Origin of the sequence: Paraburkholderia sp. J63 (assembly GCF_905220245.1) — a bacterium.
GTDB lineage: Bacteria > Pseudomonadota > Gammaproteobacteria > Burkholderiales > Burkholderiaceae > Paraburkholderia.
Window position 1 is genome coordinate 57,672 of the sequence record NZ_CAJMZF010000008.1, and the last position, 115,343, is coordinate 173,014.

The following is a 115,343-nucleotide window of genomic DNA, read 5'->3' on the forward strand; positions in this document are numbered from 1 at the left end:
ACCTTTTGTTAGAATGGCTCGGAGTATAACACCGCGACCTTCCCTATGAAATCTTCCAGCGGCTGCGCGCCCCGCGCTGCGACCTTTGCGGCGGCGGCTCTCGCGAGCGTCGCGTTCGTCTTCGGCGGCGCGTTTGCCGCGCATGCGGCGCCGCCCGCCACGGCCGACGGCACGCCCGGCGCCGACGCCGCGATCGCCCAGCACAACTGGGCAACGGCGCTCACGGAGCTGGACGCGCGCATCAAGTCGAACCCGCGCGACGTGCAGGCGAAGTTCAAACGCGCGACCATCCTCGCGCGTCTTGGCCGCGACGACGACGCGATCGAAGCCTTCACCGAGCTCACCCAGATGTACCCCGAGCTGCCCGAGCCGTATAACAATCTCGCGGCGCTCTACGCGAAGCATGGCCGCTACGACGAAGCGCGCGTGGCGCTCGAGACGGCCACGAAGGCCAACCCGTCGTACAGCCTCGCGTGGGAAAATCTGGGCGATCTCTACCTGCGTCTCGCCGACGCGTCGTATCGACGTGCAGGCGCCGTCGGCCACACGAGCGGCGCGACGCAGCAGCGCCTCGCCAACATCGAGAAGATCGTCAATCCGCCAGCCGTGCAGAAGAAGGCGAAGAGCGCCGCAGCAAGTGCATCGGAAACCAGCACGACGCGCGTGGGCCCGATGCTTGACCAACCGGTGTATCAGTTCGGCGGCCCGACCGGGTCGCTCGCGACGCCGCCCTTCGTGGCGCCATCGCACTAAGCCGCTGCGCGCTTCGAACCCACACGGCTGCGCGCAACGACCACGTTTTCCCCGTACTTCGAGGACACTCATGAAATGGTTGATGTTGGCGCTCGGCAGCGCCGCCCTGATCGCGAACGCGCCCGCCTTTGCGCAAACCGGCCAGCCGGCCGCGCATCCGCAGGTGCTCTTCAAGACGAGCGTTGGCGACATCCGCGTCGAGCTCTATCCGGAGAAGGCGCCGAAGACCGTCGATAACTTCCTCCAGTACGTGAAGGCGGGCCAGTACAATGGCACGATCTTCCATCGCGTGATCCCCGGCTTCATGATCCAGGGCGGCGGCTACACGACGAGCTTCGTCGAGAAGCCCACGCGCGCGCCCATCCCGCTCGAAAGCAAGAACGGCCTGAAGAATGTCACCGGCACACTCGCGATGGCACGCACGAGCGACCCGGACTCGGCCACGGCGCAGTTCTTCATCAACACGGTGGATAACGCCAACCTCGACTACCCGAACCCCGATGGCAACGGCTATGCGGTATTCGGCAAGGTCACCCAGGGCATGGACGTCGTGAAGAAGATCGAAGCGGCGCCCACCACCACGCGCGGCCCGATGTCGGATGTGCCGCAAAAGGAAATCGTGATCCAGTCAGCGACTGTCGTCGGCAAGTAAAGGTCGTCACGGCAGTCACGCCGAAACCCACGCGTTGCGAAGCAGCTTCTCCATTCGTCACGCGGCGCTGCAACGGTACACGCGCGCTGGCCCTGCGCCCCGCCTCGTACCGCTACGGCGCCGCCCTTTCCCCCCAGCCACTGACTAAGGATCCATCATGGTCGAACTGCACACGAACCACGGCGTCATCAAGCTCGAACTGAACGCCGAGAAGGCACCGAAGACGGTCGCCAACTTCCTCAACTACGTGAAGAACGGCCACTACGACGGCACGGTGTTCCACCGCGTCATCGACGGCTTCATGATCCAGGGCGGCGGCTTCGAAGCCGGCATGAAGCAAAAGCCCACCGAAGCCCCGATCGAAAACGAAGCGAACAACGGCCTGAAGAACGAGCGCGGCTCGATCGCCATGGCGCGCACCAACGATCCGCACTCGGCATCGGCGCAGTTCTTCATCAACGTCGCCGACAACGACTTCCTGAACCACTCGTCGCCGACGCCGCAAGGCTGGGGCTACGCCGTGTTCGGCAAGGTCGTCGAAGGCCAGGACGTGGTCGACAAGATCAGGTCAGTCAAGACGGGTTCGAAGGGCTTCCATCAGGACGTCCCGGTCGACGACGTCGTGATCGAGAAGGCTGTCGTCGTCGAATAACGTCACAGGGCGCGCGCTTCACTCATGCTGCAGGAAAAGGCACTACACGGCCTCGGTATGGCTGCTGCGGGCGTCCCCGGAGAGGGCAAGCGTCCGCACGCGGCGCGCCCGTTCTTTTTCATCTCCGACCTGCACCTGAGCGAAGCGATTCCGCGCACGGTCGCCGCGTTCGAGCATTTCATCAACGTGACGGCCGATCAGGCCGACTCGGTGTTCATCCTCGGCGACCTCTTCGAATACTGGATCGGCGACGACATGCTCGCCGAACCGTTTTTCGCACGCATGGCCGCGCTGATGCACACGCTCTCCGAGCGCGGCATCGCGCTCTACGTCATGCACGGCAACCGCGATTTCCTGCTGGGCAAGCGCTTCATGAAAGCCACGGGCGCCATCTGGCTGCCCGACCCCATCGCCATCACCGCGTTCGGCACGCGCATCGCGCTCGCGCACGGCGACGCGCTGTGCACCGACGACCGCGGCTACCAGTTCTTCCGTCGTTTCGCGCGCAACCGTCTCGCGCAACTGCTCTTTCTCGCGTGGCCGTTCCGCTGGCGCCGCGCGCTCGCCGAGCGCATGCGCCGCAAGAGCGAGGCCGGCCGCGAGCGGCCCGCCCTGCCGAAATACGACGTCACCGCGAAAGGCGTTGCGACGCTGTTCAGGCGCGCACGCGCGAACGCGATCATTCACGGGCACACACATCGTCCCGCGCGCCATCAGGAACCCGGCGGCACGCGCTGGGTGCTGCCCGACTGGGAGCTCGATCACGGCAAGCCGCGCGGCGGGTATCTGCGTGTCGATGCCGAAGGGTTCAGGATGCTGCCGCTCGATTGAGCGAGCGGTGAAAACGAAGCGCCGGGTACGCCACATTCACGCCCGAGCAGACCTCAGCACACCGAAATAGTGCTGAGGTCGTCCAGCGAAGATCAGAACACGGCACGAAGCTCAAACGCGCGCCGTGGCTTTTTCCTGCGTGCTCTCAGGCTCGCGCGGCGTCGCGCCGCCCTCCAGCCCTTCCGAAAGCCTGCGCAGTTCCGCAAGCGTCGCATCGGCGCCGTGGAGTGCCTCGAGCCGCGCACCGAGCCGCTCGAGCGCGGCGGCGATCGCGTCCACGCGCTGCGTCTGCGTGGCCGCGTGATCGATCAGGCCATGGATGGCGAGCGACACGGGATCGTCGGCATTCGGCGTGATGCCGTAGGCGCAGAAGCCTTCGCGCGCCGATGTCGGTTTGGCCTGCTCCGGTGCGCTCTTTGCCGGCGCGATGATCCGCGCCGGATTGCCCACTGCGGTGCCGCCCGCCGGCACCGGCTTCACGACCACGGCGTTCGAGCCGATCTTCGCCTGCGCGCCCACCGTGAATCCGCCCAGCACTTTGGCACCTGCGCCCACGATGACGCCGGGGCCAAGCGTCGGGTGGCGCTTCGCGCCGCGCGTGAGCGACGTGCCGCCGAGCGTCACGCCCTGGTAGATCGTGCAGTCGTCGCCGACCTCCGCGGTCTCGCCGATCACGACGCCCATGCCGTGATCGATGAACACGCGCCGCCCGATGGTCGCGCCCGGATGGATCTCGATGCCGGTCAAAAAGCGCGCGAGCTGCGAGACGTAGCGCGCGAGCCAGCGGCGCTTCGCGATCCAGCAGGCGTGCGCGCAGCGATGGAGGACGAGCGCGTGCAGCCCCGGATAACAGGTCAGGACTTCCCATGCGCTGCGAGCGGCGGGATCGCGCTCGCGGATCGTGGCGATGTCTTCGCGGAGTCTCTTGAACATGGCTGTCACACGCTGGACGTGAGGTACATGGGGGAAGCGGCCTCGCGTCGCATGGGGCGCGCGCGGCTCGTACGCGGCCTTAGCAGCCACGCTGATTTGCTTGTGATCAGGAATCGATTGTAGGCGAAAGGCGCGCGCAAGCCAGGAAGCCCCCGCGGGCATCAAGGTTGGACGAGGCCGCGGCCCGCGCCAGTGCGGCTGGCCTCGCTATTAGCCTACTTCCCGCCTTCCTTGCCCTTGAGCATGAGGATGTGCTTGGCGATGCCGCGCACGATGTTGACCTCCTCGCGCTCGAGCCCCGACCGCGCGAACAGCCGGCGCAAACGCGACATCAGCTTCTTTGGATTGACGGGATCCAGAAAATCGAGCGCGATCAGGGCGTTCTCGAGATGCACGTACATGCGCTCGATGTCGTCGCTCGTGGCGAGCGGCGTGCCCGTGACCGGCGTTGCCGCCGCCCCTGCGCCCGGCAACGCCGCCCCGGGTTCGCCCTCGCCGAGATAGGCAAGCCGCAGTTCGTAGGCCAGCACCTGCACCGCCTGCGCGAGATTGAGCGAACTATAGGCCGGATTCGCCGGGATGTGGGCGAGCGCGCTGCAGCGCTCGACGTCGTCGTTCGAAAGCCCCGTGCGCTCGTTGCCGAACACGAGTGCGATGTCGCCGTGCGCGACCTGGCGGCAGGCGTCCTGCACCGCCTGGCGCGGCGCGCCCGGTGGCGGCCCGTATTCGCGCATGCGCGCCGTGAGCGCAAGCGACCATTGGGCGCCCGCGAGCGCGTCGGCGAGCGTCGGGACGATGTGAGCGGCGGCGAGCACGTCGTCGGCGCCGCTCGCCATCGCGACGGCTTCCGGGTCGCAGTGCACCTGCGGCACGCGCGGCGCTACCAGCACGAGCCGGGAGAAACCCATGGTCTTCAGCGCACGCGCCGCGGCGCCGACGTTGCCCGGGTGGCTCGGCTCGACCAGTACGAATCGCGTCGAGGTGAAACCGCCGCGCAGCGGCTCGTGAGCGTCGCCGGTGGACGATGCAGATGCCGCGGCGGCGGCCGGATGAGCGGTGGGAACGTGGGAGTCGGGGTGCACCAAGATCAATCTCTGACGACGGCGTAAGGGAAACGTCTATGGTAGCGCGCCTTGGCCGCCCGGCCTATCCGCTCCGATCCGGCGTCCATCAGACATGGCTGCCCGCACCGCGATAGAAAACCTATAGAAACAGGAAAAGATATAGGAATGCCCATACTCGGGTAAAATACCAAAATTCGCGCGTACCGCCCCGCAGACCGCTTTCCAGCAGCCCGCGATGCCCGGCCAGCAAGGCCGCCGCGCCCCGCTCTTATCCAATTCGTCTCCGTTGGCGGGACAGGACCCGCAAGCCGCCCCGGCTCGCGCCCTGTCCAATCGTTAGACGCTTTTATCTTCTGCACCCCCGGCGCGCCGCATGCTCGCGAGCGCCGGACAACAAGGATCCAGGCTCATGCATCCCATGCTCAACATCGCTGTCAAGGCCGCGCGCCGCGCCGGACAGATCATCAACCGCGCGTCGCTCGATCTCGACCTCGTCCAGGTCGCGAAGAAGCAGCACAACGATTTCGTCACGGAGGTCGACAAGGCGGCCGAAGCCGCCATCATCGACACGCTCAGGACCGCCTACCCCGATCACGCAATCCTCGCCGAAGAATCCGGCCACTCGGAGAACGAATCGGAATTCCAGTGGATCATCGATCCGCTCGACGGCACCACCAACTTCATCCACGGCTTCCAGTACTACTGCGTCTCGATCGCGCTCGCACACAAGGGCATCGTCACGCAGGCCGTCGTCTACGATCCCACGCGCAACGATCTGTTCACCGCCTCGCGCGGCCGCGGCGCGTTCCTGAACGACCGCCGCATCCGCGTGGGCCGCCGCGACCGTCTAGCCGACGGCCTGATCGGCACTGGCTTCCCGTTCCGCGAAAAAGACGGCCTCGACAGCTACTGCGACCTCTTCGCCGAGATGACCAACGCGTGCGCCGGCCTGCGCCGCCCGGGCGCCGCCGCGCTCGACCTCGCGAACGTCGCCGCAGGCCGCATGGACGGCTTCTTCGAGCAGGGCCTCAATCCGTGGGACGTGGCCGCGGGCGGCCTGCTCGTGACGGAAGCGGGCGGCCTGATCGGCAACTACACGGGCGATTCGGACTTCCTGCACGTGGGCGAAGTGGTCGCGGGCAACCCGAAGATCTACGCGCAGATGGTGCCTGTTCTCTCGAAGTACACGCGCGTGAAGAAGGAAGCCTGAAAGCCTGGCACAGCTGGCCGTAACAGCGCGTAACGACACGTAGCCCTGCGCCAGAGCGCCTCGCGTGCGCCTGCCGCTGCAACACGCGGCCGCGCATGTCACAATCGCCGGAAGCGCTGCCAGATCGATTTCATGGCGTTGCAACGGGATGCCGGCAACGGGGCGCGTTGCCCCGCCCGCCCCCGACGAGTCAAGCGGCTTCGGCCGCTTTTTTGTTTCGCGCGCCACCTCGTGGCGCGACGCGCCGTGCCAGCCGGGTCGTTGTCCTCGCGACCTGTTTCGGCTCCACAACGGATCCACCCCGCGATGAAGAAAGGCTTCTATACGATCATCGCCGCGCAGTTCGTTTCGTCGCTTGCCGACAACGCGCTGCTGATCGCGGCAATCGCGCTGCTCACGGTGATCTCGTCGCCGGCCTGGGTCACGCCGCTGCTCCAGATCTTTTTTACGGTCTCCTACGTATTGCTCGCGCCCTTCGTCGGCGCATTCGCCGATGCGCTGCAAAAGCGCCACGTGATGTTCGTCTCGAACGCGCTCAAGGCGGCCGGCTGCCTGCTGATGATCGCGGGCGTGCACCCGATGATCGCCTATGGCGTGGTCGGCTTCGGCGCCGCGGCCTACTCGCCTGCAAAGTACGGAATCCTCACCGAATTGCTGCCCGCCGAAAAACTCGTCGCAGCGAACGCGTGGCTCGAATCGGCCACGGTGCTCTCGACGATCGTCGGCACGATGATGGGCGGCGCGCTCGTCTCTACCTACGCGGACCGTTTCGTGACGCGCCATCCGCTGCCGCTCATCCACTCGGCCGCCGACCTCGCGATGCTCGCGGTAATGCTCACCTACGCGCTCGCCGCGCTCATCAATTTCGGCATTCCCGATACCGGCGCGCGCTACGAGAACCGGCTCACGGAGCCGCGCCGTCTCGTGGGCGACTTCACGCACTGCTTCAACGTGCTGTGGGCCGACAAGCTCGCGCAGATCGCGCTATGGGTCACAACGCTGATGTGGGGCGCCGCCGTCACGCTGCAACTGCTCGTGCTCAAATGGGCCGACGCGAATCTCGGCCTCTCGCTCTCGAAGGCGGCCGTGATGCAGGGCGTGACGGGGCTCGGCATCGCGCTGGGCGCGGGGGCCGCGGCCGCCTGGGTGTCGTTGCGCGCGTCGCTGCGCGTGCTGCCCGTGGGCGTCCTGTGCGGCGTGGTGGCCGTGGCGATGGCGTTCTATAGCAAAGGACTCTTTCCGGCCGGTGAAGGCGTACGCTTCGGCACCTTCGTCATGCCCTTCTATCTGCTCTTTGCGTATCCGCTGATGGTCCTGCTCGGCACGCTCGCGGGCTTTTTCATCGTGCCGATGAACGCGCTGCTCCAGCATCGCGGCGCAACGCTGCTCTCCGCGGGCCACTCGATCGCCGTGCAGAACTTCAACCAGAATCTCGCCGTGCTGCTGATGCTCGGCGCCTACGCGCTGCTGCTCACGGCGAAGATGCCGGTGCAGTGGATCATCGTCGTGTTCGGCCTGTTCGTCGCCGCGATGATCGGGTTCGCCATGCGGCGCAGTGCGGCAAACGCACGCACCGTGGACCTGCAAGCGCTCGTCGACGAATAAACCACAGCGGTTTGCGCGCTGCCGCTTGCTCGCGTCGGCGAGCCCAGCGCGCGCCTGGCCGTCCGGCCAGGTTCACACGAGCGCGACGCGAGTTAAACTCACGCCCTGAACCCTTAGCAAGACACCGAGGATGGCTACACATACCGCCGGCGCCAGCGACACCGCGCAACATACCCCCATGATGCAGCAATACCTGCGCATCAAAGCCGATCACCCGGGCACGCTCGTGTTCTACCGGATGGGCGACTTCTACGAGCTGTTCTTCGAGGACGCCGAGAAAGCCGCGCGCCTGCTCGATCTCACGCTCACGCAGCGCGGCGCATCGGCGAGCACGCCGATCAAGATGGCGGGCGTGCCGCATCACGCCGTCGAGCAATATCTCGCGAAGCTCGTGAAGCTCGGCGAGTCGGTGGCGATCTGCGAACAGATCGGCGACCCGGCCACCTCCAAGGGACCGGTCGAGCGCAAAGTCGTGCGCGTGGTCACGCCGGGCACGCTCACGGACGCGGCGCTCCTCTCGGACAAAAACGACGTCTACCTGATGGCGGCTTGCCCGGCGCACAACCGGCGCGGCGTGACCGTCAACGTCGGGCTCGCGTGGCTCAATCTGGCGAGCGGTGCGCTGCGTCTCGCGGAAGTCGCGCCGGAACAGGTCGCCGCCGCGTTCGAGCGGATTCGCCCCGCGGAAATCCTCGTGGCGGAAATGCCCGCGGAATCCTCGGGCTGGGCACCGCCCGCCAGCACCGGCGCGGGTCCGGGTGCACTGACGCGCGTGCCCACGTGGCACTTCGACATCGCCTCGGGCAAGCAGCGCCTGTGCGACCAGCTCGACGTCGCCAGCCTCGACGGCTTCGGCGCGCAGGCGCTCACGAGCGCGTGCGGCGCCGCCGGCGCACTGTTGCTCTACGCGGCAGCCACGCAGGGCCAGCAGTTGCGCCACGTGCGCAGCCTCAAGGTCGAAGCCGAATCCGAATACATCGGTCTCGATCCGGCCACGCGCCGTAACCTCGAACTCACGGAAACGCTGCGCGGCACCGAATCGCCCACGCTGTGCTCGCTGCTCGACACCTGCAGCACCACGATGGGCAGCCGCCTGCTAAGGCATTGGCTCCACCATCCGCCGCGCGACGCGGGCATCGCGCAGATACGCCAGCAGGCCATCGGCGCGCTGCTCGATGCGCCGCCGCCCGCGAGCGTCGAAACGCTGCGCGGCGCGCTGCGCCAGATCGCCGACGTCGAGCGCATTACCGGCCGTCTCGCCCTGCTCTCGGCGCGCCCGCGCGATCTGTCGAGCCTGCGCGACACCTTCGCCGTGCTGCCCGCATTGCGCGAGCAAGTCGCGGCGGCGGGCGGCGCCTCGGCCTCGCTCGAACGCATCGTCGAGGCGCTCGAGCCGCCCGCGCAATGCGCCGATCTGCTGCAGCGCGCGGTCGCGCCCGAGCCGGCCGCCATGGTGCGCGACGGCGGCGTGATGGCGCGCGGCTACGACGCAGAGCTCGACGAGTTGCGCGACCTGTCCGAAAACTGCGGCCAGTTCCTGATCGACCTCGAAGCACGCGAGCGCACGCGCACCGGCATCGGCAATTTGCGGGTCGAGTACAACAAGGTGCACGGCTTCTATATCGAAGTCACGCGCGGCCAGACCGACAAGGTGCCCGACGACTACCGGCGCCGCCAGACGCTCAAGAACGCCGAGCGCTACATCACACCCGAGCTGAAGGCGTTCGAAGACAAGGCACTCTCGGCGCAGGAGCGCGCGCTCGCACGCGAAAAAGCGCTCTACGACGCGCTGCTTCAGTCGCTGCTGCCGTTCATTCCCGATTGTCAGCGCGTCGCCGCGGCGCTCGCCGAACTCGACCTGCTCGCGGCCTTCGCGGAACGGGCGCGCGCGCTCGACTGGAGTGCGCCGGAATTCTCCGAAGCGCCCGGCATCGAAATCGAACAGGGTCGCCACCCGGTCGTCGAGGCGCAGGTCGAGCAGTTCATCGCCAACGACTGCCAGCTGACCGCCGAACGCAAGCTGCTGCTCATCACCGGCCCGAACATGGGCGGCAAGTCGACGTTCATGCGTCAGACCGCGCTCATCGCGCTGCTCGCCTACGTGGGCAGCTACGTGCCCGCGAAGCGCGCGCGCTTTGGCCCGATCGACCGGATCTTCACGCGCATCGGCGCCGCCGACGATCTCGCGGGCGGGCGCTCGACCTTCATGGTCGAGATGACCGAAGCCGCCGCCATTCTCAACGACGCCACGCCGCAAAGTCTCGTGCTGATGGACGAGATCGGGCGCGGCACCTCGACGTTCGACGGCCTCGCGCTCGCCTGGGCGATTGCCCGGCATCTGCTCACGAACAATGGCTGCCATACGCTGTTCGCGACGCACTACTTCGAGCTCACGCAACTGCCTACGGAATTCGCGCAGGCGGCCAACGTGCATCTGTCGGCGGTCGAGCACGGACACGGCATTGTGTTCCTGCACGCCGTGAGCGAGGGTCCCGCCAATCAGAGCTACGGATTGCAGGTCGCGCAGCTCGCGGGCGTGCCCAACCCCGTGATCCGCGCGGCGCGCAAGCATCTCGTGTATCTGGAGCAGCTCTCGGCCGGGCAACCCACGCCGCAGCTCGACTTGTTCGCCGCGCCCGCGCCTTCCGAAGACGACGATTTCGACACGCATCCGTGCGTGGAAGACGCACCGGCACCAGCCGACCCGGGCGCCGCGCTCGTCGCCGAGCGCCTGCGCGCGCTCGATCCAAACGAGTTGCGCCCGCGCGATGCGCTCGATCTGCTGTACGAACTGCATGAGCTGGCGACGGCGCCGGACGCCAAACACTGAGCGTCGCCGCGCGACGCCACCCCGGCCATTCCCGCATGGCCGGGGCGTCTTTGCTTCGCGCTTTCTGAACCGGATGACCGAGGCGGCGCGCCGCCTGCAAACGGCGCGGCAATCGCTGCTACGAAAGGGGCTGCGTGACAGGCTGCAACGCGCCCTCGTCTGCCTGGCGGGGTTCGTTCTTCCGCTCGCCCTGCCGCTCGCGGCACAGGCACAAGGCCCTTCATCGCGCTATTCATTCGCCGTGGTGGCGAACGTCGTCACCGAACCCGGCGACGAATCCACGCTCCAGCGCCTGATCGACGCCATCGGCCTCGATCCGCAAATCTCGTTTGTCGTCTACGACGGCAATCTCAAAGGCTCGCGCGAGACCTGCGCGGATCATCTCTACGAACGGCGCCGCGCCTTGCTCAATGCGTCGCGCGCGCCGCTCGTGTTCGTGCCCGGACAGCGCGATTGGGTCACCTGCGGCATCGCGGGCGCCGGTGGTTACGATCCGATCGAGCGGCTCGATTTCCTGCGCCAGAACTTCTTCGGCGACGCCAATTCGCTCGGCCAATATCCGCTCACGCTCACGCGTGAAAGCGAGGTCTCGCGGTTTCGGCCCTATCGGGAAAATGCGCGCTGGCAGCTCGGCGATACCGTGTTCATCGCGCTGAACGTGCCCGACGACAACAATCATTTTCTGAACGCCGGTGGCCGCAACGGCGAGTTCGAGGACCGTGTGATCGCCAATGGCTTCTGGCTCGAGCACGCGGCCGAATTCGCGCGCCGCCGCAATGCGCGCGCCATCGTGATCTTCATGCAGGGCAACGCGATGCCCGAGCAGTACGAGCGCCCTGACCGCTTCGCCTGGCTGCGCTTTCGCCGCACGCCCCGCGACGGTTACGTGGAGCTGCGGCGCAGCCTCATCAAGCTCGCGGAGACCTTCCGGGGCCCGGTCGTCCTCGTGGATCCGGACAACGCGCGACTCACTCGCGGCTTCTTCATCGATCAGCCCTTGCGCAACGACAAGGGAATCAGGATTGCTAACGTTACGCGCATTGCGTTCTCGCTGCGCGACCCGCTCACGCAATGGCTGCAGATCGATGCGGACATGGCGCGCCGCACGCCGCTGCGCGTGAGCGTGCACGACGTGCCGAGGCACATGCCGCTCCTGCCGCCACAAACGCCGCCCCAACTGCCGGGCGGACGCGGCGAGCCCGTGCAGCCGGAGATGCCCGAAGTTTCGTCGATGCCCGACGTGACGGAAATTCCCGGCATGCAGCAGGCGCCCGATGCGAATGGCGCCAGCGAGCCGCCAACCGTCGCACCGCCGGCGCAGCCTCAGATGCCGCCACCCTGGATCGAGCAGCAGCCGCAACCCGCAACGCCGAACGGCACGCAAACGGCGCCGTCAAACTAGCCGGGAAAGCACAACAAGTGGGGAAGCGTCGCGCCGTGAAGAGATGAGGCAGTACACGAGACGGCAACGCGCAAAGACGCGACGCGGAGCGAGACGCGCCGGCAGTCACCGCCGGCGCGTTGCCCGATCAATGCAGGGTGGGTTTTGAAGCGGCTTCGTCGCCGTCTTCGTCGTCATCCTCGTCGACGATTTCGAGGCCGTCCGCGCCATGCGCGTGTTCATGCTCGATCTCGTCTTCGGTGGCCTGACGCACTTCCTTGACGGTCAGCGCGAAACGCAGGGCCATGCCCGCGAGCGGATGATTGCCGTCGAGCACGACCTTGTCTTCGGCGACGTCGGTGACGGTGTAGATGAGCGTGTCGAGATCCTCGTCGCCTTCCTCGGGCGTGCCCTCGAACTGCATGCCGACTTCGAGCGGCTCCGGGAAGCGGCTGCGCGGCTCAATCTTGACGAGCTCGGGATCGTATTCCCCGAAAGCGTCGGAAGGCTCAAGCTGGATCTGGGTCTCGAAGCCCGGCTCCTTGCCGTCCAGCACTTCCTCGATCTTGGGGAACGTGCCATCATAGCCGCCGTGCAGATAGACCATCGGCTCGTCGCTTTCCTCGATCAGATTGCCCTGCGCATCCGATAGCTTGTAAGCGACCGACACGACGGTGTCCTTTGCAATTTTCATTCGATCCTCCAGATTACAGACCACATTATACGATGCCCAAGCGGTCCCCAGACCACCCGGAGGACGCCCGCAAGCGGCGCGCCCCCTCCTCCCTGGCATGTCCCGCGCCCGATACGCCCACGCCGCTGCTTGGCGGCCTGAGTCCGGCGCAGTTCATGAAGAAATACTGGCAGAAAAAGCCGTTCTTGATCCGCCAGGCGATACCCGGCATCGAAGCGCCGCTTTCGCGCGACGAACTGTTTGCGCTTGCCGACCAGGACGACGTCGAATCCCGTCTCATCACGCATTTTCGCAAGCGCTGGGCGCTCGAGCACGGCCCGTTCGCCCTTGACGAGTTGCCGACGCCGAAGACGCGCCAATGGACCTTGCTCGTGCAAGGCGCGGACCTGCACGACGACCGTGCGCGCGCGCTGCTCGAACGCTTTCGCTTCGCGCCCGACGCACGCCTCGACGACCTGATGATCTCGTACGCGTCCGACGGCGGCGGTGTCGGTCCGCATTTCGATTCCTACGACGTGTTCCTCCTGCAGGTGCACGGCAAGCGACGCTGGCGCATCGGCGCGCAGCGCGACCTGTCGCTGCAGGAAGGCCTGCCGCTCAAGGTCCTCGCGAACTTCGAACCCGAAGAGGAATGGGTGCTGGAGCCCGGCGACATGCTGTACCTGCCGCCGCACATCGCGCACGATGGCGTGGCCGAGGGCGAATGCATGACCTGCTCGATCGGCTTTCGTTCGCCTTCCACGACCGAGCTCACGAGCCAGTTTCTCTACTGGCTGGCCGAGCGCGGCGCAGACAGCGCGGCCACCGCGAACGCGGGCAACCTCACGCTCTACCGCGACCCCGACCAGCCCGCAGTGTTGCATCCGGCACAACTGCCCCCGGCACTTGTGGAGCGCGTCTCGGCCGTGCTTGCTAAAGTGCGGTGGAGTGACGCTGATGTCTCCTCGTTCGTCGGCTCCTGGCTTTCGGAACCGAAATCGAATGTGGTCTTCGATGCCCCCGAAAAACCGCTGGACGAGGCGCGTTTTGTTGCGCGCGCCGCGAAAAACGGGATAACACTCGACCGCAGGACAATCCTGCTTTACGATTCGCGGTCGTATTACCTGAACGGGGAACAGTACTTGCTCAGAGACACGAGAAAATGGCTGCCGGCATTGGCTGACAACCGCTTTCTGGATGGGAAACGCTTTGTAACACTCTCACACGATTCGTGTGTGACAGCGTTGCTACACGAGTGGTATCGTGCGGGCTGGTTACGGCTCGGGGTGCTTGCCTAAGCGCTTCGGACTGTTATACCGTACTAATATAGTGCTTGTATGAGAAAGACAACGTATTGTCCCCGGATTTGTCGACGGTCGATACGAAAGTGCCTATAATTTCCGCCCAGGCCGTAGGGAAGATTCACGCTCTTGCAGTGCATCTCCACCAGCGGCTCAGGTCGGTGTTGGGGCACATTACCGGTTTTATTTTGCGCTGTTGCTTACCTTTAACCATAAAAGGACGTGATCATGAAGAAATCCCTCCTCGTAGCATCCCTGCTGGCAGCTGTTGCACTGGCTGCGTGCAACAAGAGCAGCGACCAAGCTGCTGCGCCGGCTAGCGACGCGACCGCTGCTTCGGCACCGGCTGCTGCTGCTTCGGACGCAACGGCAGCTGCTTCGGGCGCTGCAGCTGCTGCGAGCGACGCTACGGCTGCTGCTTCGGACGCTGGCGCCGCTGCTTCGGACGCTGGCGCAGCTTCGGACGCTGGCGCTGCTGCTCCGGCTTCGGGCGCGAGCCAGTAAGCTGTATTCGCGCGATGCTCGCCTGGCGCTTCGGCTCCGGCGGGCATCGAAGCGAATCGTCGGGCAGCCTGACGGTCTCGTCAGATGCGCGGCGGGCAAACAAAAAAGCCACGAACTTGCGTTCGTGGCTTTTTTGTTTGTGATGACCCGTCCTGAATCAGGTTGACACTTTTTCGGCGAATCGAAGCCGAGGAAGAACGCCTGCAAAACGCTTGCGGCACGCCGCCGGTCTCATGCGCCATGCATGTAACCGGCATGGCGCATATGCAAGCGGATATTACGCATCACGCGCCATGCGATACGCAAGACACCTCACTGAGCGCCCTGCTCTTCCTTGCCCGCGAAGAACTCCTGCACGACCTCGATCTCGCGCGTGCGTTTGAACGGCGGCAGGCTTTGCCAGATACGCCGGCCATAGGGCTTATCCACGAGACGCGTATCGCAGATCATCAGCACGCCGCGATCGGTCTCGGCGCGAATGAGACGCCCGGCGCCCTGCTTGAGCGTAATCACCGCTTGCGGCAGCTGATGAACCGCAAACGGACTCAAGCCCTTCTTCGCCAGCGCGTCCAGACGCGCGGCCAGCACCGGATCGTCGGGCGGCGCGAACGGCAGCTTGTCGATGACGACGAGCGACAGCGCGTCGCCGCGCACGTCGACGCCTTCCCAGAAGCTCTGACTGCCCACCAGAATCGCGTTGCCATAGGCGCGAAAGCGCTCGAGCAGCTCGGTGCGGCTCGCATCGCCCTGCACCAGCAGCGGCGTGTTCCAGCCGCGCGCCTCGATCGTGTCGCGCAGCTTGCCGGCGATCTTGTCGACGGCACGCAAGGTCGTGCACAGCATGAAAACGCCGCCCCCGGACGCTTCGATGGCGGGCAGCGCCGCATCGAACACCGCGTCGGTGAATTGCGGCGACGACGGCTGCGGCATATTGCGCGGCACGTAGAGCAAGCCCTGCTGTGGATAGTCGAACGGGCTCGGCAGCGTCATCGAGCGGCGCGCGCTCAGGCCCATCTGCGCCGCATAGTGGGTGAAATCGCCGCGCACGGAAAGCGTTGCCGACGTGAAGATCCACGTGCGCGGCACGCCCGCGCGCTGCTTCGCGAAAATGGGCGCCACGGAAAGCGGCGTCTCATGCAACTGGACCGTGTGCGAAAACACCTCGACCCAGCGGACCTTTTCATCGTCGGCGCCGGGCTCGCGCGCGGCATCGCCTGGCCCGCCGGTAGCCCGTGCATCGCGCGGCGGCGCATCGCCGGGCGCACCAGGCGCAGTCCACCCGGACAGCACGCCTTGAAGCTCGCGCGCGCGGCGCAGGCACGCGCCCAGCGATTCGGCGCGCTCCGCCTGGCCCGCGAGCGCGGTGGCGAGTGTGCCGAGCTCGGTCTGCAACGCGTCGAGCGTATCGAACAGCGGATGATCGTCGGGCAACTGCGTGATCGACACGCGCAGCGAATCTTCCTTGAACGCGAGCCGCACGTCGCGCGCCGCGCGCTCGAGCGCCGCGCCGAGCTTCACCCACTCCACCGCGTCACGCGCATGGCTCAAGCCTTCGGCCACGCAGTCGCGCGCGAGTTCGAGAAACTGCGCGGTCGAGAGCGTCTCGCCGAAGAACAGCGTGGCGGTCTCGGGCAGCTGATGAGCTTCGTCGAAGATGATCGTGTTCGCGCTCGGCAGCAGCTCGGCCATGCCGGTATCGCGCAGCATGATGTCCGCGAAGAACAGATGGTGATTCACGACGACGATGTCGGCCTGCTGCGCTTCGCGGCGCGCCTGCATAACGAAGCAGTCCTTGTAGTTCGGACACTCCTGGCCGAGACAGTTATCGCGCGTGGACGTCACCATCGACCATACCGCCGCCGTCTCCGGCACGCTCGCGAGCTCGGCCTTGTCGCCCGAGCGCGTGATCTTCGCGAAGCGGACGATCTCCTGCAGATACGCCGTTTCCTGGCGCGACGGCAGGCGGCCGTTGTCGGCGGTGCGCTGCAGATAGTAGTGGCACAGGTAATTCGAGCGGCCCTTGAGCATGGCCACGCTCACGGGCACCGCGAGCGCGTCGCGCACGGTGGGAATGTCACGGGCGAAGAGCTGGTCCTGCAGGTGCTTGGTGCCTGTCGAGACGATCACCTTGCCGCCCCAGAGCATGGCCGGCACGAGGTACGCATAGGTCTTGCCCGTGCCCGTCCCCGCCTCGACGATCAGCGTGTTGTCACCGGATTCAGCAACGGCGTGAGCGGCTTCTTCGGCACGATCCTGCGCAGCGGGCGCCGGTGCGCCACGTTCGAGACGCCGCGCCGGGCGCGCCTGCGTCTCGAACATCGCCGGTTCGGGCAGGGCCTGGGCGGCAGCTTCCATTGCCGCGGCCACGGCGCGCGCCATCTCGATCTGCGCGGCGCGCGGACGATAGCCGTCGATCTCGCGCGCGAGCAGCCCATTGGCAGCAAAGAGCTCTTCGAGCTCGGCACCGCGGCGCGCGCTCAGTGCGGGCGCGCTCGCCATTTGCGCGGCGCGCGCGTCACCGTCCTGCGCGCTGCCTTCGCGCGCAGGACGGGATCGGGAAACGGTCGTTGAATTCAAGGCAAGCGGTTCCTGCTCGGTCCTCGGGGCGCCACCCGACTACAGCCGCGCCCCGGCGCCTGCCAGGACCCGGAATCAGGCGTGCCCGTTCGAGGTCTTCGTTGAATCGGGTTCCAGCTGCAATTGCAGCAGGATAATGTTGTCCTTCAGCTTGAGCTTGCGCCTCTTCAGCTTCTGCAATTCGAGATCGTCGTAATCCGACGTCTCGCACATCCTCTCGATCAGACGGTCGAGATCACCGTGCTCCGATTCCAGTTGCAGAATGCGGTCACGAAGGACCTCGCCCTTGACTTCACGATGCTCGCGCATGCTCGCCTCCTCGTCATGATCGGCGCACGCCGTGCGAAAGGTCGCGCGCCTGAGGTTGCTGTCCGGCTGAAAAAGCGTAGTGCTGCCTGGTACTACTGGCCCTGCGTTTTTTGCTGCTGTTGCTGCTGCGCCTTCTCGGCCGCCTGCTTCTGACGTGCTTCCACATCAGCCTTGTGCTTCGCCGCCTCTTCCTGCTTCTGCTGGAAGCGCTCAGCCTTCTCGGCACGCTCTTGCGCCTTCTGCTGGCCTTCGCGACGAGCTTCGTCCAGTTGCTGCTGGTAATCCGATTGTTTCTTGTCGTACGCGGCCTGGTTGGCTGCGCGTTGCGACTGCGCCTGCTCGCCCTCGCGCTGCGCCTGCTGCAACGCATGCTGACGCTGCTTCTGCTCGAACGACTGCTCGTTCGCCGCGCGTTGCGGAGCCTCCGCCTGGCGCTGCGCCTGATCGAGCGCATGCTGACGCTGCTTGTCCTCGTAATCCTGCGTGCTCTTCGCCTCGTTCGCGGCGCGTTGCGGCGCGTCGGCCTCGTCCTTCGCGCGCTGCAATGCAGCCTGCTCGTCGCGGCGGCGCGCATTGTCGGCACGCTGCTCTTCGTCGAGCGCCAGTTGCTGATGGCGGATATCCGCCTGCACGACGCGCATCGCATCGCGCGCCTTGCCGAGACAGTGGTTCACAAAGAACGCATCGTAGCAATTGTGCTGCGCTACGGCGTACTGGTAGTTGTTTTCCGCAGTACGCCGGTCAAGAACCTTCTGCCGCGCGGAGAAGTCGTTGCCCGCGTCGGCACCGGGGACCGCCACGCCCGAAGCAGCGCCCGGTGCACGCGCCGATATCGCCGACGATGCAGAGGTCGAGCCATCGATTGGTCCGCCGACCTCGGCCGGGCGCGTGTCTTGCGCGCTGGTGGCCGCTGAATCAGTGCCAGGTGCCGCACCGCTGACCGCCACGGATTGCGCAAGGGCCGGAACGCTCGCCGTCGCCAGCAACGCGACGGCATAGACCGCCGCGCGGGCGGTGGTCCGCCATGCCGCGCCTTCGCGCGTGCCGGGCCGGACTTGTGTCAAACGGGATGGGATCAACGTCTTCTGAGGGCAACGGAACATGCCTGAAATTCTAACACCCCCCGAGTTGAGCGCCCGGCCATTTATGGCAAAATGCCCCGCTCCACCAGCCGGCGGGCGTTCGCTCGCTTGAGGTCTCCCGTCCGGCTGTCGACCCAAATCTGGGACCGTAAATCCAGGACCGCAATCCGGAATTGCCGCCCGGCACAGCACCCCGGGGCCCCGACCGCAAACCGATCCTCGCAGGAATATCCAGACTCTATGACGGAAACCGTAGCACTCAAGATCGTCCAGCGCATCGCCAGCGAACTGACCGTTCAACCGCGTCAGGTGGCGGCCGCCGTCCAGCTTCTCGACGAAGGAGCGACCGTTCCGTTCATCGCCCGCTACCGCAAGGAAGTCACGGGCAATCTCGACGATACGCAACTGCGCACGCTCGAAGAGCGGCTGCTCTATCTGCGCGAGCTCGAAGACCGTCGCGCCTCGATCCTCGCGAGCATCGAAGAGCAAGGCAAGCTGACCGACGAGCTGCGCACCGCGATCGAAGCGGCGGACAGCAAGCAGGTGCTCGAAGACCTCTACCTGCCCTACAAGCCCAAGCGCCGTACGCGCGCACAGATCGCGCGCGAAGCCGGCCTGCAGCCGCTCGCCGACGCGCTGCTCGCCAATCCGCTGCTCGATCCGCAAACGGAAGCCGCGCAGTACGTGGACGCCGAAAAGGGCGTCGCCGACGTGAAGGCCGCACTCGACGGCGCGCGCGACATCCTCTCGGAGCAGTTCGGCGAGACGGCCGAGCTGCTCGGCAAGCTGCGCGACTGGCTGTTCAACCAGGGCGTGGTGATCTCGAGCGTGGTCGAGGGCAAGGAGAAAGAGGAAGGCGAGAAGTTCCGCGATTACTACGAGTACTCGGAAACGATCAAGACCGTGCCGTCGCACCGCGCGCTCGCGCTGTTCCGCGGCCGCAACGCCGGCGTGCTAATGGTCAAGCTCGGCCTCGGCGGCGAGCTCGACGCGCAGGTGCCGCATCCGGGCGAAGCGATGATCGCGCGTCACTTCGGCATCGCCAACCAGGGACGCCCGGCCGACAAGTGGCTCTCCGATGTGTGCCGCTGGTGCTGGCGCGTGAAGGTGCAGCCGCACATCGAAAACGAGTTGCTCACGAACCTGCGCGAAGAGGCCGAGCACGAAGCCATCCGCGTGTTCGCGCGCAACCTCAAGGACCTGCTGCTCGCGGCGCCCGCGGGCCCGAAGGCCGTAATCGGCCTCGATCCGGGCCTGCGCACCGGTGTGAAGGTGGCCGTGGTCGACCGCACGGGCAAAGTGCTCGCGACCGACACGATCTACCCGCACGAGCCGCGCCGCGACTGGGACGGCTCGCTCGCGAAGCTCGCGCGCATCGCCGCGCAGACGCAGGCGGAGCTCATCAGCATCGGCAACGGCACGGCTTCGCGCGAGACCGACAAGCTCGCGAGCGAGCTGATCGCGAAGCATCCCGAACTGAAGCTGCAGAAGATCGTGGTCTCCGAAGCCGGCGCCTCGGTTTATTCGGCCTCCGAACTGGCGGCGAAGGAATTCCCCGAGCTCGACGTCTCGCTGCGCGGCGCGGTGTCGATCGCGCGGCGTCTGCAAGACCCGCTCGCCGAGCTCGTGAAGATCGAGCCCAAGGCGATCGGCGTGGGCCAATATCAGCATGACGTGAACCAGCGCGAACTGGCGCGCTCGCTCGACGCCGTGGTCGAAGACTGCGTGAATGCCGTGGGCGTGGATGCGAACACCGCGTCGGTGGCGCTGCTCGCACGCGTGTCGGGCCTGAACTCGACGCTCGCGCGCAATATCGTCGATTACCGCGACGCCAACGGCCCCTTCCCCTCGCGCGACCACCTGAAGAAGGTGCCGCGTCTGGGCGACAAGACCTTCGAGCAGGCCGCCGGCTTCTTGCGCATCAACGGCGGCGAAAATCCGCTCGACCGCTCGTCGGTGCACCCGGAAGCCTATCCGGTCGTCGAGCGCATGCTTGCGAAGATCAAGCGCACCATCGGCGACGTACTCGGTAGCCGCGAAGCGCTTTCGGGTCTCTCGCCCACCGAGTTCGTCGACGAGCGCTTCGGTCTGCCGACCGTGCGCGACATCCTCTCGGAGCTCGAAAAGCCGGGCCGCGACCCACGTCCCGAGTTCAAGACGGCGACTTTCCGCGACGGCGTCGAGAAAGTCTCCGACCTCGTGCCGGGCATGGTGCTCGAGGGCGTCGTGACCAACGTGGCGGCGTTCGGCGCGTTCATCGACGTGGGCGTGCATCAGGACGGCCTCGTGCATGTCTCGGCGATGTCGACGAAATTCATCAAGGACCCGCACGAAGTCGTGAAGGCCGGCCAGGTCGTGAAGGTGAAAGTGCTCGACGTCGACGTGAAGCGCCAGCGCATCGCGCTCACGATGCGCATGGACGACGATCCGGCGAGCGCCGCGCAGCGCAGCGGCGGCGGCAGCACCGGCGGCAACCGCGATCAGCGCGGCGGCGGCAATGCAAACCGCGGCGGACAGCGCTCGCGCGACGCGGAGCCGGCAGGCGCGATGGCGGCAGCGTTCGCGAAGCTCAAGCGCTGACGCACAACTTGCCACACGATGCGGGACCCGCAAAGGTTCCGCATCGCTCGCTCAAAAGGCATCATGAAAAAAGCAGCCCGCAGGCTGCTTTTTTGTTGTCTGCGCAACGAAGTATCAGATCTCGATCTTCGTCCCCAGCTCGACCACGCGATTCGCAGGAATGCTGAAGAAGTCGGTCGGCTTCGCGGCGTTCTGATGCATCCACGCGAACACGCGCTCGCGGAAAATCGACATGCCCGGCAACTGCGTGGGCACCACCGTCTCGCGCGCGAGGAAGAACGAGGTGTCCATCATCTCGAACGACATCCCCTCTTTCTGGCCGATGTCTTCGAGCACGGCCTTCACGTCGGGCGTTTCGTTGAAGCCGTAGTCGGCCTTCACGAGATAGAGGCCGCCGCCGATGTCCTTGACCTGCACGCGCTCCGAATCGGCAACATAGGGAATGTCGCGAATCCTGAACGTGAGAAAGATCGTGCGCTCGTGCAGCACCTTGTTGTGCTTGAGGTTGTGCAGCAGGCTCACCGGCACGAGCGTGTCGCTGCCCGTGAGATAGATGGCCGTGCCCGACACGCGGTGCGGCGGGTGCGCGAGCAGCCCTTGCAGGAAAGGCATGAGCGGAATACCGTCGGCGGCGGTGCGCTCCTTGACGATCATGCGCCCCTTGAACCACGTCATCAGCAGGAAGAACAGCAGCGCGCCGATGCTGAGCGGCAGCCAGCCGCCCTCCTCGACCTTCAGCAGGTTCGCGCCGAAGAAGCCGAGATCGACCGCCATGAAGCACGCGATGATGAGCGAAACGAGCCAGATGTTCCACTTCCAGACCTTCACCATGACGACGCTCGCGAGCATGGTGGTGATGACCATGGTCGCGGTCACGGCAATGCCGTACGCGGCGGCAAGATTATCGGAGCTCTTGAAGGCGACGACGATGCACAGAATGATGACGAGCAGCAGCCAGTTCACGACCGGCACGTAGATCTGGCCGATGGCGAGATCGGACGTGTGCAGCACCTTCATGCGCGGCACGTAGCCGAGCAGGATCGCCTGGCTCGTGAGCGAGTACGCGCCCGAGATCACGGCCTGCGAAGCGATCACGGTCGCGACCGTCGAGAGCACCACGAGCGGCAGCAGCGCCCAGTCCGGCGCGAGCAGGAAGAACGGATTCTCGATCGCGCGATGATCCTGCATCAGGAGCGCGCCCTGACCGAAATAGTTGAGCACGAGCGAAGGCATCACGAGCCCGTACCACGCGTAGCGGATCGGCTTGGCGCCGAAGTGGCCCATGTCGGCGTAAAGCGCCTCCGCGCCGGTCAGCACCAGCACGACCGAGCCGAGCACCACGTAGGCCTGCAGCAGGTGCGCGCCCATGAACGTGACGGCGTAGTACGGATTGAGCGCGGCGATGACACCCGGCGCCTGAACGATGCGCGACACGCCGAGCACGCCGATGACCACGAACCAGAGCACCATGATCGGCCCGAACAGGCGGCCCACGAGCGAGGTGCCGTGCCGCTGGATCCAGAACAGCGCGATGAGGATCACCATTGTGAACGGCAGCACGAGATGAGAGAGCTTGGGCGCGGCAATCTCGAGACCTTCGACCGCCGACATCACCGAGATGGCAGGCGTGATCACCGCGTCGCCGTAGAACATGCAGGCGCCGAAGATGCCCAGCGCGGTCAGCACCGCGGCAGCCTTGCTCTTGCGGTCGAACGAGCGCATCGCGAGCGCCATGAGCGCGAGCACGCCGCCTTCGCCGTTATTGTCGGCGCGCATCACGAAGAGCACGTACTTGATGCTGACGACGATGATGATCGCCCAGAACAGCAGCGAGATCACGCCGAGGATGGAAGTATTGTTGAGCGGAATGCCGTGCGCCGGGCTGAATGCCTCTTTGAGCGAATAAAGCGGACTCGTGCCGATGTCGCCGAACACCACGCCGATGGCCGCTACTGCGAGCGAGGGTAGCGGCTGCTTTGCCACGTGCGTGCTAGTTGTCATATACGCGGAGATCCGTTCGAGGCGGAAAAAACGAGCGCTATTCTAAACTGGCTGCGGGAGAAACCGGGTGACCGTTGCGACCCCGCGACGCCTCCCCCAACGCCTCCCTTGTCCCGCGGGAGTTTAGCATGGCCCCCTGTAGCGCCAACCCGGCCGTGCATCATGGCTTGATCGGGACTGGCAGCAGCGTCCCCACAAGGCCGCACGACAACGCGCCAAAGCGCACAGGCATAAAAAAACGGAGCCTGAAAGGCTCCGTTCCTGTTTGGTACTACCGGCGAATACCGCCACCGGCAGCATGGCGGCTCAGACCGCGCTTACTTCTGCGAATCCTGCTGGGCCTGCTGAAGGCCGCGCTTGATCCATGCACCGAGGTTGTGCGGACGCACCGTATCCCACTCCTCGAACGGCTGGTGGATCCACGGATTGGTCGGCAGATGCTGGACGAAATAGTCCGGCTTCACCTTCGAGCAGCCCTTGTACCAGAGCACCGCCGAGCGCACGCCGGTCACGGCCGGATAGCGCTCCTTGAGATGCTCCTGCACGCGCGCGAGCGTGACGCCCGAATCGACGAGATCGTCGACGAGCAGCACGTTGCCCGAGAGTTCGCCCCGCGTCATCGTGATGTACTGCGCGATGTCGAGATCGCCCTGCTCCGTGCCCGCCGCCTCGCGGTACGAACTCGTCGCCAGAATCGCGAGCGGCAGGTCGTAAATGCGCGAAAGCTGGTCGCCCACGCGCAGGCCGCCGCGCGCGAGACACAGGATCTGATCGAACTTCCAGCGCGACTCGTGTACCGAGAGCGCGAGCAGTTCGATCAGCCGGTGATATTCATCCCAGCCGACCCACAGGTTCTTTTCGTCGTTGCGCGGGTCCATCATTTGAATCATTTTTGCTTCTACCTTGTTTCTACTTCTTCAGACCTTGAACGGATGACGCAGCAGGATCGTTTCGTCGCGATCCGGGCCGGTGGAGACCATGTCGATCGGCACGCCCGCGACTTCCTGCACACGCGTCAGATAGGCCTGCGCGCTCTTGGGCAGCGCGTCGAACTGCGTGATGCCGATCGTGCTTTCCTTCCAGCCTTCAAAGGTCTCGTAGACCGGCTCGCATGCGGCCACCTGCGAGGCGCCGCGCGGCAGGATGTCGACGTCCTTGCCATCGACCTTGTAGCCGACGCACAGCTTCACTTCGTCGAGGCCGTCGAGCACGTCGAGCTTGGTGATGCACAGGCCCGTCACGCCGTTGATCTGGATCGAGCGGCGCAGCGCGGCGGCGTCGAGCCAGCCGGTGCGGCGCGGACGGCCCGTGACCGAGCCGAATTCCTTGCCCACCTTCGCGAGCGTGAGGCCCACTTCTTCCTGGCGGTCGGCGTTGTCGGCGTCGTACAGCTCGCTCGGGAACGGGCCCGAACCCACGCGCGTGCAATACGCCTTGGTGATGCCGAGCACGTAGTTGAGCTTTTGCGGACCGACGCCCGCGCCTGCCGACGCCGCGCCCGCGACGCAGTTGCTCGACGTGACGAACGGATAGGTGCCGTGATCGATGTCGAGCAGCGTGCCTTGCGCGCCTTCGAACAGCAGGTTGCCGCCTGCGTTGTTCACGTCATAAAGACGACGCGAAACGTCGGTTACCATCGGCTTGAGGCGCTCGGCGTACGAGAGCATCGTGTCGAGCGTCTGCTGATAGTCGACGGCCGGCGCGCCCAGGTACTGCGTGAGCACGAAGTTGTGGTAGTCGAGGTTCTCGCGCAGGCGCTCGGCGAACACTTCCGGCTCGAACAGGTCCTGCACACGCATGCCGCGGCGCGCGACCTTGTCTTCGTAGGCCGGGCCGATGCCACGGCCGGTCGTACCGATCTTCGCGGCGCCGCGCTTGACTTCGCGCGCCTGGTCGATGGCGATGTGATACGGCAGGATGAGCGTGGTGGCTTCGGAGATGAAGAGGCGCTTCTGGACGTCGATGCCCGCTTCTTCGAGTTCGCAGATTTCCTTGAACAGGGCTTCGGGCGAGAGCACCACGCCGTTGCCGATGTAGCAGGCGACGCCGGCGCGCATGATGCCCGAGGGGATCAGCCGGAGAATGGTCTTCTTGCCGCCGATGATGAGAGTGTGACCGGCGTTATGACCGCCCTGGAAACGCACCACGCCTTGCGCGTGGTCCGTCAGCCAGTCGACGATCTTGCCCTTGCCTTCATCGCCCCATTGGGTGCCCACGACGACGACATTGCGTCCCGGGGTTACATTCACTGCGCTGGCAGACATGGTGTTTCGTTAGCTGGTTAAAAACGTATTCTACCTGGGTTCGGCGGCGAGGCCGCCATTTTTTCCCAAAATTCCAGGAATTTCCTTTTGCGCTCAACGGCATGCGTGCCTGAGACGCACCCCGCAAACCCCTCAGGCGCGCGCCTCGATCACCCATGCGCCGTCGCGCTCGACCAGCACGCGGTCGCAGGCGAATTCGTCCATATCGTGCTCGTGGCCCGGCAGCGCCTGGATCACGACTTCGCCGGCGTCGCGCAGGGCCGCAACCGCGGCGCGCAGCGACTCGTCATGGCGCCACGGCGCGAGCACGGCGCTGCTGCGCGCCTCCACCGGGGAAATCCGCGCCACTTCGCGCAGGTCCAGCGAAAAACCCGTCGCCGCGCGGGCGCGGCCATAGGCCTCGCCCACCTTGTCGTAGCGGCCGCCGCGCGCGACCGCGTTGGGCACACCGTCCACGTATGCCGAGAACATCACGCCGCTGTGGTACGCATAGCCGCCCAGATCGGCGAGATCGAGCATCAGCTCCGCGCCCTTGACCTCGCCCATGAGGAACGTCAGATCGTCGAGCGCGCGCGCGATGCCGGGCAGCGCGGGCAGGCGCTTGCGCGCCGCATCGATCACGCTCGCGTCGCCGTACAAGGACGGCAGCGCGCGCAGTGCGTCGCGCGACACCGGCTGCAGACCGGCGGTAAGTTCCGCGAGGCGCGGCACGTCCTTGCCAGCGAGCGCTTCATACAAAGCATCGCCGAGCGCGGCGGCGGCGGGATCGGCTTCGAAGATCGCCGCGAGCACGCCCGCGTGCGAGAGGTCGAGGCGCACCTTCGCGAGGCCCGCGAGGCGCAGCGCGTCGAGCAGCAGTTGCTGGATTTCGAGGTCGGCTTCGAGGCCCGCATGGCCGTAGATTTCGGCGCCGATCTGGATCTGCTCGCGCGTGGCGTGCAGCCCACGCGGACGCGTATGCAGCACGTTGCCCGCATAGCACAGGCGCGTCACGCCCTGGCGGTTCAGCAAATGCGCGTCGATGCGCGCGACCTGCGGCGTGATGTCCGCGCGCAGACCGAGCGTGCGGCCCGACAGCTGATCGACGAGCTTGAACGTGCGCAGATCCAGATCGCGCCCGCTACCGACCAGCAGTGACTCGATGTACTCGAGCAGCGGCGGCATGACCATTTCGTAGCCATAGGCGCGGAAGCGGTCCAGCAGGCGGCGGCGCAGCTCTTCGATCTTGCGCGCCTCGGAAGGCAGCACGTCGGCGATATTCTCGGGAAGTAACCAGGTCGACATCGGGTCAGTCCTACGACAAACAATGAAGGCCGCGCGGGCGCGTAACGCGCCGGCCGCGGGGGACTCAAGCGCGCGCACGCGCCTTGAGGCGCGGGCCGGACGATAGAAACGGCGCATGCCGCAAGGCAGGCGCCTTGAATTCAGGTGGCGAGCAGCAGCAGCACGAGACCGAGCGCCATCACGATCAGCCCGCCGATCCGGATGTGATGCGGCGGCCGCTCCGCAATTCTACGAAATGTGTCGCGCCACGCCGTCGGGAAAACGAACGGGAACATGCCCTCGATAATCAGCATCAGCGCGATCGCGAGCAACAGGGAGCCAGCTATGTCCATACGAAGAAACGCGCCGCGCATGCGCGCGGCGCCCGTGTCTCATTGGTCTAATGTTTGCGCGGCGCGGCGGGTGCGGCCGGAGCCGGCTGCGCCTCTCCGTTCGGACTGCGCATGAAGCGGAAGAAGTCGCTCGACGAATCGACCACGACCACGTCGCCCGGTTTGAAGCTCTCGCGGTACGCCTGCATGCTTTGATAGAAGCGATAGAAGTCCGGATCGCGGCCGTACGCCTGGGCGGCAATCGCGGCGGCCTTGCCGTCGCCGTCGCCCTTGATGGCTTGCGCCTGGCTGTACGCGTCGGCGATCACGCCCTGCTGCTTGCGCTCCGCCTCCTCCTTGATCTTCTGCGCCTCGGCGGCGCCCTTCGCGCGCTCGTCGGCGGCCGCCTGCTCGTGCTCGGCGCTCATGCGCTTGTAGACCACTTCGGCAAGCTCCGCCGGATAGTCGATGCGCGTGAACTCGATGTCGACCACGTCGATGCCGAGCGGCGCAGCGGCCGTCTTGAGCGCGTCGCGCGCACCGTTGGCAATCGCTTCCTGCTGCGCGAGCGCATCGCTCAGATCGACCTTCGAGAACGCGCCCGCAAGCGCATCGCGCGAGAGCGACGCGAGCCGGTCGGCGAGTGTCTGCGGGTCGCCCTTGGTGGCGGCAAAAAGCTTGAGCGGATCGGCAATGCGGTAGCGCACGACCGGGTTCACGAGCAGTTCGGTCTTGTCCGAGGTCGTATAGCGGTCGGCATCGGGCGCATCGAACGCCTGAATGCGGGTGTCGATGAAGGTCACGGTCTGGAACGGCGGCGGCAGCTTCACGTGCAGGCCCGGACCCGCGAGCGTCGCCTTCGCGCCGCCCGACGAGGACACCACCGCCACATGACGCGGATCGACGACGAACACCGCCGACGAGGCCACGAGCACCACCACCACGAAGGCGACGACGAACGCAATGATCTTGTTCATGTCGGCGCTCCGTTATTGCACGTCGTCTTCGCGGCCGCGCGAACGCAGCGCGTCGCGCGAACGGAAGGCATCGCTTGCCGCCTGGGCCGCATCGCTCGCCGACGGCGCCGGCGCTGCACCCTGCTGCGGCTGTGCGCTTTGCTGCTGCGGGTTCTGCGGCTGCGTGTCTTGCTGCGCGTTTTGCTGCCCGCCTTGCTGCATATCGCTGTTCGCCGAAGGCGCGGCTACACCATTCGCATCCGATGCGGCGCTGGGAGGAGCCGCGGCCGCCGCCGCGCCCGAAGCACCCGCTGCCGCGGCGGCGCGCTGACGCGTCGCGTCGACGAGCTTGTCGAGCGGCAGATAGATTACGTTGTTGCCCGACTTGCTGTCGACGAACACCTTCGTCGTATTCGAGTAGATGTGCTGCATGGTGTCCAGGTACATGCGCTCCCGAATGACGGCCGGCGCCTTCGCATATTGGTCGTAGACGCTGTTGAAGCGTTGCGCGTCGCCCTGCGCTTGCGCGACCACGCGATCGCTGTAGGCCTTGGCGTCTTCGATGAGACGCGTCGCATCGGTTTGCGCGCGCGGCAGCAACTGATCGGCGTAGGCCTGCGCGTCGCTCTTCGCGCGCTCGCTCTCCTGATGCGCTTTCGCTTCGTCGTCGAAGGCGGACTGCACGCGATCGGGTGCCGTGACGCTCTGGATCGTCACACCGACCACGCCGAGCCCCGTCTTGTAGAGATCGAGCGCGTGCTGGATGGAGTCGGCGAGTTGCGCGCGGATCGGCTCGCGGTCCGCATAAAGGAGATCGTGGGTGCTGTGCGCGCCGACCACGGTGCGCACGGCCGCCTGCGCGGCCTGGCTCACGGCGAGGTCGGGATCGACGCTATGGAACAGATAATCGGTAGGCTGCTTGACCTGATACTGCACGGTGAAGCGCACGTCGAGAATGTCGCCATCGTGCGTGAGCACCGAAGCGTCCTTCACGTTCGACGGACGCACGAGATTATTGCGGCCGATCTCGACGCTGCGGATCTGGCCGACGTTGACGATTTCCTGCGTCTGGAACGGGAACGGCAAACGCCAGTGCACGCCCTGGCCGACCGTGTGGCGATACTGGCCGAACTGCAGCACGACGCCGGCCTGTCCGTCCTGCACGACGAACACGCCGCTGCCCACATAGATGGCGATCAGCACGCCGAGCACGATGCCCACGCCAATGCGCGCGCTGCGGCCGTTGTCCGGACGCGGGCCGAGCCCGCCTGGGCCCTTGCCCTTCTTGCCGAAGAGCGCCGACAAACGGCGATTGAAATCGCGCCACATTTCGTCGAGATCGGGCGGGCCGTCGCCCTTGCCGTCACCCTTGTTGCCGTTGTTGCCCGATGGACGCCGCGCGTCATCGGTGCGCTGGCCATTGCCCTCGCCGCGGCCCCAACGCGGGTCGTTCAGCGAGAAAATGGCGCGTGCGCGCTGCCAGCCAGTCCGCTTGTTGTAATCGTTCACCTGTGTTCGTTCACCAGAGTAGACAGCGGGTCATGTGCGTGGGGGGAGCTCATCGGCACACTTCGGGGCGCGCCCGGTGCGAACCTCAGGCGCCTCCCGATAGCGTTCAGCGGCCGAGTTCGGGTTCCCTGCTGGGTTCGTGCGGCGCCGCGGTCCAGTCGGCGGCGGCGAGGAGCTGCGACGGCTGGGCGAGCGGCTCGGCAGTCGCGATTTCGGCGATGGCGGCGCGCAGCGCATCCAGTCCGACGCCCGTGCGTGCGCTCAAAAAGACGCGCGAAATATTACCATACTCATCCCGCTCGACCGTCCCGCCCCGGGCCGCCAGTTCAGGCACGGCGTCGATCTTGTTGAACACCAGCACTTGCCGGATGGTGTCCGCGCCGATCTCGTGCAGCACCTCGTTCACCTGATCGATCTGGTCGAGGCGCACCGAACTCGATGCGTCCACCACATGCAGCAGCAAGTCGGCCTGCACGGTTTCCTGCAGCGTCGCGCGAAACGCGGCGACGAGCTGGTGAGGCAACTCGCGGATGAAACCCACGGTGTCCGACAACACGACCTGGCCCACTTCGTCGCCGAGCCACACGCGCCGCGACGTGGTGTCGAGCGTCGCGAACAACTGGTCGGCGGCATAGGCCTGCGCCTTCGTGAGCGCATTGAAGAGCGTGGATTTGCCCGCGTTCGTGTAGCCGACGAGCGAGACCGACATGGTGCGCGTGCGCTCGCGCTGGCGACGCTGCGTGCCGTGCTGACGACGCAGTTTCGCGAGCTTGCCCTGCAGCATCTTGATGCGCTCGCCGATCAAACGACGGTCGGTTTCGAGCTGCGTTTCGCCTGGGCCGCGCAGACCGATACCGCCCTTCTGGCGTTCGAGGTGAGTCCAGGCGCGCACGAGGCGCGTGGCGAGATACTGAAGCTGGGCGAGTTCGACCTGCAGCTTGCCTTCGTGGCTGCGCGCGCGCTGCGCGAAGATGTCGAGAATGAGGCTGGTACGGTCCACCACGCGGCGATTCAGCGCACGCTCCAGATTGCGTTGCTGGGCGGGCGAAAGCGCGTGATTGAAAATGACGATTTCGACGTCGTTCGCCTCGCAGGCGAGACGTAGTTCCTCGGCCTTGCCGCTGCCGATGAACATGGCGGCGTCGGGGCTGGAACGTCGCCCGGTGAGCGTGACAGCGGGCGAGGCGCCCGCGCTTTTTGCGAGCAGGCTGAGTTCTTCGAGACTGGCTTCGAAGTCGGTCTTGCCGAAGTCGATGCCGACGAGTGCGGCGTTGATCAAATTAGCAGATATCAAAATGAAAGCGGCCGGTCCGCAACGCCTGTCAGGCGCCCCGGGCCGGCCGCGTCAAAGGTCAGGACGCTTCCGCATCCGGGTGGAAGTTCACCGGACGGGCCGGGACCACCGTGGAAATGGCGTGCTTGTACACCATTTGCGTAACCGTATTACGGAGCAACACAACGTACTGGTCGAACGATTCAATGTTCCCTTGAAGCTTGATGCCGTTGACCAGATAGATCGAAACAGGCACGTGCTCCTTGCGCAGCGCGTTCAGAAACGGGTCTTGTAACAGTTGCCCTTTGTTGCTCATAGCAAACTCCGTATTTTTTTGCAGGTTTAACTAAATTGGCGCCGAAGAAAAAGAAATCCGACGCCAATCGCTACACTATAGCTGATTCTCGTTCCCCCGCGCCCCTCCCCACCGTCCGGCCAGGAGGGTCCAGCACATGCTTGCGCGCGGTACCGAACGCAGTTCAGCTTTTTTCAGTGTAGGGATTCGTCGAGGAACGAAACTCTATGCGCAATGGAGTCCCGGTCAGCGAGAAAGTTTCCCGGAAACGGTTCTCCAGATAGCGCTTGTAGGTTTCGGTCACCGCATCGAGTGCATTGCCGTGGATCACGATAATGGGCGGGTTCTGTCCCCCCTGGTGCGCGTAGCGCAGCTTCGGACGCACCGGACCACGACGGCGCGGCTGCTGGAACTCCACGGCTTCGATGAGCGCGCGCGTGAGCTTCGGCGTGGGGAGCTTGGCCATCGCTGCGGCATAGGCGTCGTCCACCGAGCGCATCAGCGGGCCGATGCCGAATTTTTCCGTCGCCGAGATGAAGCGCATTTCCGCGAAGTCGAGGAACTTGAGCTTGCGCTGGAGGTGGTGCTTGGTGCGCTCGCGCGCGTGGTCGTCCATGCCGTCCCACTTGTTCACGCCCACTACAAGCGCGCGGCCCTGCTCCACCACGAAGCCCGCGATGTGCGCGTCCTGATCCGAGATTTCCTGGCGCGCGTCGAGCAGCAGAATCACCACGTTGGCGTCTGCAATCGACTGCAGCGTCTTCACCACCGAGAACTTCTCGATGGCCTCGAACACCTTGCCGCGGCGACGCAGACCCGCCGTGTCGATCAAGGTGTACTTCTTGCCGCCGCGCTCGAAATCCACATAGATGGAGTCGCGCGTGGTGCCCGGCATGTCGAACGCGATCACGCGCTCTTCGCCGATCAGCGTATTGACGAGCGTGGACTTGCCGACGTTCGGGCGGCCCACGATCGCAATCTTGATGCCGTGCTTGCTCGCGTCTTCTTCGCTTTCCTCGGGGCGATCGGCATAGGCCTGATCGAGCGCCTCGTTGATCATTTCGGTCACGCCGTCGCCGTGCGCCGCGGAGATCGCGCGCGGGTCGCCAAGGCCGAGCTCGTAGAAGTCGGCGGCAACGGCGCTGTACTTCATCCCCTCGGCCTTGTTGACCACGAGGAAGATCGGCCGGCCGGTTTTGCGCAGGTAATCGGCGATGTGCTTGTCTTGCGGCGCGAGACCGTTGCGGCCGTCGCAGATGAACACGACGATGTCGGCTTCCTCCACCGCCTGGCGCGTCTGGCGCGCCATTTCATGCATGATGCCGTCCTTGGCGACGGGCTCGAAGCCGCCGGTGTCGACCACCAGATACGCGCGATCGCCCACGCGCCCTTCGCCATAGTGGCGGTCGCGGGTGAGACCGGGCAGATCGGCCACCAGCGCATCGCGCGAGCGCGTGAGCCGGTTGAAGAGCGTGGATTTCCCCACATTGGGGCGCCCGACGAGGGCGATTACGGGTTTCATCTGATTTTTTCTACAGTAAGGCGCGACGCCGGGAGGTCCGGCGCACTGCGCGGCAAGCGTCTGCGGTCAGGCTTGCAGAGGCTGCAATAGTTGCAAATTATCACGAATATCACGAACCGGGCCGCGCGCCCGATACGTGAGCTCATCGGGACCCGGCACGCGCGGGACTCGTATTCGGTCGCGCTCGCCGGCTGAACCCGCCGAACGGTCCAGGGGATCTGGTCTTTCTTCAGTCCCGGTCGCCGGGACGGGGCACCTGGTGCAATCTAGCCCGAGGAGTCCAACGTCTCATAATGCGCGTGGCCGGCATGCGCCGGCCCGCGGAACTGGCAAGCCCGGAGGGGACTTGGGCCCGTCCACTAACTTAATCAGATGGCGCCAGAACGGCCAAATGCAAGCGCCGAATTTCGCACCAGGCCCGCACCAAACGCAAGAGGCCGCCGCCCGCAGGCGCGGCCCCTCGATGCGACACCCGGCCGCATGTGCCGGGCGCCCTCACCCGATCAACGCGGACGCAGACCGTACAGGTCGCCGTCCTTCGTCTGCACGACGAGCGTGTTGCCGGCCAGCACCGGCGCGGCGGTAATCGGGCTGCCGTCGGTCTTCACGCGCGAGACGAAGCTGCCGTCGTCGAGCGAGAGGAAGTGCACGTAGCCCTGATAGTCGCCCACCACGACTGCGTGACCGAGCATGGCCGGCACGCTCACGTCGCGGTTCTTCAGCTTGTCGGTGCTCCAGGTCTGGTCGCCGGTCGTGACGCTGTACGCCTTCACGACCGACCAGTCGTCGCCGCCCACCACGGTGGCGTCGTCCTGGGCGATGCCGCTCGTGCTCGAGAACGGTTTCTCCCACATCGGACGGCCCGAATTGGCATCGAAGCAGCCCAGCTGGCCCTGGAACGTGACCGCGCACGTGGTGGCGCCGACGAGCGTAGGCGGACCGCTCACGTCGTTGATCCGCTCGACTTCGGTCACGCCCTTCGGATAGGACACCGGCGTTTCCCAGAATGCGTCGCCGTTTTGCAGGTTGATCGCCGCGAACGCACCGCCCGGGAAGCCCGCGAGCACCGCCTGGTCACCCGCGAACGTCATGCCCGCGGAGACGCGCAGATTGAGCGGCACAGCACGGTTGCGATAGACCCACTTCTGCTCGCCGGTCTGCGCGTTGAACGCGACGACCTGGCCGTCGATGGTGCGCACGATCACGAGACCGTTGCCGACCAGCGGCGGCGAGATGATCTCGCCCGGCGCCTTGGCCTGCCACGAGAGCTTGCCATTGGAGTCGAGCACGTAGACGTTACCCTTCAGACCGCCCACGGCCGTGAGATTGCCGTCGCTGCCCACGCCCGCCGAGATATCGTCCTTGAGCTTCGTGCGCCAGACGTCCTTGCCGGTCTGCGCATCGATCTTCGCGACCGAGCCGTTTTCGCCCGCGGCGTAAACCGCGTCGCCCACGGCGACGGGCGAGAACAGGTAGCGACCGGCCTTGCCGACGCTCGCCTTCCACACCTGCTGGACGTCCAGCACCGGTTTGAACTCGGTCAGCGGCACCGGTACGCGGCGCTCGTCTTTGGTCGACGAGCAAGCCGCTAGCGCGAGGACGGTCATCGCACAGGCGACAGGTACAACGGTTCGTTTCAGCAAATTCATCGGTGAACGAAGCATGAATGGAGTTGGTTTAGCTGTTTATATTCAGGTGCGGGCAGCGCGGCTTGCTCAGCCGCCCAGCGCATCAAGCTTGAACTGGATCAACTGACGCTCGGAAGCATCGCTCTGGGGCAAGCTGTCGAGCGCGAGCTTGTAGGCCGTGCGCGCATCGTCGCGCTTGCCCGCTGCCGCGAGCAGGTCGCCGCGGCCATCCGCGACGATACCCTTGAACGGACCCGAGTCCGGTTGCGGAATCAGCGCGAGGCCCTGATCGTAGGCCTTTTCGTCGAGCAGCACGGACGCAAGACGAATCTTCGCGATCTGGCGGAACTCGTCGTCCTTAGCGTGATCGGCTGCCCATTGCAATTGCGCCTTCGCACCCGCAGTGTCGCCCGCCATGTAAAGCGCCTTGGCCACGGTGAGCGCGGTCATCTGCGCATACGCGGTACGGCCGAAGCGGTCTTCCATGTCAGTCGAGATGCGCGTGAGCAACGCCTTGTCGCCGCTGGCCGACGCCTGCTGCACCTGGTCGTACAGCACCGCAGCCTCGGCGGCCTGACGGCGCTGCCAGAAGTTCCAGCCGTTCCACGCGGCGAGCGCGAGCAGAACGATCAGCACGATCCACGTAGTGGCGTTGCCCCACTGCGTCCACCATGCCTTGAAACTCTCGATCGATTCCTGTTCGTCGTGGTAACTCATCGCGTAGCGATTCCTTCCTTGTTTATTCTGAAGCCCGTTCCGGGCGCACCTCGAACACCTTCAGGCACGCCGCGGATATCGGCTAAATGCGTAGATAACGGTCGATCCGGACACCGCAAGCGGCCCTACCTGAGCGGCACCTGAAGCGGCCCTATCAATCCTCGCCGTCTTCGGCGGATGCAACCATCGCATTGATTAGATATTCGGTCAAGTCTTCGAGTGCTACCGTCTGTTGCTCGCTGCGGGCCGCTTCGGCACCGCCGCGCAACGCCTTCACACCCGCTGCGCCCTTGGCCACTTCGTCTTCGCCGAGCACCACGGCGAACGCCGCGCCGCTTGCATCGGCGCGCTTCATCTGCGCCTTGAAGCTCGCGCCCTGGCCATCCGCGCTGCAGTAAAGAATGACGTCGAGGCCCGTGTCGCGCAGCCGTTCGGCCACGATGAACGCCTGCTCGCGCGCCGCCTCGCCCTGGTGCACAACGTAGACGTCGCAACCTTCTGTTTCCGGCACGAGGTCCTCTTCCTTGAGCAATTCGAGAATGCGCTCGACGCCCATGGCCCAGCCGCAAGCCGCCGTGGGCTTGCCGCCAAGCTGCTCGATCAGCGGATCGTAACGGCCGCCGGCCGCCACCGTGCCCTGCGCGCCGAGCTTGTCGGTGACCCACTCGAATACGGTCAGGTTGTAGTAGTCGAGGCCGCGCACGAGACGCGGATTGATCTTGAACGGAATGTTGTTCGCCTTGAGCAGGCGCTGCAGCCCTTCGAAGTGCGCAAGCGACTGCTCGCCGAGGAAATCGATCAGCTTCGGCGCGTTGTTCGCGACCTCCTGCAGCGCGGGGTTCTTCGTGTCGAGCACGCGCAGCGGGTTCGTATACAGGCGGCGCTTGCCGTCCTCGTCGAGCAGATCGACGTACTGCTCGAGATACTTGATGAGCTCGACGCGATGCGCGGCGCGCTCTTCAGCGAGACCCAGCGAATTGATTTCGAGCTTGATGCCGGTCAAGCCGAGGTCGTCCCAGAGACGCTGGCACATCAGGATGATTTCCGCGTCCGCATCGGGGCCCGCGAAACCGAGCGCTTCCACGCCGACCTGATGGAACTGGCGATAGCGGCCGCGCTGCGGACGCTCGTGACGGAACATCGGGCCGATGTACCACAGGCGCTTCGGACCGTCGTAGAGCATGTTGTGCTCGATCGACGCGCGCACGACCGCCGCCGTGTTTTCCGGGCGCAGCGTGAGGTTCTCGCCGTTGAGCGCATCCGTGAAGCTGTACATCTCCTTTTCGACGATATCGGTCACTTCGCCGATGCCGCGCGTGAAGAGCTGCGTATGCTCGACGATCGGCGTGCGGATGTTCTGGTATCCGTACGAACGGAGCATGGACTTCACGGTCGTTTCGAAGAAGTCCCACAGCCCTGCGTCCTGCGGCAGGATGTCGTTCATGCCCTTCACGCCCGTCAGCTTTTCGGGCTTTCTTTTCTGTTCAGTCATTGCGTTGCGAATTTGCCTGCGAATGGCGATAGTCGATTGTGCCTGGAATCAGCGTGCGGGAAGCGCGGCGCTCAGGCCGTCGCTTCGGTCTTGCCGTACTTGCGCGCGACGTAGTCGCTCACGATCTGCTGGAACTCTTCGGCGATATGCTCGCCGCGCAGCGTCTTGACCTTCTCGCCGTCGACGAAAACCGGCGCCGCGGGATTCTCGCCCGAGCCCGGCAGGCTGATGCCGATGTTCGCGTGCTTGGACTCGCCCGGGCCGTTCACGATGCAGCCCATCACGGCGACGTTCATGGTTTCGACGCCCGGATATTCGCCGCGCCAGATCGGCATTTGCGCGCGCAGATAGTTCTGGATCTGCGAGGCGAGCTCCTGGAACAGCGTGCTGGTCGTGCGGCCGCAGCCGGGGCACGCGATGACCATCGGCGTGAACGAGCGCAGGCCCATGGTTTGCAAAATTTCCTGTCCGACCACGACTTCGCCGGTACGCGAAGCACCCGGTTCCGGCGTGAGCGAGATGCGGATGGTGTCGCCGATGCCCTGCTGGAGCAGCACCGAAAGCGCCGCCGTCGACGCGACGATGCCTTTCGAGCCCATGCCCGCTTCGGTCAGGCCGAGATGCAGCGCGAAGTCGCAACGCTTGGCAAGCTCCCGATAGACGGCGATCAGGTCCTGCACGCCGCTGACCTTGCACGAAAGGATGATCTTGTCGCGGCCGAGGCCGAGTTCGACGGCGCGTTCGGCCGAACCGATGGCCGACTGGATAAGCGCTTCGTACATCACGCTCTGCGCTTCCCACGGCTGTGCGCGCGCCGCGTTCTCGTCCATCATGCGCGCGAGCAGATCCTGGTCGAGGCTGCCCCAGTTCACGCCGATACGCACCGGCTTGTCGTACTTGATGGCGGCTTCGATCATCTGCGCGTACTGCGTGTCGCGCTTGGCGCCCTGGCCGACGTTGCCCGGGTTGATGCGGTACTTCGAGAGCGACTCGGCGCACGCCGGATAGTCGCGCAGCAGCAGGTGGCCGTTGTAGTGGAAGTCGCCGACGAGCGGCACCGTCACGCCCATGCGATCGAGCTGCTCGCGCACGTGCGGCACGGCCGCGGCTGCTTCCGGCGTGTTCACCGTGATGCGCACGAGCTCGGAGCCGGCCTGCGCCAGTTCCTTGATCTGGATAGCGGTACCGATCGCGTCGGCGGTATCGGTATTGGTCATCGACTGCACGCGCACCGGCGCGTCGCCGCCGATCGTCACCAGTTGGCCACCCCAGCGCACATGCACGGCGTGCGACTTGCGACGCGGCGCGTGACCACCGAGGACCGGCTCGCTGGAACAGATCTGGCTGTTGCTGGACGGGGATTGCGTTTCGCTTTGCATCGAAGAACCCATTTACACCTCGCGCGCGCCGTCACCATCGACCGGTGCGCACCGCGCGAATTGAAAAAGCATCGCGGCCCGCTATCCGGCCGCGATGCACCTCATGTCTCTATCAGGGCAGCACGAAGCGCGCGACATTGCCGCGCGCCGACGCATACTTCGCTGCGTCGACCGGCTGACCGTCGATGGTCATCGACTCGATGCCGGCCTTGTTGCCCACCGTAATCTTGAGCGGCTCGACGCCGGAGATCTCGCGCCCGTCATTGGCGTGGACGAGTCCGGAGAAGAGCTCTTTGCCGTCTTTCTGGCGCACGCTGACCCAGGAGTCCTGCGTCACGCGAATCGCGAACGTCGAGGTGCCGGGCGCCGCCGGGACCGAAGCGGCTTGCGCCGTTGCCGCCGTGGCAGCGCTTGCCGCCGTGGCGTTCGCAGCCGGCGCCGCGCTTGCCGGCGCGGCCTGGGCCGCCTGCGGCGCGCTCGCCGCGCCCTGAACGGTCGTGGCCTGGCCACTCACTTGACCATTGACCTGGCCGGCTGCCTGATTACTCGCCTCACCGCCCTGCGCGCCGGCCTCGTCCGTGCCTTGACCGGCTGCGGCGCCCGTGGTCGCGCCCTCGGTCACCGTCGCGGAAGATGCGCCCGAATCATTGCTCGCACTGCTCGCCGCGCCACCGGCCATCGATTTCAACCGCGCGAACCACGCCGACGACTCGCCGCTGTTCGTATGCCACATCGAGATGCCAATCACGGCGACGACGACGAGCGCGAGCCCCCACAGCCACGACGCACGCCGCCGCGGCGTGCGCACCCCGCCGCCCAGAGAGAGCGAGACGCGGCCACGCGGTAGATCAGCGCCCGACGACGCGGGCATCGACAGATCCTGCTGCGGCACGCCGCGCTCGCGGCGCAGCGCCTGGGTGAGCGGCGTGGGATCGGCGCCCAGCAGCTTCGCGTAGGCGCGCACCACGCCGAGCGCGAAGGTCGTATCCGGCAGATGGCTGATGTCGCCCGCCTCGAGCTCGCGCAGCTTCGGCACCGCCACCTTCAGGCGTGCCGAGACGTCCTCGACCGACCACCCTTTCGCCTCGCGCAGCTGCGCGAGGCGCGCGCCCACCGAGGCGAGCGTATCGGGCACGGCCTGCACGGGCGATGGCGAGCCATCCGACCCCGAACGGCCTGCGTTGGTCTCTGTTCCGTCTGTCCCGAAAGGGTGCTGCGGCTCGCTCATCCCAAAGTCCTTGCGTCGATTCTTTTCTATTCCGGAACCGGCGGGCGCACCGCGCCCGGCCCCGATTCGCAGACCGTTTTATAACAAAATGCGCGGCCACTGTGCCGCATCCGATCGCTTCTGCAACGTTTCTCGTCAAACTCGCCGGTGTTACTGCGTCGTCCCCCGCACAGATCACCGGCACTGCTTTTCGTGACTGTTATTACCCTGCTCCAGCTCTTTTTGCGTCGCCCGGCGCGCAGCGTTCAGTGCTGAACCGGGTGGACGTCGATCACCTTGCGCGCGCTGCGCTCGGCGAGACGCGTGCGGTCCTTCACCTCGCCCGCGAGCTGGCCGCAGGCCGCGTCGATGTCGTCGCCGCGCGTCTTGCGCACGGTCGTAACGACGCCCGCGTCCATCAGGATCTGCGCGAAGCGCTTGATCTGGTCCGACTTCGAGCGCAGCAGACCCGACTCGGGGAACGGATTGAACGGAATCAGGTTGAATTTGCACGGGACGTCACGCGTGACGGCGAGCAACTGGCGTGCGTGCTCTTCCGTGTCGTTGACGCCGTCGAGCATGCAGTACTCGAACGTGATGAAGTCGCGCGGCGCCACTTTCAAGTAACGCTGGCAGGCGGCCATCAGCTCGCGCAACGGGTACTTGCGGTTCAGCGGCACGAGCTCGTCGCGCAGCGCGTCGTTGGGCGCGTGCAGCGACACCGCGAGCGCGACCGGCAGATCGGCGCCGAGGCGGTCCATCATGGGCACGACGCCCGAGGTCGACAGCGTGACGCGCCGGCGCGACAGGCCATAGGCGTTGTCGTCGAGCATCAGGCGCATCGCGGGCACGACCGCGTCGTAGTTCAGGAGCGGCTCGCCCATGCCCATCATCACGACGTTGGTGACGACGCGCTCGCCCTTGCCCTCGCCGCCGGTCGCGCGCCCGCCTGCTTCGCCAGGAAGCGACGCGCGCAAGGCGAATTCCGCCATGCGCAACTGGCCGATGATCTCGGCGGTCGTGAGATTGCGTGAGAATCCTTGCTTGCCGGTAGAACAAAAACGGCAATTCACCGCGCATCCCGCCTGGGACGACACGCACAGCGTGCCGCGCGTTTCTTCGGGGATGAACACGGTCTCGACCGCGTTTCCGTTGCCGACATCCACGAGCCATTTGCGCGTGCCGTCGGTAGAAACGTTGTCGGAAATAATGCCGGGCATGCCGATCGAGGCGCGCCCTTTGAGCTTCTCGCGCAGCGATTTGGCCAGATCCGTCATGCCGTCGAAGTCGGCGGCATTGTACTGGTGGATCCAGCGCTGAAGCTGTTTGGCGCGAAACGGCTTCTCGCCCAGGCTCTCGCAATATGCGACAAGCCCTTGGGCGTCGAAATCGAGAAGGTTGACGGTGGAACTGCTCGTCATGGTCAATCCTGCCATTTCAGTGCGAGGGCGCGCTCACCGCCGGATTCGAGGGAACCCGGCACCGGACAGTGAGCGTCATCGCCGTTCGCGACCCTATGCTACTTTGAACTGCCGCTTACCGCGCGCGAGCTGCTTAGCGCGAGTAAACGTTGACTTCCGGGAAGAAGAACGCGATTTCGACGCGTGCCGTTTCAGCGGCGTCCGAGCCGTGAACTGCGTTGGCGTCGATGCTGTCCGCGAAGTCGGCGCGGATCGTGCCCTTCTCCGCCTTCTTCGGATCGGTCGCGCCCATCAGGTCGCGGTTCTTCAGGATGGCGTTCTCGCCTTCCAGAACCTGGATCTGCACCGGGCCCGAGATCATGAATTCGACGAGGTCCTTGAAGAACGGACGCTCTGCATGAACAGCATAGAACTTCTCGGCGTCAGCGCGCGAGAGGTGGACCATGCGCGAGGCAACGATCTTCAGGCCAGCGTTTTCGAAGCGGCTGTAGATCTGGCCGATCACGTTCTTTGCCACTGCGTCCGGCTTGATAATCGACAGGGTGCGTTCGAGCGCCATAAAAACTCCAGAAAATTAAGAGGTTACAGTTTCAAATGAATCCGCAATTGTAGCATGTTCCCATGTATGATTGCGATTGAACCCCGTTAGGCCCACAGTCCCGGCTCGATCGAGGCAAAAGCCGCGCCGCCGGGCCTTTCAGCTCCAGTTAAGTCTGGGTGGCTACGCTCCTGAACGGGTAGCAAAACGGTAGCGAAACTGTGTGGCGCCCTGTTGAAACTCCGGGCCGCCGCGCATATCTTAAGAAGGAGCGGATCGCGCAAGTGCCGCGCTCCGCCAGCCACGCGTCTCACGCAAGGAGAAAGCATGAACGAGTCCCCCTACAACTTCGGCCGCGGCGGCACCGTCGTCTCCGCCGAGACTCGCAACCGCGTACTGCGCAACACCTACTGGCTGCTAGCGCTGTCGATGGTGCCGACGGTGCTCGGCGCGTGGGTGGGCGTCACCACGGGCTTCTCGCTGTTTGCCGCCACCAGTCCCACCATGAGCCTGCTCGCGTTCTTCGCGATCGCGTTCGGCTTCATCTTCGCCATCGAGCGCACCAAGAACAGTTCGCTCGGCGTGTTCGTGCTGCTGGGCTTCACGTTCTTCATGGGCCTGATGCTCTCGCGGCTGCTGGCGTTCATCCTCGGCTTCTCGAACGGCGCGTCGCTCATCATGCTCGCGTTCGGCGGCACCGGCATCATTTTCGCCACTATGGCGACCGTCGCCACCGTCAGCAAGCGCGACTTCTCGGGGCTCGGCAAGTGGCTGTTCGTGGGCGTGATCGTGATCCTGCTCGCAGGCGTCGCGAACATGTTCCTGCAACTGCCCGCGCTGATGCTCACGGTGTCCGTGCTGGCCATCGCGATCTTCTCGGCCTATATGCTGTTCGACGTCCAGCGCGTCGTGAACGGCGGCGAGACCAACTACATCACGGCCACGCTCGCGATCTATCTGGATCTGTACAACGTGTTCACGAACCTGCTCGCAATCCTCGGCATCTTCGGCGGCAACCGGAACTAAATCGTGCGGAGCCGGACCTGTTCCGGCCCTCACCTGCCAAGCAAAAAGCCCATGACCTGTCATGGGCTTTTTTTCGTCTGCGAGGGGTTCACTGCTGGCCGAAGCCGAATTGGTGTGGCCTCAGAGCACGAGCCAGTCGAAGCCATCGCCTTGCGTCGCGACCCCGATTTCCGTGGCGGCATTGCCGAGCACGGCCGCCATGGCTGCGCGCGCGAGTTCCGGCGTGTTGTTTTGCTGGCTCAGGTGCGCCGCTATCAGATGGCGCAGCTTCGAGCGATCGAGCGCCGCGAGAATGCCGCCCGCCGCCTCGTTGTTCAGGTGGCCGTGCGAGCCGCCAATGCGCGCCTTGAGCGACGCCGGATAGCGGCTCGTCGCGAGCATCTCGAGGTCGTGGTTGCATTCGAGCACGAGCGCGTCGCAACCGCTCAGCACGGCATGGATGTGCGGCGTCGATTCGCCGACGTCGGTCAACACGCCGAGCCGGCTCGCGCCGTCGCTGAATACGAATTGCAGCGGCTCGCGCGCATCGTGCGGCACGGTGTAAGGCTGCACGCCCAGCGCGCCGATTTCGACGGTTCCGTCGCTCCAGAGCACGTTGAGCTCGACGCCCGCGTCGTCGGCGCCGACCGCCTGCGCCGTGCCCCAGCTCATGTAGACGGGAATCGACCAGCGGCGCGCCAGTGTCAGCGCGCTGCCGATATGGTCGCTGTGTTCGTGGGTGATGAGAATCGCGCTCAGGGTCTCGGCGGGCAAGCCCGCCCGGGCGAGCCGCCGCTCGACTTCCTTCGCCGAGAATCCGCAGTCCAGCAGCACGCGCGTGGGCGTCGCGCCGCCGCCTGCTTCTACGACCAGTGCGTTGCCCTCGCTACCGCTGCCAAGGCTTGCAAAGCGCACGGCGCGATCAGTTGAGCTGGGCGTGCAGCGCGGTCACGATGCGCTGCGCGTCCGACGACGTATCGACCTGGCCGTTCGGGTCGAGCACCGCGACCTGGGTCGAGTTGCCGTTCGAGCGCACCGAAATCATGATCTCGGGCCCTTGATTCTTCGCGGCCTTCTTCGGGTTGTAGAACAGCTTGCCGAGCAGGCCGTCGCCCTTGAGCTCCTGCATGGAGTCGGCGTAGCGCACGTAGTAGATGCCCTTCTCGCGGTCGCGGTTGTCGACCGTGAAATTGGTGCGGTCGAGCGCGAGACCCACGCGCAGCCATGCGGTGTCGAACGCCTCGGGCAGATCGAGCGTCGTGCCGTCGGGACCGGACGCGATCTTCGCCGCGGAGGACGACGGACGCGCGTCGGTCAGCAGTTGCTTGGATTGCGCGTCGGTCAGGCCGAACTTCTGCATGACCTTCGAAAGGAAGGCGGCTTCGAGGGCCGGGTCGCGCGGACGCTCGACCCACTTCGACGACGTCTTGTCCTGGCCGGTCAGCACTTCTTCCATCGCGCTATGCGTGATCGAAATATCGGTCTGCCCGTTCGCGCCACGCGTGACCAGCGTGCGGAACTTGTCGCGCGTGCCCGACGAATACGCGAAGTCGACCACGCGGCCGATCGTGCGGCGGAACCAGTCGTCCGGAATATTGGCGCGGTTTTCGGCCCAGTCCGTGCTCATGATGCCCGTGGACGGCGAATCGGTCGTGAGCGTGAAGCCGTTGTCGGTCCAGAATTCCTGCAGTTGCGGCCAGACGTCGTCGGGCGTGCGGCCGTCGATCACGAGCCAGCGGCGGTCGCCGTCACGCTCGACGTGCATGCCGAGCGGATCCTGCGCGTTCGGCACGCCGAGCGTGGCGTTGCCCGCGCTCGTGACGGTGCGCTGCGCGGCGCCGCCCAGCGTGACCGTGGGCGGCGGCGCGACATACTTCTGGTCGGACGGCACCGACGACAGGTCTTGCGGCACGGCCAGCGCCGGCGCACTTGCCGTGTCCTTGTAGTTGACGCGATCCGACGCGAACATGTCGTTCAGCGACTCGCAGCCCGCGAGCGAGCCGAGTGCGAGCGCCAGCACCGCCATGCGGGTTGCGTGGAGGGAAAGAACGGGATGTTTCATGTGGACCTTCGTAATACGGGAACGCTAAGCCTTGACCTGCCGGGATATCTTTCGTCGATTGCTTTCGTCGCTGACGTCGATTGCTGTCGTCGATTCGGGCGCGTGGCTCGTGGTGGCGTCGGTTGAAAATACGGCGTTTTCGGCTTGACCGGGCTTGCGCCCGATCTGATCAGCCGATCAGGCCAGCCTCGCGCAGCGCCGTGCGCACCACGTCGTGGTAACGCGCGTCGAGCGGCGTGAGCGGCAGACGGATGCCGCCTTCGATGCGGCCGAGCTCCTGCAGGGCCCACTTCACCGGAATCGGATTCGATTCGATGAACAGATTCTTGTGCAGCGACAACAGCTTCAGGTGGATCGCACGCGCGGTCTTCGCATCGCCTTCGAGCGCGGCGCGGCACAGCTCGCTCATCTGGCGCGGCGCGACGTTCGCGGTCACCGAAATATTGCCGTGGCCACCCAGCAGCATCAGCGCGATCGCGGTGGGATCGTCGCCGCTGAAGATCTTGAAGCCTTCCGGCGCGTGCTTGATGAGATGCGCGGCGCGGTCGATGTTGCCCGTGGCTTCCTTCACGCCGACGATGCCCGGCACCTGCGCGAGGCGCAGGATCGTCTCGTTCGACATGTCCGCGACCGTGCGGCCCGGCACGTTGTAGAGCAGGACCGGCAGCTCCACCGCTTCGGCGATCTTCGCGAAATGGCGGTACATGCCTTCCTGGGTCGGCTTGTTGTAATAGGGCACGACCTGGAGCGACGCCTGCGCGCCGACGTCCTTCGCATGCTTCGTGAGCTCGATCGCCTCGGCCGTGGAGTTGCCGCCGGCGCCAGCGATGATCGGCATACGGCCCGCAGCGTGCTCGACCGCCGTCCTGACCATCAGGATGTGCTCTTCGACGTCCAGCGTGGCGGACTCGCCGCTCGTGCCGACGACGACGATCGCATCCGTCCCCTCTTGCACGTGCCAGTCGATCAGTTTGCGAAATGCCGGCAGATCGAGGCTGCCGTCTTCGTGCATGGGGGTGACGATCGCGGGAATACTGCCGCGCAACGTAATGCCGTGCTGGGTGCCGTTAGCCATGAAACTTCAAAAAAATGAGTACGTTAAACCGCGATTGTAGCGGATTAGCCGGTCAGATCGTAACGCACCAGGGGTAGTACCTGAGTCGCCGTGGCGTTACCGGGTTTTTCAACCGCGTCCGCGCCGTTCTGAGAGGCCGTATTTTCCGCTGCTGGAGTGTGCGCCGGGCGCATCTCGCGCACGGCGCAGATACGCTGGATGAACGCCTCGCGCGGTTGCGGGAGAAATCCATCCTGGTAAGCAATCACGCGCAATGCGGGCAGGCAGGCCGCCAGCAGCTCGCCCGGCGCCAGCAGAAATGCCGGGTTCGAAGGCTTGCCGACCGTCTCGTTGCCCTGCGCGAAGGTTTCGTAGATCAGCACGCCGCCCGGCGCGAGCGCATCGACGAGGCGCGGCATGAGCGGACGATACAGATAATTCGTGACGACGATAGCCGCGAAACGCGCGTCGTCAGGGAGCGGCCAGGGCGCGCCTTCGAGGTCGCACTCGCGCGTGGCGATACCGGCCACGCCGTGCATCGTCGCGAGCGCGGCGGCGTCGCGGTCGAGCGCCGTGACCGCATGGCCGCGCGCCGCGAGCCAGCGCGCGTGGCGCCCCGCCCCCGAGGCGACGTCGAGCACCGTGCCGCCCGGCGCGATCAGGTGCGCCCACTGGCGCACCCAGCCCGAAGGCTCGGAGAGTCCCGCATGGGTCAGGCCGACAGGGGCCGGACCCGCGGGCGGCGTGCCGGCAGCGCCAGGCGTGAACGTCATCGCGACCGTCTGCCTTAGCTGTACGAGAGGCCCATCGCCTCACGAACGTCGCGCATGGTCTCGTTGGCGAACTTGCGCGCCTTGTCGCAACCATCGGCCACGATCGCGCGCAGCAGCGACGGATCGTCCATGTACTTCTGCGCGCGCTCGAGCATCGGCTGCTGCTCGCGCAGGATGCCTTCGATCACTGGCTGCTTGCATTCGAGGCAGCCAATGCCCGCCGAGCGGCAGCCCTTCTGCACCCACTCGTGCGTCGCTTCGTCGGTATAGACCTGGTGCAGCTGCCACACCGGGCACTTGTCCGGGTCGCCCGGATCGGTGCGGCGCACGCGTGCGGGATCGGTCGGCATGGTGCGGACCTTCTTCGTGATCGACTCGGCGTCTTCGCGCAGACCGATCGTGTTGCCGTACGACTTCGACATCTTCTGACCGTCGAGGCCCGGCATGCGCGAGGCCTCGGTCAGCAGCACCTGCGGCTCCGGCAGGATGATCTTGCGCGCGCCTTCGAGATAGCCGAACAGGCGTTCGCGGTCGTTCATCGACAGGCTCTGCGACTCGGACAGCATCGCGCGCGCCTGTTCGAGCGCCTCTTCATTACCTTCCTGCTGATAGGCGTTGCGCAGCTCGTGATAGAGCTTCGAGCGCTTGCCGCCGAGCTTCTTCGCGGCCTCGTTGGCCTTCTCCTCGAAGTCCGGCTCGCGGCCGTACATGTAGTTGAAGCGCCGCGCCATTTCGCGCGCCATCTCGACGTGCGGCACCTGGTCTTCGCCCACCGGCACGAGCGAGGCGCGGTACAGCAGGATGTCGGCGGCCATCAGCACGGGATAGCCGAGGAAGCCGTAGGTGCCGAGATCCTTGTCGCGCAGCTTCTCGATCTGCTCCTTGTAGGTGGGCACGCGTTCGAGCCAGGACAGCGGCGTGCTCATGCCGAGCAGCAGCGCGAGCTCGGCGTGCTCGGGCACGCGGCTCTGGATGAACAGCGTCGACTGGTTCGGATCGATGCCGGAAGCCAGCCAGTCGATCAGCACGTCCCACACGTTCTTCTCGATGACCTCGGGCGTTTCGTAGTGCGTGGTGAGCGCGTGCCAGTCGACCACGCAGAAGAAGCACGGGTACTCGGACTGAAGCCGCACCCAGTTTTTCAGCACGCCGTGATAGTGGCCGAGGTGCAGCGACCCGGTGGGCCGCATGCCGGAGAAGATACGGTCTGGGAACATGATGTTATGAGAAGAGCGATACAAGGGGAGTAAGGATAGCCGTCACTGCGTCATAGCCGATCGACACGAGCGGGCGCAGCCAGAAGCGCGTGAAAACGCCGCTCACGAGGAGCGCCATCACGATGATGAAACCATAGGGCTCGAGGCGCGAGAGCGCAATGCTCGCGCGCGTGGGCAAGAGCGCCGCGAGCACGCGGCCGCCGTCGAGCGGCAGCAGCGGAAAGAGATTCAGCACGCCGAGCACCAGATTCACGCCCACGCCGGCGGCGGCCATGCGCGTGAAAAACGGCTCCTCTACGCCGGACACCGCGAGCGCCACGCCGAACACGCCCCATAGCAGCGACTGCACGAAGTTGCAGGCGGGGCCCGCCGCGGCGACCCACAGCGTGCCCCAGCGCGGATTGCGCAGATTGCCGAACGAAATCGGCACCGGCTTGGCATAGCCGAACACGAACGCACCGCTCGTGAGGAAATAGAGGATCAGCGGCATCGCGATGGTGCCGACCGGATCGATGTGGCGCATCGGGTTGAGCGACACGCGGCCCAGCACGTAGGCGGTGTTGTCGCCGAGCAGGCGCGCGACGTATCCGTGGGCGGCTTCGTGCAGCGTGATCGCGAAGATCACCGGCAAGGCGTAGACGACGAGCGTCTGAATGATATTGGCGTCCATGGCGGCGTATTGTAACAATGCCCCGTCAACGCGGAGCCGATGCGCCGGCAGCGAAGCGAACCGTGCGCATCAGGCCGGCTCCTCGAGCCCGAACGGCGCGAGGTCGCCCCGCCCCGCGCGCACGAGCACGGGCTCCTCGCCCGAGAGATCGATGATCGTCGACGGCTCGCACGGACATGCTCCGCCGTCGATCACGAGATCGAGCTGCTTTTCGAGGCGTTCGCGGATTTCCTCGGGGTCGTTGAGCGGCTCGGTGTCGGGCGGCACGATCAGCGTCGAGGCCAGCAGCGGCTCACCCAGTTCCTCCAGGATCGCGAGCGGAATCGCGTGACCCGGCACGCGCAGCCCGATGGTCTTGCGCGAAGGATGCGAGAGCCGCCGCGGCACTTCCTTCGTCGCTTCGAGCACGAACACGTAGGGCCCCGGCGTCACCGACTTGATGAGCCGGTACTGGCGGTTGTCCACCATTGCGAAATTGGCGAGCTCGGAGAGATCGCGCACCATCAGCGAGAGCAGCGCCTTCTCGTTAAGCCCGCGGATGCGCCGCAAACGCTCGGCGGCCTGCTTGTCGTCGATGCGCGCGGCGAGCGCGTAGCTCGAATCGGTGGGCAGCGCGATCACGCCGCCGTCGCGGATGATCTGCACGGCCTGCTTGACGAGGCGCGGCTGCGGATTGTCTGGGTGAAGCCGAAAGAACTGTGACATGGGCAGTAATCAGCTGACGAAGGCAAGACGGAACGTGAAGCGCGGCGCGAAATTCCGGGGCGACCGCGCGCACAGCGAGACGAACAGAACAGCACGGCAACGAAGAACAGCGGGCCGCGCGGTGGCGCAGGAACGGCGGCTATGGGCCACGCAGGGCGCGTGGCCTATAGCCATCGCTCCCAGACGGGCTTGAGGCCGGAAGGTAGCGGTGGCAGCGAGCCCGGCATGGTCGCATCCGGGCCGGGTGCGTGGAAATCCGAGCCGCGCGACGCCTCGAAGCCGAAGCGGCGCGCGACGGCTGCGTATTCGCCGTACTGGTCGGGCGTATGGCTGCCCGTGACGACTTCGATGGCCTTGCCGCCCAGGTCGATGAACTCACCGAAGAACGTATCGAATTCGAGCGGCGTGTAGTGGTAGCGGCCCGGATGCGCGACTACCGCCTCGCCGCCCGCGGCCTTGATCCAGGCGACGGCGTCGGCGAGCTTGGCCCAGCGGTGCGAGACATAGCCGGGCTTGCCCTCGCCCAGCCAGCGCGAGAACGCGTCCTGGGTGTTCTGCGCGCGGCCCGACTCCACGAGAAAGCGCGCGAAGTGCGTGCGCGAAATCAGGTCGGGATTCGAAACGTACCGGAGCGCGCCTTCATAGGCGTCCGGGATGCCGAGCGACACCAGGCGCTCGCCGATCGCCTCGGCACGCGCGGCGCGGCCGTTGCGCGTACGCGCGAGCCCTTCGGCCAGCGCCGTGCACCCGGGATCGACATGCAGGCCGACGATATGCACCGTGCGCGACGCCCACGTGACCGAAATCTCGACACCGGCGAGATAGCGCATGCCGAGCATCTCGGCGGCGGCGCGCGCCTCGTGCTGGCCGCCCAGTTCGTCGTGATCGGTGAGCGCCCACAGCGCCACGCCGCCCGCCTTCGCCAGCTGCGCAACGGCAGCCGGGGCCATCTGGCCGTCGGAGACAGTGGAGTGACAGTGGAGATCGGCGTTCATCGCGGGCTTATGAAGAGTAATGACCCATTTTACTGCAATGCGACGAAGCCGTCCCGGACGTCCGGCCCGCCCGGATGCGCCCCGGAGCGCGCGGCGAAGCGAAAGCTAGCCGGCGCAGAACGCCTCGATGAGATGCGCGACGGCTTCGGGCTGATCGTGATGGACCATGTGGCCCGCGTCGTCGATAAAGCGCTCGCGCCAGTCGGGAAAGGCCTCGAAACGCTTCTTGAATGCGTCGATGGGCACCTTGCCCGCGATGCGCGCGAGCGTCTCGGACTGCGTGGCCTCGACGTGCAGCACTTTCGCCCGCACGCAGGCCCAGACCGCCATGATTTCCTCGAGGCGATACAGCATCGGGTTGACCATCTTGTGCGCGGCGTCGCCGAGCAGCATGTAGCCGCCCTCGCCGGTTTGGCTTTCAACCGGCTTCGACCAGTGCTGCGCGAGAAAACGCGCGCGCGCCGGCGAGAGGCGCGGATTCGTCTTCACGAGCCGCGCGGCCACGGCGTCGAGCGTCGCGTAGGGGCGCAATTGTGGCGGCGCGCGCATCTCGTCGAGCCATTGACGCACGCGGCCCGGCGCCTGCGCGGGCACCGTCGCCGGCATGCCGAAGCCTTCGAGATCGACCACGCGCCGCACGCGCTCGGGCCGCACGCCCGCATAAAAGCAGACGACGTTCGCGCCGAGACTATGGCCGACCAGGTTCACCTCGCTCACCTGGGCTTGCGGTGCGTAGTAATCGAGCAGCGCATCCAGATCGGCGATGTAGTCGTGGAACCAGTAGCTGCCCCCGCCCTGCTGCGCCGCCGGCCAGTCGGACAGGCCGAAGCCGCGCATGTCGGGCGCGATTACCTGCCAGTTGCCGCCGAGCGCATCGACGACGAACTGGAACGAGGCGGCCACGTCCATCCAGCCATGCAGCATGAAGAGTATGGGCGCGTCTTCGGCGCCCCAGCGACGCACGTGCAGGCGAATGCCGTTCACGGCGACGAATTCGGATCGGGAAAGATTCATTACGCTCGCACAAAAACGAATGGTCGTTCGATTATATCGGCATGTTCTGACAGATTGGCTGGCGCGTCTTCACTTTTCTTTCGTGCCGGTATCGGCGGCGGATTCGTTCGCCGCTGCGGCGTCCTGTGCCGCGAGTGCATCGAGTTCGGTCTGGTCGAAGCCCGCCGATCGGCGCGCTTCGAAATTGAACGGGCCGCGCATGCGTGGCGCGTTGTATTGCGCGGCGAGCGCGAGCCACGCCGCGTGCGGATCGAGACCGCGCGTCTCGCACAGGTAGCGGAACCAGTGGTTGCCGATGCGCACGTGCCCGACCTCGTCGCGCAGGATGATGTCGAGGATCGCGGCGGACTCCTCGTCGCCGGCCTGCTTCAGGCGTGCGCGGATGGGCGGCGAGGCGTCGAGGCCGCGCGCCTCCAGCACGCGCGGCACGAGCGCCATGCGTGCGAGCACGTCGGCGCTGGTGCGTTCGCACATCTCCCAAAGGCCGTTGTGCGCCGGAAAGTCGCCGTAGGCATGGCCGTAATCGGCCAGCCGCTGGCGCAGCAGCGAGAAGTGATACGCCTCCTCGGCCGCGACCTTCAGCCAGTCGGCGTAGAAGGCGCCGGGCAGATTCGCGAAACGCCATACGGCGTCGAGCGCGAGATTGATCGCGTTGAATTCGATGTGCGCCAACGCGTGCAGCAACACGACGCGCCCTTGCGGCGTGCTCATGCTGCGACGCTGCAGGCTGCGCGGCTCGACCAGTTCGGGACGTGACGGGCGGCCCGGGAGATCGGCGGGTGCCGCGAGCGTGCATGACGCGTTCCAGTGCGCGGCGCTCTGCGATGCTGCGTCCCCTACCTCGGCATGGAGCGCGCGCACGGCCTCGGCCTTGGCGAGCGGATCGCGCTCGCGCAGGGCGTGGAGCGCGGCGGCGCGCCAGCCGGCGCGGGCCGGAACGTTACGCGGATCACGACGATCACGGGAATCACCGGCGTCATGAGCAAAATCGTCGGGATGCTGGGGCACGGAGCCGATGGCTTCGGGAAACACGGAATTCATCGCAAAACGGACAAAAATCGGCAAGAAACTCAAGGATGTGCGGCGAGGCCTCGCGCAAGCGCGCCGGACAGGCCCGATCCACGCGATTGCGGAGGCGGCACGAGCGCGCGGACGCAACCGTTTACAATACGCGATTCACCCGGCTTGCGCCGCCCGCACCCTTGAGCGCACCCGCAGCCGCCCCTCGCAAGATAAAAGGAGACGTAATACCGTGGCCATCTACAAGCTTGGCGAAGCAGCGCCCACCATTCACGAGAGCGTATTCGTCGCGGACAACGCCACCGTCATCGGCAAGGTCGAGCTCGCCGAAGAATCGAGCGTCTGGTTTGGCGCGACCTTGCGCGGCGACAACGAGCCGATCAAGGTCGGCGCGCGCAGCAATGTCCAGGAAGGCGCGGTGCTGCACACCGACCCCGGCTACCCGCTTACGCTCGAAGGGAACGTGACGGTCGGACACCAGGCCATGCTGCACGGCTGCACGGTCAAGGAAGGCGCGCTGATCGGCATTCAGGCCGTGGTCTTGAATGGTGCGGTAATCGGCCGCAACTGTCTGGTTGGTGCGGGCGCCGTTGTCACCGAAGGCAAGGTGTTCCCCGACAACTCACTCATTCTCGGCGCGCCGGCCAAGGTCGTGCGCGAGCTCACCGAGGCCGATATCGCCGGCCTCAAGCGCAACGCGGACGTCTACGCGGAGCGCCGGGAGTATTTCAAGGCGCAGCTCGTGCGCATCGGCTGAAGGCTGCCCGCTCGCCGCTGCGCTTCGCGAGAGGCGCCGCCAGGATTGAAACGAAGGAAAAGATTGTGAACGACCAGTTGCAGAAATTCATGTTCAGCGCGGCGCCCGTGCGCGGCGAGATCGTCTCGCTGCGCAACACGTGGCAAGAGGTACTCACGCGCCGCCAATACCCGGCGCCGGTGCGCACCGTGCTCGGCGAAATGATGGCGGCCTGCGCGCTGCTCTCGGCGAACCTGAAGTTCGACGGCACGCTGATCATGCAGATCCTCGGCGACGGCCCGGTCCGGATGCTGGTCGTGCAGTGCAGCTCGGACCTCTCGATGCGCGCCACCGCGCGGCTCGCCGACGGCATTGAAGCCGAAGACGTGGCCGCGCTCGCCGACGACGTCACGCTCGCCGAGCTCATCAACGTGAGCGGCCACGGCCGTTGCGTGATCACGCTCGACCCGGCCAACAAGCAGCCGGGCCAGCAGCCGTATCAGGGCATCGTGCCGCTGAACGGCGAGGACGGCCCGCTCAAGTCCATCGCGCAAGTGCTCGAGCACTACATGCATCATTCCGAGCAGCTCGACACACGCCTGTGGCTCGGCGCGAACGACGACCGCGCGGTCGGCATGCTGCTGCAGAAGCTGCCCGGCGACGGCGGCATCGTGCCGCATCCGCACGAGCTCGACGCCGATACCTGGGAGCGCGTCTGCACACTCGGCGGCACGCTCACGCGCGAAGAACTGCTCGAACAGGAGCCGGAGACGCTGTTCCGCCGCCTCTTCTGGCAGGAGAACGTGAATCACTTCGAGCCCGTGACCACGCGCTTCCTGTGCAGCTGCTCGCGCGAGAAAGTGGGCGCGATGCTCAAGATGCTGGGCCGCGCGGAAGTCGACGGCGTGATCGAAGAACGCGGCCACGTCGAGATCCACTGCGACTATTGCAACCAGCGCTACGAGTTCGATCCCGTGGATGTGGCGCAACTTTTCGCCACGCCGGGGCTCTCAGAAGCTGTCACCCCGGCAGCGGAGCGGCGCCACTGACCGATGTCGGCCGGCCGGCGCCACGGCGCCCGGCCGCAACCCTGAGCCGGATCGCGGACCCGCTCGTCATCTCGCGCTGCTCCGGCATCCGACAGAGGGAGGAAAAGCAATGAAAACGAAGAAGTCCTTCGCAACGCCGTCGCGCACACGGGGCTTGCGGCAGGCAAAGGCCGCGTTCACGATGGCCGCGCTCGGCATCGCCGCCGCTACCGCATTGATGAGCGGCTGCACGCTGGATCCGCCGGGACCTTCGCCGATTTACAGCCGTCTGCCCGCCAATCAGACGGACGCGCTACAGGGCGCGCCCGTGCTCACGCCCGACGAAAGCGCCCGCTACGACGCGATCGACCGCCAGGCGCTCACCGAGTCGGATCGCGCCGCCACGGCCGAAGCCGCCGCGCTGGCCTGGTCGCGCACCTATACGCCGCCCATCAGTGTCTATGGCGGCTATTCGAGCGGTGGCTGGGGAAGCGGTTGGGGGACGGGCATCGGCTATGGCTACCCGGGCTGGGGTTGGGGCTGGTAGTTCGGCACTGAACTGGATAAAAGTGAAAAGAAAAGCGCGGCTTCCGATAAACGGAAGCCGCGCTTTTTTATACCTCGGGGGCGAAATTCAACCCGCCTTCTTCTTCGTATCCTTGCCGTGTCCGTGCCGCTTGTCCGGCACGCGCGACACTGGATTCGGCACCACCCTGACCGGCGCCGCCGACATCTCGCCACGCGTGGAGATGTTCGACGAACCCGTCGGCGTCGCCGGCAAAGGCTGGTTCGGCGAAACGAATTGCACGAACACCTCGCCGTCCTTGACCATGCCCATCTCGTAGCGCGCGCGCTCCTCGACGGCCGCGGTCCCGCTCTGGAGATCCTGCACTTCGCCCGCAATGCGTTCGTTGCGCAGTTTCTCGTCGTCGTTCTGCTTCTGCTGCTGCGCGAGCTGCTCGCGCAGTTCGTGCACACGCAGCCAGCCGCCATGGCCCCACCAGAGCGGATACTGGATCAGCACGAGCAGGAGAATCAGGACGACAGTGACAAGCCGCATGTAAGGTGCCGGATAAATACACGCCGCCCTGCGCTGGACGCAGGGCGGCGGAAAGGGATGACGAAAAAGGACAGCAACGCTGCTGCCGGGTTCGGGTCCGCTTAGCGGAGGTTATAGAACGCCGACTTGCCCGGATAGCTGGCGATATCACCGAGATCTTCCTCGATGCGCAGCAGCTGGTTGTACTTCGAGATGCGGTCGCTGCGCGAGAGCGAGCCCGTCTTGATCTGACCGGCGTTCAGGCCCACGGCGATGTCGGCGATCGTCGAGTCTTCGGTTTCGCCCGAGCGGTGCGAGATCACGGCCGTGTAGCCGGCGCGCTTGGCCATCTCGATGGCTGCGAAGGTTTCCGTCAGCGTGCCGATCTGGTTGATCTTGATGAGAATCGAGTTGGCGATGCCCTTCTCGATGCCTTCCTTGAGGATGCGCGTGTTGGTGACGAACAGGTCGTCGCCGACAAGCTGGACCTTCTTGCCGAGCTTGTCGGTCAGGAGCTTCCAGCCGGCCCAGTCGGACTCGTGCATGCCGTCTTCGATCGAGACGATCGGGAATTTATCCGCGAGCGTCGCGAGGTAGTCTGTGAATTCGGCCGACGACAGTTGCAGGCCTTCGCCCGCGAGCTGGTACTTGCCGTCGTGGTAGAACTCGCTCGCTGCGCAGTCGAGCGCGAGCAGCACGTCTTCGCCGGCGCGATAGCCAGCCTTCTCGATCGCCTGGAGGATGGTCGAGAGGCATTCGTCGTTGCTGCCGAAGTTCGGCGCGAAGCCGCCTTCGTCGCCCACGGCCGTGCTCATGCCGCGATCCGAGAGGATCTTCTTGAGCGCGTGGAACACTTCCGCACCGCAACGCAGTGCTTCGCGGAAGGTCGGCTGGCTCACCGGCACGATCATGAATTCCTGGATGTCGAGGCTGTTGTTCGCGTGCGCGCCGCCGTTGACGATGTTCATCATCGGGACCGGCAGTTGCATCGCGCCCGAGCCGCCGAAGTAGCGGTACAGCGGCAGGCCGGCTTCTTCAGCAGCAGCCTTCGCGACGGCCATCGAGACGGCCAGCATCGCGTTCGCGCCCAGGCGCGACTTGTTGTCGGTGCCGTCGAGTTCGAGCAGGGTCTTGTCGAGGAAGGCCTGCTCCGACGCGTCGAGGCCCATGATCGCCTCGGAAATTTCGGTGTTGATGTGCTCGACGGCCTTGAGCACGCCCTTGCCGTTGTAGCGGCCGGCTTCGCCGTCGCGCAGTTCGATCGCTTCGCGCGAGCCCGTCGACGCGCCCGACGGCACTGCTGCGCGGCCCATCGTGCCCGATTCGAGCAGCACGTCGCATTCGACGGTAGGGTTGCCGCGCGAATCCAGGATCTCGCGACCGATGATATCTACGATTGCACTCATGGTTTCCTCAGGAAATGACAGTAATTCTTGCGCGACCGGCGCCGCCTGCTGCACTGGCCCACGAGGCACAGCTTCTGTGCTCGTTCCGGGCACACCGTCACATGGGACAGGCCGCGCGGTCGTCGGGTTCAACTTGCCGCGGTGCGCGGGCCACAAATGCCTGCGCCGTTGCACCGCCACGCTGCCTTGTACATCACACGCGGCGCGTTGCGCCGTCGCCCGCCCAGCATGGCGTCCTTGTGTGACACCCGCTGCGCGGCCGGGCTCGTGCCGCGTTGCTCCTCCATCGCGCCGCTCATGCAATCGAAGCGGCGCTCACTGCTTGCGACCTGACGATCAGTTGAAATCGCTCTCGAGGAACGGCGCACGCTTGACCGCCTGGTCGAGCGTGACGAGCGTTTCGAGCAGGTCGGCCATGCGGTTCAGCGGCACGGCATTGGGGCCGTCCGACTTCGCCTCGGCGGGCTTCGGATGGGTCTCCATGAAGAGACCCGCGACGCCCGTGGCCACGGCCGCGCGCGCGAGCACCGGCACGAATTCGCGCTGGCCGCCCGAGCTCGTGCCCTGGCCGCCCGGCAACTGCACCGAGTGCGTGACGTCCATCACGACCGGCGCGCCGGTCTCGCGCATGATCGCAAGCGAGCGCATGTCCGAGACCAGGTTGTTGTAGCCGAACGAGACGCCGCGCTCGCACGCCATGAAGCGGTCTTCGGAAAGACCCGCTTCACGCGCCGCTTCGCGCGCCTTGTCGATCACGTTCTTCATGTCGTGCGGCGCGAGGAACTGGCCTTTCTTGATGTTGACCGGCTTGCCCGAGCGCGCGCACGCGTGGATGAAGTCGGTCTGCCGGCACAGGAACGCGGGCGTCTGCAGCACGTCCACGACCGATGCCACCGGCCCGATCTCCTCTTCCGTGTGCACGTCGGTCAGCACGGGCACGCCGAGCTGACGCTTCACTTCGGAAAGGATGCGCAGGCCTTCGTCCATCCCGAGGCCGCGAAACGACTTGCCGCTCGAACGATTGGCCTTGTCGTAGGACGACTTGTAGATGAACGGGATGCCGAGCTTCGCGGTGATTTCCTTCAGGCGGCCCGCCGTGTCGATCGTCATCTGTTCGGATTCGACGACACACGTGCCCGCGATCAGGAAGAACGGCTTGTCGAGGCCAACCTCGAAACCGCACAAATTCATGCTTTCTCCTCAGCGTGCGCCTGCTGGTGCGCAACCGCCGCTTCGACATAGGCCTTGAACAGCGGATGGCCGTCACGCGGCGTGGACGTGAATTCCGGGTGGAACTGGACGCCGACGAACCACGGGTGCATGTCACGCGGCAGTTCCATCATTTCCGGCAGATCTTCAGTGGGCGTACGGGCGCTGATGATAAGGCCACCGGCTTCGAGCCTGGGCACGTAGCCGTTATTGACTTCATAACGGTGACGATGACGCTCGTTCACATCCTTGCCATAGATTTCCGCAGCAAGCGTGCCAGGCTTGATCGGGCAACGCTGCGAGCCGAGGCGCATGGTGCCGCCGAGGTCCGAGTCTTCGCTGCGCTGCTCGACCTTGCCTTCGCGGTCCTTCCATTCGGTGATGAGCGCGACCACGCGGTCCGGGGTGTCCGGATCGAACTCCGTGCTGTTCGCGTGCTTCAGACCCACCACGTCGCGCGCGAATTCGATCACGGCGAGCTGCATGCCGAGGCAGATGCCGAGATACGGCACCTTCGCTTCGCGCGCGTACTGGATCGCCTTGATCTTGCCTTCGGTGCCGCGACGGCCGAAACCGCCCGGCACAAGAATCGCGTCGAGGTGCTTGAGACCATCCACGCCCTCTTCGTCGATCTGCTCGGAATCGATGTACTCGATGTTCACCTTCGTCGAGGTCTTGATCGACGCGTGCCGCAGCGCTTCGATGAGCGACTTGTACGACTCGGTCAGATCGACGTACTTGCCGACCATGCCGATCGTGACTTCGTGCTTCGGGTTTTCGATCTTCTCGACCATTTCCGACCAGACCGACAGGTCGGCGGGCTTGGCCGAGAGCTTCAGCGCGTCGCAGACGATCGAGTCGAGGCCCTGGTCGTGCAGCATCTGCGGAATCTTGTAGATGCTGTCCGCGTCCCATACCGAGATCACGGCATCTTCGGGCACGTTCGAGAACATCGAGATTTTCGAGCGCTCGTCGTCGGGAATCGGACGGTCGGCGCGGCACAGCAGCACGTTCGGATAGATACCGATTTCGCGCAGCTTCTGCACGCTGTGCTGCGTGGGCTTGGTCTTGAGTTCGCCGGCCGTGGCGATGAACGGCACGAGCGTGAGATGCACGAAGCAAGCGCTGTTGCGGCCGAGGCGCAGGCTCATCTGACGCGCGGCCTCGAGAAACGGCAGCGATTCGATGTCACCCACGGTGCCGCCCACTTCGACGATCGCGACATCGGGCTCGCCGCACGTGGCCGAAGCCGCGCCGCGCTCGATGAACGCCTGGATCTCGTTCGTGATGTGCGGAATGACCTGCACGGTCTTGCCGAGATAATCGCCGCGGCGTTCCTTGCGGATCACCGATTCGTAGATCTGGCCCGTGGTGAAGTTGTTGGCCTTGCGCATCTTCGTGCTGATGAAGCGCTCATAGTGGCCGAGGTCGAGGTCGGTTTCCGCTCCGTCTTCCGTCACGAACACTTCGCCGTGCTGAAACGGGCTCATCGTGCCGGGGTCGACGTTGATGTAGGGATCGAGCTTGAGGAGGGTGACTTTCAGACCGCGCGATTCGAGGATCGCGGCGAGGGAGGCGGCGGCAATACCCTTGCCAAGGGAAGAAACTACGCCGCCGGTGACGAAAACATATTTGGTCATCGCTGGATGCTCGCGGGAAAAACGGATTATACCGTAAAGCAAGGGCTAACCCTGAATTTTGCGTGAGCACTTTAGTGGCCGCGCGCGCCGCCGCGGACATCGGAACCGCGCTGACGGGACTGATTGCGCCCCTTGCCATACCCGTTGTCACATCCCTTGCCGCGCGCCCTCCCGCGCCTCTCCGGGCACAGCCCGGCGCGGGGCCAGACAGCTCAGCCGCCGCCATCCATCGCATAGAGCATGCGCTGCACCGCGCGCGCCGTCTCGATCGGCCGCTCCATCGGATAAAGATGGCTGCCTTCGATCCATTCGAGGCGCTCGCCGGCGAGGCGCTGCGTGGCCGCCAGCCCGACCTGGCGCACCTCCTTCGAGTGCGTCCCGCCGATAAAGCTGACGGGCACCGGCGAGCCGTGCGCGAGCCGCGTGCCGAAGGTGTGCGGCAAGGTCCGGTAGATCAGGTACTCGGTGCGGCGGTCGAAAGCGAGCGTGCGCGTGCCGTCGGCCGAGGTCTGAGGAATGCCGAAGTCGATATAGTCGGACAGCACGCGTTCGTCCCAACGCGCGAACGCGGGCTTCGAATAGAAGTGGCGCCAGGCGTCATCGCGGCTCGCCCAACTGGTGCGGCGATTGCGCGTGGCGGCGGCGGCCGACAAACGCTCGTCGAGTCCGGTCCACTGCGTCACCTTCAGCATGCCGCTGCGCCAGCCCGCGATCACCGGCGAATCGAGCATCACCACGCCCCTCACCCACTGCGGCTTCCTGAGCGCCGCCATGAGCGAGAGATAGCCGCCGAGCGAATGGCCGACCAGCCAGACCGGATTTTCATAACGGCGCCCGATGTCTTCGATCAGTTGATCGACGAGGTGCGGCCAGTCGCGTGTCACGGGGTAGCGGGCATCATGGCCGATACGCTCGATATAGCGCAGCTCGCAGGTGTCTCCGAGCTCGGCAAAGAGCGTGCGATAGGTCGATGCCGGGAAGCCGTTCGCGTGTGAAAAGTGGATGACGTTCTTCAATGTCTTGTTGTCTCCGGTCCTCGGTGCTGTTCATGGCCAGTTGGCGTCCGCAGAGCTTGCGCGCCGCGGCGCCTGCTCCACAGGCTCTGATCCTGTCTTATTTCGCGTTTCACCGGGTTCGCGTGGCGGTACGCGGCGCCTCCGCAAGCTCGAACGATCGATCGTGCTGTCCGATGCGCGAGCGAGCCTTGCATGCGCGTCACTCCTGCGCCTCCATCCAGTAGCGCCGCTGGGTATCGCGATAGCGCTCGACGGTCAGCGCGCCGGGCGCTGCTTCGACACGTGCCGCGCCATCGGCGTCGCTGCGCGCTATCACGATGTGGCGCGACGCATAGCGCGCAAACACCGCCGGGTGCGGATGGTGAAACCGATTCAAAAATCCTACCTGAAATATGGCGACGAGCGGCCAGACAGAGTCGAGGAACGGTTCAGTCGACGATGTCTTGCTGCCATGGTGCGGCACGACCAGGACCTGTGCCTGCAGGCGGGCGGCGTCGCGCACGACGAGCGTGCGCTCGGTGGGCGCCTCGATATCGGCGGCAAGCAGCGCGGAGACGGCGCCTCCCACCGTGTCGCGCCCGGCCGCCGTGGAGACGCGCAGCACGCAGCAATGCGAATTGGGTTTGCCCGAGAGCGGCCCGGCGTTTGGCCAGAGCACCTCGAACGTCACGCCGTCCCACTGCCAGCGCTGCCCGGCCGCGCACTGCACGAGATCGGCGCCCAAACGGCGAGCGCTTGCCCAGAGCGGATGGCTGGGCAGGATGCCCGCCACGAACTGGCGCACGGGCACGGCATCGAGCACGGCGGGCGCGCCGCCCGAATGATCGGAGTCGTCGTGGCTCACCATGAGCGCGTCGAGCCGCATCACGCCGTGCGCCTGCAGATAAGGCACGACGATCCGCTCGCCCGCATGCGTGGATTCGGGTCCCGGGCCCGCATCGAAGAGCAGCGTATGCCGCGCGGTCTCGACGAGCACCGACGTCCCCTGTCCGATGTCCAGCGCCGTCAGGCGGAACGCGCCAGGCGGTGGCCCGTTCGGCGCTGGCACGAGGAGCGGCAGCCAGGTGAACGGCGCGAGCCAGCGCAGCGGCCAGCCACGCGGCGCGAGACACCACGCGACGCCGACTGCCGCGCAGCCCAGCGCCCAGTAGCCGGGCTGTGGCAGACGCAGCACGGCCCAGGGCCACCCTTCCAGCGTTGCGAGCGCGGCGGCAAGCGCCTCGATCAACGTGTGCGCCGTACGGAACGCGAGGGCATCGAGCGGTGCGGGCAGCACGACGCCCGCCAACACGGTCGGGGTCACGAACACGCTCACCCACGGAATCGCGAATGCGTTCGCCAGCGGACCGATCAGCGGGATCTGCATGAACCAGTACGCGGTGAGCGGTGCCAGCGCGAGCGTGACCGCCCACTGAACGCGCGCTCCGTCCCCGATCCGCGCGCCGAGGCGCCGCACGGCCCGACGCCAGCGTTCGCGACTGAAGGCCGCGCAGAAGCGCGCGTAGAAACCTGGTGGACGGCTCACGCCTTGCGGCTCCTCTTCCCTCTCGCGCATCGGGTCGACTTCTTCTGGCGCAAGCTCGATATCGTCGAATCGACGCACGCGCGGCCTACCGCTCGCCGCGTAGAGAATGGCCGCGACGGCGCCAAACGAGAGCCAGAATCCAGCCGCCGTCACCGCCCATGGATCGCGCAGCAGGACGAGACCGAGCGCCCATGCGAGCACATGCGCGCGCGGCATTTCGCGCGAACTCCATAGCGCCACCGCCGCAACGGCGAGCATCCACAGCGCGCGCTGCACGGGCACGTTGAATCCGGCCAGCGCGGCGTAGGCCGCCGCCGCGCAAAGCGCCCCGGCAACGGCCATTTTCTGGGCAGGCACGAGAAGCGGCGCCTCGACGCCGCGCCAGCGCAGGCGCCGCCAGAGCGCACCCATGACCCAGCCTGCCAGACCGGCGACGAAGGTCAGATGCAGCCCCGAGATCGCCACGAGGTGACTGGTGCCTGTGTTGCGCAGAAGCCGCCAGTCGGCGTCGCTGACGGCATCCTGCGCACCGGTCGCCAGCGCCACGACGATGCCGCGATGCGGCGCATCGGCGAGCACGGCATCGACCCGGGCGCGCACCGCTGCGCGCGCCCGCTCGATGCGAACGCCCATACCCTGCGCATCTGCGGCCAGCCGCCGTGCGTGCTCCGGCACGTTGACATAGCCCGTCGCGCGCACGCCGCGCGAGAGCAAGGTGGTTTCCACGTCGCGCAGACCGAAATTGCCTTCGCCGTGCGGACGCTTTAAACGCACGGTCAGACGCCAGCGAGCGCCGGGCTCAAGGCGCGGCAGCGGTGCGTCGCGTGCCACCCAACTGAGCTGTATCAGTTGGGGCAGCTTCGCCGCGCCCGACCATGCGGGCCAGGACTCCACGGCAAACAGGAAACTCGCCTTACCCGCGTCATGGGCGAGCACGCGGACGATATGTCCGGTCACGTCGATGTCGCGCGCCTGCCACGCGGCAGGCAACGCAACGGCCAGCCGCAGTTCGGCGCGCCAGGCGGCATAGCCGAAGCCCACGCAGACCGACGCCACGCAAACAGCAGCCCACGCGGCGAACTTGCGTACGTCACCCGCCGCATCGCGCAGCATCCACGCCGCGCCCAGCGCCGCCACCGCGAGCACCACCAACGCAAGCCACGCGCCCCGCCCGGGCAATGCCGCCTGACGTTGCAGCGCGATCACCCCGAGCGCAAATCCGCACCACACTGCCCGCATCTGGCCTCCCTCGTTGCCGGGCGGGATGCAAGCATCGGCCGCCACATACCGTTGCGCACGCAACGATATGCAGCAGCTTCATCGCGCAATTCATGCGAATCGCGCGCCACCCTCGAAGGAATTATGCAGACGAAAGCGCGAGCCGGGGCAGCGCCGCCGCTGCGTTGGCCGTTGTGCCAAGGGCGAGTTCTTCGGGCGTCAAGCCACGCAAGGCGGCGAGCACGGCGCCGATGCGCGGCACCTGATCCGGCGTGTTGCGCGCGCGATAGAGCCAGGACGGCGAGATGTCGGGCGCATCGGTTTCCATGACGATCGCCTCGAGCGGCAATTGCGCCGCGAGGCGCCGGATCTGCAAGGCCCGCTCGAAGGTCACGTTGCCGCCGAAGCCCAGATGCATGCCTTGCTCGATGAACGCATTGGCCTGCTGAAAACTGCCGTTGAACGCATGGGCGATGCCGCGGCGTACGTCATTGCGGCGCAGCCCCTTGAGCACCTGATCCTGCGACTTGCGCACGTGACAGATCGCCGGCAAGTCGAACTCGCGGGCAAGACGCAGTTGCGCGTCATAGAAGTGCTGCTGACGGGCGTCGTCGAGACCCGGCACGAAGTAGTCGAGACCGATCTCGCCGATGCCGACGAAGCGCGGATCGGCGAGACTCGCCTCGACCTCGGCGCGCAGCGCGTCGAGGTCCTCGTCGCGCGCTTGCGGCGTATAGAGCGGATGAATCCCGAGCGCGTAGACCGCGCCCGGCGTGCGATGCGCGAGCGCGCGCACGGTCGCGAAATTCTCGCGCGCGACGGCGGGAATCACGATGCGCGTCACGCCCGACGCGCGCGCCGCCAATGCCACCGTGTCGCGATCGGCGTCGAACTCGCTGGCATCGAGATGGCAATGCGTATCGATCCACATGGAAAATGCGCTCCCGCCGCGCTGTGACGTCGCCGGCGGCACCGGCTCGATGCGGCCCGCCGCAGGCGAGGCACATCGGAAGCCGGCGCCGTCGATTACACCGGAACGACCGGCTCCTCGTGCAACATGCCGTCGCGCAGCCGCACGATGCGGTCGCAGCGCGCCGCGAGATCCTGATCGTGCGTGACGATCACGAAGCTCGTCTGGAACTGGTCGGACAATTCGAGCATCAGGTTGAACACCGTGTCCGCCGTGCTGCCGTCGAGATTGCCGGTCGGCTCGTCCGCCAGCACGCACGCGGGCCGCGTGACCAGCGCACGTGCGACCGCCACGCGCTGGCGCTCGCCGCCCGAGAGCTCGCCGGGACGATGCCGCGCGCGATGGTCGAGACCCACGCGCGCGAGCATCTCCAGCGCCTCGCGGCGCGCGTCGTCCTGCGTCATGCGGCGGATGCGCAGCGGCATCGCCACATTGTCGAGCGCCGAGAACTCCGGCAGCAGATGGTGGAACTGATAGATGAAGCCCAGCGCGCGGTTGCGCAAGTCGTTGCGCTCGCGCTCGGAAAGCTCGGTGAACGGCTTGCCGAGCAGCTTGACGTTGCCGGTGCCCGGCTCGTCGAGCCCGCCCAGCACGTGCAAGAGCGTGCTCTTGCCCGAGCCCGACGCGCCCACGATCGCCAGCTTCTCGCCGCGCTTCACGGCGATCTCGGTGTCGTGCAGGACGTTCACCGAAAGCTGGCCCTGGCCGAACACCTTCGAAATGCCGTGCGCTTCGAGCACGTACGGATAGTCGCCCGCCGTGGCGAGGATCGATTGACGGTCATTCATAACGCAGCGCCTCCGCCGGACGAACCTTGGCCGCGCGCCAGCTGGGATAGAGCGTCGCGAGCGCGGACAGCACGAACGCAATCGAGCCGATGCGGATGACGTCGGAGGCGACGAGTTCCGAAGGCAGCTCGCTGATGAAATAAACAGACGGCGGCAGGAATTGCACGCCGAAGAGGTGCTCGATCATCGGCACGCTCCAGGGAATGCTCCACGCGATCAGGCAGCCGAGCGCGATGCCGATGGCGGTGCCCGCGAAGCCGATCGTCACGCCCTGCACGAAGAAAATCTTCATGATCGAGCCGGGCTGCGCGCCCAGCGTGCGCAGGATCGCGATATCGGCCTGCTTGTTGGTCACGGTCATCACGAGCGACGAAACCAGATTGAACGCCGCCACCGCGATGATGAGCGTGAGGATGATGAACATCATGCGCTTCTCGATCTGCACGGCCGAGAACCAGGTCTTGTTCTGCTGCGTCCAGTCGCGGATATAGAGGTCGCCCGAGAGCGTATGCACGAGCTGGCGCGCCACCGCGGGCGCGCGCTGCATGTCTTTCAGGCGCAGCCGCACGCCGGTTGGCGCGGGCAGCCGATAGAGCACCTCGGCGTCGTGGATGTTGATGAGCGCGAGCGAGCTGTCGTACTCGTAGTGCCCCGACTCAAACACGCCGGCCACCGTGAACTGCTTCAGGCGCGGCAGCATGCCCGCGGGCGTGATGCTGCCTTCGGGCGCGACGAGCGTGACCTTGTCGCCGACCGTCACGCCCAGACTCACGGCAAGATCGGCCCCGAGCACGATATTGAAGCTGCCCGGCGTGAGGTCGTTCATGCTGCCGGCCTTCATTTCCTTGTTGATGTCGGACACCTGCGGCTCTTCGGACGGCTCGACGCCGCGCAGCGCGACGCCGCTCAGGCTCTCGCCGCGCGTGAGGAGCGCCTGGGCGTCCACATAGGGCGCGGCGCCGATCACCTCGGAGTTGGTCTTGGCCTCTTTCGCGGTGAGCTGCCAGTCGGGCATCGAGCCCGTCGGCGAAAAGATCTCGATGTGCGCGAGCACGGAGAGCATGCGGTCGCGCACATCGCGCTGGAAGCCGTTCATCACCGAGAGCACGACGATCAGCGCCGCCACGCCAAGCGCGATGCCCGACATCGAAATGAGCGCGATGAACGAGATGAACCCGTTGCCGGTCGTGCGCTTGCCGGCGCGGGTATAGCGCCAGCCTATCTGCCATTCGTAGGGAAGTTTCAAGCGAATCCTTTTGTGCGTCTTCGTTGCGCGCGCCAATCGTTGCGTGTGTCGGCCTGCAAGCCCGTGCGCAAGCCCAATTACGTGCCGGAGCCAGTCGGCGATCAACCGCGAAGTTTGCCACACTAGCGGCACCTCACGGACTTTGCGCCACCGCGGCCTTGTGCCCGCGCCTGGTCCGGGTCCTTTCCCTTGGATGCGGATTCCCGGTCCGGGTGCCCGGATTGTCGCCGATAAGTCACTGATTTCTATTGGTTCCCTATGGCGCCCTTGTCCAGCTTGCGTGCGATTCCCGCGCAGCGGCGGCCCGCCGCCACCGCTCGCCGCAACGCGTTCGAGGACCTGGGCACGACGCGTGCCGCCCCCATGCGCCACCTGGGCCGAAGTACAATGCGCACCATCATGCCTGTCGACCGTCTCCATCTTCTCGTGCCGTTTGCGCTGCCGTCCGCGGCGGCGGCCTCCACCGCTCTCGCGGGCCTCGAATATCCGGCACTCTCGAAACTGGTCGCGCGCGCGAGTCTTGGCGAGCAGGTGATCGGCGAGGATTTCCAGCGCACGCTGCCGCACGAGCGCTGGGTCGCGCGCGCGTTCGGGGCGGCCGCGCCTCAGGCAGCCAGCACGCCGGGCAAGCCGGGCACGAGCGCCGCGGCCGACGACGAAGCCCCGCTCGCCCCGTGGATGCTGCTCGCCGACGGCGGCACGCCCGGCGACGCCACCTGGGCCTGCATCCAGCCCGTGCACGTACGCATCGCGCACGACCATCTGGTGCTGATCGACCCGGCTTCGCTCGAACTCGCCGACGCCGATGCCACCGCGCTCTACGCCGTCGCGAAGCCGCTCATCGAGGAGCTGGGCGTGCGCGTCGAAGCGCCCTCGCCGCAGCGCTGGTACCTGTCGAGCGAGCAGTTCGGCACGCTCGCGGGCGCGTCGCCGCTGCGCGCGAGTGGACGCAACATCGAAATCTGGCTGCCGCACGAGGCGCATTCGGGCCAGCGCTCGCGCGCCTGGATGAAGGTGCAGAACGAGGTGCAGATGGCCTGGTTCGAGCACCCCGTCAACGAAGCGCGCGAGGCGCGCGGCCTGCCTGCCGTGAACTCGATCTGGTTCCATGCCCAGGGCGCGCTGCGCCCGGTCCAGCGTGCGTTCGCACGCGTGCGCTCGGACGCGGCGGCCACGCGCGGGCTCGCGCTCGCTGCCGGCGCCGAGCTGGGCGCGGCGCCCGAGACGTTCCGCGCGCTTGCGGCATCAGCGGGCGCCTCAGCCGGCAACACCCCCAACAGCGCACCGAATGGCGCTGCCAGCCCTGAAGCGCGCGGCGCCACGCTCGTCGAGCTCGACCCGTTTTCGGCCGCCTATATCCAGCAGGACTGGAGCCGCTGGAACGCCGCGTTCGCGCAGCTCGAGCGCGACTGGTTCGCCCCCGCGCTCGCCGCGCTCCAGGCCGGCGAGCTGGCCGAGCTCGGCCTCACGCTGTGCGGCGACACCGGCTCGGTCACGCTCACGGCCACGCGCGGCGACCTGCGCAAATTCTGGCGACGCCGCGAATTCGCGTCGCTGTTCATCGAATAACGTCCAACGCGCGTTGCCGCGTTTCTTCCAGGACCCCTTCCGCATGACCCGAATCGTCACCCGCGCCTGCTCCCCCGCCGATACCGAAGCGCTGATCCGCCACGGCCTGCATCCGGTGCTCGCGCGGCTCTATGCCTCGCGCGGCGTGTGTCAGCCCGACGAGATCGAGACCGGCCTGAACCGCCTGATGCCGCCCGCCGGCATGAAGGGGCTCGACGAAGCCGCCGAGCTGCTCGCCGACGCGCTCGAAGCCGAGTGCCGCATGCTCGTGGTCGCCGACTACGACTGCGACGGCGCGACCGCCTGCGCGGTGGCCGTGCGCGGCCTGCGCATGTTCGGCGCGCAGATCGACTATCTCGTGCCGAACCGTTTCGAGTATGGCTACGGCCTCACGCCCGAGATCGTCGCGCTCGCTGCCAAGCGTAAAGGCGGTCAGCCCGACCTGCTGATCACGGTCGACAACGGCATCGCCAGCGTGGAAGGCGTCGAGGCCGCGAACGAGCTCGGCATCGAAGTGCTCGTAACCGACCACCACCTGCCCGGCGACACGCTGCCGGACGCGCGCGCCATCGTCAATCCGAACCAGCCGGGCTGCACGTTCGAGAGCAAGTGCATCGCGGGCGTGGGCGTCATGTTTTATACGCTGCTCGCGCTGCGCGCCGAGTTGCGCAAGCGCGGCTGGTTCGACGAGGCGCGCCCCGAGCCGCGTCTCGATGGCCTGCTCGATCTGGTCGCGCTCGGCACCGTCGCCGACGTCGTGAAGCTCGACTGCAACAACCGCGTGCTCGTCGCTCAAGGCCTGCAGCGCATCCGCAACGGCCGCATGCAGCCGGGCATCGCGGCCCTGTTCCGCGCCGCGGGCCGCGACGCGAAAAGCGCCTCGGGCTTCGATCTCGGCTTCGCGCTCGGGCCGCGCCTGAATGCGGCGGGCCGTCTCTCCGATATGTCGCTCGGCATCGAATGCCTGACCACGGACGACGTGGGCCGCGCGTGGGAACTCGCCCAGCAACTCGATTCGATGAACCGCGAGCGCCGCGAAATCGAGGCTGGCATGCAGCAGCAGGCGCTTGCCGATCTCGCCCTGGTCGATCCGCAGGACAACGCCACGCTCACGCTCTTCAACGAGAGCTGGCATCAGGGCGTGATCGGCATCGTCGCGGGGCGCCTCAAGGAAAAGTTCCACCGCCCCTCCTTCACGTTCGCGCCCGCCGACGACAACGGCGAGCTCGTGAAGGGCTCGGGACGCTCGATCCCCGGTTTCCATCTGCGCGACGCCATCGACCTGATTTCGAAGCGCGAGCCGGGCCTGATCCACAAATTCGGCGGCCACGCGATGGCCGCGGGCATGACCCTCGCCGCCGCCGACGTGCCGCGCTTTGCCGCCGCGTTCGAGCGCGTGGGCCGCGAATGGCTCTCCGCCGAGGCCCTCGCGCGCACCGTGGAAACCGACGGCGAGCTCGAAGATGCCTGGTTCACGCCCGATTTCGTCGAAATGCTCGATGCGGCCGTCTGGGGCCAGGGCTTTCCGGCGCCCGTGTTCTCGGGCGAATTCGAGGTGGCCTCGCAGGCGCTCGTGAAGGACAAGCACCTGAAGCTGCAACTGCTGCGCGGCCGCCAGCGCTTCAATGCGATCTGGTTCAACCACACCGAGTCGCTGCCGCAGCACACGACCGTCGCCTACCGGCTCGTGCGCGACACATGGAACGGCGTCTCGCGCGTGCAGCTCGTCGTGGAGCACGCGATGCTCTGAGCGGCACACAAAGCGCGAGCCGGGCGGCACCGCACCGTCCGCCGCGCCCTTGACGCAGGTCCAATCGGCTATAATTCAATGTTTTACACGCCGGATCACGACACAAATGGAAGCGGAACGTCTCAACGCGATCGAAGCCCTTTTGGCGGACCTGCGCATGCGCGCGGGCGAGCTACGGGGGTATCTTTGACTACGACGTAAAAGCCCGACGGCTCGTCGAAGTCAACAGCGAACTCGAAGACCCCAACGTCTGGAACGACTCGAAGCACGCCCAGGGTCTCGGCAAGGAAAAGAAGCTGCTCGAGGGCGTGGTGCACGTGCTCGACGGCATCGAAAACGACACGCGCGACACCCAGGATCTCTTCGAGATGGCGCGCGAGGAAGGCGATGAGGACACGCTCGTCTCCATCGAAGCCGACGCTCAGGAAATCGAGAAGCGCGTCGCCGACGTCGAGTTCCGCCGCATGTTCGCGAACCCGGCCGACCCGAACAACGCGTTCATCGACATCCAGGCGGGCGCGGGCGGCACCGAGGCCTGCGACTGGGCGTCGATGCTGCTGCGCCAGTACGTGCGCTACTGCGAGCGCAAGGGCTTCAAGACCGAAGTGCTCGAAGAGTCCGAAGGCGACGTGGCCGGCATCAAGAGCGCGACCATCAAGGTCGAGGGCGAATACGCCTACGGCTTCCTGCGCACCGAAACCGGCATTCACCGCCTCGTGCGCAAGTCGCCGTTCGACTCGTCGGGCGGGCGCCATACGTCGTTCTCGTCGGTGTTCGTGTATCCGGAAATCGACGACTCGTTCGAGATCGAAGTCAACCCGGCCGATCTGCGCATCGACACGTACCGCGCTTCGGGTGCGGGCGGTCAGCACATCAACAAGACCGACTCCGCCGTGCGTATCACGCACATGCCGTCGGGCATTGTCGTGCAATGCCAGAACGACCGCTCGCAGCACCGCAACCGCGCCGAAGCCATGGCGATGCTGAAGTCGCGCCTGTACGAAGCCGAGATGCGCAAGCGCCAGTCGGAGCAGGACAAGCTCGAAGCGGGCAAGTCGGACGTGGGCTGGGGCCACCAGATCCGCTCCTACGTGCTCGACAACAGCCGTATCAAGGATCTGCGCACCAACGTCGAAATCAGCAACACCAAGGCCGTGCTCGACGGCGATCTCGACGCCTTCATCAGCGCAAGCCTGAAACAGGGCGTGTAAGCCCGGGCGCCGCCCTCTGCGCCGCGCCGCGGCCCGTGAGGCATTACGCCCGGGCCGCAAACCGAAACATCCGCGCGAATCATCTGCGACAAACAAGCCGCGAATCAAAACATCCGAGCCACCATGACCGAACCGACCCAGCCGACCGCGGCCAGCGCCGCGCCCGAAGTCGACGACAACCAGATCATCGCCGAGCGCCGCGAAAAGCTGCGCGCGCTGCGTGAAGCGGGCGTCGCCTATCCGAACGACTTCCGCCCCACCCACCACGCCGCCGACCTCCAGCGCGACTACGCCGACACCGACAAGGACGCGCTCGAATCCCAATCTCTCGAAGTTTCGGTTGCCGGCCGCATGATGCTCAAGCGCGTGATGGGCAAGGCGAGCTTCGCGACGGTGCGCGACGGCTCGGGCCAGATCCAGTTCTTCATCACGCCCGCCGACGTGGGCGAGGCAACCTACGACGCGTTCAAGAAGTGGGACCTCGGCGACATCGTCGCCGCGAAGGGCGTGCTGTTTCGCACCAACAAGGGCGAGCTCTCGGTGCGCTGCACCGAACTGCGCCTGCTCTCGAAGTCGCTGCGTCCGCTGCCGGACAAGTTCCACGGCCTCTCCGACCAGGAAATGCGCTATCGCCAGCGCTACGTCGACCTGATCGTCACGCCCGAGGCGCGCGAGACCTTCGTGGCGCGCACCAAAGCGATCTCGTCGGTGCGCCGCTTCATGGCCGACGCCGGCTTCATGGAAGTCGAAACGCCGATGCTGCACCCGATCCCGGGCGGCGCGGCGGCCAAGCCCTTCGTCACGCACCACAACGCGCTCGACATGCAGATGTTCATGCGCATCGCGCCCGAGCTCTACCTGAAGCGCCTCGTCGTGGGCGGCTTCGAGCGCGTGTTCGAGATCAACCGGAATTTCCGTAACGAGGGCGTCTCGCCGCGCCACAATCCAGAATTCACGATGATGGAGTTCTACGCGGCGTACACGGACTACACGTGGCTCATGGACTTCACGGAACAGCTGATCCGCCAGGCGGCCGTCGATGCGCGCGGCAACGCCGTGCTCACGTACCAGGGCCGCGAGCTCGATCTGTCGAAGCCGTTCCATCGCCTGACGATCACGCAGGCGATCCAGAAGTACGCGCCGCAGTACACGAACGAGCAGCTCGCCGACGCCGCCTTCCTGCGCGCAGAACTCAAGAAGTTCGGCGTGGACGCGAACCAGCCCGCGTTCCTGAACGCCGGCGTGGGCTCGCTCCAGCTCGCGCTGTTTGAGGAAACCGCCGAGTCGCAGCTCTGGGAGCCGACGTTCATCATCGACTACCCGGTCGAGGTTTCGCCGCTCGCGCGCGCCTCCGACTCGACGCCGGGCATCACCGAGCGCTTCGAGCTCTTCATCACGGGCCGCGAGATCGCCAACGGCTTCTCGGAGCTCAACGATCCGGAAGACCAGGCCGCGCGCTTCAAGAAGCAGGTCGAGCAGAAAGACGCCGGCGACGAAGAAGCGATGTACTACGACGCCGACTACATCCGCGCGCTCGAGTACGGCATGCCTCCGACGGGCGGCTGCGGCATCGGCATCGACCGCCTGATCATGCTGCTCACGGACAGCGCCAGCATCCGCGACGTCATTCTCTTCCCGCATCTGCGCCGCGAAGACTGAGCATCGAAACGCCACGGCGTGCCCGTCTCGCTGGAGACGCGCGCCGAACGGGGCGCACGCGGTTCACGCCGCATGCGCCCCGTTTGTATTTCTCTGAGCGCGTCAGCCGACGTTCAGGTATTTGTAACCAGCGGTAAAAGTGTCCGCCCGCGTACCGGGCACGCCAGATGCCCTATCTCTGGAACCCGCGTGATAGCAGGCTGTACGGAGATGACACACGTTCGCTCCCTTTTTCGTCTTGCGCCCGCGCAAGCAGGGTTACAAGTTGAAACGCCCGGTTTGAGAAATCGGCTCAAACTCATCGAACGTAAACCAACTCTGCCAAGACGGAGGCTCTCATGAACAATCTCGATCCGAAACCGACCACACCGAAGCGCCGTATTCATCCGCTCGTTGCCACCGCCGCAGCCGCCGTGATCGTGGCGAGCCTCGCGGCCACGGCGGCCATTACCGGCGTCTTCCCCAAGGCCTCCAGCACTGCGGAGCAGAGCGCGCAGAGCCAGAGCGGACAGACCGCGTTGATGGCGTCGCAACCCGTGGTCGACTCGACCCGGCCCGCGACCAGCGCGCAAATCGCACAGAATGGCGCCCCGAACGCCGCACCGGGCAACGCGCCCGCGGCGGAGCCTCAGCCCGCGCCGACCGCCCAGCAACAGGCCCCGGCACCAGCCGCCCCGCCGCCGCAGTACGGCCAGCAACCGCAGCAATATGCCCAGGAAGCCCCGCCCCAGCAGGTTGCGTGCGCCTCGTGCGGCGTCGTCGAGGGTATCTCCGAGACGCCTCATGAAGGCCACGGCACCGGCATCGGCGCGGTAGGCGGCGCAGTGGCGGGCGGCGTGGTCGGCAACCAGTTCGGCAGTGGCGGCGGCCGCACGGCAATGACCGTGCTGGGCGCGCTCGGTGGCGGCCTCGCCGGCAATTCGGTGGAAAAGCACATCCGCAGCACCACGAGCTACTCGATCCGCGTGCGTATGGATAGCGGCAAGACGCGTTATTTCACCTGGCACGAAGCGCCGCCGTTCCAGCAAGGCCAGCGCGTGCGCGTCGAGCATGGTACGCTCACCGCGGCCTGAAGCCCCGTCGCTCAGGTTCGCGTTGCATGCGTAGCGGGTGCGCGGCGTTAGCCGTCAAACCCGCATGCCGCAAAAACAAAAAGGCGATTCACCCCCAGGGTGAATCGCCTTTTCTCATTGCTGCCGGCGGCCGGCTCGCGAACGTGGAATCAATATTCCGCGTCTTCGATCCAGGCCGCCTGGATGGCCTCCAGGATTTTCTCGTTCGAGCGCTCGGGATCGTCGTCGAAGCCTTCGAGCTCGGTGATCCAGCGATGCAGATCGGTGAAGCGCACGTACTGCGGGTCGATCTCCGGATGCGTATCCGTCAACGCTATTGCGATGTCCTGCGTATCGGTCCATTTCATGGCAGCGCGCTCCTCTCTCCGATGATTAGTGGTTTTCCTTGGCGTGATTGATCGAGTAACGCGGAATCTCGATCACCAGGTCGTCTTCGGCGGGCACGAGCGCCTGGCACGACAGCCGCGAAGTCGGCTCCAGACCCCACGCCTTGTCGAGCAGGTCGTCTTCGGTTTCCTCCGACGGCTCGAGCGCGCCGAATCCTTCGCGCACGATCACGTGACAGGTCGTGCACGCACAGGACTTTTCGCAAGCATGTTCGATCTCGATGCCGTGCTCGAGCAGCGCATCGCACACACTCTCACCCGGCTTGGCGTCGATGACCGCGCCCTCCGGACACAGTTCGACATGGGGCAGCACCACGATTTGAGGCATTGTGATTTCCGTATCCAATAACTTCTATCGGGCGCGCCCCGTCTGCCGACGGTGTCATCGCCCATTCTACTGAGGTCGCGCGCCTTGCCACATCGGGAAAGCACGCAGGCGTTGCATGCTTTCCCGCGCGTTGGCCGGCGCGCCTGATTTAGCCGATTTCGTCGAGCCGCTTGCCCGCGAGCGCGCGCTTGATGCCCTTGTCCATGCGGCGGGCGGCAAACTCGTCGGTGCCTTCGGCAAGCGACTTGGTCGCCGCTTCAATCGCATCGGTGTCTTCGCCCTGCACGACTTGCGCGAGCGCGGCGATCAGTGCGTCGAGTTGCGCGCGCTCGGCATCGTCGAGCAACTCGCCATCGGCGGCCAGCGCCGATTGCGTCGCCTCGATCACGCGCTGCGCCTCCACCTGCGCCTCGCGCAGCGCGCGCGCGCGCATGTCGACGTCGGCGGTCTTGAAGCTGTCTTCGAGCATTTTGGCGATGTCGTCGTCGGCGAGACCGTAGGACGGCTTCACCACCACCGACGCCTCCACGCCCGAAAGCTGCTCGCGCGCGAACACGGAGAGCAGGCCGTCCGCATCCACCTGGTAAGTCACGCGGATGCGCGCCGCGCCCGCCGCCATCGGCGGAATGCCGCGCAGCTCGAAGCGCGCGAGCGAGCGGCAGTCGGCCACGAGCTCGCGCTCGCCCTGCACCACGTGGATCGCCATCGCCGTCTGGCCGTCCTTGAAGGTCGTGAAGTCCTGCGCACGCGCGACCGGAATGGTCGAGTTGCGCGGGATGATCTTCTCGACGAGGCCGCCCATCGTCTCCACGCCGAGTGACAGCGGGATTACGTCGAGCAGCAGCCAATCATCCTCGCCGCCGCGATTGCCGGCGAGCAGGTCGGCCTGGATCGCCGCGCCGAGCGCGACGACCTGATCCGGGTCCAGATTCGTGAGCGGCGGCTGGCCGAAGAACTGCTCGACCGCGCGGCGGATCACGGGCATGCGCGTCGCGCCGCCCACCAGCACCACGCCCTTCACGTCCTTCGCGGTCACCCTCGCGTCGCGCAGCGCCTTCTTCGTGGGCGTGAGCGTGCGCTGCACGAGCGCCTGCGTGAGCGCCTCGAAGCGCGGCTCGTCGATCGTCAGCGCGATCGGCGTGCCGTTCGAGAGCGTGACTTCGATGCGCGCTTCGGGCGCCGACGAGAGCGCTTCCTTCGCGTCGCGCACGCGGTCGAGCAGGAGGCGCACGTCTTCGGGCGCGAGCGTGGCGCGCTCGATGGCGGCCTGCTCCAGCACCCAGGCAAACAGCGCGTGATCGAAGTCGTCGCCGCCGAGCGCGGAATCGCCGCCCGCCGCGAGCACTTCGAATACGCCCTTGGTGAGCTTGAGGATCGACAGGTCGAAGGTGCCGCCGCCAAGGTCGTAGACCGCGTAGAGCCCTTCGGCGCCGTTGTCGAGACCGTAGGCGATGGCCGCCGCGGTCGGCTCGTTCAAGAGGCGCAGCACGTTCAGGCCGGCAAGGCGCGCGGCGTCCTTGGTCGCCTGGCGCTGCGCTTCGTCAAAGTAGGCCGGCACCGTGATGACCGCGCCGACGAGATCGTCGCCGAGCGTGTCTTCGGCGCGCTGGCGCAGCGTGGCCAGGATTTCCGCCGAGACCTCGACCGGGCTCTTCACGCCGTCGATGGTCTGGATCTGCACCATGCCCGGCGCGTCGACGAATTCGTAGGGCGCGTTCGCCGCGCCTTCGACTTCAGCCTTGCCGCGGCCCATGAAGCGCTTGACCGAGACGATCGTGTTGCGCGGGTCGGTGGCCGCGTCGGCCTTGGCCGTGCGGCCGATGCGGCGGCCGCCGTTCGCGAGATAGCGCACGACCGAAGGCAGCAGCACGTGGCCGTCCGCGTCGGGCAGCACATCGGGCACGCCGCTGCGCACCGCGGCGACCAGCGAGTTCGTCGTGCCGAGGTCGATGCCGACGGCGAGCCGCCGCTGATGCGGCGCCGGCGCCATGCCGGGTTCGGAAATTTGCAGTAGTGCCATCTGTGTGATCTGAGTGATCTGTTAGGGGCCGCCTCGCATCGTCGACCGGTCGGTCTCTACGATGAATCGGCGGCCCTGTCCTGTGTCCGTGTTCTGCGCTCTTTCTGCCCGCGCACCCAACTGAGCCGGGGCCCTAGCCTTCCAGCCGCTCGATCTGTGAATCGACTTCTCCCGCCACGCGCTCGACGAACATCAGCTGGCGCACGGCTTCCGCCGCCGGCTGGTTCGAGCCGCTGTCGAGCAAGGCGCCCAGCTTCGAAAGGCGCACGCGCTCGTCGTCGCGCAGCTCGGCCGCGAGCGCATCGAGCGCATCGACGTTCTTCGCGCCCACCGCGTCCTCGATCGCCTCGCGCCACTCCATCTGCTGCATCAGGAACGCGGGCTCCATCGCCGTGTTGTTCTCCGCGCCAACGTCGATGCCGCGCAAATGCAGCAGATACGTCGCGCGCTTGAGCGGGTCGCGCAGCGTCTGGTACGCCTCGTTCGCGCGCGTGGCCCATTGCATCGCCACGCGCTTTTGCGCCTCGCCGGCTGCGGCGAAGCGGTCGGGATGCACCTGCGCCTGCACGGCGCGATAGGCGTGGTCGAGCGCGTCGGCGTCGAGCGCGAATTGCTCGGGCAAGCCGAACAACACGAAATGGCTATCGGAGAGCGAAGAAAGCGAGGCCATCGGAGTGAGCGTTTCTGGTGGGACGGTTGTGAAGATCCGGCGATCCGGGAATGCGGCGACCCGCGATCCGGCGCGCCGCATCAAAAAATCAAAAAGGCGGCACAGGCCGCCTTTTCACCGCAACGCGCGGGCTCAAACGCGGAAGGACTCGCCGCAGCCGCACTCGTCCTTCACGTTCGGGTTGTTGAACTTGAAGCCCTCGTTCAGGCCTTCGCGCACGAAGTCGAGCTCGGTGCCGTCGATATAGGAAAGGCTCTTCGGGTCCACGATGACCTTCACACCGTGGCTCTCGAACACGTTGTCCTCGGGCGCGAGCTCGTCGACATATTCGAGCTTGTAGGCGAGACCCGAGCAGCCCGTCGTACGCACGCCGAGGCGCAAGCCCACGCCCTTGCCGCGACGGACCAGGTACTTCTGCACGTGCTGTGCCGCTTTCTCTGTCAACGTGATTGCCATAACCTTTTCACCGCTTTCCGCGCCGCCCGCGTCAGGCTTGCGCCTGCCGGACCCCACGCGGCGCAGGCTCGCCTGCGTCCAAAATCGTTCATCCCGCAGCGGCGCGCCCGAGGGCTTGCCGCCGCCCCGCCCGCTGGCGCACTGCGCGCCATCACTGCGGGCCTTCACGCAGACCTTAAGCCGCGTCTGCCTTGGCTTGCGTCGTGTGACGCTGACGATAGTCGGCGACCGCTGCCTTGATCGCGTCTTCCGCGAGAATCGAGCAGTGGATCTTCACCGGCGGCAGCGCCAGTTCTTCGGCGATCTGCGTGTTCTTGATGTCGAGCGCCTGATCGAGCGTCTTGCCCTTCACCCACTCGGTCACGAGCGAGCTCGAAGCAATGGCCGAACCGCAGCCGTAGGTCTTGAACTTCGCGTCTTCGATCACGCCGTCCGCGCCCACGCGGATCTGCAGCTTCATGACGTCGCCGCAAGCGGGCGCGCCAACCATGCCGGTGCCGACCGCATCGTCGTCCTTCGCGAACGAGCCGACGTTGCGCGGGTTTTCGTAGTGGTCCAGAACCTTGTCGCTATATGCCATGATCAAACTCCTTCAATTCGTTGGCCGCGCTGCAGGATCAATGCGCTGCGGCCGGGTCGAGATTCGCTGCTGACTTGCGGTATGCCTTGCTGCGCGGTTAGTGCGCCGCCCACTGGATGGTCGACAGGTCGATGCCGTCCTGGTGCATTTCCCACAGCGGCGAGAGCTCGCGCAGCTTGGCGATCTTCGTCTGCAGCAGGTTGATCACGTAGTCGACGTCCTGTTCGGTCGTGAAGCGGCCCACCGTGAAGCGGATCGAGCTATGCGCCAGCTCGTCGTTGCGGCCGAGCGCGCGCAGCACGTACGACGGCTCGAGCGAGGCCGACGTGCACGCCGAGCCCGACGACACCGCCACGTCCTTGACCGCCATGATCAGCGACTCGCCTTCGACGAAGTTGAAGCTGATGTTCAGGTTGTGCGGGACACGCTTTTCCATGTCGCCGTTCACGTAGGTTTCTTCGATCTGCTTCAGGCCGTTCAGGAGCCGGTCGCGCAGCATGCGCACGCGCTCGTTTTCCGTGGCCATCTCTTCACGCGCGATGCGGAACGCCTCGCCCATGCCGACGATCTGGTGCGTGGCCAGCGTGCCCGAGCGCATGCCGCGCTCGTGACCGCCGCCGTGCATCTGCGCTTCGATGCGCACGCGCGGCTTGCGGCGCACGTACAGCGCGCCGATGCCCTTCGGGCCGTAGGTCTTGTGCGCCGAGAACGACATCAGGTCGACCTTGAGCTTTTGCAGGTCGATGGGCGCCTTGCCCGTCGATTGCGCAGCGTCGACGTGGAAAATGATGCCCTTCTCGCGGCAGATTTCGCCGATCGTCTCGATGTCCTGGATCACGCCGATCTCGTTGTTCACGTGCATCACGGAAACGAGGATCGTGTCGGGGCGGATCGCCGCCTTGAAGTCGTCCAGATCGATCAGGCCGTCGTCCTTCACGTTCAGGTACGTGACTTCATAGCCTTCGCGCTCGAGCTCGCGGCAGGTGTCGAGCACGGCCTTGTGCTCGGTCTTCACCGTGATGATGTGCTTGCCTTTGCTCTTGTAGAAGTGCGCGGCGCCCTTGATCGCGAGGTTGTCCGATTCGGTCGCACCGGAGGTCCAGATGATTTCGCGCGGGTCGGCGTTGACGAGCGCGGCGACGTTCTCGCGCGCTTCCTCGACGGCACGCTCCGCGTCCCAGCCATAGGCGTGGCTGCGCGACGCCGGATTGCCGAACTGCTCGCGCAGATACGGAATCATCTTGTCCACCACGCGCGGGTCGACCGGCGTCGTCGCGCTGTAGTCCATGTAGATGGGCAGGTGGGGAATGTCGTTATTCATCTATCGCTCCGGGGATGCTGTCTGCTGCTCTATGTATTGTGCTGGCCGTGATCGGGATTCCGAATCGGGTTCGGATCAGGAGCCGGCCATGTTGAATATGGAATTCGGCCCGAGCGGTACGGTGCGCACTGGCTCCATCGCCTGCGCCTCGGCGCGGCGGTCGCGCAGGACGGTGGGCGCGGCGCCTTCGCGGGCGCGCTGCTTGTCCACCAGATCCTTGAGGGACACCGAATCGAGGTACTCGACCATCTTCTGGTTCAGCGTCGACCAGAGTTCGTGCGTCATGCAATGGCCGTCGTGCTGCTTGGTGCCTTCGCAGGCGCCCTTGCCGCCGCACTGGGTGGCGTCGAGCGGCTCGTCCACGGCGATGATGATGTCCGCAACGGTGACGTCCTCCGCGCGGCGCGCGAGGTTGTAGCCGCCGCCCGGCCCACGGACCGATTCGACGATTTCATGACGGCGCAGCTTGCCGAACAACTGTTCCAGGTACGACAGCGAGATATGCTGGCGCTGGCTGATACCCGCAAGCGTCACCGGGCCCTGCTCCTGGCGCAGGGCCAGGTCGATCATCGCCGTAACGGCGAAACGGCCTTTAGTGGTGAGTCTCATGATGTAGGGGAACCGCAATTCTCGACAATTTTCGTCAAGTATAAATACATGACTAGTTTAGTCAAGTATCCGCGCCGCCATTCGGGTTATTAGGCGCATGACGAAAAGGGAAAACGGCGCAAAACGTGCATGCGGATGCGCCGCGGCGTTCATCTCAGTCCACCAGCTGGGGGCGCAGCGTGGACAGCAGGCCCGAGCAGGCCGCTTCGCACTGGTCCAGCACCGCCTCGAAGCCCGCGTCGCCGCCAAAATAGGGGTCGGTGACCACGCGGTCCTGCAAATGCGGCGCGAATTCCATCAGCAGACGAATCTTGTTGCGCCCGGCCGACGGCGCCACCTGCTCGAGCGCCGTCACGTTGGCGTCGTCCATCGCGACGATCAGATCGAAGGTGCCGAAGTCTTCCACCGCGATCTGGCGCGCGCGCAGCGGCGCCAGATTGTAGCCGCGCTTCGCGGCGGCGCGCTGGGCGCGTTCGTCGGGCGCCTCGCCGATATGCCAGTCGCCAGTGCCCGCCGAATCGACCGACACGTGCGTGCTCAAGCCCGCCTCGTCGACGAGACGCCGCATCACGGCTTCAGCCGCGGGCGAGCGGCAGATGTTGCCGAGGCAAACGAAGCAGACGGAAACCTTTTTCATCGTTTCGGGTTGGGGGCAGGTGATGGCGTCGACGGGCTTTCGCGGCGCGAGCAAACCGCCAATTATACAAAGGGCGGTGAATCCTCGCTGGGCTCGCTGAGCCCGTCCCGCGCTGCCGGCCGTGCGCCTTAGATCGCGCTTGCCTGCGGCAGCGGCGCCCCGCTGCGCAGTGCCTTGACCGGCGCTTTCGCGTCGCTGGCATCGCCGACAAGCCCGTACGACACGGCGCGCGCCAGTTCGGCGCTCACCTGGTTGGCGGCGAGCGGCAACTGCTGCTCGGCGGTGTGCCACGCATGAATCCATGCGATTGCCGCGAGCGGCACGATCAGCGCCAGCGGCCAATACACCACTATTTTCTTTCTCATGATGCGACTCTCTCTCGACTGTGGGGCGATGTGCCAAGACGCACTATCGCCAGTCGAAATGATATAGATGATCGCAATCAGGAAAAACCCGGCAAAGCCGAACACACTGTTGTCGCAGATTAAACAGTGGGCCGACTACCGTTGACGGAACCGTCCCGTTACGCGTTACGCGTGCGCCCCGTCGCGTCCAGATGCGTATGGCGGGCGGCGTACAGTTCGCGGAACGTGCGTCCGACCGGAGCCGGCATGTCGCGCCCGTCGGTCCAGCCGCGCGCGAACGGCAGCTTGCGAATGAGCTGCGACTGGCCGCCCATGCGCTCCAGCGCGCGCACGCCGAGCTTCGTGAGCAGCGCATAGGCGGCAGGATGCAACGCGAACCAGCCCCACACCGCCAGCGCTGCGCGTTCGCGCCATGGGCGCAAGCGCCGCTCGGTCTGCTTCTCGCGCAGCTTGCGCAACAGGTCCGAAAGCGGAATGCCCACCGGGCAGACGCTATTGCACTCGCCGCAGAGCGTGGCGGCCTGCGGCAGATCGAGCGCCTTGTCGATGCCGACGTAGCTCGGCGTGAGCACGGACCCCATCGGCCCCGGATAGACCCATCCGTACGCATGGCCGCCCACCTTCTGATAGACGGGGCAATGGTTCATGCACGCGCCACAACGGATACAGCGCAGCATCTCCTGGAACTCGCCGCCGATCAGCCCGGTGCGTCCGCCGTCGACGAGCACGACATACATATGCTCGGGTCCGTCCTGATCTTGCGCGCCGCGCGGCCCCGTGAGGACGGAAAAATAGTTCGAAGTGGCCTGCCCGGTCGCCGAGCGCGGCAGCAGGCGCATCGCAGTAGCGAGGTCTTCGAGTGTCGGCAAGACCTTTTCGATGCCGGTGACGGCCACATGCACGCGCGGCATGACCGTGCACATGCCCTCGTTGCCCTCGTTCGTCACGAGCACGACTGAGCCCGTCTCCGCAACGAGGAAATTGCCGCCCGTCACGCCCATGTCCGCCGAAAGGAAATGAGGCCGCAACACCTCGCGCGCCTCACGCGTCATGTCGGGGATTTCCGTCAGGCGCGGCTTGTGGTGCGTCTTCGCGAACAGATCGGCGATCTCGTCCTTGTCCTTGTGGACGACGGGCGCAATGATGTGGCTCGGCGGCTCGTTGTTGTTGATCTGGAGAATGTATTCGCCGAGGTCCGTCTCGATGGATTGCACGCCCATCCCCGCGAGCACCGTATTGAGCTGCATCTCCTCCGAAACCATCGACTTCGTCTTGATGACCTTGCGCACCTCATGCTTGCGGGCGATCTCGGCGACGAGCTTCGCCGCGTCGCGCGACGTCTCGGCGAACAGGACCGTCACGCCGCGCCGCGTTGCCTCGGCTTCGAACTGCTCGATCCAGACATCGAGATTGTCCAGCGCGCGATTGCGGCGCTCCTTGAGCGCGGCGCGCGTGGCCGGAAAGTCGATCGCCGTGATCGCCTCCGCGCGCGCGGAGACAAACTTGGTCGAGAGCTTCTTGAGGTTTTGCTGGAGGCGCTGATCGGCCAGTTTCTGGCCGGCGCGTGCCTTGAATTGCATCGATTGAACTTGCATGGCGTGAAATCGGGGCGTTTTAGTGGGCGGTCGGAGTCAGGCGAATAGCAGTGGCGTCATGAGCCTGGGCGCCTCCTCCGGCGAATGAAACGGGCAACGCAAGGCGAGAAGCACCCGACGACTGGCGAGAACTAGCGAGCAGCGCCTCAAACGTCGCCGGCCAGCACCTGCGCGATATGCAGCACGCGAGTGCTGGAGTCGCCGGTGCGCCGCAAGCGCCCTTCGATGTTCAGCATGCAGCCAAGGTCGCCGAGCACCACGGCCCCCGCCCCGCTCGCCTGCACGTTCATGCATTTTTCGTCGGCGATCGCCGTGGAGATCGCGCCGTACTTCACCGCAAACGTGCCGCCGAAGCCGCAGCAGTGCTCGCAGTCCTTCATCTCCTGCACCGCCACGCCGCGCTGTGCGAGCAGCGCACGCGGTTGCGCCTTCACGCCGAGTTCGCGAAGTCCCGAGCACGAATCGTGATAAGTGACCGGCCCGCGGAATTCGCCCTCGGGCAGCGTGACCTTGGCGACATTCACGAGGAAGTCCGTCAATTCATAGACGCGCTCGCGCAGCTTGCCATAGCGCGCCATCAGCTCCGGATCGTCGCGAAAGAGATCGCCGTAGTGCACGCGGATCATGCCGCCACACGAGCCCGACGGAATCACCACGTAGTCGTATTGCTCGAATTCGCGCAGCGTCTTTTCCGCCAGATCGCGCGCGAGCGCCCGCTCGCCCGAGTTGTAGGCCGGTTGCCCGCAACAGGTCTGCGCGGGCGGCACGTCCACCTCATAGCCGGCCTCCTCGAGCAGCTTGAGCGCCGAAAAACCGATTTCGGGACGCATTGTGTCGATGAGGCAAGTGACGAACAAACCGACTCGCATGGGAACTCCTCGTGAAAACCGTCCCCGATTATCCGACGTTTCGCCGTCACCACCAACGCCGGGCTGCCCCAGGATGAACCGCCCGACACGCTCGACAGCCAGGTGAGCGCCACCGCCATGCGACGGCGCCATTCCGCCGGCCGCTGTGTTTTTTCACCATACGAGATACAATGGCCGCCTCCGCGTCGCGTTTCCTATACGCGTCAAACGAATCTGCACCCGGAATTTGCCCCATGACCGACACCAATCCGGATCCGAAGACCTCGATTCAGGTGATCGAGCGCATGATGCGCCTCCTCGACGCCCTCGCCGCGCACACCGACCCGGTCAGCCTGAAGGATCTCGCGCAACGCACCGAACTGCACCCGTCCACCGCTCACCGTATTCTCAACGACATGGTGAGCTGCCGGCTCGTCGACCGCTCGGACCCCGGCACATACCGGCTCGGCATGCGGCTGCTGGAGCTCGGCAATCTCGTGAAGGCGCGTCTTTCGGTACGCGACGCCGCGCTCACGCCCATGCGCGAGCTGCATCGCCTCACGGGACAAACGGTGAACCTCTCCGTGCGCCAGGGCGACGAAATCGTCTATATCGAGCGTGCCTACTCGGAGCGTTCGGGCATGCAGGTGGTGCGAGCAATCGGCGGTCGTGCGCCGCTGCATCTCACCTCGGTCGGCAAGCTCTTTCTGGCCGCCGACGAAGCGAACCGCGTACGCGCCTACGCCACGCGCACGGGCCTGTCGGGCCACACGCGCAACAGCATCACCGACCTTGGCCGGCTGGAGCGCGAACTCGCGCACGTGCGCCAGCAGTCCTGCGCACGCGACAACGAAGAGCTGGAACTGGGCGTGCGCTGCATTGCGGCGGGCATCTATGACGACACCGGCAAGCTCGTCGCCGGACTTTCGCTCTCCGCACCCGCGGACCGCCTCCAGGACTCGTGGCTGGGACAACTGAGCAAGACGGCGCTCACGATTTCCGAGTCGCTCGGCTATCACCCGGAGCCGGTCGAAGGCCACGTGCAAACGGCCTGAAGCCAGAGCTTGCGAGAGCCCCGCGAACCCATTTCGCGCCCAAGCTGCAACTCCGGAAGCGCCGGCAGGTCCGGCGCTTTTTTCATGCGCCCTATTCGACGAGCTCGGCAAGCTGGCGCTTGACGCTTGTGTCGATTTCCCGCGCCTCTTTCACCAGATTGACCTGCTTCGCGGTACACGCGGTCTCCAGCAGCGCGACATCGATGCTGTAGCCCTGGCGGCCGCTCAACCACGCCAGGATGTCGCCGAGATGCCAGAGCGACGGATTGCCTTCGTGCACGGGCTGCGGAAAATCGGCCACGTGCGCGAGCATCAACTTGCGCATGTTCTGACGCGACATGCCTGTCATATCGGCCACGTCGGTCAAGCCGACGAGATCCGGCGTGGCCTCCACGAGGCGCGCCGACGGCACCGCCTGCTTCACGTCCTGCAACGCCGAGTAGATGGCCGACCATGCGCTCTCGCTGTCGCGCGCGAACGCCAGTGCGATGCGGCCGGGCTGTCCCACGCCGATCGTGGCGTCGTCGCAGCCCGCTTGCGCCAGCCGCTCCACGAGATCCTCGTGGTCGCAATCTTCCGGCGCGAGCTGATACTTGAGCGTGAATACGTAGTTCATGTGTTACTCCTGCTGTTTGTGGCACCCGGCGGCGCCTTCGTGCGCGGCGCCGTGCAGTTGTCGACCACGCGCTTCAACAAACGCGCATGGTTGCCGGCGTTTCGCGGCGTACTCCAGATGCTCGTAACGCAAAATTCCCCGCAACGGCAATCTGCCTGGTTATACGGGCAGTACATCCTGCCCCACGCGTGACCATTGCCTTTACCTGGCTGAACTAACCAGCCGTTGGCTTCGGCATAAGCCAGCGCAGCTTCAACCTCTTTCTTGGGATGCGATCGTCTCATCGGCAAACTCAGTGTATGGGCCGCCATTGAAGTTGTCAATTGACAACCAACAAACTCGTGGCAGCCAAATCGCGCCATCCGGCCGGGCGGCGCGTCTCCAACCCCTGAAATTCTGCTGACGAAACCGGGAGCCCAATAGCTGGCCTCATGGCGTAGGAAGCGCTTGGGTCAGCCTGGAAAGCAAAAGCCCCGCAATTGCGGGGCTTTTGTTGGACATCTATACCGGCGCGAAGCCGGAAGCGACAAAGGAGCCAGATAGGCCTGATCAGGTACCCGAACCGCCTGCATCCGCGCTCGTGATGCGCGGCTGCTGGTCGGCGCCGCCGTTGTCGAGCCACGTGCGCACGCGCGACGCATCGGCGAAGCGCGAATACTTGCCGCTCGAATCGAGCAGCACCATGATGACCGGCCGGTTATGAACCGTCGTCTGCATCACGAGACACTCGCCTGCTTCGTTGATGAAGCCGGTCTTCTGAAGACCGATGTCCCACGACGGATTGCGGATGAGCGCGTTCGTGCTGTTGTAGGCGAGATTGCGCTTGCCCGTGAACACGTCATAGCTACGATCGGTCGAGAACTGGCGGATGAGCGGGTACTGGTAGGCCGCGTTCACCATCTTGACGAGGTCGCGCGCAGTTGAGACGTTGTGGCTCGACAGACCCGTCGAATTCTCGAAGTGCGTATCGGTCATGCCAAGCTGCTTCGCCTTCGCGTTCATGGCGGCGATAAACGCAGGGCGGCCGCCCGGGTAGTAACGCGAAAGCGCCGCCGCCGCTCGGTTTTCCGACGCCATCAGCGCGATATGCAGCATGTCTTCACGCGAGAGCACCGAGCCCACCGAGAGGCGCGAGCCGGTGTTCTTCTCGTAGTCCCGGTCTTCGTCGGTGACTTCGATCTGGTCGGTGAGCGACGCCTTCGAATCGAGCACGACCATTGCGGTCATGAGCTTCGAGATCGAGGCGATCGGCACGACGGCGCGCGAATTCTTGTCGAAGAGCGGCTCCAGCGTGTTCTGGTCCACCACATAGGCCACGCCCGAGCGCAGCATCAGCGAATCAGGCGTTTCATGCAGGCCGAACGCCTGGCCCACGGTCGGCTGACGCGGCTCGAACGCCACGCGGCGCACCGCCGTGCGATGGCGGCCGTTCATCGTGTAGCTGACCCGGCGCTTCTTTGCCGCCGGACGCGCATCGTCGTCCTTCGCGGCGACGGTGCGCGCCGCACCCGCCTTTTTGGCGACCTTCGCTGGCGCCTGCGCGCCGGGCTCGGCCTTCCTGGTAGTCTTTTTGGCCTTGGCCGTCTTGGCTGCGGCGGTGTTCTGCGACGCAGCAAAAGCGTCCTCGGGCACTACGAGCGTCGCACTGATGACCACGGAGACAGCTACCGACAGGGCGGTACTGACAACCGATGAGGGCACCAGCTTGAACGACAGGAGCTTGTCGGATTTCATTGGTGTTCTGGATGAAGCGGCGGGATCGTTCGCCAAGTGTAGTAAAACCACGAAAAATTCGCAAATTGAAGCACTTATGGCTACTCGTTAAACCGAAGTCTGGTTTTCAATTGAGCTGACCAATGCACTTCGCACATTCGATGGAGCGAGACAATCGCCCGGACGGCCCCACCTGCTGCGCCTGACACCGGCAACGTTGGCTGTTGCCTATACATTGACGGCGCGCGCCATGCAGAACTTGATGTGGGAGTAATACCGAGGACGATTCTCTGACACCGGTGCCGCCGAACCACGCGACGCGCATTCGACAGCAATGGATCTTTAACGTTCCAGGAAGAAATCTGGTGGACGCGCCAAGTGCAACTAAGTGCAATCCCGCACCGGCCTTCAACGAATCAGACGACGCACGCCACGTCCGGCGCGCGTCGTCAGACTCAATCTTGCCAGATCGCGGGCGCATATGCTTGACCTTGTCAAAGCCGCGCCAGGCGTAGGTTGCAGACGCTATGCCGCACCTCAGCGAGACCGCTGGGCACAGCCTCATGCCGAACGCATAAGCAGTTGTTTAACAATACTTTAATGTAATTGTGCGTCGCACCAAAAGTTCTTGACTTTCGTCTCCAGCGACCTAAAATCCAAATCAATGTTGCGACGCACCAAAGCGTCGGACAGATTCTCCAGTGTCTTGCCACTTACTTCAGGCGGCCCGCGAACGAGGCCGCCAAATATCCAGGAGCGTAAACATGAGTCTGCTGACCCCTGAGCAATTCGCCGCTGCCCAGAAAGCCAACCTCGAAACGCTGTTCGGTCTCACCGGCAAGGCATTCGAAGGCGTGGAAAAGCTCGTCGAATTGAATCTTCAGGCCGTTCGCTCGAATCTGGCGGAATCGCAGGAACACGCGCAGCGCGCGCTGTCGGCCAAGGACGCACAAGAGTTCTTCGCCCTGCAATCGAGCTTCGCTCAACCGCTCACCGAAAAGCTGCTCTCGTACGGCCGCCACGTCTATGAAATCGCCTCAGCTACGCAAGCCGAGTTCGCGAAGGTCGCCGAAGCGCACTACGAAGAACAGAACCTCAAGGTCCAGTCGCTCGTCGACAACGTCGCCAAGAACGCGCCGGCCGGTTCGGAAACCGCTGTCGCCGTGATCAAGTCGGCCATCAACGCCGCGAACACGACCTACGAAACGGTCCACAAGGCCACCAAGCAAGCCGTCGAAATGGCCGAAAGCAACTTCAACGCCGCCACTGCCGCGGCCAGCAAGGCTGCTGCGCAAGCTTCACGCTCGGCTGCCACCGCTACCGCCAAGAAGCCGGCCTAAGCGTCATAGCTCGACCTGGGCGCGCCGAAAATCGCGCCCGGCGCCGGACCTGACGCTCCGGTCCGGCTGTCGCTTGCCCGGTCGCTGGAGGCCGGGAATTTTTTCGCTCCAGCGCCTCTCGCAGTCAATCAGAGTCAGAGCGACCCTCACGGGCCATACGGCTCCAATAGAAACGGCGCACTCCTCGCGGAGTGCGCCGTTTTTTCATGCGCGCGGCAAACTTACTTCTTCTTTTGCGGCGGCAGGTCCGTACAGACGCCTTCGTACAGCTCGGCGGCCATGCCCACCGATTCGCCCAGCGTCGGGTGCGGGTGAATCGTCTTGCCGATGTCGGTCGCGTCCGCGCCCATTTCCACGGCGAGGCAGACTTCGCTGATGAGGTCGCCCGCATTCAGACCGACGATGCCGCCGCCGATCACGCGATGCGTCTCTTCGTCGAAGATCAGCTTGGTGAAGCCCTCGTCGCGGCCATTGGCTATCGCGCGGCCCGAAGCGGCCCACGGGAACACCGCCTTGCCGTACTTGATGCCTTCGGCCTTGCACTGGTCCTCGGTCTTGCCGGCCCACGCCACTTCCGGATCGGTGTAGGCCACCGACGGAATCTGCAGCGCGTCGAAGTACGCCTTCTCGCCGTGCGCGGCTTCCGCCGCCACGTGGCCCTCATGCACGGCCTTGTGCGCGAGCATCGGCTGGCCGACCACGTCGCCGATCGCGAAGATGTGCGGCACGTTGGTGCGCAGCTGCTTGTCGACTTCGATGAAGCCGCGATCCGTCACCGCCACGCCGGCCTTGTCCGCGCCGATCTTCTTGCCGTTGGGCGAGCGGCCCACGGCGACCAGCACGAGGTCGTAGCGCTGCGCTTCGGCCGGCGCCTTTTCGCCTTCGAACGTGACGTAGATACCGTCGTCCTTCGCCTCGGCCTTCGTCGTTTTGGTCTTGAGCATGACGTTCGCGAAGCGCTTCGCGTTGTACTTCTCCCAGACCTTCACGAGATCGCGGTCCGCGCCGGCCATCAGACCGTCGAGCATTTCGACGACGTCGATCTGCGCGCCGAGCGTCGCGTAGACGGTGGCCATTTCCAGGCCGATGATGCCGCCGCCGATCACGAGCATCTTCTGCGGGATCTGGCGCAGTTCGAGCGCGCCGGTCGAGTCGACCACGCGCGGATCTTCGGGCATGAACGGCAGCTTCACGGCCTGCGAGCCCGCGGCGATGATCGCCTGCTTGAACTTCACGACCTTCTTGCCGCCCTCGCCCGCCACTTCCATATGGTACGGATCGAGGAACGTGCCCACGCCGGTCACGACTTCGACCTTGCGCGCCTTCGCCATGCCGGCGAGGCCGCCCGTGAGCTTCTTGACCACGCCCGACTTGAAGTCGCGCAGTTTGTCGAGATCGATCTGCGGCTTGCCGAACGAGATGCCGTGCGAGCCGAGCGCTTCGGCTTCGTCGATCACGAGTGCCGTGTGCAGCAGCGCCTTCGACGGAATGCAGCCGACGTTAAGGCACACGCCGCCGAGCGTCGAATAGCGCTCGACCAGCACGGTCTTCATGCCGAGGTCGGCCGAGCGGAACGCCGCCGAATAGCCGCCGGGGCCCGCGCCGAGCACGAGCATGTCGCATTCGACGTCGGCGCTACCGCTGAAGCTGCCCGCTTGCGGCGCGGGTGCTGCAGCCTTCGGAGCCTCAGCGGCCTTCGGTGCTTCCGCAGCCTTGGGCGCTTCAGCCTTCGGAGCCGGCGCAGCCGCGCCTTCGGACGCTTCGACCAGCGCGATCACCGTGCCTTGCGACGCCTTGTCGCCCGCCTTGATCTTCACTTCCTTGACGGTGCCCGCGACATCGCTGGGCACTTCCATCGTGGCCTTGTCCGACTCGAGCGAGAGCAGCGTCTGCTCTTTCTCGATCACGTCGCCGGCCTTGATGTTGACTTCGATGACGTCGATGTCCTTGAAGTCGCCGATATCCGGCACTTTCACTTCGACGAGACTCATGGTGTCCCCTGTTGGAACGACCGGCCGCGCCCGCCGCGGCGCGCACGGAGAAAACGTGCGGCGCGGCGGCGGCGGCCGGTCGAGGTAGCGGTTTTACAGAATCACGCGGCGGAAATCGCCGAGGATCGAAGCGAGGTAGGCGTTAAAGCGCGCGGCAGCCGCACCGTCGATCACGCGGTGGTCGTACGAGAGCGACAGCGGCAGCGTGAGGCGCGGCACGAACTGCTTGCCGTCCCACACCGGCTTCATCGCGCTCTTCGACAGGCCGAGGATCGCCACTTCAGGCGCGTTGATGATCGGCGTGAAATGCGTGCCGCCGATGCCGCCGAGCGACGAGATCGAGAAGCAGCCGCCTTGCATCTGGTCGGGCTTGAGCTTGCCGTCGCGCGCGAGCTTCGAGAGCTCGGCCATTTCCTTCGCGATGTCGACGAGACCCTTCTTGTCGGCGTCGCGGATCACCGGAACGACAAGGCCGTTCGGCGTATCGGCCGCAAAACCGATGTGGTAGTACTGCTTGAAGACGAGATTGTCGCCGTCGAGGCTCGCGTTGAACGCCGGGAACTTCTTGAGCGCGGCGACGCAGGCCTTGATGACGAACGCGAGCATCGTGAACTTCACGCCCGCCTTCTCGTTTTCCTTGTTCAGTTGCACGCGCAGCGCTTCGAGGTCGGTGATGTCCGCTTCGTCGTTGTTCGTGACGTGCGGGATCATGACCCAGTTGCGGTGCAGGTTCGCGCCCGAGATCTTCTTGATGCGCGAAAGCGGTTGCGTGTCGATCGGGCCGAACTTCGTGAAGTCGACCTTCGGCCACGGCAGCAGGTTCAGGCCCGCGCCGCCGCCAGCAGGCGCTGCGGCTGCGGCGCCAGGCGCCGCCAGTGCGCCCGTCATCACGCCCTTCACGAACGCGGTGACGTCGTCCTGGGTGATGCGGCCCTTCGGACCCGTGCCCGTCACGCGGCCAACGTCCACGCCCAGGTCGCGCGCGAACTTGCGCACGGACGGCGATGCGTGGCTCGGACGGCGCGCGCCGCCTTCGCCGGCCGGGATGACCGGCGCCTGCGCGAGCGCCGACGGTGCAGCGGCCGCGGACTTCGCCGGCGCGGCCTGGGGCGCGTCCGACGGCTCTTCGACGTGCTTTGCAGCCGGGGCGGCGGCCGGGGCCGCTGCGCCTTCCGCTTCCACTACGACGATCTCCGTGCCTTCCGACACGTTATCGCCCACCTTGACCAGGATGGCCTTGACGACGCCGGCCACCGGGCTCGGCACGTCCATGGTCGCCTTGTCCGACTCGAGCGTGACGAGCGACTGCTCCTTCTCGACGCGGTCGCCGACCTTCACGCCGATCTCGATGACGGGCACATCCTTGTAGTCGCCGATGTCGGGGACCTTGACGCTTTGCGTGCCGCCGCCCGCAGCGGGCGCAGCAGCTTGTGCCGGCGCCGCGGCTTGCGCGGGCGCAGCAGCCTTCTCGGCCTGCGCGGGCTTTTCTTCCTTCGCGGCGGCAGCGGGGGCCGCAGCGGCGCCCGCGCCGTCCAGCACGAGCACGAGCGTGCCTTCCGACACGTTGTCGCCCACCTTGACCTTCACTTCCTTGACCGTGCCCGACGCCGGGCTCGGCACGTCCATCGTCGCCTTATCCGATTCCAGCGTGATGAGCGACTGCTCTTTCTCGACGGTATCACCCGCCTTCACCAGCACCTCGATCACAGGAATGTCCTTGTAATCGCCGATGTCCGGCACTTTGACTTCGATCGTTTGACTCATTATTAGTGTCTCCGGGGCCGCATAAGAACGCCTCCCCGCTTCGGGGAGGCGCGCATGCCATGCACAGGGGGATGATGCGTTAGACGGTCATCGGGTTGGGTTTGGACGGATCGAGCTTGTACTTCGCAATGGCGTCGGCGACGACCTTGCGCTCGATCTTGCCTTCGTCCGCGAGCGCGTTGAGCGCCGCGACCGTCGTCCAGTAACGATCGACTTCGAAGAAGTGACGCAGATTCTCACGCGTGTCCGAACGGCCGAAGCCGTCGGTGCCGAGCACCACGAACTTGCGCGGCACGAGGCCACGGATCTGGTCGACCAGCGCGCGTACGTAGTCGGTCGACGCCACGACCGGGCCTTCCGTGCCCTTGAGCAGCTTCTCGACGTGCGATTCGCGGCGCGGCTCGCTCGGGTGCAGCAGGTTCCAGCGCTCGACTTCGTGGCCTTCGCGGGCCAGTTCCGTGAAGCTCGGCACGCTCCAGAGGTCGGCTTCGACGCCCCAGTCGTTCTTGAGCAGATCGGCGGCGGCGATCACTTCGTTGAAGATCGTGCCCGCGCCCAGCAGCTGAACGCGCGGGCCCTTGGCCTTCGCGTCGCCCTTACGGAACGAGTACATGCCCTTGAGGATGTCCGCGGCCACATGCTCGCCCTGCGGGATCGCCGGATGTTCGTAGTTCTCGTTCATCACGGTGATGTAATAGAACACGTCCTCCTGATCCTGGACCATGCGGCGCAGGCCGTCCTGCATGATCACGGCCAGTTCGTAGCCGAAGGTCGGGTCATAGGTGACGCAGTTCGGCACCGAAGCGGCCCACAGGAGCGAGTGACCGTCTTCGTGCTGCAGGCCTTCGCCATTGAGCGTCGTGCGGCCCGCGGTGCCGCCGAGCAGGAAGCCGCGCGAGCGCATGTCGCCCGCCGCCCAAACGAGGTCGCCGATACGCTGGAGGCCGAACATCGAATAGAAGATGTAGAACGGCACCATGATCTCGCCGTGCGTCGAGTACGACGTCGCGGCCGCGATCCAGTCGCACATGCCGCCGGCTTCGTTGATGCCTTCCTGCAGGATCTGGCCGGTCTGCGATTCCTTGTAGAACATCAGCTGGTCGGCGTCTTCCGGCACGTACTTCTGGCCGTCCTGGTTCCAGATGCCGATCTGGCGGAACAGGCCTTCCATACCGAAGGTACGCGACTCGTCCGGCACGATCGGCACGACGCGCTTGCCGAGCGCCTTGTCCTTCAACAGGATGTTCAGGATCCGCACGAACGCCATCGTCGTGGAGATCTCGCGGCCTTCGCCCGTGCCCTTGAGCAGCGGCTCGAACGCGTCGAGCGCCGGCACCGGCAACGATTCCGCCTTCTGGCGGCGCGCGGGCAGGTAGCCGCCGAGGTCCATGCGCTTCTGGCGCATGTACTCGAGCTCCTTCGAGCCTTCCTCGAACTTGATGTACGGCACGTCGACGATCTGCTCGTCCGAGATCGGCAGACGGAACTGGTCGCGGAACTTCTTGAGCTGATCCACCTGCATCTTCTTCTGCTGGTGGGTGATGTTCATGGCCTGGCCCGCTTCGCCCATGCCATAGCCCTTGATGGTCTTGGCGAGGATCAGGGTCGGCTGGCCCTTCGCGTGCTGGGCCTGATGGAACGCCGCGTAGATCTTGTGCGGATCATGGCCGCCGCGGTTCAGGTTCCAGATGTCGTCGTCGGACCAGTCGGCGACCAGCGCCTTCAGTTCCGGCGTATTGAAGAAGTGCTCGCGCACGAACGCGCCCGACTCCGACTTGTACGTCTGGTACTCGCCGTCGACGACTTCCATCATGCGGCGCATCAGCGCGCCCGACTTGTCGCGCGCGAAGAGCGCGTCCCAGCGGCTGCCCCAAATGACCTTGATGACGTTCCAGCCGGCGCCGCGGAACTCGCTTTCGAGTTCCTGGATGATCTTGCCGTTGCCGCGCACCGGGCCGTCGAGACGCTGCAGGTTGCAGTTGATGACGAACACGAGGTTGTCCAGACGCTCGCGGCCGGCCATGCCGATCGCGCCGAGCGATTCCGGTTCATCGGTTTCGCCGTCGCCGAGGAAGGCCCAGACCTTGCGGCCCTCGGTCTTGGCGATGCCGCGCGCCTGCATGTACTTCATGAAGCGTGCCTGATAGATCGCCATGATCGGGCCGAGGCCCATCGAGACGGTCGGGAACTGCCAGAAGTCCGGCATCAGCCACGGGTGCGGGTATGACGAAATGCCCTGGCCGCCCACTTCCTGGCGGAAGTTGTCGAGCTGGTTCTCGGAGAGGCGGCCGAGCAGGAACGCGCGCGAGTAGACGCCCGGCGACGAGTGGCCCTGCACGAACACGAGGTCGCCGCCGTGCTCGGCGGACGGTGCGTGCCAGAAGTGGTTGTAGCCGACGTCATAGAGCGTCGCGGCCGAAGCGAACGAGGCGATGTGGCCGCCCACGTTCGTGTGCTTGCCCGCGCGCAGCACCATGGCGATGGCGTTCCAGCGCGTGTACGAGCGAATGCGGTGTTCGAGGTCCTGGTCGCCGGGGTTCTTGGCCTGGTTGGCGACGGGAATCGTGTTGATGTACGGCGTGTTCGCCGAGAACGGCAGATGCTCGCCATGCACGCGGGCGAACTCGATCTGCTTCTCGATCAGATAGTGAGCGCGGTCGGGACCGATGGTGGAAATGACGCCGTCCAGCGCTTCGAGCCATTCGGCAGTTTCCTGAGGATCTTCGTCCTTCTCGGTGGCAACGTATTTCAGGACTTCGTCGGGTACAGCGGACATACTCGTCTCCTGGATGTAGGGGAACGCTGTTGATCGGACCATGCGGATCGCGACCCTTTGCGACATGACCGGGCCAACCGCAGCAGCATTGCGGGCGATTGTAATGACCGCCTCTCGCTTCACGCAAGGAATTTTTCGAATCGCGAGATGGATTTTTATAATGTGAAAAATTGCTGCAGCGCACGCTTAATCGTTCGCGCCCCTGCGCCGATATCGGCCAGTTTGCACCCGTTTATCGGCGATTTACCGCTTTTTTCACGGCGTTTCCGACTCTTACGCTGAGCTACAATCCTTGCCATGTTGACCGAACGGCTTTTCGCACGCTCGGCGCGGCCGCCCGGTTCGCCCGGCGAGTCGTCGCCGTCCCGCTGGCACCACGGACCCTGGTGGTCGAATTCCTATTTGCTGACGCCGCTCCTGTCGATCCTCGTCTTCCTGATCGTCATGAGCCTGATCTTGTGGAGCCTCAACCGCCGCGAGCAGCAGCAGCAAGAAGACACGCTCTATCGCAACGTGGCCTGGGCGCAGCAGCAGATCCGCCTGTCCATGACGGGCGCGCAGGAGCAATTGCAGGCGCTCTCGCGCGATCTCGTCGCGGGCCACAACGACCCCGAATACTTCCAGACGTCCACCACGGACATCATGCAGGGCCATCCGGAGATCCTCTATCTGAACTGGTATACCAGTCAGCAGGAGCCCCGCTGGCCCAATACGGCCATGCCCGTGTTCGGCCAGCGCCTCGCCAAGCCCAACGACGCCCAGATGGACGAGGCCGTGAAGGCCGCCTTCGCCGAAGCGCGCTCGTCGCGCCGCCAGGTTTATTCGCCGCTCATCTACGACGACGTCGGCAACGGCTACATCACCTTGCAGACGCCGGTGTATCGCGACCGCGACTTCCTCGGCACGATCGCGGCCGTGTTCTCGGTCGAAGGGATCCTCAAGCACGACATCCCGCCCGAACTCTCGGCCAAGTACAAGATCTCGATCCTTGACGCGAACAACCGCGAACTCGCCACCACCTCCACGCGCCCGCGCCTGCCGCACGACGTCTATTACGACCTGCCGCTCGATCCGCCGGGCCAGGGCGTCTCCGTGCGCGTGTACTCGTTCCCGCAGATGACCAACTTCACGAACAACACGCTCGTGTGGCTGGTCGCGGGGCTGTCGTGCTTCGTGCTGTGGAGCCTCTGGAGTCTATGGAAACACACGCGCCAGCGCTTTGAGGCACAGCAGGCGTTATATGCGGAAGCGTTCTTCCGGCGCGCGATGGAAAATTCCGTGCTGATCGGCATGCGCGTGCTCGACATGCACGGCCGCATCACGCACGTGAACCCGGCCTTCTGCCGCATGACGGGATGGGACGAAAGCGACCTCGTGGGCAAGCACGCGCCTTTCCCCTACTGGCCGCGCGACGCCTACCCCGAAATGCAGCGCCAGCTCGACATGACGCTGCGCGGCAAGGCGCCCTCCTCGGGCTTCGAATTGCGCGTGCGCCGCAAGGACGGCTCGCAGTTCCATGCGCGGCTCTACGTCTCGCCGCTCATCGACAGCTCGGGCCGACAGACCGGCTGGATGTCATCGATGACCGATATCACCGAGCCCAAGCGCGCGCGCGAAGAACTCGCCGCCGCGCACGAGCGCTTCACCACGGTGCTGGAGAGCCTCGACGCCGCCGTCTCGGTGCTCGCCGCCGACGAAGCCGAGCTGCTGTTCGCCAACCGCTACTACCGGCACCTGTTCGGCATCCGCCCGGACGGCCATCTGGAACTGGCCGGCGGCGGCGGTTTCGATTCGGCCGCGGCGTCCTCGGACTCGATCGACATGGTGGATGCCTACGCGGGCCTGCCCGCCACCGCGCTCACCGAGAGCGCCGCCGACGCCCAGGAAGTCTACGTCGAGAGCATCCAGAAGTGGTTCGAGGTGCGGCGCCAGTACATCCAGTGGGTCGATGGCCACCTCGCGCAGATGCAGATCGCGACCGACATCACCACGCGCAAGCAGGCGCAGGAACTGGCCCGCCAGCAGGACGAGAAGCTGCAGTTCACGAGCCGCCTCATGACGATGGGCGAAATGGCCTCGTCGCTCGCGCACGAGCTGAACCAGCCGCTCGCCGCCATCAACAACTACGCCTCGGGCACCGTCGCGCTCGTGAAGTCGGGGCGCGCCGCGCCCGACAATCTGCTGCCCGTGCTGGAGAAGACCGCGCAGCAGGCCGTGCGCGCGGGCATGATCATCAAGCGCATCCGCGAGTTCGTGAAGCGCAGCGAGCCCAAGCGCCAGGCCACGCGTGTGGCCGACATCGTCGCCGACGCCGTGGGTCTCGCCGAAATCGAGGCGCGCAAGCGCCGCATCCGCATCGTGACCGACATGCGCTCGCGCATGCCCGTGATCTACGTCGATCCGGTGCTGATCGAGCAGGTGCTCGTCAACCTGCTGAAGAACGCCGCCGAAGCGATGGCCGACGCGCGCCCGAATGCGGTCGACCCCGTGATCCGCGTGATTGTGAAGCGCGAAGGCGGCAACGTCTGCATCAGCGTGGTGGACCAGGGCCCCGGCGTGGACGAAGCCACGGCCGAGCGCCTCTTCGAACCTTTTTACAGCACCAAGTCCGATGGCATGGGCATGGGGCTGAACATTTGCCGCTCGATTATCGAATCGCATCGCGGGCGCCTCTGGGTGGTCAACAACGTCGAAGCAGACGGCCACATCAGCGGTGCCACGTTCCATTGCAGTCTGCCCATCGGCGAATCGGATCATCCCTCGCGCGACGGATCCGACGAACCGACTCCACAAACCGTTACGGGAGAGCCATGAACAGCCCAGTCACCACTCAGGAAACCGTCTTTGTTGTCGACGACGATGAGGCCGTACGAGACTCCCTGCGCTGGCTGCTCGAAGCGAATGGCTACCGCGTGCAGTGCTTCACGAGCGCGGAAGAATTCCTCGATGCGTACCAGCCGGCGCAGCAAGCCGGACAAATCGCCTGTCTGATTCTGGACGTGCGTATGCAGGGCATGAGCGGACTCGAGCTGCAGGAGCGCCTGATCGCCGAAAACGCCTCGCTGCCGATCATCTTCGTGACCGGCCACGGCGACGTGCCGATGGCCGTCTCCACCATGAAGAAAGGCGCGATGGACTTCATCGAAAAGCCCTTCGACGAAGCCGAGCTGCGCAAGCTCGTCGAGCGCATGCTCGACAAGGCCCGCAGCGAAAGCACCAACGTCCAGCAGCAGCGCGCCGCGGCCGAACGCCTCGGCAAGCTCACGGCGCGCGAGCATCAGGTGCTCGAGCGCATCATCGCGGGCCGTCTGAACAAGCAGATCGCCGACGATCTCGGCATCAGCATCAAGACCGTGGAAGCGCACCGCGCCAACATCATGGAGAAGCTGAACGTGAACACGGTCGCCGACCTGCTGCGTCTCGCGCTCTCCAACAAGCCGCAGCAGGCGCAGCAGCAGTAAGGCGCCACGCGGCGCGTCCCGGGAACGGCGCATAACGAACGGCATATCGATGCAGTCGCGCAGCGCAAAACATCGCGCGGCGCCTTCCCTAGCACATTTCTGACGCTTTTTCCTGCTTCGTCCGGCCGGCGTTTCGCCTGGCCGCGACAGCTCACGCGCGTCGCGCGGGTATAATGTCGGCCTTCGCAGCCGGCGCCCGCTTCCCGACGCACGAGCGACGCGCATTGGCGTTGTGCAGGTACGTTGATCCACCCGCCGCGCTCCGGCATGCATCCCCGCATCGCCCACCCTCGAACTCGACCGACCATGACAGCCACCCTCATCGACGGCCTCGCCCTCTCCAAGAAACTGCGCGCCGACGTCGCCACGCGCGCCGCCGCCCTCACTGCCCGCGGCCATCAGCCAGGCCTCGCGGTCGTGCTGGTCGGCGACAACCCGGCGAGCGAAGTCTATGTGCGCAACAAGGTGAAGGCCTGCGAGGATAACGGCCTCTATTCGTCGTACGACCGCTATGCCGAATCGCTCTCCGAAGCCGATCTGCTCAAGCGCATCGACGAGCTGAACCGCGACCCGAAGATCCACGGCATCCTCGTGCAGTTGCCGCTGCCGAAGCAGATCGACAGCCACAAGGTGCTCGAGGCGATCGCGCCCGAGAAGGACGTCGACGGCTTTCACGTGGCCAACGCCGGCGCGCTGATGACGGGCCGCCCGCTGTTCCGCCCCTGCACGCCCTATGGCGTGATGAAGATGTTCGAGGAATACAAGATCCCGCTCGAAGGCGCGAACGCCGTGGTGATCGGCCGCTCGAACATCGTCGGCAAGCCGATGGCGCTGCTGCTGCTCGAAAAGGGCGCTACCGTCACGATCTGCCACAGCAAGACGCGCGACCTCGCGAAAGAGACGCGCGAGGCCGACATCGTGGTGGCCGCCGTGGGCAAGCGCAATGTCCTGACCGCCGACATGATCAAGCCGGGCGCGACCGTGATCGACGTGGGCATGAACCGCGACGACAACGGCAAGCTCTGCGGCGACGTCGATTTCGCGGGTCTCAAGGAAAAAGCCGGCTTCATCACGCCGGTGCCGGGCGGCGTGGGCCCGATGACCATCACGATGCTGCTCGTCAACACGATCGAGGCGGCGGAGCGCGCGGCCGGCGTCTGAGCCCCGCGCGGCACGCTTCATGCGGCGCGCTCGCAAAGCCGTCTCAAAGCCGTCTCAAAGCCACAACAAAGCGGCCCGACGCCTTCAGGTGAACTGAGGCGCGGGCCGCTTTTTTTCGCGGGCGCATCGCCGATCCGCACGCCGCCGCGCCCCGATTGCGCCGCCGCAGCCGGACTTCTGTTAATTTGCTCGGATGCACCGGTTGGAAAGTGCGCCGCGCGCCCCAATAACCCAAATATCGGGGTGCGCGGCGCCCCGGCCCATCTCCCTCTCGAATCAACCGCGACAGAAGGAACAGGACGCATCATGGCAACTACTCCCTCCGATAATCCGCTGCTCGATTTCACCGGCCTGCCGCGCTTTGGCGAGATCCGTCCCGAACACGTGACGCCCGCACTCGACGTGCTGCTCGCGAACGCGAGCGCCGCGGTCGAGCGCGCGGCCCAGCCGATGACGCCCTCGCAGTGGAGCGACGTGGTCGAACCGCTCGAGCGCGCCACCGAGCCGCTTTCGCGCGCCTGGGGCGCGATCGGCCACCTGAACGCCGTCGCCGACACGCCGGAGCTGCGCGCCGTCTACGGCGAGAACCTGCCGCGCGTGACCGAGTTCTGGTCGAGCGTCGGCCAGAATCTCGCGCTCTACGAGAAGTACAAGGCCATCACGAACCACAACTCGTTCGAGCTGCTCTCGGGCGAGCGCAAGAAGATTCTCGACAACGCGCTGCGCGACTTCCGCCTTTCCGGCGCCGAACTGCCCGAAGACCAGAAGCCGCGTTTCGCCGAATTGCAGGAGCGCCAGGCCGCGCTATCGAAGACGTTCTCCGACCACGTGCTCGACGCCACCAACGCCTACGCGTTCTACGCCACGAACGAGAGCGAGCTCGCCGGCCTGCCCGCCGACGTGATCGCCGCCGCGCGCGAAGCCGCCGAGCGCGAGAACAAGGAGGGCTGGAAGTTCACGCTGCATTTCCCCTCGTATTTCCCCGTGCTGCAGTACTCGGAGAACCGCGCAATGCGCGAGACGATGTATCGCGCCTACGTCACGCGCGCCTCGGAGCTGGGGCCCCAGTACGGCGGCGGCAAGCCCGAGTGGGACAATACGGCGATCGTCAACGACGAGCTCAAGCTGCGCGCCGAAGAAGCGCAGATGCTCGGCTACAACAACTACGCCGAAGTCTCACTCACGCCGAAGATGGCCGAGTCGCCCGCGCAAGTCATGAGCTTCCTCGAAGACCTCGCTACGCGCGCGCGTCCGCACGCCGAACAGGACTGGCAGGAGCTGAAGGAATTCGCCGCCAGCGAACTGGGCCTCACGCAGATCGAGCCGTGGGACATGGCCTTCGCGGCCGAGCGCCTGCGCCAGAAGCGCTATTCGTTCTCCGAGAACGAGGTCAAGCAATACTTCCCCGAAGACTTCGTGCTCAAGGGCCTCTTCAAGGTCACGGAGACGCTGTTCGGCGTGCGCATCCGCGACGACAACGCCGCCGTCTGGCATCCGGACGTGCGCTTTTTCCGCGTCGAAAACGCGGACGGCACACTGGTCGCGCAGTTCTACCTCGACCTCTACGCACGCGAAGGCAAGCGCGGCGGCGCGTGGATGGACGACGCGCGCTCGCGCCGCAAGCTTGACGGCAGCAATGTGCAGACGCCCGTTGCCTACCTCACCTGCAACTTCTCCGCGCCCGTAGGCGGTCGTCCCGCGTGCTTCACGCACGACGAAGTCATCACGCTGTTCCACGAGTTCGGCCACGGCCTGCATCACATGCTCACGCGCGTGGACGAGCTCTCGGTCTCGGGCATCAACGGCGTGGAGTGGGACGCGGTCGAGCTGCCTTCGCAGTTCATGGAGAACTTCTGCTGGGAATGGGACGTTCTCACCGGGATGACCTCGCACGTCGAAACGGGCAAGCCGCTGCCGCGCGAGCTCTTCGACAAGATGCTCGCCGCGAAGAACTTCCAGAGCGGCCTGGGCACGCTGCGCCAGATCGTGTTCTCGATGTTCGACATGGCGCTGCACGTGGACTTCGACGCCTCGAAGGGCAAGACCGTGAACGAGCTTGCACGCGAGATCAACGAGCGCTATCACGTCATTCCGCAGGCGCCGTTCTCGCGCTGGCCGAACACGTTCAGCCACATCTTCGCGGGCGGTTACGCGGCAGGCTACTACAGCTACAAGTGGGCCGAAGTGCTTTCCGCTGACGCCTACGCGGCGTTCGAAGAAGCGGCGCAGGCCGAGAAGTCGAGCGTGCTCGACGCGGCCACGGGCACGCGTTATCGCAAGGAGATTCTGGAAGTGGGCGGCAGCCGCCCGGCGATGGAATCGTTCAAGGCGTTCCGCGGACGCGAGCCGAGCATCGACGCACTGCTGCGCCACAACGGCATGGAGCAGCCGCCGGCGCAGCACTAAGAAGCGCGCCTGACGCAAGGCCAAGAAAAACCGCGCACGGGAGCGTATCCCGTGCGCGGTTTTTTATCGGCCGCCTTTTGTCGACTGGCGGCCCGGCACTCGGCGATTCAGCGGTGCAGCCTGAAATCGACGCTGCCGGGCCGGCCTTCGAGCGTGAGCGCCGCGCGTTGCGCGGGTTGGCGGCTCACCACCCTGCCCCGGCTCACCACGGCGAGGCGCGCCGCGCGCAGGCGGATGGCCTCGACGGGGTCTCGCGCGTCGAGCACCACGAGGTTCGCCGCATTGCCCGGTGCGATGCCATAGCCTTTGAGGCCGAGGATCTGCGCGGGATTGACCGTGACCGCGTCGAAGCAGGCGCGCGACGCCTCCACTCCCGTCATCTGCGCGACGTGCAGCCCCATCTGCGCGACTTCGAGCATGTCGCCCGAGCCGAAGCTGTACCACGGGTCCATCACGCAATCATGGCCGAACGCGACGTTGATGCCCGCCGCCATCAGCTCGGGCACGCGCGTCATGCCGCGCCGCTTCGGATAGGTATCGGAGCGGCCCTGCAGTGTGATGTTGATGAGTGGATTCGCGATCGCCGCCACGCCCGACTCGCGCATCAGGGGGATCAGCTTGCTCACGTAGTAGTTGTCCATCGAATGCATCGACGTCAGATGCGAGCCCGTCACGCGCCCATGCAAGCCGAGACGATGCGTTTGCGCCGCGAGCGTTTCGATGTGGCGCGAGAGCGGATCGTCGGACTCATCGCAATGCATGTCCACGCGCAGGCCCTGTTCCGCCGCGAATTCGCAGAGCAGCCGCACCGACTCCGCGCCATCGGCCATGGTGCGCTCGAAGTGCGGGATGCCGCCCACCACGTCCACGCCCATCGCAATGGCGCGCTTGAGATTGTCGAACGCGCCGGGGCTGCGCAAAAGGCCATCCTGCGGAAAGGCCACGAGCTGCAAGTCGAGATACGGCGCAACGCGGCGCTTCACTTCGAGCAATGCCTCGACGGCCAGCAGGCGCGCGTCGCAGACATCGACGTGCGAACGGATCGCCAGCAGCCCGCGCGCGACGGCCCAGTCGCAGTACTGGAGCGCACGCTCGACGAGCGCCTCCTGCGTGAGATACGGCTTGAGTTCGCCCCATAGCGCGATGCCCTCCAGCAGCGTGCCCGATGCATTCACGCGCGGCAGGCCCCAGGACAGCGTGGCGTCCATGTGAAAGTGCGCGTCGACGAACGGCGCGCTCGCGAGCGCCCCGGCCGCGTCGATCTCCTCGCGCGCCTGCGCCGCGAGATGCGGCTCGACGGCGACGATGCGCCCCGCCTCGATGCCGATATCGACCGTGGGATGACCGGCGGGATGCGCGTGCGCGAGCACGGCGCGGCGAATGATCAGGTCCATGGGGCTCCTCGATGGCGTCTTCTTGTGTCGCGGGTGGGCGTTGCGCGTCTATTATCACGCGCGAATCACGCCCCCGCTTCGCGGTCGTCTTCTTCGGGATCGTCGTCGAATAGCGCGAACTGGCCGTGCAGCGCGGGATTGTCCTCTTCGAGCCGCACGCCTGCGCCCAGCAACCGCACCGCCAGCTTGCGCCGCGCGAGCCCCTTCTCCAGCAGCGCGAGCAGCGTGGGCAGATCGGTGGCATCGGCCACGCACTCGACCGTCGTGCGCTGAAAATTCGCGAAGCGGATCTTCACGAAAAGCTTGCGCACGGCGTGCGCGCAGCCCGCGCGCTCGATGCGAGTGTCGAGCTGCGCGGCGAGGCGTTTGAGCTCCTCGCTGCACGCTTCGAGCGTGAGCAGATCGTTCACATAAGTCGTCTCGACGCTCACCGACTTGCGCTCCTGATCCGCACGCACGGGCCGATCGTCGATGCCGCGCGCCAGCTCGTAGAGCCGCTTGCCGAACACGCCGAAATGCCGGTGCAGATCGAACAACGACCACGTGCGCAACTGCGCGCAGGTGGAGAGCCCGAGATTTTCGAGCCTGGCCGCCGTGACCTTGCCTACGCCGTGAATCTTGCGCACGGGCAGCGCGGACACGAACGCATCGACCTCATGCGGACGCACGACGAAAAGCCCATCGGGCTTGTTCCAGTCGGACGCGATCTTGGCGACGAACTTGTTGGGCGCGACGCCCGCCGACACCGTCACGCCCACGGTCTCGCGCACGCGCTCGCGAATCTCGTTCGCGATGAGCGTGGCGCTCCCCTTGCAGCGCGTGGTGCGCGAAACGTCGAGATAAGCCTCGTCGAGCGAGAGCGGCTCGACGTCCGCCGTGTAGTCGCGATAAATCGCCATGATCTGCCGCGAGGCGATGCGGTACTTCTCCATCGCCGAGGGCAGGATCAGCAGGTCCGGACACTTGCGCATGGCCAGCGCCGACGACATGGCCGAATGCACGCCAAAGCGGCGCGCCTCGTAATTGCAGGTCGCGATCACGCCGCGCTGGTCGGGCCGTCCGCCCACCGCGAGCGGGCGCCCACGCAACGAAGGGTCGTCGCGCATCTCGACCGATGTGTAAAAGCAGTCGCAATCGCAATGGATGATCTTGCGAGCGAAGGTGGCGGCCGCCGCGGCTTGAGGTGCGGCAAGCGCGGGCGACGCGGGCGGAGAAAGGTCAGGAGCGGGCGCGTTCAAAGTACCCATACTGTACAAAAACACAGTGCTCTTTTCAAGAAAACTGTCCGCATCGGCGCGCGTCGCCGTACTGAGCGACGCGCGCCGGACCGTATCTGTACAGCGGCGGCGCCATGCCTATACTCGTCCGATCAATTCAACCATTTGCGGGACGCGCGATGAAGACGATCGGTGTGATTGGCGGGATGAGTTGGGAATCGTCGGCCGAGTATTACCGGCTGCTGAACCGCTACGCGAAGGCGCGGCTCGGCGGTCACCACAATGCACGCAGCCTGATGACGACGGTCGATTTCGCCGAAGTGGAAGCCTTGCAGCGCGCGGGCGACTGGGACGCGCTCGGCGTGCAGATGGCGCAGGCGGCCGCGCAACTGGAGCGCGGCGGCGCCGATCTCGTGCTGTTGGCGACGAACACGATGCATCGTGTATGCGCGGCGATCGAGGCGGAAATTTCGATCCCGTTTCTGCATATCGCCGATCCGACCGGGGCCGCGTTGCGCGCCGCGGGCGTCACCCGCGTGGGCTTGCTCGGCACGCGCTATACGATGGAGCAGGACTTCTACGTGGGCCGGTTGCGCGAGCGGCACGGAATCGAGGCCATCGTGCCGGACGAGCACGATCGGGAGAACGTGCACCGGATCATCTACGACGAGCTTTGTCACGGCGTCGTGCAAGCTGAATCGCGCGGCGTGTATCAGCGCGTGATCGAAACCCTCGCGGCCCGTGGTGCGCAGGCCGTCATTCTTGGATGCACGGAAATTACACTGCTGATCGGGCCGGAGGACTCGGCGTTGCCGGTGTTCGATACCACCGCGCTGCACGCGCAGGCTGCTGTGGACTGGGCGCTGGAGAGTTGATGCGTTTGCGTGCTTCGTGCACGCCCAAGCGGAAATGAAGAAGCCCGCATGATTTTCATCATGCGGGCTTCAGAAACTTGCTGGTTGCGGGGGCAGGATTTGAACCTGCGACCTTCGGGTTATGAGCCCGACGAGCTGCCAGACTGCTCCACCCCGCGTCCGTCAGAGAAAATAATTATAGGGGCATGCATGCATCACGTCAACACTTTTTTCCAAACATTCTCACTGCCCGCTTTGCGCCCGCATGCGTCCACGTCTGTGTAGCGCTCAAACACGAACCGGACTAACGACACATGCCATCGCCAATCAATTCGGAATCCGAACATACTCCCACCGGATGCACCCCGCACCCTACGCATCCCCACCCTTCAAAAGCAGCCGAAGCTCTTCGGCCCATTCGAGCCACGACTCCTGCGTATGTATTCCCACCTTGAGAATCGCATACTGCAACTGCTGGCCGCGCGTGAGCGTCGGCGCGCCGAAGTCGCGCTGCTCGATCGCACGATAAGTCTCGAGACGCGCACGCGCTTCATCGATAAGCCGCGGCAGTTCCTCGTCGAGCCCTAGCGGACCGATAACGGCATCGGCGCGCAGCTTCAGCAGGAACACGTTGCGGTCGTCCACGCCCAGTTGCGTTTCGCGCACCCAGCGCGCCACCTCCTCGCGCCCCGTCGGTAGCACGCGATAGACCTTTTTGCGCGTGGCGGCCGCGTCGGCGGCGCCCTCCTCGACGGCTACCCAGCCGGCCGCCACCATGCGGCCAAGCTCGCGATAGATCTGCTGGTGCGTGGCCTGCCAGAAATAGCCGATTGCCCGGTCGAAGCGCCGGGCGAGGTCGTAGCCGGAGGACTGCTTTTCCAGCAGGGCAATCAGGATGGCATGCGGTGTCGACATCAGGTGATTCTAAACCAGGTCCCCCGCGATGCCGCCCCGGTTTATCGCCAACCGGTCCCCGATGGGTTCCGAGCGCGACCACTATGCAACTAGTTGCATAGTGGTCGTCGGTTTGCTATGTTTAGCCCTGTCGGCCCGCCAGCGCGGGCGCACGACGCGAACAACACGGCAGCGCCCGCACCGGGCCGCCGCCCTCATTCAGCTTTGCATGAGATGGGACCGGACGCCAAAGCGCCACGTCCCATCGACAAGGAGATACGCATGGCCCTGCCCGCCGTCCTGCGACGCGGCCTCTCGATTCCCGTCGTCGGCTCGCCGCTCTTCATCATTTCGAACCCCGATCTCGTGATTGCGCAGTGCAAGGCGGGCGTGGTCGGCTCGTTCCCCGCGCTGAATGCGCGTCCCGAGCACGTGCTGGGCGAGTGGCTCGACCGCATCACGACCGAACTCGCCGAGTACAACGCGAAGCATCCGGACCGTCCCGCCGCGCCGTTCGCGGTGAACCAGATCGTCCACAAGTCGAACGATCGCCTGCAGCACGATCTGGGCGTGTGCGCCGAATACAAGGTGCCCATCGTCATCACCTCGCTGGGCGCGCGCGAGGACGTGAACCAGGCGATTCACGCATGGGGCGGCATCGTCCTGCACGACGTGATCAATAACATGTTCGCGAAGAAGGCCATCGAGAAAGGCGCGGACGGCCTGATCGCCGTCGCGGCCGGTGCGGGCGGCCATGCGGGCACGCTCTCGCCGTTTGCGCTTATCCACGAGATTCGCGAATGGTTCGACGGCCCGCTGCTGCTCTCAGGCGCGATCGGCAACGGCAACGCGATTCTCGCGGCGCAGGCCGCGGGCGCGGATCTCGCGTATGTCGGCTCGGCCTTCATCGCCACGCGCGAAGCGAATGCGGTCGACGCCTACAAGCAGATGATCGTCGAGAGCGGCGCGAACGATATCGTCTATTCGAATCTGTTCACGGGCGTGCACGGCAACTATCTGCGTTCGAGCATCGTGGCGAGCGGCCTCGATCCCGATGCGCTGCCGCAATCCGATCCGTCGGCGATGAATTTCGGCTCCACTCGCGTGAAGCCGTGGAAGGACATCTGGGGCGCGGGCCAGGGCATCGGCGCGGTCAAGGGCATCGTGCCCGCCGCCGAGCTGATCGCGCGTCTGAAGCGCGAATACGAAGCGGCGCGCGAACGCCTGGGCGTGGCGAGCGCGAGCGCCGAAGCGGCGGCTGTAGCCTAAGACGCAACGAAGGGGAACGCATGAAACACATCGGCGTTCCCCTCCTTCGCACGCGATGCACGCACGCCGTGCATCTTGCGGCGCGCCTCCCGTTACGCGGACGATTAAGCCAGCGCCTTCACGCGCGCAATCTCCTCTTCGACGTCGCGCAAGCGGTCCTTGCCGAAGAACATTTCCTCGTTGACGAAAAAAGTCGGCGCACCGAACGCGCCGCGCTCGTACGCGCTCTGCGTATTCGCGAGCAACGCGCCCTTCACGTCCGCATCGCCAAGCGCCGCTTCGAAGCGGGCCGCGTCGAACCCATCGGCTTCGAGCGTGGCGCGCAGCACCTGCGGGTCGTCGAGCTTCAATCCGTCTTCCCACATGTGAACGAACATGCGATCAACGTAGCGTTCGAGCACGCCCTCGCGCTGCGCGGCGACGGCGCCGCGCATCAGTTGCAGCGTGTTCACGGGAAAATGCGGATTCATGCGCCAGGCCGTGAGGCCATGCTTTTCGACGAAGCGCTGGATCTCCAGCATCATGTACTTGCGCTTGTTCTCGATGTGCGCGGTGGTCTCGGCCGGCGACCGGTTGCCGGTCAGCTTGAAGAGTCCGCCGAGCAGAATCGGCACGTATTCGAAACGCACACCCTGGCGCGCCTCGATGGCCGGAATCACCTTGTGGGTCAGGTAAGCATTAGGACTGCCAAGATCGAAAAGAAACTGGACGTTCACCGCGCTCATCGTTGCTCCTCCCTGGGTGCGTGCAATGCATTGCACGCATATTCCTCCATGCAGACGCACAAGACAAGGAGACAAACATCATGACCCAAAAGAAAGCCGTGCTCGTGATCGGCGCGGGCGACGCTACCGGCGGCGCGATCGCGCGCCGCTTCGCGCGCGAGGGCTACATCGCCTGCGTGACGCGCCGCCATGCCGACAAGCTCGCGCCGCTCGTCGCGCAGATCGAGGCCGAAGGCGGCGAGGCGCACGCATTCGGCTCGGACGCGCGCAAGGAAGAGGACATAGTCGCGCTCTTCGCCGAAATCGAGGCGAACATCGCGCCCATCGAGGCCGCGATCTTCAATATCGGCGCGAACGTGCGCTTCGACGTCACCGAAACCACGGCGCGCGTCTATCAGAAGGTCTGGGAGATGGCCTGCTTCGCGGGCTTCCTGATGGGGCGCGAGGCGGCCAAAGCGATGCTGCCGCGCGCCCGCGGCTCGATCTTCTTCACGGGCGCGAGCGCGAGTCTGCGCGGACGCGCGGGCTTTTCCGCTTTCGCGGGCGCCAAGCACGCGCTGCGCGCGCTCGCGCAGTCGATGGCGCGCGAGCTCGGCCCGCGGGGCATTCACGTCGCGCAGATCATCGTCGACGGCGCGATCGATACGGAATTCATCCGCGAGAATTTTCCCGAGCGCTACAAGCTCAAGGAACACGACGGCATCCTGAATCCCGAGCACATCGCTGATGCCTACTGGACGCTGCATCAGCAGCCGCGGGACGCGTGGACGCACGAAATGGATCTGCGGCCATGGATGGAAGAATGGTGAGCGAGCGGCGCGATGAGCCGGGAATCGCGGTAGCGGCCCGCCCTGCCTCGCCGGGCGCTATGATGCGGTATTTCGCCGATTCCCTGCTCAAGTACCCATGAAAATCGCCACGTGGAACGTCAACTCCCTGAAGGTCCGTCTGCAGCACGTCATCGACTGGCTCGCCGAAAGCAAGGTCGACGTGCTCTGCCTTCAGGAGCTCAAGCTCACCGACGACAAGTTCCCGCGCGCCGAACTCGAAGCGCAAGGCTATCGCAGCTGGTTCGCGGGCCAGAAGACCTATAACGGCGTGGCCATTCTCGTGCGCGAGGGCCTCGCCGTCGACGAGGCCACGGTCGTGCGCAACATCCCCGGCTTCGAGGACCCGCAGCAGCGCGTGATCACCGTCACGGTGGAAGGCGCGCGCATCGTCAGCGCGTATTTTCCGAACGGCCAGGCGCCCGGCACCGAGAAGTTCGCCTACAAGCTGAACTGGCTGAACGCGCTGCACGACTGGCTCATTCCGGAAATGCAGCAGCATCCGAAGCTCGCCTTGCTCGGCGATTACAACATCGCGCCCGAAGACCGCGACGTGCACGATCCGAAGGCCTGGGAAGGCCAGAATCTCGTCTCGCCCGAAGAGCGCACGCAGTTCCACCGGCTGATTGCGCTCGGCTTCGTCGATGCGTACCGCCAGTTCGAGCAGCCCGAGAAGATGTTCACGTGGTGGGACTATCGCATGTTCGCGTTCCGCCGCAATGCGGGCCTGCGCATCGATCACATCCTGCTCTCGCCCACGCTCGCGCCCGAGCTCGTGTCGTGCGAGATCGACAAGGTGCCGCGCAAGTGGGATCAGCCGTCGGACCACACGCCCGTCGTGGCCGATCTGAAGATCGCGGGCTGAGCCTGAAGCGCGCGCGGGCGCAGGCAGCCCGCGCCGCTCACCACGCTCCGCCGAGCGTGGTCCACAAAAAGCGGTACACGAGCGCATCGTATTGCGCGCGCTCCAGCGAGTCGCTGCCCGGCCCATGACCGCCTTCGGTGTTCTCCAGATACCAGACGTCCGCATGCCCCTGCTCCTGCATGCGCGCGACCATCTTGCGCGCATGCGCGGGATGGACGCGATCGTCGCTGGTCGAGGTCGTGAAGAGCACGGGCGGATACGCAACGCCGGCTTTCACGCGCTGATACGGCGAATATTCGGCGAGCGCGCGACCTTCTTCGGAATCCTCAGGATCGCCGTACTCGTCCATCCATGACGCGCCCGCGTGCAGGAGCGGATAGCGCTGCATGTCGAGCAGCGGCACTTCGCAGACCACGGCGCCGAACAGCTCGGGCCGCTGCACCATGCACGCGCCAACCAGCAGGCCGCCATTGCTGCCGCCCTTGATGCCCAGTTGCGCCGCGCTCGTATAGCCCTCGGCCACCAACTGCTGCGACACCGCGATGAAGTCGTCGAACGAGCGCTGCCGATGCTCGCGCTGCGCTTCCACGTGCCAGGCCGTGCCGTACTCGCCGCCGCCGCGAATATGGGCGATGGCGACGATGCCGCCCTGCTCCAGCCAGCCGATGCCGGAACCGACGAGATACTGCGGCGTGAGCGCGATCGCGAAGCCGCCATAGCCCGTCAACAGGCAGGGCAAGGGCTTGCGTGCCTCGCCTTCGAGCGCGGCGCGCGGGCCGACCACGGTGAACGGCACCATGGTGCCGTCCGCGGAGCGCGCGTGCGAGCGGATCACGGCGAGCGGCGTGGCGTCGAACTGCGTGGGCCAGCGATCGAGCAGTTCCCAGCTCTGCAGGTCCTGCTGCGCGAGATCGGCGAGCCAGTATTCGGGCGGCAGCAGATAGTCGTCCACGTCGACGAAAACTTCATCGTTGAGCGTGTCTTCGATGGGCGACACGTCCACCTGCGAACTCGCGCGCGCCGGGAACAGACGCGATTGCCATGTCCACGCGCCGTCCTGCTGCTGCGGCTGCCACAGCATCGTGCGGCTTTGCACGTCGTCGAGCCACGAGACGATCAGGACGTTTTGCGTATTGGTCCAGTCGCACGCCGACGTGACCGGCGTGGGCGTGAAAAGCGGCGTGACCTTGCGCTCGCCCGCGAGAAACGCGTCCTCGCGGATCGCGAGCAGCGAGCCGCCCGCCCAGGTGTCTTCGCCGAGCGTCCAGTCGAGCCGCGGCTCGAGCAGCAGCCAGCCATGCCACGCGCCCACCGCGACGTGCGAGGGCACGTCGTAGCGCTGCCACTGGTCGTGCTCATCGAGACGGTACGTAAAGGAATCGAAGAAGTCGACGCTGCGCACCACGTCATGGCGCTTCTCGACGGGGTCGTAATCGCCCTCCACGCTGATGTCGTCGAACTCGCCGCGAAACACCACGGGCGCATCGGCGAGCCGCGTGCCGCGGGTCCAGCGGCGCACCTCGCGCGGGTAGCCCGAGCGCGTGAGCGCTTTCTTGCCGAGCTTGCCGCCCGCGTCCCAGCCAACATACACGCTATCGCGGTCGATCCACGAGACGATGTGCTTGCCCTCCTTCTCGATGGCAAAGCCGCCGTCGACGAACACGCGCCGCGCGAGGTCGAACTCGCGCACCGTGACCGCGTCGGCGCCGCCATCGGAAAGCTGGATCAGCGCCCGATCGCCATCGGGATACAGGATGTCGATGCCCGCGCACACCCAGGGCATGCCTTCGGCCGCGCCGAGCGCGTCGAAGTCGATGAGCGTTTCCCACTGCGGCTTGCGCGCGCGCCAGTCGGCCCATTTCGCGCGGCGCCAGAGGCCCTTGGGATTGTCCTCGTCCTCCCAGAGATCGTAGGCCCACTCCTGCCAGCGGCTCGGGATCACGGGCCGCTCGCGCGGCAGATAGGCTTGCGCGAGGCGCTTCTCCAGCGCCTCGAAGCGCGCGCCGCCTTGCCACGCGCTACGCGTGCGCGCGTTCTGCGCTTCGACCCAGGCCATGGCGGCGGGGTCGTCGAGCGACTCCAGGGAGAGGAACGGATCGGCCTCGGCGGGCCAGGGAGAAGTCACGGGCATGTTCGATCATCGACGGGAAAACAGCGTCGATTATGCCCCAGCGCGCCTTCGGGCTCCTTGTGCCCGCATACTGCCTGGTGCACCCGCGTACGGCCCGGTGCGATCGTGTGCGGCGGCGCAAGCCGCGCCGCCGCACACGATTCACGCCACGCTCATTGCGCGCTCATTCGAGGTTGAGTTCCTGGATCTTGCGCGTGATGGTGTTGCGGCCGATGCCGAGACGCTCGGCGGCCTCGACCTTGCGCCCGCGCGTGAAGTCGAGCGCTTCACGAATCACGGCGGCCTCGAAGCGGCGCGAAAGCTCGTCCATCACGCCCGCGCTGTTCTCGCGCAACAGGCACGCGACCTCGGTACGCAGGCCGCTCTCCCACACGCTCACGGCCAGCGCGACGCCGCCGTTGGCAAGCGGCGACGCACCCGCCAGCGTGCCGGGCACGCCGGCGATGGCGCCGAGGACGCCTGCCGCGCCCCCGACCATCGGCGCGCCGGACACACCCACCCCGGCCGGCACACTCGCGCCGCCCGCGAGCGGCGCGCCCACCGTAGCCACACCGCCCGCCCCCGCTTCACTCAAGGCCACCGCGTGCGCGCTCTCGGTGGCCGCGGCGTGCGTGGGCACCAGATCGGGCGGCAAGTCCTTGACCTCGATGGTCTGCGCGGGCGCCATCACCGTGAGCCAGTTCGCGAGATTTTCGAGCTGGCGCACATTGCCGGGGAACGGCAGCGAGGACATATACGCGAGCGCCTCGTCGGACACGCGCTTGGGCTCGACGCCCAGCTCGCGCGCGCTCTTTTGCAGGAAGTGGCGCGTGAGCAGCGGAATGTCCTCGCTGCGCTCGCGCAGCGCCGGCAAGCGCAGGCGAATCACGTTGAGGCGGTGATACAAGTCCTCGCGGAACAGCCCCTGACGCACGCGCGTTTCCAGATTCTGGTGCGTGGCCGCAATCACGCGCACATTCGCGCGCAGCGGATTATGGCCGCCCACGCGATAGAACTGCCCATCGGAGAGCACGCGCAACAGGCGCGTCTGCAAATCGAACGGCATGTCGCCGATTTCGTCGAGGAACAGCGTGCCGTTCTCGGCCTGCTCGAAGCGCCCCTGGCGCATCGCCTGCGCGCCCGTGAACGCGCCGCGCTCGTGGCCGAACAGTTCGGATTCCAGAAGATCCTTCGGGATCGCCGCGGTGTTCAGCGCGATGAACGGACCGTTCGCGCGTGGGCTATGGCGGTGCAAGGCGCGCGCGACAAGCTCCTTTCCGGTGCCCGACTCGCCGGTGATGAGCACAGTGGCCGCCGAATGCGAGAGGCGACCGATGGCGCGGAACATGTCCTGCATCGCGGGGGCCTGGCCGAGCATCTCGGGCGCCTCGGCGGGACGCTCGTCCCATTGCTGCTCGCCGCGCATGCTCTCGTCCACGGCGCGGCGGATCAGCTCGACAGCCTTGTCCACGTCGAAGGGCTTGGCGAGATATTCAAACGCGCCGCCCTGGAACGCGGCCACCGCGCTGTCGAGGTCGGAGAACGCGGTCATGATGATGACGGGCAAGCCCGGTACGCGCTCGCGCACCGTCTGCAGCAATTCGAGGCCCGAGCCGCCCGGCATGCGAATGTCGGAGACGAGCACCTGCGGGCTGTCGTGATCGAGCGCGCTGGCGGCGTCGCGCACGTTCGAGAAGCTGCGAGTCGCGAAATTCTCGCGCGCGAGGGCCTTTTCGAGCACCCAGCGTATCGATTGGTCGTCGTCTACTATCCAGATCGGCTTCATAAGGTCGGTCAGAAGTCCTGGTGGCGTGCGTTGGTGGTAGCGGTAGTTCAGTAGTCGAGCGGCAACAGGATCTGAAATTCCGTGTGGCCCGGCCGGCTTTCCACTTCGATCAGTCCGTCGTGCTGCTGGACGAAGGTCTGCGCGAGCGTGAGCCCGAGACCGCTGCCATCCTCGCGTCCGGAAACGAGCGGATAGAAGATGCGGTCGCGGATTTCCTCGGGAATGCCGGGTCCGTTATCGATGATATGCAAGTCCAGTGCCAGCTTGCACAGGCGCTTCGCGATCGTGATCTTGCGCGCGATGCGCGTGCGCAATTCGATGCGCGCATCGCCCTGCGAGATCCGTTCGCGCAACGCCTGCGCCGCGTTGCGCACGATATTCAGCAGTGCCTGGATCAGTTGCTCCTTGTCGCCACGCAGATCGGGCACGCTCACGTCGTAATCGCGCTCGATCGTGAGGCCGCGCGGAAACTCGGCGAGGATCACGGCGCGCACGCGCTCGCAGACTTCGTGAATGTTCACGTCGCCGACGATGTGCGGATGCCGGTGCGGCTCGAGCAGGCGGTCGACGAGCGTCTGCAGCCGGTCGGACTCCTTGATGACGACCTGCGTGTACTCGCGCAGCTCGCCGCGCTCCAGCGCGCCGAGCTCGAATTCGAGCAGTTGCGCCGCGCCGCGGATGCCGCCGAGCGGATTCTTGATCTCGTGCGCGAGATTGCGGATCAGATGCTTGTTGACGGTCGCGAGGTCGTGAATGCGCTCCTCGCGATCGCTCTTGATGTGCCGCTCGTTCTCGAAGAGCTCAAGCAGCACGTAGTCGGGCGCGGTCTCGAGAAAGCCGACGATCGCATGCACGTGCAACGACTCGCGGCCCGGACGCTCGAGCGTGGCGTCGAGGCGCGTCGCATGAAAACGGTGCGCCGCGATCGACGCGATCGTTTCGAGCAATTCGTCCGCGTTGGAAAAGAGATCGGACCATTGCATCTGCGCGAGCTGGCGCCGCGAAAGATCGAGCATCGCTTCGGCCGAGGGGTTCGCGAACGCCACGCGCAAGGTGCGCTTGTCGAGCACGAGCACCACGGTGGGCAGCGCCTCGAAGCCGGGCAGGAGACCCGACTGCACGAGCGGCTCGTCGTCCGAGAGCGGCTCCGCGTGGCCCTTCCTTGCCTTGATCAGATTCTTGAGCACCATGTTGCGGGCCGGCGATTCATCCATGTCGTTGAAAGACGGCAGCGCGGCAAGCACGCCAACGAAAAAGGGACGGCAGCGCCGTCCCTTTGCGACCGAAGTCGGCACCGCCGCAGCTCGAACCGCAGCGGGCACCGCGTTGACACGACTGCCGACGTCGGAGAGGCGCTACGCTCGCTTGGCGGCAGCGTAGCGCCATCGTCGATTACAGCGAGTAGTACAGTTCGAACTCGATCGGGTGCGTGGTCATGCGCACGCGCTGGAGTTCGCCTTCCTTCAGGTCGAGGTAGGCGTCGATCATCGAATCCGTGAACACGCCACCGCGCGTCAGGAACTCGCGATCCTTGTCGAGCGCTTCCAGCGCCTGGTCGAGGCCTGCGCAGACGGTCGGGATCTTTGCATCCTCTTCCGGCGGCAGGTCGTACAGGTTCTTGTCGGCGGCTTCGCCCGGGTGAATCTTGTTCTGGATGCCGTCCAGACCCGCCATCATCAGCGCCGAGAAGCACAGGTACGGGTTGGCCAGCGGATCCGGGAAGCGCGTTTCGATACGGCGACCCTTAGGATTGCTGACGTGCGGAATGCGGATCGATGCCGAGCGGTTGCGCGCCGAGTAGGCGAGCTTGACCGGTGCTTCGAAGTGCGGCACCAGACGCTTGTACGAGTTCGTGCCCGGGTTCGTGATGGCGTTCAGCGCGCGAGCGTGCTTGATGATGCCGCCGATATAGAACAGCGCCAATTCCGACAGACCTGCGTAGCCGTTACCCGCGAACAGGTTCTGGCCGTCCTTCCAGATCGACTGGTGAACGTGCATGCCCGAACCGTTGTCGCCGACGATCGGCTTCGGCATGAACGTCGCCGTCTTGCCGTACGTGTGCGCCACGTTGTGGATGATGTACTTCATCTGCTGCGTCCAGTCCGCGCGCTGAACCAGCGTCGAGAACTTCGTGCCGATTTCGTTCTGGCCCTGGCCCGCCACTTCGTGGTGGTGCACTTCGACCGGAATGCCGATCTGCTCGAGCAGCAGACACATTTCCGAGCGGATGTCCTGGAACTGGTCGACCGGCGCGACCGGGAAGTAGCCGCCCTTCACGCCCGGACGGTGACCCGGGTTGCCGCCTTCCATTTCGCGCGCCGACGACCACGGTGCTTCATCCGAGCCGATCTTGACGAACGTGCCCGACATGTCCGTGTTCCACTGGACCGAGTCGAAAATGAAGAACTCGGGTTCCGGACCGAAGAAGGCCGTGTCGCCGAGGCCCGTGCTCTTCAGGTACGCTTCGGCGCGCTTGGCGAGCGAGCGCGGGTCGCGCTCGTAGCCCTTGCCGTCGGCCGGCTCGACCACGTCGCAGGTGAGGACCAGCGTGGACTCTTCGTAGAACGGGTCGATGAACGCGGTGTTCGCGTCCGGAACGAGCAGCATGTCCGAGGCTTCGATGCCCTTCCAGCCGGCGATCGACGAACCGTCAAACGCATGGCCCGACTCGAACTTGTCTTCGTCGAATGCCGACAGCGGCACCGAGACGTGCTGTTCCTTGCCGCGCGTGTCGGTAAAGCGGAAGTCGACAAACTTGACGTCTTCGTCCTTGACGAGCTGCATGACGTCGGCCACGGATTTACTCATAACCTATTCTCCTGATTAACGATTTCGGCGAACGTTGCCGCCGTGCCAATTCTGTTGATCCCGTCTGCCGCCCTGGAACGTCCCGAGCAGCCGGCTGTGAATCGATCGCGACATATAGAGCAGCTTCCGTGCCAGCTTTGCGCCACCCTGGCGCAAACCCAGGC

98 protein-coding genes and 1 tRNA gene are annotated in these 115,343 nt (G+C 65.6%); 30 read left to right on the plus strand and 69 right to left on the minus strand.

Translation table 11 applies throughout. The features are described 5' to 3' along the window. Positions 1-45 precede the first annotated feature (45 nt). The 4 genes from U5775_RS11205 (at position 46) to U5775_RS11220 (ending at position 2,888) form a co-directional block, all read left to right on the plus strand. A complete protein-coding gene (locus tag U5775_RS11205) occupies positions 46-753 on the plus strand; it encodes a tetratricopeptide repeat protein (RefSeq protein ID WP_322058204.1) in 708 nt (235 codons plus the stop codon). Positions 754-823: 70 nt separating this feature from the next. Next, positions 824-1,405, plus strand: a complete 582-nt coding sequence (locus U5775_RS11210) for a peptidylprolyl isomerase (protein ID WP_322058205.1) — start codon at positions 824-826, stop codon at positions 1,403-1,405. Positions 1,406-1,562: 157 nt separating this feature from the next. Further along, complete coding sequence (locus U5775_RS11215) at positions 1,563-2,057, plus strand: peptidylprolyl isomerase (RefSeq protein ID WP_322058206.1); 495 nt, start codon at positions 1,563-1,565, stop codon at positions 2,055-2,057. A 24-nt stretch (positions 2,058-2,081) separates the two neighbouring features. Then, a complete protein-coding gene (locus U5775_RS11220; protein ID WP_322058207.1) occupies positions 2,082-2,888 on the plus strand; it encodes a UDP-2,3-diacylglucosamine diphosphatase in 807 nt (268 codons plus the stop codon). A 111-nt stretch (positions 2,889-2,999) separates the two neighbouring features. Here U5775_RS11220 and cysE read toward each other — a convergent pair whose 3' ends face one another. Both cysE and U5775_RS11230 read right to left on the minus strand, forming a co-directional pair. Continuing rightward, complete coding sequence (gene cysE / locus U5775_RS11225) at positions 3,000-3,821, minus strand: serine O-acetyltransferase (RefSeq protein ID WP_322058208.1); 822 nt, start codon at positions 3,819-3,821, stop codon at positions 3,000-3,002. A 215-nt stretch (positions 3,822-4,036) separates the two neighbouring features. Next, on the minus strand, positions 4,037-4,906 hold the full coding sequence (locus U5775_RS11230) for an RNA methyltransferase (RefSeq protein ID WP_415913554.1): 870 nt from the start codon (positions 4,904-4,906) through the stop codon (positions 4,037-4,039). 388 nt (positions 4,907-5,294) lie between these two features. On the opposite strand from U5775_RS11230, the gene U5775_RS11235 reads away from it, so the two are divergent. From U5775_RS11235 to U5775_RS11250, 4 genes are all read left to right on the plus strand, one after another. Next, positions 5,295-6,095 (plus strand): inositol monophosphatase family protein, encoded by an 801-nt coding sequence (locus tag U5775_RS11235; protein ID WP_322058209.1) that lies wholly within the window; start codon positions 5,295-5,297, stop codon positions 6,093-6,095. A gap of 306 nt (positions 6,096-6,401) precedes the next feature. Next, positions 6,402-7,700: a lysophospholipid transporter LplT gene (gene lplT / locus U5775_RS11240; protein ID WP_322058210.1), complete on the plus strand. Its 1,299-nt coding sequence runs from the start codon at positions 6,402-6,404 to the stop codon at positions 7,698-7,700. Positions 7,701-7,830: 130 nt separating this feature from the next. Beyond that, complete coding sequence (gene mutS / locus U5775_RS11245) at positions 7,831-10,530, plus strand: DNA mismatch repair protein MutS (RefSeq protein WP_322058211.1); 2,700 nt, start codon at positions 7,831-7,833, stop codon at positions 10,528-10,530. A gap of 73 nt (positions 10,531-10,603) precedes the next feature. Beyond that, positions 10,604-11,932, plus strand: a complete 1,329-nt coding sequence (locus U5775_RS11250; RefSeq protein WP_322058212.1) for a hypothetical protein — start codon at positions 10,604-10,606, stop codon at positions 11,930-11,932. 127 nt (positions 11,933-12,059) lie between these two features. Here the strand turns inward: U5775_RS11250 and U5775_RS11255 are convergent, their stop codons facing one another. Further along, positions 12,060-12,605, minus strand: coding sequence for a peptidylprolyl isomerase (locus tag U5775_RS11255; protein ID WP_322058213.1), 546 nt, complete (start codon positions 12,603-12,605; stop codon positions 12,060-12,062). 32 nt (positions 12,606-12,637) lie between these two features. Between U5775_RS11255 and U5775_RS11260 the strand changes: the two genes are divergently transcribed. Next, on the plus strand, positions 12,638-13,882 hold the full coding sequence (locus U5775_RS11260; protein WP_322058214.1) for a cupin domain-containing protein: 1,245 nt from the start codon (positions 12,638-12,640) through the stop codon (positions 13,880-13,882). A gap of 231 nt (positions 13,883-14,113) precedes the next feature. Next, positions 14,114-14,389 (plus strand): hypothetical protein, encoded by a 276-nt coding sequence (locus tag U5775_RS11265; RefSeq protein ID WP_322058215.1) that lies wholly within the window; start codon positions 14,114-14,116, stop codon positions 14,387-14,389. A 312-nt stretch (positions 14,390-14,701) separates the two neighbouring features. On the opposite strand, the gene U5775_RS11270 is transcribed toward U5775_RS11265, so the two are convergent. The 3 genes from U5775_RS11270 to U5775_RS11280 all read right to left on the minus strand — a co-directional run bounded on the left by U5775_RS11270 (position 14,702) and on the right by U5775_RS11280 (position 18,261). Beyond that, positions 14,702-16,966, minus strand: a complete 2,265-nt coding sequence (locus tag U5775_RS11270) for an ATP-dependent DNA helicase (protein ID WP_322058216.1) — start codon at positions 16,964-16,966, stop codon at positions 14,702-14,704. 75 nt (positions 16,967-17,041) lie between these two features. Then, positions 17,042-17,275 (minus strand): DUF465 domain-containing protein, encoded by a 234-nt coding sequence (locus U5775_RS11275; RefSeq protein WP_322058217.1) that lies wholly within the window; start codon positions 17,273-17,275, stop codon positions 17,042-17,044. A gap of 92 nt (positions 17,276-17,367) precedes the next feature. Further along, entirely contained in the window at positions 17,368-18,261 is an 894-nt protein-coding gene (locus U5775_RS11280; protein ID WP_322058218.1) for a colicin transporter, read from the minus strand. A gap of 336 nt (positions 18,262-18,597) precedes the next feature. On the opposite strand from U5775_RS11280, the gene U5775_RS11285 reads away from it, so the two are divergent. Further along, positions 18,598-20,937 carry a Tex family protein gene (locus U5775_RS11285; protein WP_322058219.1) on the plus strand — a complete coding sequence of 780 codons (2,340 nt, stop codon included), beginning with the start codon at positions 18,598-18,600 and terminating at the stop codon, positions 20,935-20,937. A 114-nt stretch (positions 20,938-21,051) separates the two neighbouring features. On the opposite strand, the gene U5775_RS11290 is transcribed toward U5775_RS11285, so the two are convergent. The 17 genes from U5775_RS11290 to ndk all read right to left on the minus strand — a co-directional run bounded on the left by U5775_RS11290 (position 21,052) and on the right by ndk (position 40,755). Then, on the minus strand, positions 21,052-22,938 hold the full coding sequence (locus U5775_RS11290) for a potassium transporter Kup (RefSeq protein WP_322058220.1): 1,887 nt from the start codon (positions 22,936-22,938) through the stop codon (positions 21,052-21,054). 317 nt (positions 22,939-23,255) lie between these two features. After that, positions 23,256-23,828: a phosphoribosyltransferase gene (locus tag U5775_RS11295; RefSeq protein WP_238463275.1), complete on the minus strand. Its 573-nt coding sequence runs from the start codon at positions 23,826-23,828 to the stop codon at positions 23,256-23,258. A gap of 27 nt (positions 23,829-23,855) precedes the next feature. Continuing rightward, positions 23,856-25,202 carry an adenylosuccinate synthase gene (locus U5775_RS11300; RefSeq protein WP_322058221.1) on the minus strand — a complete coding sequence of 449 codons (1,347 nt, stop codon included), beginning with the start codon at positions 25,200-25,202 and terminating at the stop codon, positions 23,856-23,858. 132 nt (positions 25,203-25,334) lie between these two features. Further along, on the minus strand, positions 25,335-26,486 hold the full coding sequence (locus U5775_RS11305) for an ATP phosphoribosyltransferase regulatory subunit (RefSeq protein WP_322058222.1): 1,152 nt from the start codon (positions 26,484-26,486) through the stop codon (positions 25,335-25,337). Positions 26,487-26,626: 140 nt separating this feature from the next. Further along, a complete protein-coding gene (locus U5775_RS11310; protein WP_322058223.1) occupies positions 26,627-26,818 on the minus strand; it encodes a DUF2065 domain-containing protein in 192 nt (63 codons plus the stop codon). 47 nt (positions 26,819-26,865) lie between these two features. Further along, positions 26,866-27,774, minus strand: coding sequence for a protease modulator HflC (locus U5775_RS11315; RefSeq protein WP_322058224.1), 909 nt, complete (start codon positions 27,772-27,774; stop codon positions 26,866-26,868). A 12-nt stretch (positions 27,775-27,786) separates the two neighbouring features. Next, positions 27,787-29,262, minus strand: a complete 1,476-nt coding sequence (hflK, locus tag U5775_RS11320) for an FtsH protease activity modulator HflK (protein ID WP_322058225.1) — start codon at positions 29,260-29,262, stop codon at positions 27,787-27,789. A gap of 106 nt (positions 29,263-29,368) precedes the next feature. Then, on the minus strand, positions 29,369-30,541 hold the full coding sequence (gene hflX, locus U5775_RS11325) for a GTPase HflX (protein ID WP_322058226.1): 1,173 nt from the start codon (positions 30,539-30,541) through the stop codon (positions 29,369-29,371). A gap of 73 nt (positions 30,542-30,614) precedes the next feature. Next, the gene (gene hfq, locus U5775_RS11330) at positions 30,615-30,851 is read right to left on the minus strand and encodes an RNA chaperone Hfq (protein WP_028210028.1); all 237 of its coding nucleotides are present in this window, start codon (positions 30,849-30,851) and stop codon (positions 30,615-30,617) included. A gap of 163 nt (positions 30,852-31,014) precedes the next feature. Further along, on the minus strand, positions 31,015-32,352 hold the full coding sequence (gene der, locus U5775_RS11335) for a ribosome biogenesis GTPase Der (protein ID WP_322058227.1): 1,338 nt from the start codon (positions 32,350-32,352) through the stop codon (positions 31,015-31,017). A 503-nt stretch (positions 32,353-32,855) separates the two neighbouring features. Next, a complete protein-coding gene (bamB, locus tag U5775_RS11340; protein WP_322058228.1) occupies positions 32,856-34,001 on the minus strand; it encodes an outer membrane protein assembly factor BamB in 1,146 nt (381 codons plus the stop codon). Positions 34,002-34,067: 66 nt separating this feature from the next. After that, positions 34,068-34,697: a tetratricopeptide repeat protein gene (locus tag U5775_RS11345; RefSeq protein WP_322058229.1), complete on the minus strand. Its 630-nt coding sequence runs from the start codon at positions 34,695-34,697 to the stop codon at positions 34,068-34,070. Positions 34,698-34,851: 154 nt separating this feature from the next. Continuing rightward, positions 34,852-36,189, minus strand: a complete 1,338-nt coding sequence (hisS, locus tag U5775_RS11350) for a histidine--tRNA ligase (RefSeq protein ID WP_322058230.1) — start codon at positions 36,187-36,189, stop codon at positions 34,852-34,854. A gap of 71 nt (positions 36,190-36,260) precedes the next feature. Continuing rightward, positions 36,261-37,568 (minus strand): flavodoxin-dependent (E)-4-hydroxy-3-methylbut-2-enyl-diphosphate synthase, encoded by a 1,308-nt coding sequence (gene ispG, locus U5775_RS11355; protein WP_322058351.1) that lies wholly within the window; start codon positions 37,566-37,568, stop codon positions 36,261-36,263. A 112-nt stretch (positions 37,569-37,680) separates the two neighbouring features. Further along, the gene (locus tag U5775_RS11360) at positions 37,681-38,796 is read right to left on the minus strand and encodes a helix-turn-helix domain-containing protein (RefSeq protein WP_322058231.1); all 1,116 of its coding nucleotides are present in this window, start codon (positions 38,794-38,796) and stop codon (positions 37,681-37,683) included. Between the two features lie 245 nt (positions 38,797-39,041). Then, complete coding sequence (rlmN, locus tag U5775_RS11365; protein WP_322058232.1) at positions 39,042-40,196, minus strand: 23S rRNA (adenine(2503)-C(2))-methyltransferase RlmN; 1,155 nt, start codon at positions 40,194-40,196, stop codon at positions 39,042-39,044. A 133-nt stretch (positions 40,197-40,329) separates the two neighbouring features. Beyond that, entirely contained in the window at positions 40,330-40,755 is a 426-nt protein-coding gene (gene ndk / locus U5775_RS11370; protein ID WP_322058233.1) for a nucleoside-diphosphate kinase, read from the minus strand. A 306-nt stretch (positions 40,756-41,061) separates the two neighbouring features. Here ndk and U5775_RS11375 point away from each other — a divergent pair, with 306 nt between their 5' ends. Next, positions 41,062-41,760: a Bax inhibitor-1/YccA family protein gene (locus tag U5775_RS11375; protein WP_322058234.1), complete on the plus strand. Its 699-nt coding sequence runs from the start codon at positions 41,062-41,064 to the stop codon at positions 41,758-41,760. A gap of 120 nt (positions 41,761-41,880) precedes the next feature. Here the strand turns inward: U5775_RS11375 and U5775_RS11380 are convergent, their stop codons facing one another. From U5775_RS11380 to U5775_RS11425, 10 genes are all read right to left on the minus strand, one after another. Beyond that, entirely contained in the window at positions 41,881-42,654 is a 774-nt protein-coding gene (locus U5775_RS11380) for an MBL fold metallo-hydrolase (RefSeq protein WP_322058235.1), read from the minus strand. Between the two features lie 7 nt (positions 42,655-42,661). Next, on the minus strand, positions 42,662-43,801 hold the full coding sequence (bamC, locus tag U5775_RS11385) for an outer membrane protein assembly factor BamC (protein ID WP_322058236.1): 1,140 nt from the start codon (positions 43,799-43,801) through the stop codon (positions 42,662-42,664). Between the two features lie 169 nt (positions 43,802-43,970). Further along, a complete protein-coding gene (dapA, locus tag U5775_RS11390) occupies positions 43,971-44,876 on the minus strand; it encodes a 4-hydroxy-tetrahydrodipicolinate synthase (protein WP_322058237.1) in 906 nt (301 codons plus the stop codon). Positions 44,877-44,920: 44 nt separating this feature from the next. Further along, positions 44,921-45,628 carry a class I SAM-dependent methyltransferase gene (locus tag U5775_RS11395; protein WP_322058238.1) on the minus strand — a complete coding sequence of 236 codons (708 nt, stop codon included), beginning with the start codon at positions 45,626-45,628 and terminating at the stop codon, positions 44,921-44,923. Positions 45,629-45,642: 14 nt separating this feature from the next. Further along, complete coding sequence (locus U5775_RS11400; protein ID WP_322058239.1) at positions 45,643-46,845, minus strand: tryptophan--tRNA ligase; 1,203 nt, start codon at positions 46,843-46,845, stop codon at positions 45,643-45,645. A gap of 4 nt (positions 46,846-46,849) precedes the next feature. Next, positions 46,850-47,515: a site-2 protease family protein gene (locus U5775_RS11405; RefSeq protein WP_322058240.1), complete on the minus strand. Its 666-nt coding sequence runs from the start codon at positions 47,513-47,515 to the stop codon at positions 46,850-46,852. Positions 47,516-47,584: 69 nt separating this feature from the next. After that, positions 47,585-48,220: an L-threonylcarbamoyladenylate synthase gene (locus tag U5775_RS11410; protein ID WP_322058241.1), complete on the minus strand. Its 636-nt coding sequence runs from the start codon at positions 48,218-48,220 to the stop codon at positions 47,585-47,587. A gap of 164 nt (positions 48,221-48,384) precedes the next feature. Then, positions 48,385-49,215 (minus strand): 3',5'-nucleoside bisphosphate phosphatase, encoded by an 831-nt coding sequence (locus tag U5775_RS11415; protein ID WP_322058242.1) that lies wholly within the window; start codon positions 49,213-49,215, stop codon positions 48,385-48,387. A gap of 105 nt (positions 49,216-49,320) precedes the next feature. Then, positions 49,321-50,229 (minus strand): alpha/beta fold hydrolase, encoded by a 909-nt coding sequence (locus tag U5775_RS11420; protein WP_415913555.1) that lies wholly within the window; start codon positions 50,227-50,229, stop codon positions 49,321-49,323. 69 nt (positions 50,230-50,298) lie between these two features. Continuing rightward, the gene (locus U5775_RS11425; protein ID WP_322058243.1) at positions 50,299-51,270 is read right to left on the minus strand and encodes a ferritin-like domain-containing protein; all 972 of its coding nucleotides are present in this window, start codon (positions 51,268-51,270) and stop codon (positions 50,299-50,301) included. A gap of 211 nt (positions 51,271-51,481) precedes the next feature. On the opposite strand from U5775_RS11425, the gene U5775_RS11430 reads away from it, so the two are divergent. The 3 genes from U5775_RS11430 to U5775_RS11440 all read left to right on the plus strand — a co-directional run bounded on the left by U5775_RS11430 (position 51,482) and on the right by U5775_RS11440 (position 53,560). Further along, the gene (locus tag U5775_RS11430; RefSeq protein ID WP_322058244.1) at positions 51,482-52,006 is read left to right on the plus strand and encodes a gamma carbonic anhydrase family protein; all 525 of its coding nucleotides are present in this window, start codon (positions 51,482-51,484) and stop codon (positions 52,004-52,006) included. Between the two features lie 65 nt (positions 52,007-52,071). Next, positions 52,072-53,034 (plus strand): Hsp33 family molecular chaperone HslO, encoded by a 963-nt coding sequence (hslO, locus tag U5775_RS11435; RefSeq protein ID WP_322058245.1) that lies wholly within the window; start codon positions 52,072-52,074, stop codon positions 53,032-53,034. 109 nt (positions 53,035-53,143) lie between these two features. Next, positions 53,144-53,560 carry a hypothetical protein gene (locus U5775_RS11440; RefSeq protein WP_415913556.1) on the plus strand — a complete coding sequence of 139 codons (417 nt, stop codon included), beginning with the start codon at positions 53,144-53,146 and terminating at the stop codon, positions 53,558-53,560. 87 nt (positions 53,561-53,647) lie between these two features. Here the strand turns inward: U5775_RS11440 and ftsB are convergent, their stop codons facing one another. The 9 genes from ftsB to U5775_RS11485 all read right to left on the minus strand — a co-directional run bounded on the left by ftsB (position 53,648) and on the right by U5775_RS11485 (position 65,070). Continuing rightward, positions 53,648-54,073 carry a cell division protein FtsB gene (ftsB, locus tag U5775_RS11445; protein ID WP_322058246.1) on the minus strand — a complete coding sequence of 142 codons (426 nt, stop codon included), beginning with the start codon at positions 54,071-54,073 and terminating at the stop codon, positions 53,648-53,650. 101 nt (positions 54,074-54,174) lie between these two features. Then, on the minus strand, positions 54,175-55,458 hold the full coding sequence (gene eno, locus U5775_RS11450) for a phosphopyruvate hydratase (RefSeq protein WP_322058247.1): 1,284 nt from the start codon (positions 55,456-55,458) through the stop codon (positions 54,175-54,177). Positions 55,459-55,794: 336 nt separating this feature from the next. Further along, positions 55,795-56,649, minus strand: coding sequence for a 3-deoxy-8-phosphooctulonate synthase (kdsA, locus tag U5775_RS11455; protein WP_322058248.1), 855 nt, complete (start codon positions 56,647-56,649; stop codon positions 55,795-55,797). Continuing rightward, positions 56,646-58,307: a CTP synthase gene (locus U5775_RS11460; protein ID WP_322058249.1), complete on the minus strand. Its 1,662-nt coding sequence runs from the start codon at positions 58,305-58,307 to the stop codon at positions 56,646-56,648. Before U5775_RS11460 ends, kdsA begins: the two co-directional genes overlap by 4 nt. A 212-nt stretch (positions 58,308-58,519) precedes the next feature. After that, positions 58,520-59,323: an alpha/beta hydrolase gene (locus tag U5775_RS11465; RefSeq protein ID WP_322058250.1), complete on the minus strand. Its 804-nt coding sequence runs from the start codon at positions 59,321-59,323 to the stop codon at positions 58,520-58,522. Between the two features lie 199 nt (positions 59,324-59,522). Then, on the minus strand, positions 59,523-62,087 hold the full coding sequence (locus U5775_RS11470; RefSeq protein ID WP_322058251.1) for a DNA internalization-related competence protein ComEC/Rec2: 2,565 nt from the start codon (positions 62,085-62,087) through the stop codon (positions 59,523-59,525). A gap of 121 nt (positions 62,088-62,208) precedes the next feature. Continuing rightward, entirely contained in the window at positions 62,209-62,997 is a 789-nt protein-coding gene (locus U5775_RS11475; protein WP_322058252.1) for a TatD family hydrolase, read from the minus strand. Positions 62,998-63,092: 95 nt separating this feature from the next. Next, positions 63,093-63,824: a lipoprotein-releasing ABC transporter ATP-binding protein LolD gene (gene lolD, locus U5775_RS11480; protein WP_322058253.1), complete on the minus strand. Its 732-nt coding sequence runs from the start codon at positions 63,822-63,824 to the stop codon at positions 63,093-63,095. Then, positions 63,817-65,070 carry a lipoprotein-releasing ABC transporter permease subunit gene (locus tag U5775_RS11485; protein ID WP_322058254.1) on the minus strand — a complete coding sequence of 418 codons (1,254 nt, stop codon included), beginning with the start codon at positions 65,068-65,070 and terminating at the stop codon, positions 63,817-63,819. Before U5775_RS11485 ends, lolD begins: the two co-directional genes overlap by 8 nt. A 387-nt stretch (positions 65,071-65,457) precedes the next feature. Here U5775_RS11485 and U5775_RS11490 point away from each other — a divergent pair, with 387 nt between their 5' ends. The 5 genes from U5775_RS11490 (at position 65,458) to U5775_RS11510 (ending at position 72,332) form a co-directional block, all read left to right on the plus strand. Continuing rightward, positions 65,458-66,639, plus strand: a complete 1,182-nt coding sequence (locus U5775_RS11490; protein ID WP_322058354.1) for a regulator — start codon at positions 65,458-65,460, stop codon at positions 66,637-66,639. A gap of 43 nt (positions 66,640-66,682) precedes the next feature. Then, positions 66,683-68,389: a single-stranded-DNA-specific exonuclease RecJ gene (recJ, locus tag U5775_RS11495; RefSeq protein ID WP_322058255.1), complete on the plus strand. Its 1,707-nt coding sequence runs from the start codon at positions 66,683-66,685 to the stop codon at positions 68,387-68,389. Positions 68,390-68,495: 106 nt separating this feature from the next. Beyond that, positions 68,496-69,600 (plus strand): peptide chain release factor 2 gene (gene prfB / locus U5775_RS11500; RefSeq protein ID WP_322058256.1). Its coding sequence is split into 2 segments (ribosomal slippage): positions 68,496-68,576 and positions 68,578-69,600, totalling 1,104 coding nucleotides; the frame shifts between segments, so codons are not numbered across the junction. 123 nt (positions 69,601-69,723) lie between these two features. After that, positions 69,724-71,259, plus strand: a complete 1,536-nt coding sequence (lysS, locus tag U5775_RS11505) for a lysine--tRNA ligase (RefSeq protein ID WP_322058257.1) — start codon at positions 69,724-69,726, stop codon at positions 71,257-71,259. Between the two features lie 338 nt (positions 71,260-71,597). Continuing rightward, entirely contained in the window at positions 71,598-72,332 is a 735-nt protein-coding gene (locus U5775_RS11510) for a glycine zipper 2TM domain-containing protein (RefSeq protein WP_322058258.1), read from the plus strand. Positions 72,333-72,481: 149 nt separating this feature from the next. Here U5775_RS11510 and iscX read toward each other — a convergent pair whose 3' ends face one another. The 12 genes from iscX to U5775_RS11570 form a co-directional block, all read right to left on the minus strand. After that, complete coding sequence (gene iscX, locus U5775_RS11515) at positions 72,482-72,679, minus strand: Fe-S cluster assembly protein IscX (RefSeq protein ID WP_322058259.1); 198 nt, start codon at positions 72,677-72,679, stop codon at positions 72,482-72,484. Between the two features lie 25 nt (positions 72,680-72,704). Then, positions 72,705-73,046 carry an ISC system 2Fe-2S type ferredoxin gene (fdx, locus tag U5775_RS11520; RefSeq protein ID WP_322058260.1) on the minus strand — a complete coding sequence of 114 codons (342 nt, stop codon included), beginning with the start codon at positions 73,044-73,046 and terminating at the stop codon, positions 72,705-72,707. Between the two features lie 148 nt (positions 73,047-73,194). Beyond that, on the minus strand, positions 73,195-75,066 hold the full coding sequence (gene hscA, locus U5775_RS11525) for a Fe-S protein assembly chaperone HscA (RefSeq protein WP_322058261.1): 1,872 nt from the start codon (positions 75,064-75,066) through the stop codon (positions 73,195-73,197). Positions 75,067-75,199: 133 nt separating this feature from the next. Beyond that, on the minus strand, positions 75,200-75,736 hold the full coding sequence (gene hscB, locus U5775_RS11530) for a Fe-S protein assembly co-chaperone HscB (RefSeq protein ID WP_322058262.1): 537 nt from the start codon (positions 75,734-75,736) through the stop codon (positions 75,200-75,202). Between the two features lie 132 nt (positions 75,737-75,868). Next, complete coding sequence (iscA, locus tag U5775_RS11535; RefSeq protein WP_028216880.1) at positions 75,869-76,192, minus strand: iron-sulfur cluster assembly protein IscA; 324 nt, start codon at positions 76,190-76,192, stop codon at positions 75,869-75,871. 175 nt (positions 76,193-76,367) lie between these two features. After that, positions 76,368-76,772, minus strand: coding sequence for a Fe-S cluster assembly scaffold IscU (gene iscU / locus U5775_RS11540; RefSeq protein WP_322058263.1), 405 nt, complete (start codon positions 76,770-76,772; stop codon positions 76,368-76,370). 97 nt (positions 76,773-76,869) lie between these two features. Next, positions 76,870-78,093 (minus strand): IscS subfamily cysteine desulfurase, encoded by a 1,224-nt coding sequence (locus tag U5775_RS11545; RefSeq protein ID WP_322058264.1) that lies wholly within the window; start codon positions 78,091-78,093, stop codon positions 76,870-76,872. 75 nt (positions 78,094-78,168) lie between these two features. Beyond that, the gene (gene iscR, locus U5775_RS11550) at positions 78,169-78,702 is read right to left on the minus strand and encodes a Fe-S cluster assembly transcriptional regulator IscR (protein ID WP_322058265.1); all 534 of its coding nucleotides are present in this window, start codon (positions 78,700-78,702) and stop codon (positions 78,169-78,171) included. A gap of 154 nt (positions 78,703-78,856) precedes the next feature. Further along, on the minus strand, positions 78,857-79,339 hold the full coding sequence (locus U5775_RS11555; protein ID WP_322058266.1) for a low molecular weight protein-tyrosine-phosphatase: 483 nt from the start codon (positions 79,337-79,339) through the stop codon (positions 78,857-78,859). Between the two features lie 128 nt (positions 79,340-79,467). Next, positions 79,468-79,704 (minus strand): hypothetical protein, encoded by a 237-nt coding sequence (locus U5775_RS11560; RefSeq protein ID WP_322058267.1) that lies wholly within the window; start codon positions 79,702-79,704, stop codon positions 79,468-79,470. Between the two features lie 158 nt (positions 79,705-79,862). Next, positions 79,863-81,299, minus strand: a complete 1,437-nt coding sequence (locus tag U5775_RS11565; RefSeq protein ID WP_322058268.1) for a lactate utilization protein B — start codon at positions 81,297-81,299, stop codon at positions 79,863-79,865. Positions 81,300-81,445: 146 nt separating this feature from the next. After that, positions 81,446-82,168 (minus strand): (Fe-S)-binding protein, encoded by a 723-nt coding sequence (locus tag U5775_RS11570; RefSeq protein WP_322058269.1) that lies wholly within the window; start codon positions 82,166-82,168, stop codon positions 81,446-81,448. A gap of 233 nt (positions 82,169-82,401) precedes the next feature. Here U5775_RS11570 and U5775_RS11575 point away from each other — a divergent pair, with 233 nt between their 5' ends. Beyond that, positions 82,402-83,202 carry an IclR family transcriptional regulator gene (locus tag U5775_RS11575; protein WP_322058270.1) on the plus strand — a complete coding sequence of 267 codons (801 nt, stop codon included), beginning with the start codon at positions 82,402-82,404 and terminating at the stop codon, positions 83,200-83,202. Positions 83,203-83,293: 91 nt separating this feature from the next. Here U5775_RS11575 and U5775_RS11580 read toward each other — a convergent pair whose 3' ends face one another. The 3 genes from U5775_RS11580 to pbpG form a co-directional block, all read right to left on the minus strand. Then, positions 83,294-83,818 carry a DNA-binding protein gene (locus U5775_RS11580; RefSeq protein WP_322058271.1) on the minus strand — a complete coding sequence of 175 codons (525 nt, stop codon included), beginning with the start codon at positions 83,816-83,818 and terminating at the stop codon, positions 83,294-83,296. Further along, a complete protein-coding gene (locus U5775_RS11585) occupies positions 83,815-84,102 on the minus strand; it encodes a hypothetical protein (RefSeq protein ID WP_322058272.1) in 288 nt (95 codons plus the stop codon). Before U5775_RS11585 ends, U5775_RS11580 begins: the two co-directional genes overlap by 4 nt. A gap of 265 nt (positions 84,103-84,367) precedes the next feature. Beyond that, complete coding sequence (gene pbpG / locus U5775_RS11590) at positions 84,368-85,552, minus strand: D-alanyl-D-alanine endopeptidase (protein WP_322058273.1); 1,185 nt, start codon at positions 85,550-85,552, stop codon at positions 84,368-84,370. Between the two features lie 743 nt (positions 85,553-86,295). Here pbpG and U5775_RS11595 point away from each other — a divergent pair. After that, a complete protein-coding gene (locus tag U5775_RS11595; RefSeq protein WP_322058274.1) occupies positions 86,296-86,871 on the plus strand; it encodes a phasin family protein in 576 nt (191 codons plus the stop codon). A gap of 221 nt (positions 86,872-87,092) precedes the next feature. Here the strand turns inward: U5775_RS11595 and lpdA are convergent, their stop codons facing one another. From lpdA to aceE, 3 genes are all read right to left on the minus strand, one after another. After that, positions 87,093-88,862, minus strand: a complete 1,770-nt coding sequence (lpdA, locus tag U5775_RS11600; RefSeq protein WP_322058275.1) for a dihydrolipoyl dehydrogenase — start codon at positions 88,860-88,862, stop codon at positions 87,093-87,095. Positions 88,863-88,955: 93 nt separating this feature from the next. After that, the gene (aceF, locus tag U5775_RS11605; RefSeq protein ID WP_322058276.1) at positions 88,956-90,626 is read right to left on the minus strand and encodes a dihydrolipoyllysine-residue acetyltransferase; all 1,671 of its coding nucleotides are present in this window, start codon (positions 90,624-90,626) and stop codon (positions 88,956-88,958) included. Between the two features lie 79 nt (positions 90,627-90,705). After that, positions 90,706-93,402 (minus strand): pyruvate dehydrogenase (acetyl-transferring), homodimeric type, encoded by a 2,697-nt coding sequence (gene aceE, locus U5775_RS11610; RefSeq protein ID WP_322058277.1) that lies wholly within the window; start codon positions 93,400-93,402, stop codon positions 90,706-90,708. Between the two features lie 297 nt (positions 93,403-93,699). Between aceE and fixL the strand changes: the two genes are divergently transcribed. From fixL to U5775_RS11630, 4 genes are all read left to right on the plus strand, one after another. Then, positions 93,700-96,216: an oxygen sensor histidine kinase FixL gene (gene fixL, locus U5775_RS11615; RefSeq protein WP_322058278.1), complete on the plus strand. Its 2,517-nt coding sequence runs from the start codon at positions 93,700-93,702 to the stop codon at positions 96,214-96,216. After that, complete coding sequence (gene fixJ / locus U5775_RS11620) at positions 96,213-96,863, plus strand: oxygen response regulator transcription factor FixJ (RefSeq protein WP_322058279.1); 651 nt, start codon at positions 96,213-96,215, stop codon at positions 96,861-96,863. The genes fixL and fixJ overlap by 4 nt, the downstream gene beginning before the upstream one ends. Positions 96,864-97,169: 306 nt before the next feature. Next, positions 97,170-98,024, plus strand: a complete 855-nt coding sequence (gene folD, locus U5775_RS11625) for a bifunctional methylenetetrahydrofolate dehydrogenase/methenyltetrahydrofolate cyclohydrolase FolD (protein ID WP_322058280.1) — start codon at positions 97,170-97,172, stop codon at positions 98,022-98,024. A 306-nt stretch (positions 98,025-98,330) separates the two neighbouring features. Beyond that, positions 98,331-100,430, plus strand: a complete 2,100-nt coding sequence (locus U5775_RS11630) for a M3 family metallopeptidase (protein ID WP_322058281.1) — start codon at positions 98,331-98,333, stop codon at positions 100,428-100,430. 107 nt (positions 100,431-100,537) lie between these two features. On the opposite strand, the gene U5775_RS11635 is transcribed toward U5775_RS11630, so the two are convergent. Further along, a complete protein-coding gene (locus tag U5775_RS11635; RefSeq protein ID WP_322058282.1) occupies positions 100,538-101,824 on the minus strand; it encodes an amidohydrolase family protein in 1,287 nt (428 codons plus the stop codon). 65 nt (positions 101,825-101,889) lie between these two features. After that, positions 101,890-103,086, minus strand: coding sequence for a DNA polymerase IV (dinB, locus tag U5775_RS11640; protein ID WP_415913557.1), 1,197 nt, complete (start codon positions 103,084-103,086; stop codon positions 101,890-101,892). Positions 103,087-103,220: 134 nt separating this feature from the next. Here dinB and U5775_RS11645 point away from each other — a divergent pair, with 134 nt between their 5' ends. Continuing rightward, on the plus strand, positions 103,221-103,916 hold the full coding sequence (locus U5775_RS11645; protein ID WP_322058284.1) for an aspartate/glutamate racemase family protein: 696 nt from the start codon (positions 103,221-103,223) through the stop codon (positions 103,914-103,916). A gap of 81 nt (positions 103,917-103,997) precedes the next feature. Here the strand turns inward: U5775_RS11645 and U5775_RS11650 are convergent. Continuing rightward, positions 103,998-104,074 (minus strand) — tRNA-Met (locus U5775_RS11650). Between the two features lie 193 nt (positions 104,075-104,267). After that, positions 104,268-104,810 carry a PadR family transcriptional regulator gene (locus U5775_RS11655; RefSeq protein ID WP_322058285.1) on the minus strand — a complete coding sequence of 181 codons (543 nt, stop codon included), beginning with the start codon at positions 104,808-104,810 and terminating at the stop codon, positions 104,268-104,270. Positions 104,811-105,071: 261 nt separating this feature from the next. On the opposite strand from U5775_RS11655, the gene U5775_RS11660 reads away from it, so the two are divergent. Continuing rightward, the gene (locus tag U5775_RS11660; RefSeq protein WP_322058286.1) at positions 105,072-106,058 is read left to right on the plus strand and encodes a nitronate monooxygenase family protein; all 987 of its coding nucleotides are present in this window, start codon (positions 105,072-105,074) and stop codon (positions 106,056-106,058) included. A gap of 104 nt (positions 106,059-106,162) precedes the next feature. On the opposite strand, the gene U5775_RS11665 is transcribed toward U5775_RS11660, so the two are convergent. Further along, a complete protein-coding gene (locus U5775_RS11665; protein ID WP_322058287.1) occupies positions 106,163-106,783 on the minus strand; it encodes a 2-hydroxychromene-2-carboxylate isomerase in 621 nt (206 codons plus the stop codon). Positions 106,784-106,863: 80 nt separating this feature from the next. On the opposite strand from U5775_RS11665, the gene U5775_RS11670 reads away from it, so the two are divergent. Beyond that, on the plus strand, positions 106,864-107,592 hold the full coding sequence (locus U5775_RS11670; protein ID WP_322058288.1) for an SDR family oxidoreductase: 729 nt from the start codon (positions 106,864-106,866) through the stop codon (positions 107,590-107,592). 97 nt (positions 107,593-107,689) lie between these two features. Then, complete coding sequence (gene xth / locus U5775_RS11675) at positions 107,690-108,475, plus strand: exodeoxyribonuclease III (RefSeq protein WP_322058289.1); 786 nt, start codon at positions 107,690-107,692, stop codon at positions 108,473-108,475. Between the two features lie 37 nt (positions 108,476-108,512). Here xth and U5775_RS11680 read toward each other — a convergent pair whose 3' ends face one another. The 4 genes from U5775_RS11680 to glnA all read right to left on the minus strand — a co-directional run bounded on the left by U5775_RS11680 (position 108,513) and on the right by glnA (position 115,179). Beyond that, on the minus strand, positions 108,513-110,606 hold the full coding sequence (locus tag U5775_RS11680) for a prolyl oligopeptidase family serine peptidase (RefSeq protein ID WP_322058290.1): 2,094 nt from the start codon (positions 110,604-110,606) through the stop codon (positions 108,513-108,515). A 163-nt stretch (positions 110,607-110,769) separates the two neighbouring features. Beyond that, positions 110,770-112,371 carry a nitrogen regulation protein NR(I) gene (gene ntrC / locus U5775_RS11685; RefSeq protein WP_322058291.1) on the minus strand — a complete coding sequence of 534 codons (1,602 nt, stop codon included), beginning with the start codon at positions 112,369-112,371 and terminating at the stop codon, positions 110,770-110,772. Positions 112,372-112,418: 47 nt separating this feature from the next. Beyond that, positions 112,419-113,561, minus strand: coding sequence for a nitrogen regulation protein NR(II) (gene glnL, locus U5775_RS11690; RefSeq protein ID WP_322058355.1), 1,143 nt, complete (start codon positions 113,559-113,561; stop codon positions 112,419-112,421). Positions 113,562-113,763: 202 nt separating this feature from the next. Then, positions 113,764-115,179 (minus strand): type I glutamate--ammonia ligase, encoded by a 1,416-nt coding sequence (glnA, locus tag U5775_RS11695; protein ID WP_322058292.1) that lies wholly within the window; start codon positions 115,177-115,179, stop codon positions 113,764-113,766. Positions 115,180-115,343 lie beyond the last annotated feature (164 nt).

Excerpts from the sequence above, each read along its gene's own strand:
- U5775_RS11205 (WP_322058204.1), top strand. The coding sequence starts at position 46 with ATGAAATCTTCCAGCGGCTGCGCGCCCCGCGCTGCGACCTTTGCGGCG.
- U5775_RS11210 (WP_322058205.1), top strand. The coding sequence starts at position 824 with ATGAAATGGTTGATGTTGGCGCTCGGCAGCGCCGCCCTGATCGCGAAC.
- U5775_RS11215 (WP_322058206.1), top strand. The coding sequence starts at position 1,563 with ATGGTCGAACTGCACACGAACCACGGCGTCATCAAGCTCGAACTGAAC.
- U5775_RS11220 (WP_322058207.1), top strand. The coding sequence starts at position 2,082 with ATGCTGCAGGAAAAGGCACTACACGGCCTCGGTATGGCTGCTGCGGGC.
- cysE (WP_322058208.1), bottom strand. The coding sequence starts at position 3,821 with ATGTTCAAGAGACTCCGCGAAGACATCGCCACGATCCGCGAGCGCGAT.
- U5775_RS11235 (WP_322058209.1), top strand. The coding sequence starts at position 5,295 with ATGCATCCCATGCTCAACATCGCTGTCAAGGCCGCGCGCCGCGCCGGA.
- lplT (WP_322058210.1), top strand. The coding sequence starts at position 6,402 with ATGAAGAAAGGCTTCTATACGATCATCGCCGCGCAGTTCGTTTCGTCG.
- mutS (WP_322058211.1), top strand. The coding sequence starts at position 7,831 with ATGGCTACACATACCGCCGGCGCCAGCGACACCGCGCAACATACCCCC.
- U5775_RS11250 (WP_322058212.1), top strand. The coding sequence starts at position 10,604 with ATGACCGAGGCGGCGCGCCGCCTGCAAACGGCGCGGCAATCGCTGCTA.
- U5775_RS11255 (WP_322058213.1), bottom strand. The coding sequence starts at position 12,605 with ATGAAAATTGCAAAGGACACCGTCGTGTCGGTCGCTTACAAGCTATCG.
- U5775_RS11260 (WP_322058214.1), top strand. The coding sequence starts at position 12,638 with ATGCCCAAGCGGTCCCCAGACCACCCGGAGGACGCCCGCAAGCGGCGC.
- U5775_RS11265 (WP_322058215.1), top strand. The coding sequence starts at position 14,114 with ATGAAGAAATCCCTCCTCGTAGCATCCCTGCTGGCAGCTGTTGCACTG.
- U5775_RS11275 (WP_322058217.1), bottom strand. The coding sequence starts at position 17,275 with ATGCGCGAGCATCGTGAAGTCAAGGGCGAGGTCCTTCGTGACCGCATT.
- U5775_RS11285 (WP_322058219.1), top strand. The coding sequence starts at position 18,598 with ATGACGGAAACCGTAGCACTCAAGATCGTCCAGCGCATCGCCAGCGAA.
- U5775_RS11290 (WP_322058220.1), bottom strand. The coding sequence starts at position 22,938 with ATGACAACTAGCACGCACGTGGCAAAGCAGCCGCTACCCTCGCTCGCA.
- U5775_RS11295 (WP_238463275.1), bottom strand. The coding sequence starts at position 23,828 with ATGATTCAAATGATGGACCCGCGCAACGACGAAAAGAACCTGTGGGTC.
- U5775_RS11300 (WP_322058221.1), bottom strand. The coding sequence starts at position 25,202 with ATGTCTGCCAGCGCAGTGAATGTAACCCCGGGACGCAATGTCGTCGTC.
- U5775_RS11305 (WP_322058222.1), bottom strand. The coding sequence starts at position 26,486 with ATGTCGACCTGGTTACTTCCCGAGAATATCGCCGACGTGCTGCCTTCC.
- U5775_RS11310 (WP_322058223.1), bottom strand. The coding sequence starts at position 26,818 with ATGGACATAGCTGGCTCCCTGTTGCTCGCGATCGCGCTGATGCTGATT.
- U5775_RS11315 (WP_322058224.1), bottom strand. The coding sequence starts at position 27,774 with ATGAACAAGATCATTGCGTTCGTCGTCGCCTTCGTGGTGGTGGTGCTC.
- hfq (WP_028210028.1), bottom strand. The coding sequence starts at position 30,851 with ATGAGCAACAAAGGGCAACTGTTACAAGACCCGTTTCTGAACGCGCTG.
- der (WP_322058227.1), bottom strand. The coding sequence starts at position 32,352 with ATGAAACCCGTAATCGCCCTCGTCGGGCGCCCCAATGTGGGGAAATCC.
- bamB (WP_322058228.1), bottom strand. The coding sequence starts at position 34,001 with ATGAATTTGCTGAAACGAACCGTTGTACCTGTCGCCTGTGCGATGACC.
- U5775_RS11345 (WP_322058229.1), bottom strand. The coding sequence starts at position 34,697 with ATGAGTTACCACGACGAACAGGAATCGATCGAGAGTTTCAAGGCATGG.
- hisS (WP_322058230.1), bottom strand. The coding sequence starts at position 36,189 with ATGACTGAACAGAAAAGAAAGCCCGAAAAGCTGACGGGCGTGAAGGGC.
- ispG (WP_322058351.1), bottom strand. The coding sequence starts at position 37,568 with ATGCAAAGCGAAACGCAATCCCCGTCCAGCAACAGCCAGATCTGTTCC.
- U5775_RS11360 (WP_322058231.1), bottom strand. The coding sequence starts at position 38,796 with ATGAGCGAGCCGCAGCACCCTTTCGGGACAGACGGAACAGAGACCAAC.
- rlmN (WP_322058232.1), bottom strand. The coding sequence starts at position 40,196 with ATGACGAGCAGTTCCACCGTCAACCTTCTCGATTTCGACGCCCAAGGG.
- ndk (WP_322058233.1), bottom strand. The coding sequence starts at position 40,755 with ATGGCGCTCGAACGCACCCTGTCGATTATCAAGCCGGACGCAGTGGCA.
- U5775_RS11375 (WP_322058234.1), top strand. The coding sequence starts at position 41,062 with ATGAACGAGTCCCCCTACAACTTCGGCCGCGGCGGCACCGTCGTCTCC.
- bamC (WP_322058236.1), bottom strand. The coding sequence starts at position 43,801 with ATGAAACATCCCGTTCTTTCCCTCCACGCAACCCGCATGGCGGTGCTG.
- dapA (WP_322058237.1), bottom strand. The coding sequence starts at position 44,876 with ATGGCTAACGGCACCCAGCACGGCATTACGTTGCGCGGCAGTATTCCC.
- U5775_RS11395 (WP_322058238.1), bottom strand. The coding sequence starts at position 45,628 with ATGACGTTCACGCCTGGCGCTGCCGGCACGCCGCCCGCGGGTCCGGCC.
- U5775_RS11400 (WP_322058239.1), bottom strand. The coding sequence starts at position 46,845 with ATGTTCCCAGACCGTATCTTCTCCGGCATGCGGCCCACCGGGTCGCTG.
- U5775_RS11405 (WP_322058240.1), bottom strand. The coding sequence starts at position 47,515 with ATGGACGCCAATATCATTCAGACGCTCGTCGTCTACGCCTTGCCGGTG.
- U5775_RS11410 (WP_322058241.1), bottom strand. The coding sequence starts at position 48,220 with ATGTCACAGTTCTTTCGGCTTCACCCAGACAATCCGCAGCCGCGCCTC.
- U5775_RS11415 (WP_322058242.1), bottom strand. The coding sequence starts at position 49,215 with ATGAACGCCGATCTCCACTGTCACTCCACTGTCTCCGACGGCCAGATG.
- U5775_RS11420 (WP_415913555.1), bottom strand. The coding sequence starts at position 50,229 with ATGAATCTTTCCCGATCCGAATTCGTCGCCGTGAACGGCATTCGCCTG.
- U5775_RS11425 (WP_322058243.1), bottom strand. The coding sequence starts at position 51,270 with ATGAATTCCGTGTTTCCCGAAGCCATCGGCTCCGTGCCCCAGCATCCC.
- U5775_RS11440 (WP_415913556.1), top strand. The coding sequence starts at position 53,144 with ATGAAAACGAAGAAGTCCTTCGCAACGCCGTCGCGCACACGGGGCTTG.
- ftsB (WP_322058246.1), bottom strand. The coding sequence starts at position 54,073 with ATGCGGCTTGTCACTGTCGTCCTGATTCTCCTGCTCGTGCTGATCCAG.
- eno (WP_322058247.1), bottom strand. The coding sequence starts at position 55,458 with ATGAGTGCAATCGTAGATATCATCGGTCGCGAGATCCTGGATTCGCGC.
- kdsA (WP_322058248.1), bottom strand. The coding sequence starts at position 56,649 with ATGAATTTGTGCGGTTTCGAGGTTGGCCTCGACAAGCCGTTCTTCCTG.
- U5775_RS11460 (WP_322058249.1), bottom strand. The coding sequence starts at position 58,307 with ATGACCAAATATGTTTTCGTCACCGGCGGCGTAGTTTCTTCCCTTGGC.
- U5775_RS11470 (WP_322058251.1), bottom strand. The coding sequence starts at position 62,087 with ATGCGGGCAGTGTGGTGCGGATTTGCGCTCGGGGTGATCGCGCTGCAA.
- U5775_RS11475 (WP_322058252.1), bottom strand. The coding sequence starts at position 62,997 with ATGTGGATCGATACGCATTGCCATCTCGATGCCAGCGAGTTCGACGCC.
- lolD (WP_322058253.1), bottom strand. The coding sequence starts at position 63,824 with ATGAATGACCGTCAATCGATCCTCGCCACGGCGGGCGACTATCCGTAC.
- U5775_RS11490 (WP_322058354.1), top strand. The coding sequence starts at position 65,458 with ATGCGCACCATCATGCCTGTCGACCGTCTCCATCTTCTCGTGCCGTTT.
- recJ (WP_322058255.1), top strand. The coding sequence starts at position 66,683 with ATGACCCGAATCGTCACCCGCGCCTGCTCCCCCGCCGATACCGAAGCG.
- lysS (WP_322058257.1), top strand. The coding sequence starts at position 69,724 with ATGACCGAACCGACCCAGCCGACCGCGGCCAGCGCCGCGCCCGAAGTC.
- U5775_RS11510 (WP_322058258.1), top strand. The coding sequence starts at position 71,598 with ATGAACAATCTCGATCCGAAACCGACCACACCGAAGCGCCGTATTCAT.
- iscX (WP_322058259.1), bottom strand. The coding sequence starts at position 72,679 with ATGAAATGGACCGATACGCAGGACATCGCAATAGCGTTGACGGATACG.
- fdx (WP_322058260.1), bottom strand. The coding sequence starts at position 73,046 with ATGCCTCAAATCGTGGTGCTGCCCCATGTCGAACTGTGTCCGGAGGGC.
- hscA (WP_322058261.1), bottom strand. The coding sequence starts at position 75,066 with ATGGCACTACTGCAAATTTCCGAACCCGGCATGGCGCCGGCGCCGCAT.
- hscB (WP_322058262.1), bottom strand. The coding sequence starts at position 75,736 with ATGGCCTCGCTTTCTTCGCTCTCCGATAGCCATTTCGTGTTGTTCGGC.
- iscA (WP_028216880.1), bottom strand. The coding sequence starts at position 76,192 with ATGGCAATCACGTTGACAGAGAAAGCGGCACAGCACGTGCAGAAGTAC.
- iscU (WP_322058263.1), bottom strand. The coding sequence starts at position 76,772 with ATGGCATATAGCGACAAGGTTCTGGACCACTACGAAAACCCGCGCAAC.
- U5775_RS11545 (WP_322058264.1), bottom strand. The coding sequence starts at position 78,093 with ATGAATAACGACATTCCCCACCTGCCCATCTACATGGACTACAGCGCG.
- iscR (WP_322058265.1), bottom strand. The coding sequence starts at position 78,702 with ATGAGACTCACCACTAAAGGCCGTTTCGCCGTTACGGCGATGATCGAC.
- U5775_RS11555 (WP_322058266.1), bottom strand. The coding sequence starts at position 79,339 with ATGAAAAAGGTTTCCGTCTGCTTCGTTTGCCTCGGCAACATCTGCCGC.
- U5775_RS11560 (WP_322058267.1), bottom strand. The coding sequence starts at position 79,704 with ATGAGAAAGAAAATAGTGGTGTATTGGCCGCTGGCGCTGATCGTGCCG.
- U5775_RS11565 (WP_322058268.1), bottom strand. The coding sequence starts at position 81,299 with ATGCAAGTTCAATCGATGCAATTCAAGGCACGCGCCGGCCAGAAACTG.
- U5775_RS11570 (WP_322058269.1), bottom strand. The coding sequence starts at position 82,168 with ATGCGAGTCGGTTTGTTCGTCACTTGCCTCATCGACACAATGCGTCCC.
- U5775_RS11575 (WP_322058270.1), top strand. The coding sequence starts at position 82,402 with ATGACCGACACCAATCCGGATCCGAAGACCTCGATTCAGGTGATCGAG.
- U5775_RS11580 (WP_322058271.1), bottom strand. The coding sequence starts at position 83,818 with ATGAACTACGTATTCACGCTCAAGTATCAGCTCGCGCCGGAAGATTGC.
- U5775_RS11585 (WP_322058272.1), bottom strand. The coding sequence starts at position 84,102 with ATGAGACGATCGCATCCCAAGAAAGAGGTTGAAGCTGCGCTGGCTTAT.
- pbpG (WP_322058273.1), bottom strand. The coding sequence starts at position 85,552 with ATGAAATCCGACAAGCTCCTGTCGTTCAAGCTGGTGCCCTCATCGGTT.
- U5775_RS11595 (WP_322058274.1), top strand. The coding sequence starts at position 86,296 with ATGAGTCTGCTGACCCCTGAGCAATTCGCCGCTGCCCAGAAAGCCAAC.
- lpdA (WP_322058275.1), bottom strand. The coding sequence starts at position 88,862 with ATGAGTCTCGTCGAAGTGAAAGTGCCGGATATCGGCGACTTCAAGGAC.
- aceF (WP_322058276.1), bottom strand. The coding sequence starts at position 90,626 with ATGAGTCAAACGATCGAAGTCAAAGTGCCGGACATCGGCGATTACAAG.
- aceE (WP_322058277.1), bottom strand. The coding sequence starts at position 93,402 with ATGTCCGCTGTACCCGACGAAGTCCTGAAATACGTTGCCACCGAGAAG.
- fixL (WP_322058278.1), top strand. The coding sequence starts at position 93,700 with ATGTTGACCGAACGGCTTTTCGCACGCTCGGCGCGGCCGCCCGGTTCG.
- fixJ (WP_322058279.1), top strand. The coding sequence starts at position 96,213 with ATGAACAGCCCAGTCACCACTCAGGAAACCGTCTTTGTTGTCGACGAC.
- folD (WP_322058280.1), top strand. The coding sequence starts at position 97,170 with ATGACAGCCACCCTCATCGACGGCCTCGCCCTCTCCAAGAAACTGCGC.
- U5775_RS11630 (WP_322058281.1), top strand. The coding sequence starts at position 98,331 with ATGGCAACTACTCCCTCCGATAATCCGCTGCTCGATTTCACCGGCCTG.
- U5775_RS11635 (WP_322058282.1), bottom strand. The coding sequence starts at position 101,824 with ATGGACCTGATCATTCGCCGCGCCGTGCTCGCGCACGCGCATCCCGCC.
- U5775_RS11645 (WP_322058284.1), top strand. The coding sequence starts at position 103,221 with ATGAAGACGATCGGTGTGATTGGCGGGATGAGTTGGGAATCGTCGGCC.
- U5775_RS11655 (WP_322058285.1), bottom strand. The coding sequence starts at position 104,810 with ATGTCGACACCGCATGCCATCCTGATTGCCCTGCTGGAAAAGCAGTCC.
- U5775_RS11660 (WP_322058286.1), top strand. The coding sequence starts at position 105,072 with ATGGCCCTGCCCGCCGTCCTGCGACGCGGCCTCTCGATTCCCGTCGTC.
- U5775_RS11665 (WP_322058287.1), bottom strand. The coding sequence starts at position 106,783 with ATGAGCGCGGTGAACGTCCAGTTTCTTTTCGATCTTGGCAGTCCTAAT.
- U5775_RS11670 (WP_322058288.1), top strand. The coding sequence starts at position 106,864 with ATGACCCAAAAGAAAGCCGTGCTCGTGATCGGCGCGGGCGACGCTACC.
- xth (WP_322058289.1), top strand. The coding sequence starts at position 107,690 with ATGAAAATCGCCACGTGGAACGTCAACTCCCTGAAGGTCCGTCTGCAG.
- U5775_RS11680 (WP_322058290.1), bottom strand. The coding sequence starts at position 110,606 with ATGCCCGTGACTTCTCCCTGGCCCGCCGAGGCCGATCCGTTCCTCTCC.
- ntrC (WP_322058291.1), bottom strand. The coding sequence starts at position 112,371 with ATGAAGCCGATCTGGATAGTAGACGACGACCAATCGATACGCTGGGTG.
- glnL (WP_322058355.1), bottom strand. The coding sequence starts at position 113,561 with ATGGTGCTCAAGAATCTGATCAAGGCAAGGAAGGGCCACGCGGAGCCG.
- glnA (WP_322058292.1), bottom strand. The coding sequence starts at position 115,179 with ATGAGTAAATCCGTGGCCGACGTCATGCAGCTCGTCAAGGACGAAGAC.